The sequence below is a fragment of the Streptomyces rugosispiralis genome (assembly GCF_024505145.1).
Lineage (GTDB): Bacteria > Actinomycetota > Actinomycetes > Streptomycetales > Streptomycetaceae > Streptomyces > Streptomyces rugosispiralis.
On the sequence record NZ_JANIAA010000006.1, the window covers coordinates 115344 to 230686 of the forward strand.

A 115343-nucleotide genomic window follows, 5' to 3' on the forward strand; every position below is an offset into this window, starting at 1 on the left:
TACCGGTCACTCCGTGATGTGCCCCGTGCGGGTGGTGGTCACCCAACCGTGGCGGGGAGTGACCTCCGGGACACGGGGGGTGGTGCCTGCCCAGGCGCCGAACGGGCGGCGCGTGGTCCGCTCAGTCTGGTGGGTGTGCTGCCCATGGGGAAGCGTGAGAAGTGGCACATACCCTCCGGATCGCGGGAGGGTTACGGGGTGCCGGGGCGGGGGAGGGAGAGCGCTCTTCCGGGGCCGCCCGTGCGACGGACCGATGATGTTGCAAGATATGCCCGTGCCTCACGTTGACTCGGAGCCCTCGGCTTCCTCCGCGCGTACGTACGACCCGGCCGCCATGCGCGAGCACTACCGCGCGGCCGGCTTCGACGAGGCGGACCTGGCGGGTGATCCGTTCCGGCAGTTCACCCGGTGGTTCGAGGACGCCGTCGGCAGCGGGCTGTTCGAGCCGAACGCCATGGTCGTCTCGACGGCCGACGCACAGGGCCGCCCGAGCTCCCGCACGGTCCTGATGAAGAGCTTCGACGAGCGCGGCTTCGTCTTCTACACCAACTACGGCTCCCGTAAGGGGCGAGAGCTGGGCGAGAACCCGCATGTCGGGCTGCTCTTCCCCTGGCACCCCATCGCCCGGCAGGTGATCGTGACGGGCACCGCGCGGCGCACCGGCCGCGACGAGACGGCGGCGTACTTCCGCACCCGGCCGCACGGCTCGCAGCTGGGGGCGTGGGCGAGCTCGCAGTCCACGGTGGTGGGCTCGCGGGAGGACCTGGACCGCTCGTACGAGGAGCTGGCGGACCGCTATCCGCCGGGCGAGCAGGTGCCGGTGCCGCCGGAGTGGGGCGGGTTCCGGGTGGTGCCGGAGGCGGTGGAGTTCTGGCAGGGCCGGGAGAACCGGCTGCACGACCGGCTGCGGTACGTCCGGCTGCCCGAGGAGGAGGGCGGCTGGCGAGTGGAGCGGCTGTACCCGTAAGGGGGCGCCGACGGCCGTAAGGGCCTCGTGCGGGGCCGCCCCGTCTCGGGGCTCGGCCTCGAGAACGCCCTGAGAACGCGGACAACCCGCGGGTCTCTCCCCTGACGCCCTTGAGGCGGAAGGGGGCCGGTCGGACGTACCGGCGACCCGCGGGTCGGGTGACTGCTTGGGATTGGCCGGCTGCGCACCTCTCGTGCGCCGGTCCGGCGAATGCGCTGAGCGCGACGACGGACTGCTAGCCCGCAGTCACCTCACGCGTCCGGATTTCATACATCTGCCGAACCACCTCCCTTCTCGTGTACCGCCACCCTAAGAACCCCCTCCTGCCACACACAAGCGAATTTCCGTGAGGCAACGATTTCGACGAATGCGGTGTGGCGCGTGTCACGTTCGAGTTCAATGTCCGACGTGCCCCACCACAGACAGCCACGTCCAGCAAGGGGTGTCAGGTGAGCGCTTCACAACGTTCCGAACCCGCACGTCCAGCGCGTTCCGCCCGGTCCTCGCGGGGGGTCCCGGGACAGCCGGGCGCGGCCCCGTCGGCGTCCGGCCACCCCGACTGCCCGGACGGCTCCGGGCGGCCCGACTCCGAACTGCTCGCCGCGCTGCTCGACGGGATGGACGCCGCCCTGTGCGCGTTCGACGCCGAGGGCACGGTGACCCACTGGAACCACGAGGCCGAGCGCATCCTCGGGTGGACGGCGGCGGAGGCGGTCGGCCGCAAGGGGCTGGGCGGCTGGGCGGCCCGCCCGGGGGACGCCCGGGACGTCGAGGCGCGCCTTACGGAGGCCATGGGCGCCACGGGACGCCGGGTGCACGAGTTCGCGCTGCTGACCAAGGACGGCGGCCGGGTCCTGGTCCGTACGCAGTCCTCGGGGGTGCCGGGCGCGGACGGCCGCCCGGCCGGGGTGTACTGCGCCTTCAGCGAGGTGCACGCCCAGGTCGACCTGGAGCGTTCGATCGCGCTGAGCGAGGCGCTGCTGGACGACGCGTCGTGGAACGTGGTCCTGGTCGACGCGGATCTGCGGGTGGCCGTCGTCAACGCCAACGCGGCGGGCGCGCTGCGCACCGCCCGTAAGGCCGCGCCCGGACGGCCGCTGGGGGACTTCCTGGACCAGGGGATGGAGGAGGTGGAGGCCGCGCTCCAGCACGTCCTGGCGGAGGGCGCGCCCCCGGCGCCCACCGAGCTGTGGGTGACGCTGCGGGACGCCGACCCCGACCCGGCGGACGGCTTCGAGGGCGCGGAGGGCGTGCGCTACGAACTGCTCGACGACGACGAGGCGGTGCGCGGCGAGGGCACCGACCGGGGCGAGGCCGGGGCGGCGGCGCGGCGCCGCTGCTGGCGCAGCGGCTTCCTCCGGCTGGCCTCACCGCTCACCGAGGAACCGGCGCCGCTCGGGGTGGCCTGGATCTTCCAGGACGTGACGGAGGTGAAGGGCCAGGAGCAGGAGAGCGCTCGGATGCGCTTCCGGGGCAACCAGCTGCACCGGGCGGCGCGGGCGGCGGCCGAATGCGAGGACCCGATGGAGGCGGCCTCGGTCCACCTGGACTTCGCGCTGGCGGGCTTCGCCGACCATGCCCTGATCGACCTGGTCCTGGACCCGCCGCCGGGCGCCCCGGCGGACCGGATCCGGCTGGTCCGGGCGGCGGCCACGCCCACCGGCGCCCCCGGCCCCTGCCCGCCCGTCGTCCCGGGCGGCATCCCGCTGGCCTACCCGGAGAGCCATCCGGCGCTCCAGGCGGTCGAGCGCTGCGGTTCGGTACGGGCGAGCGCGAGACGCTCGGACGAGTCGGGGGCGGTCCAGTGGGCGACGGCCCGCAAATGGCCGGAGGGCGCGGTGCACGGCCTGTGCGCGGTGCTGCGCAGCCGCGGCCGCACCCTCGGCGTGGTCACCTTCCTGCGCACCTCGAGCCGCCGGGCCTTCGACCGGACGGACGCGACATACGCGGAGGACGTCGCGGCCCGGGTCGCGGCCTCGGTGGACCTGGCCGTACGCAGGCCCTGACGCCGCGCCGGGCGGCGCCCACAGGGGGCGCACGCCGACGGATCACCGGGCGGCGGGCCGTGACCGGGCGGTGGGCCGTGGCCGGCGGCGGACCTTCACCGGCCGCGGGCCTTCACCGGCCGCGGGCCGTTACCGCCGGTAGAAGATCCGGTCCCCGTACTCGGTCATCACCTTACGGTTCCACTCGTGCCCGCCGTCCACGTTCCCCGACCTCAGCATGGGCGGCTCGATCCCGCGCTCGGCCAGTTCCCCGATCCCGGCCGCCACCATGGACTGCATGATCGCGCTCGTCACGACGGTGGACGCGGGCGCGAAGGGCGCGCCGACGCCGTCCGCCGTGAGCTCCGCGTCCCCGACCGCGATCTTGTTGTCGACGACCAGGTCGCAGTGGTCCTTGAGGAAGCCACCGGAGGGGTTGCGCGGGGTCGTGCCGGTCGCGTAGCCGACCGAGGTCAACCCGATCACCTTGATGCCGCGCTCCCGCGCGCTGATGGCCATCTCCACGGGCAGGGCGTTGCGCCCGGACAGCGAGATCACGATCAGCAGGTCCCCGGCCTTGAGCGGGCTGCTGTCGAGGACGGTCGTGGCGAGCCCGTCGACGCGTTCGAGCGCGCTGCCCAGGGTGGCGGGGACGACGTCCACGCCCACCGCACCCGGTACCGGCAGCAGGTTCATCAGCGCGAGCCCGCCCGCGCGGTAGACGACGTCCTGAGCGGGCAGGGAGGAGTGCCCGGCGCCGAACGTGAAGAGGCGGCCGCCCGCGGCGACGGTATCGGCGATCAGGGTGCCCGCCGCGGCGATATGCTCGCCCTCCTCGTCCCGCACCTGCCGCAGTAGGCCGATGGCCGCGTCGAAGAATTGCCCGGCCGGCTTGGACTCGCTCATCAACGCGTCGCCTTCCTCGTGGGGGGTTTCGATCATGACGCTGTGAATAGCAGCCCGGTCCCTTGCGGCGGAAGGGGCCGACTCGGCCCCGTTGTCGGTGGGATGCGTCAGAATTGGTTGAGGGCCACCGCACGACACTTCGAGGGGCACGCATGTCCGGACTGATCGACACCACGGAGATGTATCTCCGCACCATCCTCGAGCTCGAGGAGGAGGGCGTGGTCCCCATGCGCGCCCGGATCGCGGAGCGGCTCGAGCAGAGCGGTCCGACGGTCAGCCAGACGGTGGCGCGGATGGAGCGCGATGGGCTGGTCACGGTCGCGGGCGACCGCCATCTGGAGCTGACCGAGGAGGGTCGCCGGCTGGCCACGCGCGTGATGCGCAAGCACCGGCTCGCGGAGTGCCTGCTCGTGGATGTGATCGGGCTGGAGTGGGAGCAGGTCCACGCCGAGGCGTGCCGCTGGGAGCACGTGATGAGCGAGGCGGTGGAGCGGCGGGTGCTGGAGCTGCTCCGCCATCCGACCGAGTCGCCGTACGGAAACCCGATTCCGGGCCTGGAGGAGCTGGGCGAGAAGGCCGAGGCCGATCCGTTCCTGGACGAGTCCATGGTGAGCCTGCGTGAGCTGGAGCCGGGTTCGGAGGGCAAGACGGTGGTGGTGCGCCGCATCGGCGAGCCCATCCAGGCCGACGCCCAGGTGATGTACACGTTGCGGCGGGCCGGGGTGCAGCCGGGCTCCGTGGTGAGCGTCACCGAGTCGGCGGGCGGGGTGCTGGTCGGCAGCAGCGGTGAGGCGGCGGAGCTGGAGGCGGAGATCGCCTCGCATGTCTTCGTGGCCAAGCGCTGACCTTCCCTGACCTCGCTTCCCGCACCGCACCGCACCGGCCTCGCCTTCCCGCACCGGGCTGACCTCGCCTTCCCGCAGCGCACCGACTTCGCTTCCCACAGCGCGCTGACCTCGCTTCCCAACACCGCGCGAACACGCCCCCGCGCGACCTCCGGCGCCTCGACACGCTGACCGATACACCCGGTTCAAGTCATTCAGCCGTCACGACCTGCGACGACGGATTTTCCGGATACCGGAGTCGACAGAAACCGAGCGGGCCGGGCCGCCGCGTGCGACGCTGTCGCTGACGCTCGGATCGTCAGGGGAGGGGGTCCGGTGGGCCCGATGGGCTGCGCCGCTGAGGGGGTGTTCTTCGGCGAGGGCCCCGGTGCCGTCAGGTGCCGGGGCCCCGCTTCCCCATGTCCCCCCGCTGGGCCCCGGTGCGTACGGACCGCGCGAACGCGGCCGGTGCGACCCGGGGCCCTGGTGACCCGGAGCCCCGAGCTCCCAGGGTCGTCCCCCGCGGACTCCCTTCCCCGAGCAGTCCGCCTCCCGCTAGCTGTCTCCCCCAGGCGCAGACGATCAATCCCCGAGCACGGTCACTCGAACGAGGGGTCTTGAACGCCAATGCCCCGTGTTCGAATATGAGTTCGATACTGTGAGGGTGTTCGAGAGAGGGTTGGAGGTGCCAGACCACATGGTGCGACGTATCGAAGTGAGCGGGGCCGGCGGCGTGCGGCTCGCCGCCTGGGAGTTCACCGATCCGCCCAAGGCAGGCGCTGGCCGCGAGGGAGCGCGAGGCCCCGGAGTGCTGTTGCTCCATGGGCTGCTGGGCCGGGCCGCCCACTGGGCGGAGACGGCCCGCTGGCTCTCCACCCGCCATCGGGCGGTCGCCCTCGACCAGCGCGGCCATGGCCGCAGCGAGAAGCCGGCCGAGGGGCCGTTCGACCGCTCCACCTATGTGGACGACGCCGAGGCGGCCGTGGAGCAGCTCGGCCTCGCCCCCGTGACCCTGATCGGCCATGCCATGGGCGCCCTCACCGCCTGGCAGCTGGCCGCCCGCCGCCCCGATCTGGTCCGGGCGCTGGTCATCTGCGATATGCGGGCCTCGGCCCTCGGCGCCGCCTCACAGCGCGAGTGGGCCGAGTGGTTCCGCTCCTGGCCGGTGCCGTTCGCCACCCTCGCCGATGTGCGCAAGTGGTTCGGCGAGGACGATCCGACGCTGGAGCGGCCGAATCCGCCCCGGGGCGACTTCTTCGCCGAGGTCATGGCCGAGCGCTCGGACGGCTGGCGCCCGGCGTTCTCCTGCCGCCAGATGCTGAAGATCCGTGACACCTGGGTCCATGACGCCCATTGGGAGGAGCTCGCGCTGGTCGAGTGCCCCACCCTGGTCGTGCGCGGGCTGGACGGTCAGCTGGGTCGCGCGGAGGCACAGGAGATGGTCCGCGTACTGCCCCGGGGGGAGTACGCGGAGGTGGTGGACGCGGGCCATCTCGTCCACTACGACCAGCCGGACGGCTGGCGCCGCGCCGTGGAGCCCTTCCTGGCCTCGGTCCTGCCCGTCTGACGCCACCGCGGTGCCCAAGCCCGGTGATGCGGCACCCGGTTCAGTACGTCCCGTTCGGTGCTTCCCGTTCGGTGCTTCCCGTTCGGAACGTCCCGTTCAGTGCGTCCCGTTCAGAACGTCCAGACGAAGGGCTCGCCGCCGATCTCCGTCCACATGACCTGGACCGACCTCGCCCGCGCCGGAATCAGGAAGGTGTTGCAGAGCAGATAGCTCTGCCCGCTCCGCCAGTTCTTGATCTCATCCGAGTCCGCGCAGCCCTTGGGCCGTCCGGCGTCGCCGCCGGTGACCTTCGCTCCCCGCCGCCCGTCCGCGTACACCTCCGCGTAGTCCCCGACCCGCGGATACTCCCTCACCGTGGCCCCGCGCACATGGGTGTACTTCACTTGGGCCACCGCGGGCACCTTGCCCTCGGCGTCCGCCGGGTTCGACACCAGCGCCCTCGCCTCGGCCGCCGTGCCGATGTCGACCTTCTGCGCCGCGATCCGGTAGGTGGGCTCGACCCCGGTGTCCTCCTTGAACGCACGCGCACCGGCCTGGCCCGGCGCGAGCGGCGGCTCACCGTCCGATCGCATACCGACCCTCTGCGCACCGCTCCGGTGACCATCGGTGACACCCGAGCGGGAAGAGTGCCGTGCGTTCCCGGAAGTATCGCCCTTTTCGCCGAATGGTCCGCACGCGGTCAGGGCGAGAGCCAGTACGGCAACGGGCGCGCCGGTACGCAGCCACGTTGTCTTGGTCAACGGCAAGTGGAACTCCAATGCGGGAACGTGACCTCATCGCGTTCCGGGGTGATCTCTTGAACGCGATCGACGGTTCGTCGATCCTACGAGTCCTCTACTCCCTTACAACAATGGGAAATTGACCAGTAATGGACAGGTGAAGGGAAGCGCATGATCGGTGGCGACATCATGGAACCGGAACCCGGCAAGGACTGGGCGGCGTTTCAGTACGAGATCTATCTGAACGGGATGACCGGCGCCGTCCCCCGGCTTCCCGCGGATCTCACCCGGCTCGAGGAGCTGGCCGAGGCGCGGCTGGGGCCCGGACCGGTGGGCTATGTGGCGGGCAGCGCGGGCAGCGGCAGCACCGAGCGGGCCAACCGGGCGGCGCTGGACCGGCATCGGATCGTGCCCCGGATGCTCCGCGACGTACGGCGGCGGAATCTGTCGGTCGAGCTGTTCGGCACCCGGCTGCCCGCGCCGCTCGCGCTCGCGCCGATCGGGGTGCTGTCGATCATGCACCCGGAGGCCGAGTGCGCGGCGGCGCGGGCGGCCGCGGCGCAGGGCGTGCCGTTCATCCTCTCCTCCGCCTCCAGTACGCCCATGGAGCGGGTGGCGGAGGCGATGGGCGACGGTGAGCGGTGGTTCCAGCTCTACTGGGGCAAGGACCGGGAGGTCACCAGGAGCTTTCTGAGCCGGGCCAAGTCCTGTGGCTTCACGGCCCTGGTGGTCACCCTCGACACCCCGCTGCTGGCCTGGCGGCCGCGCGACCTCGACCAGGCGTATCTGCCGTTCCTGCACGGTGTTGGCACCGCCAACTACTTCACCGATCCGGCGTTCCAGGCCGGGCTCACCAAGCCGGTCCACGAGGACCGGGACGCCGCGGTGCTGCACTTCGTGCAGCTGTTCGGCGACCCCGGGAAGACCTGGGAGGACCTGGCCTTCCTGCGCGAGCACTGGGACGGCCCGATCGTGCTCAAGGGTGTGCTGCACCCCGAGGACGCCCGGCGCGCGGCGGACGCGGGGATGGACGGGGTCGTCGTGTCCAACCACGGCGGCCGCCAGGTGGGCGGCTCGATCGGGGCGGCCGACGCGCTGCCGGGGGTGGTGGCGGCGGTCGGCGACCGGCTGGCGGTGCTCTTCGACAGCGGAGTGCGCACCGGTGACCATGTGTTCAAGGCGCTCGCCCTGGGCGCCCGCGCGGTGCTGCTGGGGCGGCCGTACGCCTATGGGCTCGGGCTGGACGGGCAGCCGGGGGTGGAGCATGTGATCCGCGCGCTGCTGGCCGAGTTCGAGCTGACGCTGGCGCTGTCGGGCCATACCGATGCCGCGGGGCTCACCCCGGAGGCGCTCGGCTGACAATTACCTTCGGCTTTCAACTTGTCAGCGGTGCCCGGCCTTCAACTTGTCGGCTACACCGGTCCATCGGCGACTCGCCGAGTGGCCGCCGGGGTTTTACCGGGTCCTCAGCTTCCGGATTGACGGGTGCTACGCTCCTTGGCGCGCAATGAATTAACTGATCATGGGGGGTGATCGCGTGAAGATCAAACGTAAAGCCTCGATGGTCGTGCTCTCGGCGGCGCTGATGCTGGGCGGTTCCGTCGCCCTGGCGCCAACGGCGTCGGCGGTGGGGTCATCGGCATGTCAGTTCAATTCCCCGGATGTCAATTTCAAGGTCTCGACCAGTGGTGCCAGATTCCGCACCGGACCGGGAAAGCGGTACCGCGCTATAGGGACGCTTTACCGAGGGGATTCCTTCCGGTACTTCTGCCGCACTCGGGGCTTTGAGAACAGCTGGTCCTACGGAAAGATCCTCAAGCGGACCACGACCGGAATTCATGCCGGGACCAGAGGCTGGGTGTACAGCAGGTACCTCGACTAGCCGCCGGAACGTTACGGCAGTCGGGCGCGCGGCGGTCGTGGGCGCGCGGTCGTGGCCGTGCGGTCGTGGCCGTGCGGCGGTCGGGTCGCGCGGCAGTCAGGACGCAAGGGCGCGCTGTGGCCGGGCGCGGAGGCCTCGTACGACGGCACGCGGTGGGGCCGGGGGCGACCCCCGGCCCCGCCGCGTGCGCACGCCCCCGCGTACCCGTGTCGTCACCCCTTGCTGACCGCCGCCAGGATCTCCGGCAGCCGTGCCGCGACCCGCGGCGCCGCCACCCGCATACCGGCCTCCGCGATCGCCGCGCCGTACACCGCGCCCAGCGGGAACACCACCCACAGCAAGCCGTGCGCCCCGGAGACATGCAGCCAGATCGTCAGGCCCAGCACCGGCGCGCACAGCGCGGAACCCACGATGATCCCGCCGAAGATGCTGATCCAGGCGATCCCCGCCTGCGCCGGGACGACGTTCTTGTAGCCGCTGTCCTGCGGAATGGAGTACGGGGCCAGCACCGAGGTCAGGGCGCCGGTCGCCAGCATCGAGCCGAGCAGCGCCAGGGCGATCCCGAGCGCCTCGGGGGCGGCCGGCCAGTTCTTCAGGACGGCGGCGCAGCCGAGCACCACCACCGCCACGTACGGCACCGCGACGAGGAGCAGCGCCAGCGCACGGCCCCGCAGCTCCAGATAGGCGTCACGGGGCGAGGAGATCGTCTGCGCGACCATCCAGAAGGCGGAGCTGTCCTGGCCGAACTGGTTGTACATCAGCATGCCGAGCATCCCCGACGCCCAGCAGGCCCAGTAGATCGAGCCGTTGCCCTGGGCCGCGGTGATGAAGGGCAGCAGCAGCCCGACGCCCAGCGAGGTGACCCATGCCGACTTGGTCTTCGGGTCCCGTACGGCATAGCGCAGCGTCCGCAGCAGCACGGTGCCGGTGCGGCCGGAGGGCAGCAGCCGGGCGAACGGGCCCGAGGCGTCCGGGGTGTCGGCCGCGCCGGAGGACCGCCGTTCGCGCGGCGCCGCCGCCTGGATCGTGGAGGCGTCCGGCGTGGTCATCAGATGGGTGAGGGTGGACCGCCACCACCACATCAGCAGCGCCAACGCGGCCACCGTCAGCGCGAACTGGGCCGCGGCGACCCCGTAGGCGCCGTCGCTCACGCCCTGGACGGCGTCCACCGCCGCCGCGGGCGGCACCCAGCGCAGCACCGCGGCGGCCGGCTCCAGCACGGACAGGCCGTCCTTACCGCCGAGCTGCTGGGCCCCGAGGTTCACGAACTGCGCGCCGATCGCCACGAACAGACCGCTGAGCACCGCCAGATCGCGGCCCTTACGGCTGGTGAGGAGGCGGGTGTTGGCCGTGGCGAAGGCGCGGGCCAGCGCCACGCACACCAGCACCGTCAGCACCACGGCCAGGACCGCCGCCACCGCGGCCGCCGCCCCGTGCGCGACGGCGATCGCCGAACCGGCCGCCAGGGTCAGGGTGAACAGCGGTCCGATGCCGATCAGCGAGGACACCAGCAGCGCGGTGATCAGCGAACGCGGCCGCAGGGGCAGCATCACCAGCCGGGTCGGGTCGAGGGTTTCGTCGCCGCCGGGGAAGAACAGCGGCATCACCGCCCAGCCGAGCGCGAGCACCGCGGTCAGCAGCGTGACCAGCGCGTCGACATGGTTCGTACCGCGCAGCAGCACCAGCCCGAGCAGCTGCAACACGGCGAACAGCATGGCCATCACCAGCGAGGTGAGGTACGCCGCCCGCCGCCCGCTGGACTGGCGCAGCCCGTTGCGCAGCAGCGCCAGCTTCAGCGATACGAAGACGGGGGTGGGGGAGCCGGTGGGGACGGCGGGCGGCGCGGGTGCCGTTGCGCCGAGCGGGCCCTTGGCGTCGAGCGGGTCGGTGAGCGTCATCGGGCGCCGCCGCCCAGCCAGTCGAGGCTCTGGCCCGCCTGGCGCCGGTTGGCGCCCACCAGTTCCAGGAAGGCGTCCTGGAGGGACGGTGCGTCACCCCGCACCTCGGCCAGCGGGCCGTGGGCCCGGATCCGCCCGCTCGCGATCACCGCCACCCAGTCGCACAGCGACTCCACCAGCTCCATGACATGGCTGGAGAAGACGACGGTCGCGCCGGAGCGGGTGTAGCGCTCCAGGACGCCGCGGATGGTCTGGGCGGAGACCGGGTCGACGCCCTCGAAGGGCTCGTCGAGGAAGAGGACTTCGGGGTTGTGGAGCAGCGCGGCGGCCAGTCCGATCTTCTTCCGCATACCGGTGGAGTAGTCGATGACCAGCTTGCTCTGGGAGCCCGCGAGATCGAGGACGTCCAGCAGCTGGGTGGCGCGCCGGTCGACCTCCGCGCCGGGCAGCCCGCGCAGCCGCCCGGTGTAGGTGAGCAGCTCCCGGCCGGAGAGCCGCTCGAACATCCGCAGCCCCTCGGGCAGCACCCCGATCCGCGCCTTGACCTCGACCGGGTCCCGCCAGACGTCATGTCCGCCGATCTCCACGGTCCCCTTGTCCGGGCGCAGCAGGCCGGTGATCATCGAAAGCGTGGTGGTCTTACCGGCGCCGTTGGGTCCGACGAGTCCGATGAACTGCCCGGCGGGCAGTTCCAGATCGATCCCGGCGACCGCGACCTGCTCCCCGTAGCGCTTCCACAGGCCGCTCACCCGCACGGCGGCGGCCCGGGACGACTGTGGCTGTGTGCTGTCTGCTGCTTGCTCCTGCGGCACCGACTTACCCCGTGTTCCCGTGGGACGTGTCCCACTGACGTAGCACGCGGGGGCCGGTCATGACGCCCCCGCCGTCGCTCCACGATAGGGGCCGTCCCGGGGAGCGCTCAGGAGTGTCAGCGGCGCTCGCGGCCGCAGGCGTAGGCCAGGGCGCTGACCAGCTCTTGCGCGTCGGGCAGCCAGCGGTTGGCGGCGGTGGGCCGCCGGGCCCACTGGATCGGGCCGCGCACGCCCACCCGGGTCGGCGGCGCGACCACATAGTCGCCCTCGCCGCGGGCGGTCAGGTCGATCGCGTTCGGCGGCCAGCCCAGATTCCGCACCAGGTCGGGGACCTTGGCGGCGGCGCCGGGGAGGACGAAGAAGAGCATCCGGCGCCCGGGGGTGCAGGTGACCGGGCCCAGTTCGACCTGGCGGCGCTCCATGCGGGCGAGCGCCAGACAGCCCGCGGACTCCGGGACGTCGAGCGCGTCGAAGGTGCGGCCGGTGGGCAGCAGGATGGCGGCGCGCGGCGTCCTGGCCCACATCCGGCGGACCACGACCGCGCTGCCGGTGGCCTGGTTCACCCAGTCCCGGCCGGTCGGATGGGCGCCGGGGGCCGGGCAGTCGGCGGTTCCGCAGGAGCAGCGCTCCACTCCGTCCACGGCCTCGAGCCAGGCGCCGGAGAGCACGTCCCAGTGCCGCTCCTCGGCGTATCGCACCGCCGCGTCGCGCAGCCGCTCCCCGCGCTGCTGAGGGATCTGCGAGGTTCCCGCGGGGAACCGCGTTGGTCCTGTCACGTCCATGGTCTCTTCCACGCACAGGACAACTTCCGCCGTCAACGAGGGTTACGGCCGGGCCCCCGCACGGGCGGTGCCGTCGGGGGTCCGGGGTGCGCGGTGACGGCACGGCGGGGCGCATGGGTGCACGGGCGGGGGCGCGTGTGGGGTTGCGGCTGCGTGAGCGGGTAGCCACCATGCGTGACGGGCGTGCGAGTGTCCGGTGGCCGTGCCGCGGCGTCAGGGGGAGGGCGGTCCCGGACTCGGGTCGGCGCCGTACGCGAACGGTGCGGTCTATGCGGTCAATACGGGCAAGTTCCGCATTCGCCGTATACCTGCGATATCTGCGGGGCATCACTCAGCAACAGGGACGGATACGCCGAGAACGCAAGCAGTCACTGGGGGTAATGCCATGGCCGCTAGGCCGCTTGTGGCGCGGCAGCCGAACGAACGGTTGCAGGCGCTCATCCAGGAAGCCGGCTGTTCCAACGCCGGGTTGGCGCGCAGGGTCAACATGTGCGGCGCCGAGCACGGTCTCGATCTGCGGTACGACAAGACATCGGTGGCCCGTTGGCTGCGTGGTCAGCAGCCACGGGGCCGGGCGCCGGGCATCATCGCCGAGGCGCTCGGCCGCAAGCTCGGCCGTACGGTCACCATCGACGAGATCGGCATGGCCAATGGCAAGAACCTGGCCTCCGGGGTCGGTCTGCAGTTCTCGCCCACCGTCCTCGGCGCGATAGAGCAGGTCTGCGAGTTGTGGCGCAGCGATGTGGGGCGCCGGGACTTCCTCAGCGGCTCGACGGTCGCCGCCTCCGCGCTGGTCGAGCCCAGCCGCGACTGGCTGATCACCGGTGCGGACACCCAGGTGGCGCGCACCGCGGGCGCCCGGGTGGGGCGGTCCGACGTCGCGGCGGTGCGGGCCACGACGGACGCGCTCGTCGATCTGGACCACCGCTACGGCAGCGGCCATGTGCGCCCCGTCGTCGTCCACTATCTGAACAGCGTGGTCTCCGGGCTGCTGGCCGGTTCGTACACCGAGGCGGTGGGCCGCGAACTGTTCGCGGCCGTGGCGCGGTTGACCGAGCTGGCGGGCTATATGGCGGTCGACACCGGGCAGTCCGGCCTCGCCCAGCGCTACTACATCCAGGCGCTGCGGCTCGCCCAGGCCGCCGGGGACCGGGGTTACGGCGGCTATGTGCTCGCCGCGAGCATGAGCCATCTCGCCGCCCAGCTGGGCAATCCCCGGGAGATCGCCCAGTTGGCGAAGGCCGCGCAGGAGGGCGCGCGGGGTCAGGTGCCGCCGCGTGCCGAATCGATGTTCCTGGCGGCCGAGGCGCGCGGCCACGCCCTGATGGGGGACGCGCGGGCCTGCCAGTCCGCGGCCGGGCGGGCGCTGGACGCCCTGGAGCGGGCGGTGGGCAGCGGTTCGGGCTCCGTCACGGGCGACGAACCCAACTGGATCCGCCACTTCGACCACGCCTATCTCGCCGATGAGCTGGCCCACTGTCACCGCGACCTGGGTCAGGGCGAGCAGGCCGGGCGGCGTGCCGAGGAGGCCCTGGAGGGGCATCCGGAGGGGCGGGTGCGGCGGCGGGCGATCGGGCTGCTGCTGCTGGCCACCGCGCATGTGCAGCAGCGCGAGGTGGAGCAGGCGTGCCATGTGGGCACCCAGGCGGTGGATCTGCTGGGCACGCTGCGGTCCAACCGGGGCGCGGAGTATCTGGACGACTTCCAGCAGCGCTTGGAGCCGTACCGGGACGAGCCCGTGGTGCGGGAGTTCGGGGCGCGGCTCCAGGTGCAGGTGGCCTGAGATACGGCCCGAGACTTCTGCCGGATGCGGATGCGGATGCGGATGCGGATGCGGATGCGGATGCGTTGAGCGGTGTGGGTGCTACGGGTGCGTTGTGTTGTGGCGGCTGATGCGCGTGTGGCGCGGCATGGGCGTTGTGGAGTGTGTTGCGTTGTGTTTACCGCAGATACGGATGGGGTTCATATCGCCCCCGATCGTGGTGATGTGCCCCATGTCGCGGTGACCAGTCTCTCTCCGTCCCGATGGGCTCATGGGCACCGAGCCCTCTGGGGAACCGGTAGCGTGACCCGACGATTCCGTCGTTCCGTATAACCAAGGAGTCCCGGTGACGCAGAGCGGTCAGGGGAATGAACCGCGGCTTCCCGCGGTCCCGCCCGCGCACCCTGTGCGCGAGGGGGTTGTGCTGCCTGCCCAGGGGGACTACAGGTCCTCGGACGTCCCACAGGGGGCCCCGGCCGGGGGACAGGCGTGGGGACAGCCTTGGGGGCCGCAGAGCGCTCCGGAACCGCCGCAGCAGGGCGAACTGCCGCCGGCTGGTGAGTTCGGCGCGCCGCCGCCGCAGCGGGAGCTGCCGCCGCCGGGTGAGTTCGGTGCCCCGCCGCAGGGGGAGCTGCCCCCGCAGGCCCAGTTCGGCGCCCTGCCCCCGCAGACCGAGTTCGGCGCCCCGCCGCCGCCCGAAGTGCCGCCGTACGGGCAACAGCAGGGCTGGACGACCCCGGAGAGACCGGCCCAGCCGCCGCACAACGTCCCGTCGCCGTACCAGCCTCAGCCCCAGCCGTACCAGGCCGCCGACGAGACCCAGGTGATGCCGCCGCAGCCTGCCGGGGACGCGGACGCGACCCAGGTCATACCCCCGGTCCCGGGCGAGGCCCCACCGCCCCTGGACACCCCCACCACCACGCTCGCCCCGGTCAAGAGCGCGCCGCTGCCGCCCGAGAACCGGCCCGAGTCACCGGCCGAGTCCACCACCCAGCTGCGCGCCGTCCGCCCCGGCCGCCGGGGCGCCCACCGCCAGCAGCCCCCCGCGGCCTCGGCCGCGGAGGAGACCGCGGTGCTCCCGCCGACACCCGCCGCGCCCGCCGGGCCCGCGCCGGTTCCGGAGCGGCCCGGCAGCGCCCCGTACGCGATCCGTCCCGGCCGTCCCGGAGACCGGCCGCCGCCCTCGGAGTTCGACGGTCTGTTCCGCGACAGCGGCGGTGGCGGCGGGGCCGACGAGACGCAGCAGCTTCCGCAGTTCGGCCCGGACGTTCCGCAACCGCCGTCCGGCGGCCGCGGTGACGGTGGCCGCGGTGCCAGCGGCCATGGCGGCGGTGGGCGGCGCCGGATGTCGCGGGGCATGATCATCGGCGTTGTGGTGGTGGCGAGCTGCGCCGTCGCCGGGCTCGCCGCGGGAGCCGTGCTCAGTATGGGCGGCGGTGACGACGGTAAGGACAACTCGACGCTGAGCAGCTCCTCGCCGAGCGCGGCGGAGTCGTCCAAGGCCGCCGACCCCGTCGAGACGCAGGCGAAGGCGCTGGACGCGCTGCTCGCCGACAGCAACAACAGCCGGTCGTCGGTGATCAAGGCCGTGGACAACATCAAGTCCTGCAAGGACCTGACCACGGCGGCATCGGATCTGCGGACGGCCGCGGGCCAGCGCAACGACCTGGTGACCCGGCTGGGCAAGCTCTCGGTGGACAAGCTGCCCGATCACGCGCGGCTGACCGCGGCGCTCACCAGGGCGTGGAAGTCCTCGGCCAGGGCCGACAACGAGTACGCGGCCTGGGCCGACCAGGTCGGCGGCAAGAAGGGCTGCCCCAAGGGCAAGGCCCGCCGTTCGCCCCGGGTCGGGGCGGCCGAGCGGGCGAGCGGCGAGGCGACCCAGGCCAAGAAGACGGCCTCGGGGCTGTGGAACCCGATCGCCTCCCGGTACGGCCTCACCTCGCACCAGGCCACCGAGCTGTGACCGGGCGGCCGGGGGCGGTGCCGCCGTCCCCGGCCCAACCCGTGGCTCAGTCCGCCGGGTGGTAGCGCTCCAGGATCTTGGACACGTTGACGAAGCCCTTGCGCACCGCCACCAGCCGGCCGTGGCGCACCATCTGGTAGGTGACGTCCGCGTTGACGATCCGCGAGTAGTTGGGCACGTGCAGCGTGTCGTCGTAGCCCCAGCGCAGCGTCGGCGTCAGCCCGCCGGTGTTGACCGCGTGGCCGTTGTCCAGCGCGTTGCGCACGGTGCGGGCGCTGATGTCATCGGCGTGCAGGGACATCAGCACCGAGCGCAGCACCGTGTAGCCGATCCAGGTGGTCTGCGTCCCCGGGTCGTCCGGGTCGATGCGGTTGTCGTCGAAGGCGTACTTGTTGATGACCTTCTTCATGGGGTTCCAGCGCGGATCGTCCCCGGCCGGGTACCAGCCGGTGGCGTAGGTGCCCTCCAGGGGGCTGGAGGTGCCGCCGGTGGAGTCGATCAGGGACTGCCGGACGCCGCCGAGGATGGAGGCTATCCGCACCTTCGGATGGTTCTCCTGGACCCGGCGGAAGGAGTCGAAGAAGGTGCCGGTGCGGTTGCCGAGCGCCGCGGTGACGCAGGAGTTCTCCAGGGACGCGCCCTGGTCGGCGCCGCCGAGGGAGGTGTCGGCGCCGACGCCCTCCAGGGCCGTGGTGGCCTGCCTGCTGTAGTCGCCCGCGTCCTCGGGGGCGCGGACGTCATGGGCGGCGGTGCGATTGCCCGCGCTGAGGCCGGTGTTGAGGAGCTGGGGGAGTTCGTCGCCCGCGATGGTGTCGGGGCGTACGAGCGCTGTGCGCTCGCAGCGGGAGGCCAGCTGGCGGCCGTTGCCCACCAGCAGGGCGGCCTGGCCGCCGTTGACCGGGTAGGAGTACGGGCTGTCGAACTCCTCCTGCGTCAGCCCGTAGCCGCCTATGTAGGGGATGCCGGCGACCTCCAGCGGGGAGATGAAGGACCGGCCGTACTGGCTGTACGAGCCGACGACCGCGACGGCCTTGTCGTCCTTGGCCCGCTGGGCGCAGCCGGCGGCCTGGACCGCGTCGTTGCGCTCGTTGCAGGTGACGACCTGGAGCTTGCGGCCGTGGATGCCACCGGAGTCGTTGACCCAGCGGGCAAATGCCTTCGCCATGGCGGGCATTCCCGGCATATTGGTCGCTTTGGTGCCCTCGGGGGCCCAGGTCATCACGGTGATGGGGTCGCTGTCGCTCTTGTTCGACAGCACCGCGCCGCAGCCGGACAGCAGCGACGCGCCCACCGCCGTACACAGTGCCGCGACGGCGGCTCGGAAGGGGCGGGTGGAGGGGCGTCGCCGTCCGGTCATGGCAAGCGAGCTTGGTGCTTCGCGAGGAACGCAGCCGCTATGACAAGACAAGGGATGGTGACGTGGGGGTGAACAGCGGGGGCTGATCCGTATCCATGTGTGAAGAACGTACGATCAGTGACTGTGCAAGGTTCGGAGAAGTCTTCCCGTCGCGCCCGTCGCTCGACCACCATGGGGGCTATGCCTGTCAACGACATGCCCTGGTGGCGCTGGCGCACCAACGTGCGCTCGGCGCTGCATATGCTCTCGGATCCCGTCTTCCAGCAGGAGTGCTGGCTGGCCGGCCAGCCTGGGTACGGGGATGTGACGGACGCCGTCTACCGGCTGGTCGAGGACACCTGGCTGGACAACTGGTCCGCCGAGAAGTACGTCGGCACGATCTTCCGTGACTCGCAGGAGGCGGCGCTGGTCGATGTCGCCGTGCTGCGGGTGCTGAGGATCATGCACCAGGCGGGCGCGGACGCCCCCGTCTCGGCGTACCTCGAGCACCATGGCTGGCCGGAGGCCGTACGAGCGGCCCGCGAGGCCCATGTGCGGCTGGCCACCAACGACGGCGAGGATCCGGACGTCCCACCGCGCACCCTCGAAGTACTGGCGATCATGACCCAGGCGGTCTGAACGACGTCGCGGGTACGGGGGCTGTCGCGGATGTGGGACGCTATGGAGTCATGAGCGAGTCACATCCCGTCCCCGACCAGTACATCCTCACCCTGTCCTGCCCGGACAAGCAGGGCATCGTGCACGCCGTATCGAGCTATCTGTTCATGACCGGCTGCAACATCGAGGACAGCCAGCAGTTCGGGGACCGTGACACCGGGCTCTTCTTCATGCGGGTGGCCTTCCGTGCCGTCTCGCCGGTGAAGGTGACGGATCTGCGGGCCAGCTTCGCGGCGGTCGGCGAGTCCTTCCAGATGGACTGGGAGATCCATCGCGCCGACGAGAAGATGCGCATCCTGCTCATGGTCAGCAAGTTCGGGCACTGTCTGAACGACCTTCTCTTCCGGTCGCGGATCGGCGCGCTGCCGGTCGAGATCGCCGCGGTGGTCTCCAACCACACGGACTTCCAGGAACTGGTCGGCACCTACGGGATTCCGTTCCACCACATCCCCGTGACGAAGGACACCAAGCGGGAGGCCGAGGCCCGGCTGCTGGACCTGGTGCGCGCGGAGCATGTCGAACTGGTGGTGCTGGCCCGCTATATGCAGGTGCTCTCCGACGACCTGTGCAAGGAGCTGTCGGGCCGGATCATCAACATCCACCACAGCTTCCTGCCGAGCTTCAAGGGCGCCAAGCCGTACCACCAGGCGCATGCGCGCGGGGTCAAGCTGATCGGGGCCACCGCCCACTATGTGACCGCCGATCTGGACGAGGGCCCGATCATCGAGCAGGAGGTCGAGCGCGTCGGCCATGGGCTCACCCCGGACCAGCTGGTGGCGGTCGGCCGCGATGTGGAGTGCCAGGCGCTGGCCCGCGCCGTGAAGTGGCACAGCGAGCGCCGGGTGCTGCTCAACGGGCACCGTACGGTCGTCTTCGACTGACTCGACCGACTCGGGGGACTCACTCAGAGGCGGGACAGGGACGCTGTGGCGAAGAGCACATCCCGGATCGCCTCGGTGTCCCCGGACATGCCCGCCGCCGCCTCCTGCGGCGGCACATGCCCGGACGCCAGCAGATAGAACGCCTCCTGGTCCAGCGCGATCGTCGCCACCGCCTCCTCCGGTGCGGCCGTCGCCGCCGGGGAGTCCAGCGGGATGTACCAGTCGCCGCCGCCCGTGCCCTCCACCTGGAGATGGAGCGTACGGCCCGGGGTGCCCGCCTCGACCAGCCGGCGGGGCGGGGAGGCGAGCCCGGCCCGGCGCCGCTCGGCCAGCGTCCCCGGAAGCAGCCGGGCGCACAGGTCGATCATGGCCTTGAGGTGGGCGGAGGCCGGTGGTTCATAGGGGTAGTCGATGGCCTCGGCGATGTCCCCGGCGTGCACCCAGCACTCCAGGGCGCGGTCGAGGAACGCGTCGCGGATCGGCAGCGCGAAGTCCCCGTACTCCACGTCGAGCTCCGCGACCCCGCGCCCGGCGAAGGACACCGTACGGACCAGGGCATGGCCCTGCTCGCGCCACAACTCCCGTACCGCGCCGGGCGGACCGGCCCCGTACGCGGCGCCGGGCTCGTGGTGCCAGTACGCCTCCGTACGGTCCAGGGGCGAGCGGGGGGCGGCGGCGCCCATCGGGTCGGGGAGGCCGAGGGAGGCGGCGACGATGCCGTCCACGACCATCAGATGGCCGATCACCCCGGCGACGGTGGTGTCCCGGCCGGTGAGCCGCCGCCCGTCGAACCACTTGAGCCGCACCGGCGCACGCCACTCGGCCTCGCCCATGTCACGCAGCAGCGCGTCCAGCCGGGCGGCCTCGGCGTCGTAGGCACCGGCCCAGCCGGGCATGGGTATCCGGGCCGGGCGGCGGCCCAGACAGCCCGCGAGCACCCGGGAGCGCAGCATCGGGTCGAGGTCCAGGCTGTGCTCGGTGTGCAGCAGCCCGACGGCGTCGCGCAGCCGCAGCGCCTCCTCGGCGCAGGAGGGGCAGTGGTTGAGATGCGCCTCGACGGCGGAGGTCTCCTCCTGCGAGCACGCGGTCAGCGCCCAGGCGCCGAGCAGCGAGCGGAGCAGATCGTGCGAGAGCGGATGGGCCGCGGCGGGCGTGGGCGCCGCCAGGGGTGGGGCCAGGGGCGGGGCCAGGGGCGGGGCCGGTGGCGCGGGTGTGGCCGGTGGGGTGGGTGTCGCCGGTGGGGTGGGCGCGACCGCGGGCGCGGGCGGTGCCGCGGAGGCGGGCGGTGCCGGGTCCGGGCGCGGCTCCGGTTCTGGTTCCGGTTCCGGACGCGGATTCGCTTCCGGTTCCGCATTGGCTTTCGGGTCGGTTGCCGTATCGGGCTCCGGTCCGGGGGCCGGTGTCCGTTCCGCCGGTGTCTCGTCCGCTCGTGTCCCGTCCGCCGCTGCCTCGTCCGTCGCCGCCTCGTCCGCCGTGGGCGGGCGCGGGGCGGGGATGCCGCCGTCCAGGGCGCCCGGCCAGTGGCCGCTGTCCTCGACGGCCGACCGCGGCGGCGGTATGCGTGGTGGCCCGGCGGGGTGGGACGGCAGATCCGCGTCACTGCCCCGTCCGGGCCCGTCTCTTCCGTCCCCGGGGCCGCCGGAGCTCTCGCCGTAGGCGTCGTCGTACGGGTCCGGCCCGCCGCGCCCGGTCACAGCGCCCGCCCGTAGCCGGGAGACGACACCGCGCGGGGCGGCTGGACATGGGCCGTGGACAGCAGTTGGAGGCCCAGCCGGAGGCGGCGCCTGGCCTCGTCCTCGGTCACCCCGAGGGCGGCCGCGGCCTGGCGGTAGTCGCGGCGGTCGAAGTAGGCGAGCTCCAGGGCGGCGCGCAGCGGCGCGGGCATCGAGGTGACGATGTAGTCGGCGCGGGCGGCCACGGACGCCTCGCGGATCCGCTCCTCCAGGGCCTCGCCCGTGAGGGTGTCCCCGCGGGCCGAGGCGGTCTGCGACGCGCGTAGCCGCTGCACCGCCTGGCGCTGGGTGAGCATGGCGATCCAGGCGCGCAGCGAGCCCTGCTGGGGGTCGTACGCGTCCGGGTTCTCCCAGACGTAGCCGAAGACTTCCCGGGTGACGCGGTCGGCGCCGGTGTCGTCCTCGAGGACCCGATGGGCCAAAGTATGGACAAGCGAGGCGAAACGGTCATACAGCTCGGCAAGTGCGGCCGCTTCGCCGCGCGCAAGCCGCTGTTGCATCCTGCGATCCCAGCGGGGCGGTGCGTCGTTCGCCATGCGGCCCCCAATCCCGAGTTGTCCGGCCGGCCCTCCAGGCACTATGCCCACGTTCATATCGAATGTAATGCCGGTGGCTCTCACAACACGCGCCCATCAGGCAAAGTGCGTGAGAACCGGGCCACGCATGGTATTGGGGTGGTCACTTTGCGCGGGATCGGGGAGACGAAACGCTTCGGCGCGGCATAGGGTCGTCCCTCAAGGCGTATGCCTGGGGGAGTTTCATGCGCCGACGGGCGGGCAGCCGCCCGGGAACAGTGAATTCCGGTTAGCGGCGAGCGAAGGGCTTCGGGCGCGTGACGTTGAAGGTGATGGAGGACCGGCGGGGGGAGTGGGTCGTTCTCCAGGTCTCGGGAGAAATGGACCTGGTGACCTCGCCCGCAGTCCGGCAGCACGTCCACGACGCGGTCGCCGAGGGCCGCCATTGGCTGGTTCTGGACCTCTCGGAGGTCCGGTTCTGCGACTCCAGCGGGGTCGGCGTACTGATCGCGGCACGTCGGCTGATGCGGTCGTGTTCGGGCCGGCTGCGGCTGATCCTGCCGCCGCAGGACGCCGCGCACGGCTCGCATGTGCACCGGGTGCTGGCGGCCCTGGGCGTGCGGCGGCTGTTCGACGTCTACCCCGACCTGGGGGCGGCCACGGAGCTGGACGAGGACGACGAGGACGCGGTCGACCCGCTGTCGGCCTAGGGCGCCCGAGGGCGTCCCCGCGACCAGGGGTGCGCCCGGGGCGGTACGCGGCCCGCTCATGCCGCACCCGCGACGCGCGGGGTCTTGGGGAAGTCGGCCCGTACGACGAAGCCGCCCTCCTCCGTGGGCCCGGCCTCCAGCGTGCCGCCCAGCAGTTGTGCGCGCTCCCGGAGCCCGACCAGACCGTGACCGCCGCCCGGCAGCCCAGGGGCCACCGCGGAGGCGTCGGGCGGGCCGTTGCGCACCTCGATCCGCAGGCCCCGCGTCTCCTCCGCCGCCTGAGCCGGCTCGGGTGGCGGCTCGTGAGCCGCTCCTCGAGCCGTCCCGGGCGCCGCTTCCTGAGCCGTTTCCTGAGCCCTTCCCTGAGCCGCCTCGCGAGCCCCTCGATCCCCTCCCGGCCCGTCCGCCCCCTCCGGCCCGTCCGCCCCCTCCGGCCCGTCCGCCTGCGCGTCGTTGACCCGTACCGTCACCCGCGCCCCCGGCGCGTGCTTGCGGACGTTGGTGAGCGCCTCCTGGACGATGCGGAAGGCGGCCCGTTCCACCGCCTCCGAGTGGCCCGGCGGCTGGGTCGCGCTGTCCGTCTCGAAACTGACGTCCAGCGCGCTGAGTTCGATCAGCCGGGGCAGATCCGCCAGCCGGGGCTGCGGGGTCAGCTCCTCGTGGTCGCCGCCCGCCGCGCGCAGGATGCCGACCATATGGCGGAGTTCGTCCAGGGTCCGCACGGACAGCTCACGGATGGTCCGCGCGCCCTCCCGCGCCTTCGCGTCCTCCGCGCTGATCTGCACCGCACCGGCCTGGAGGCTGATGAGGCTGACCTGATGGGCGACCACGTCGTGCATCTCGCGGGCGAGCCGGGCGCGTTCGGTGGACAGCACCTGCTCGGCGATCAGCTCGTCGGCGTGGCGGCGGCTGCGGGTCAGGTCCTCGATCCGGGCGGCGAGTTCCCCGCGCGTACGTACCAGGAGGCCCAGCGCGATGGGGCCCACCGAGGTCACACACGCGTCGATCAGCGTCAGGGTGTTCTCCCGGTACGCGGTCGGCTCGAAGTCGGAGACCGGCCAGGGGATGAAGTGCGCGGCGGCCAGCAGCAGCGCGGAGACCCCCAGCAGCCGCCGGTCGGGGCGGAGTCGGGCCACCGTGTAGAGGGCGATCATCGGCGCGAACCAGACGTAGCCGATGAGGATTCCGGGCAGCGTCACCAGGAAGACCAGCGCGGGCAGCTTCCGGCGCACCAGCAGCGCGGCGGCCGCCGCCAGCGAGACGTTGAGCTCCAGGCCGAGGGTGACGCCGTTGACGAGCAGCGCGTCGGCGATCGCGAGCAGGACGGGGACGATCAGCGAGCCCCAGCGCATGACCCGCGGCGGCGGCCGCCGCCGGGAGGCCGGGAGGGGCGGCGGCGAGGAGAGGGAGGAGGCGGGCGCGGGCGCGGGCGACGCGGCCGGGGACGCGCCGGGTGTGCCAGGCGTGCCCTGCGTACCGGGCGCGCCGGGCGTGCCCTGCGTGCCCTGCGTGCCGGGCGTGCCCTGCGGGCCGGGGGACGAACTCCGGGGCGGGGGCAGCGGCGAGACGGTCATCGGGGGCCGCCTATCGGCGGACGGCTGGTGACGAGCCCGGCGCGGTCGGCGACGATCGCCGCCTGGACGCGGTTGAGCCCGCCCAGCTTGCCGAGCACCGCCCGCACATGGTCCTTGACGGTGCTGGGCGCCAGCCCCATCCGCTCGGCGATCTGCGGATTGGCGAGCCCCTCGCCCAGCAGCGTCAGCACCTCGCGCTCCCGCGGGGTGAGCGCCTCGACGGCCTCGGCGGCCGTGGCCTCCGCCTCGGCGGCGAGATAGCCGCCGATCACGGCGCGGGTGACGGCCGGGTCGAGCACGCTGCCGCCCTCGGCGAGCGTGCGCACGGCCCGTACGAGCTGTTCCGGATCGGTGTCCTTGAGGAGGAAGCCCGCGGCACCGGCGCGCAGCGCGGCCGCCAGGTACTCCTGGACGTCGAAGGTCGTCAGCATCGCCACGGCGGGGGAGGCGGGCGCGGCCCGCAGCTGTCTGAGGACGCTGAGCCCGTCGGCGTCCGGCATCCGGATGTCGAGCAGCACCACATCGGCCTTGCTGTCCAGCACCGTGTCCACCGCGAAGGCTCCGGAACATTCGGCGACCACCTCGATGTCCGGGGCCGTGCCCAGGATCAGTCGCAGACCGGATCGTACGAGCGCCTCGTCGTCCACCACAGCCACACGGATCACCGGCCGCTCCCTTGCCTCAGCTGTCATGCCCATTGTCCGGACAGCCTGCCTCATCGGAGAGCGAATATGGAGTGGTTGGCTCCGTCAGTGGGCGGGAACACCCCCGCCGGTCGGAGGGGGTGACGGCAGACCAATGGTGGATTTCCCCGGCGGCTCCCGGCAGGCAGAGTGGATTCCAAGCCGCATCACCCCGTGGGGTCGTCCCGAACCCCAGCCCCGTGACCGCGCCGGAGTGCCTCCCGATGCGCGATCGGCGGACACGGCAGCGGGGCGTTGCCGCGGTCAGGCCGCCGCGACCCCCACACGCGGCGGCCTGTTCGTCTCTCCGACCGCCTGCCGTGCGGCGCGCCCCGACCAGGCGCCCCGCCCGGCGACCCAGGCGCCGGCCGGCCCCCGAGAAGCTACGGGGAGGGGCCGGGTGGGCGGTCGGTGGGGGCGGGGAGGGGCCGATGGACGCCTCACATGGGGGGCTCGGCGGGGGCCGGGCCCAGGGTGGTGGTGCCGGGAGCGGCGCGGTGGCCGAGCCCGGTGCGGTAGGCGTCCATCGCGGCCTCCAGGCGGCCCTCCCGGCGCAGCAGATCGCCCAGCAGCCGGCACAGGTCGGCCAGGTCTCCGGCGGCGCCGGTGCGTTCGAGCAGGGACAGCGCCGCGCAGTAGTGCTCCTCCGCGGCCTCGGCGTCGCCCCGTTCGTCCGCGATCAGGCCCAGCAGCCGGTGGGCGCCGCCCGCGTGGACCGCGCCGCGGTCGGCGGTCAGCCCGGCCTCGCCCGACGCGGTGTCCTGCCCACTTGGGGCGCTCGCGTCCGCCGCGTCGGGGGAGCGCGCCAGCAGCGGCAGCAGCAGGGCCTCCGCCTCCGCCGTACGGCCGCGACGGCGCAGCACATCCGCCAGTTCGACCTCGACCTGCACGGTGAACAGCGCGGCCCGCTTGGAGGCCAGCATGTCGCGGGCGGTGCGCAGTTCGCGCTCGGCGCGCTCCAGATTGCCGTCCTGGGCGTGCACATAGCCGCGCATCCAGTGGCAGTGCGCCAGGTCGGTGTGGATGCGCAACTGCTCGTACAGCTCCTGCGCCTTGGCCAGGGAGGCGTCGGCCTCGGCCGTCCGCCCCTCGGCGATCAGGGTGCGGGCCACTCCGCGGTGCATCCGGGCGATGAGCCCCGGGTCGTCCACGCTCGGGGCCAGCGCGAGCGCCAACTCGGCGGCGCGTACGGCACGGGCGTGCGCTCCCATGTCCATATAGGGCGCGATGGCCGCCGTATAGAGCAGCAGCAGCGCGTACGGATCGTGCAGCCCCGAGGCGTTCAGCTCGTCGATGGAGCTCTCCAGCAGATAGCAGGAGTAGCGCAGTTCGCCCGCGAGGAGGTGGGCCACGGCCCGGCCGCGGATCGCGGGGATCCGGCGGGGCAGCGGTTCCCCGGCGAGCAGCCGCTCCACGGCCTCGAAGTGGTCGCGGGCGACGGTGAGGTCACCGGTCTCCAGCGCGCAGTCGCCGAGCCCCAGCAGGGCCGCCGCGCGCTCCTCGGCGAACCCGAGCCGCTCCGCCTCGTCGCGCACCTCCGCGAAGAGCCCGGCGGCGTCCTCGGCGGCGCCGGTCGCCAGCGCCCGCCGGGCGTCGGTGACGGCGGCCCGCAGCCGGGTGGCGTCGTGGGGTGAGCGGCCGGTGGTCAGCTCCTCGTAGCTGACGTCGAGCCGGTCCGCGAGATGGCGCAGCGCGGCCTCGGAGGGGCGCACCTTCCCGGCCTCGAGGGTGGAGACATAGGCGGCGGTGTACGCGGGCTCGGCCAACTGCCGCTGGGTGAAGCCGCGTTCGGTACGCATTCTGAGCACCCGGCGCCCTAACTCGGCGGTCGACTCGGCCCCGGCCGCCCCCGTCACCGTTCCCGCCGTCCGCCCGTCACCGTCGCTTCTGTCGGCCACCGTGCCCTCTTCTCCCCGGCGGTAACTTAATCGCCGGGCTAAGTCCATTTAACGTGAGGATTGAAGGATGCAGCAGGCAAGCACAGCGGTACCGGCCGGGCCGGGCGCCGTGACGACCGTCCGTCAGCCGGAACTGCTCCTCGCCGACTATCACTTCGACGTACCGCTCGACCATAAGGCTCCCGAGGGCGAGCTGATCCGGCTTTACGCACGAGAGGTCGTCGCCGCGGGCAAATCCGCCGCCGAGCGCGAGCGGCTCCCCTGGCTGCTCTACCTCCAGGGCGGGCCCGGCTGCGGCGCGGACCGTCCGGTGGGCCGCTCCGGCTGGCTGGACCGCGCGCTGGACGAATACCGCGTGCTCCTGCTCGACCAGCGCGGCACCGGCCGCTCCACCCCGGCCAACCGCCAGACGCTGCCGCTGCGCGGCGGGCCCGGGGAACAGGCCGAGTACCTCTCCCACTTCCGCGCCGACGCGATCGTCCGCGACTGCGAGCTGATCCGGCGGCGGCTCATGGGTGACCGCCCGTGGACCGTACTCGGCCAGAGCTTCGGCGGCTTCTGCGCGGTGAGCTATCTGTCCCACGCGCCCGAGGGGCTGGACGCGGTGCTGCTGGCCGGCGGACTGCCCGCGATCGACCCCGGCACCGACGTGGACGCCGTCTACCGGACCGCCTATCCGCGGATGGAGCGCAAGACCCTCGCCCACTACGCCCGCTATCCGCGGGACGCGGACACCGTACGGGCCCTGGTGCGCCATCTGACCGACCACGAGGAGGTCCTGACGGACGGGACCCGGCTCACCGTCCCCGCCCTCCAGCAACTCGGCTTCCTGCTCGGCACCGGCGACGGCTCGCACCGGCTGCACTACCTGCTGGAGGACGCGTTCGTGCCCACCGCCGACGGGCCGCGGCTGAGCGACGCCTTCCGCGAGCAGGTGGCCGCCGTGCTCTCCCGCGCCGCCACCCCGCTCTTCAGCCTGCTGCTGGAGTCCATCTACGCCCAGGACGGCCGGGCCACCGACTGGGCCGCGGAGCGGGTCCGCGCCGAATTCCCCGCTTTCGACGCCGGTAAGGCGCTCACGGAGGACGCGGAGGACCGTCCGGTGCTCCTTACGGGCGAGACGGTGCACCCCTGGATGCTGGACACCCACGCGGCGCTGCGCCCGCTCGCCCGCACCGCCGAACTGCTCGCCGCGCGCACCGGCTGGGGCCCGCTGTACGACACCGAGCGGCTGGCCCGTAACACCGTGCCGGTGGCCGCCGTGATCTACCACGACGACCTGTACGTGGACACGGAGCACTCCCTGGCCACCGCCCGGTCGATCCGGGGCATGCGCACCTGGGTGACGGACGAGTTCGAGCACGACGGGATCCGGGCCGGGGGCCGCCGGGTGCTGGACCGGCTGCTGTGGCTGACGCGTGACGGGAGGGGTTGAGCGGGGAGCGGGCTGAGCGGCAGGTCGGGAGGCGTGGAGGGGAGGAGGGAGGAGCTGAGCGAGGGGCGCGCCGCATGGTTGTGTGGTGCCCGATTTCCTAGCCACTTCCCTAATTACCATTGCCCCCGACACCCGGACCCCTCTAGGTTGAGCGGCGAATTAATCCTGCTTAACTGGCCGCTTATCGCGAGGACTTCGGGAGTCACCGTGCGCAGACGCATACGGAGCCGCATACGCAGCCGCATTCCCCTGCGCACCGCGGCCGTCGCCGGAGGCATCGCCCTGGCGGCGGCCGCGGCCATGACCGCACCGGCCACTGCGTCGCCGGGCGCGTCCGGCTCGTCCGCCGCTGCTGAGGCCGCCGCGTCGCGGGACACCCTGGACGTGGAGTACTTCACCGGCCCGGGTGGCCACCCCCGCCACACCGAGGTCCCGGCCGCCACTCCCGAGCGGCTGACCCGCGCCGCCCGCTCGCTGTCCGCCAAGGAGGCCGCCGCCGACGGCCAGGTCGGCTCGGTCGTCGACAACGGCACCACCGCCGACAAGCTGGACGTCGTCTTCATCGGCGACGGCTACACCGCGGGCCAGCAGGAGGACTTCCACGCCGACGCGCGCTCCAAGTGGGAGCAGATGTCCGCCGTGCAGCCCTACGCCTCGTACAAGGACCTCTTCAACGTCTGGACCGTGGACGCCGTCTCCAAGCAGTCCGGCGTCTCCGGCGACCCGTCCAAGGGCGTCGTCAAGGACACCGCCCTCGACTCGTACTTCTGGTGCGACGACATCGAGCGGCTGCTGTGCGTCGACACCGCCAAGGTCGAGTCCTACGCGGCCAAGGCGCCGCAGGCCGATCTGGTGGTCGTGCTGTCCAACTCCACCAAGTACGGCGGCGCGGGCTACACCCTCACCTCCCAGGTCGGCTACGACGGCATCGCCACCGCCGCCTCCGACCACGCCGACTCCGACCAGATCGCGGTCCACGAGACCGGCCACTCGCTCGGCAAGCTGGCCGACGAGTACTTCTACCCGGAGTACGGCACCTACACGGGCGCCGAGCCCGGCGAGTCCAACGCCACCAAGCTGAGCGCGGCGCAGCTGACCGCCCAGCAGAAGAAGTGGTACCGCTGGATCGGCCAGACCTCGCCCGACGGCGGCACGGTCGGCGCCTACGAGGGCGGCCGCTACTACCCCAAGGGCATCAACCGCCCCACGGACAACTCGATCATGCGCACCCTGGGGCGGGAGTTCAGCCTCCCCGGCCGCGAGGCGATGATCGCGGGCTTCTACCGCCACGCCAGCGCGCTCAGCAGCCGTACGGCCACCGCGACGGCCGTCAAGCGGTCGGCGGGCATCGAGGTGGACGTGGTCAAGGGCGCGTCGCTGAAGTGGTACGTGGACGGGGCGGAGGTCACCGCCGCGAACGGCAGGACGAGCGTGACCCCGGCGTCGCTGGGCGTCCCGAGCGACGGTGCGACCCACGAGGTCACCGCGAAGGCGACGGACGGCACGAGCGCGGTGAAGGACCCGGCCCTGCGCAAGCTGCTGAGCGATTCCCGGACGTGGAAGGTCACTGGCTGACCTCCCCGTTCCCCCTGACTGGCCGCCCCGTGGACCCCCGCTGCGGGGCGGCCCACTCCCCTTTTTTTGAGGCTCGGTTCGCCTCCGGGGCGCTTCGGTCTCCCCCAGCTACCGCTGGGAGGTACCCCCCTGCCGGAAGGCCCCAGGAGCCGGAAGCGCGAAGGTGCCCGATGGGGGCGGCCGCGGTCCGCCCCGTTAACATCGGCAGGTTCTACGTTCCCGTATGGCGCGCCCGGACTCAATCGCCCGTAGGGGCGGGGCGGTGGTCCGGTGTTCGAGGGCTTCCGTGCCGTGAGGCAATATGAGCCCATGGGTACCGGGGGAGAGGGCCGTCTGATCGCCAACCGCTACCGGTTGGCCACACGGCTCGGACGTGGCGGAATGGGCACGGTCTGGCGGGCCGTCGACGAGTTGCTGGGCCGCGATGTCGCGGTCAAGGAACTCCATGTGGACGAGGGGATCACGGCCCTCGACTCGCAGTTGCGCGGCGAGCGCACCCTGCGCGAGGCCCGGACCGTCGCACAGATCAAGCATCCGAACGTGATCGTCCTCCACGATGTGATCGAGGAGGACGACTGCGCCTGGATCGTCATGGAACTGGTCGACGGGTTCTCGCTCGCCGACCGGTTGGGCGCGGACGGCCCGGTCGGGACGCGTGAGGCGGGGCGGATCGCGGCCGCGCTGCTGGGCGCGTTGCGCGCCGCGCACGCGCGCGGCGTGCTGCACCGCGACATCAAGCCGGCGAACGTCCTGGTGGAGTCGGGCACCGGTCGGGTGGTGCTGACGGACTTCGGGATCGCGCAGGTCACCGGCTCCACCACGATCACCGAGACCGGCTCGTTCGTGGGGTCGCCCGAATACACCGCGCCGGAGCGGATGTCGGGGCGGCGCACCGGGCCGGAGTCGGACCTGTGGTCGCTCGGGGTGCTGCTCTGCACGCTGGTGGGCGGTGAATCCCCGTTCCACCGCGAGTCCCTGGCCGGGGTGTTGCACGCCGTCGTCTTCGACGAGATCCCCGTGCCCGAGGCGGCAGGACCCCTGAAGCCGGTCATCGAGGGGCTGTTGCGGCGGGCACCGGAGGAGCGGCTGAGCGCCGACGAGGTCGAGCGGATGCTGCTGATGGCCCAGGAGGTGGGCGACACCCCGGAGATCCCGCTGGAGTACACCCCGACCCAGCCCAGCGTGCCGTTCGGGCCGGACGGCCGCGGTTCGTCGGCGTCCGTACCCGTGCCGCCCCCGGTGTCTCCCGGCTCTCCGGTGTCCTCCCCCGCGCCGTTCCCCGCTTTCGGGCCCCCGGCGGCCTCCGTTCCGGCAGCCGCCCCGGCCGCCCCCGCCGCCCGGTCCCGTTCCGGCCGTGGCGGGCGCCGCCGTGCCGTCCTTATGGCGGCTGCCGCGGTGGTCGCGCTCGCCGGTGTGGCCGCGGGCGTCGTGGCGCTGCTGGACAACGGGGGCGGTGACGGCGACGCGGCGCTGGGCGGGCGTACGAGCCAGAGCGCCGACAAGGGGAGTTCGCGGAGCCCGAGCGCCCCCGAGAAGGCGCCGCAGCGGCCCGTGAAGGACTCCGAGCCCACGGCGAGCCCGTCGGACCGGCTCCCCGACGGCTATGAGCTGGTCGAGGACCCGCTCGGCTTCTCACTCGCCGTGCCCGACGGATTCGCCCGCGAGTACAAGGCACCCCGGGTCTACTACAACTCGCCCGGTATGGAGTTCCGGATCGGGATCCACGTCCAGGAACAGAGCCCCGAGGGCCCGCTCGGGCTCAGCCGTAAGGCGGACGCCAAGGGCCCGCAGGACTATCCGGGCTACCGCAGCGGCCAGGTCATCGAGACCGAGCACAACGGCCGCCCCGCCGCCCTGTGGGCGTTCATCTGGAACGGCTCGGCCGACGACGGCGGCTCACGCCAGACATACGACCTGAGCTGGAACGAAAACGGCAAAATGTATGACCTGTGGCTATCCGCGCCCGTAGGTGAGAAATCCCTGGGCAAGCGGCATTTCGACACCGCCGCCGCCACGTTCTCGCGCCCCGGCGCGGCGAACTGAGGGACGTCGCAACGGCTTTGTCACGAGCGCCCACGGCGCCTCCACAGGGGTGCCGCCGACCGGGTAATGATGGGCGCATGACGAACGACGGGGGACGGGCGAACGAGCCCACCAGCTACACCCTGCCGCCACCGCACGCTCCGGCCGCCCCGGTACCGGCGCCGCAGCCGCCACCCGAGGCGCCCGAAGCGGCCCAAGAGCCCCAGCGGCCCCAGCGGCTCCAGCGGCTCCAGCAGCCGGGCCGGGAGGCCGGGGCCGGGGCGGCGGGGCCGTCGCTGGGCGCGTACGAGCCGACGCGGTACGCCGATCCACGCGGCGGAGCCCGGCCGCCGGCCGAACAGCCGCCCGCCGGAGAGCGGCCGGCCGAAGAGGCGCCCGCCGGACAGCGGCCTGCCACCCAGCCGCACGCCGGACAGCGGCCGGCCGAACGGCCGCCCGCCGGAGACCGGCCCGCCGCGCAGGACCCGAGCAGCGGGCGGCTCATCGGCGGCCGCTATCAGCTCGTCTCCCGCCTCGGCCACGGCGGTATGGGCACCGTCTGGCGGGCGCACGACCAGATCGTGGACCGCGATGTCGCGGTCAAGGAGCCGCGCGTCCCCGACCATCTGCCCGAGCGCGAGCGGCAGACCGTCTATCAGCGGATGGAGCGCGAGGCCCGCGCCGCGGCGCGGATCGACCACCCCTCCGTCGTCACCGTCCACGACGTGGTGGTCGAGAACGGCCGCCCCTGGATCGTGATGGAGCTGGTGCGCGGCCAGTCGCTGGGCGACCGGCTGATGGAGGGCACGCTGGATCCGCGCGAGGCGGCCCGGATCGGCCTCGCCGTGCTCGGCGCGCTGGCGGCGGCCCATGAGGCGGGCGTACTGCACCGCGATGTGAAGCCGGACAATGTGCTGCTCGGCCGGAGCGGCCGGGTGGTGCTCACCGACTTCGGCATCGCGCAGATCGAGGGCGAGCAGCGGCTCACCGAGACGGGCGGCTTCGTCGGCTCGCCCGAGTTCATCGCGCCCGAGCGGGTGCTGGGCCAGCGGCCGGGGCCGGAGTCCGACCTGTGGTCGCTCGGTGTCGTGCTGTACGCGGCCGTCGAGGGCATGTCGCCGTTCCGCCGCTCCCACGCCCCCGCGACCCTCCAGGCCGTGCTCGGCTCCGAACCGCAGGTCCCCGCGCGGGCCACCGGCCCGCTCGCCACGCTGATCATGCAACTGCTGCGCAAGGACCCGGCGATGCGCCCGGCCGCGCCCGAGGTGCGGCAGGCCCTGGAGGCGGCGGCGCGGGAGCCGCAGCCGGTGCCCACCATGCTCACCACGGCCGGATACCCGCCGGGCGGCGGGCAGTCCGCGGGCAGCCGCTTCGTGCCGCCGATCCTGCACAAGAACCGTAAGGCGCAGCTCGGGCTGGGCGGTCTGGTGCTGGTGGTGGCGGCCGCCCTGGTGCTCACGATCGTGAAGCCGTTCTCCGGTGAGGGGCTGCCGCCGGGCTGGACGGTCCGGGAGGAGCGCGATGTCGTGGGCGCGTCCCTGGCCGTGCCCGGCGAGTACCGGCGGGTCCAGGACGACAGCGACTCGGACAACCCGGTGGTCACGTACTACGACCCCAGCGGTGTCTTCAGCGTCTCCCTGCGGCGTGCCACCCCCGACGGCGAGAACGACCCCGCGAACCTCGACGCGGCGGCGGACCAGATCGTCGCCTTCTACAAGGACGGCGGCGGGGCGACGGTCGAGGAGGCCAGGAGCGAGAAGGCCGCGGCGAAGCAGCAGGGGAAGGAGGCGCGGGACGTCATCACCTCCTATCTGCCGTACGGCACCAGCAGCAACAAGAACCCCATCCGGTACGTGAAACGCGATCACCTCTACGTCAACAAGGCCAAGGTCGCCTGGGATCTGCGGGTTTCCATGCCCGCCAACGGCGACGCCCATGAGGACGGTGAGGAGCTCTACGACCGGATCGTGCGGAATCTGAAGATCGACAAGCTCTGAGGGGTGTCGACAAGCTCTGGGGGAGTTGGGCGGGTGCGCCCGGAGCCGTGGGGCGAAAGTTGTTACCGCCGGGTACCCAAAGCCGCCGGGCGGGCCTACTCTCGCCCCCATGACGGACTCGCACATCACGCAGGGCGGCACCGGCAATCCGGTCGCCCCCGAAGGCACCCGTACCGCCGCCGACGTCGTCACTCCCGAGCTGATCACCCGGCTCACCCGGGGTGTCGGCGGCAGCGGCAGCACCGTCAGCCACACCCCGTTCACCGGGGAAGTCCTCGCCGCCGCCCTGCCCGAGTCCACCCCCGAGGACGTCGCCACCGCCTTTGAGAACGCCCGTGCCGCCCAGCGGGCGTGGGCCGCGACCCCGGTCCGCCGGCGCGCCGCCGTCCTCCTCCGCTTCCACGATCTGCTGCTGCGCCGCCAGCCTGAGATCCTGGACCTGATCCAGCTGGAGACCGGCAAGACCCGGCTGCACGCCCAGGAGGAGGTCCAGGGCGTCGCCATCGTGGCCCGCCATTACGGCCGTAAGGCGCCCGCGTATCTGCGCCCCAAGGGGCATCTGGGCGCGGTGCCCACCCTCACCAAGGTCACCGAACTGCGCCAGCCGCGCGGGGTCGTGGGCCTCATAGCGCCCTGGAACTACCCCCTCCAGCTCTCCGTGGGCGATGCGATTCCCGCCTTCGTGGCGGGCAACGCCGTGGTGATGAAGCCCGACACCGAGACCGCGCTGTCCGCGCTCTGGGCGCGCGAGCTCATGGTGGAGGCCGGACTTCCGGCCGGGGTGTGGCAGATCGTGATCGGGGACGGCCCGGTGGTGGGCCCCGCCGTGGTCGAGCGCGCCGACTACGTCGCGTTCACCGGCTCCACCCGCACCGGCCGCGAAGTGGCCCAGGCCGCCGCCGCCCGCCTGGTGGGCTGCTCCCTCGAACTCGGCGGTAAGAACGCCATGCTGGTGCTGCGCGACGCCGACCTCGCCCGCGCGGTCGACGGCGCGGTGCGCGGCAGCTTCGCCTCCGCCGGGCAGCTGTGCATCTCCATGGAGCGGCTGTACGTCCACGAGTCGATCGCGGACGACTTCCTGGAGCGCTTCGCGGCCCGTACGAAGGCCATGCGGCTCGGCACCGCCCTGGCGTACGGGGCGGAGATGGGCTCGCTGGTCTCGGAGCGCCAGCTGGAGACCGTCACCCGCCATGTGGACGAGGCCGTCTCCAAGGGCGCCACGGTGCTCGCCGGCGGCCGCGCCCGCCCCGACATCGGCCCGTACTTCTACGAGCCGACGATCCTGGACGGCGTGGAGTCCCCGATGGCCGTCTGCACCGAGGAGACCTTCGGCCCGGTCGTCTCCGTCTACCGTTTCCGCGACGAGGGCGAGGCCATCGAGCGCGCCAACGCGACGTCCTACGGTCTGAACGCCAGCGTCTGGACCAAGGACGCCCGGCGCGGCCGCGCGATCGCCACCCGGCTGCGCGCGGGTACGGTCAACCTCAACGAGAGCTACGCCGCCGCCTTCGGCAGCGTCGCGTCTCCCATGGGTGGCATGGGCGACTCCGGACTCGGCCGCCGCCACGGCTCCGAGGGCATCCTCAGATTCACCGAACCGCAGACGGTCGCCCAGCAGCGGCTGATGCCGCTCGGCCCGGCCTTCGGGATGACGGACGAGAAATACGCGGACTTCATGACCCGCAGCCTGCGTGCGCTCAAAGCACTGCGCCTGCGCTGACCAGCACATTTCAATGGAGGTACCAGTGTCAGGGGAGAAGTCTGCCCAAAACGCCGACGACGGTGACTTCGACTACGACGTGATCGTGATCGGCTCGGGATTCGGCGGATCGGTATCGGCCCTGCGCCTGACCGAGAAGGGCTATCGGGTCGGCGTCCTCGAGGCGGGCCGCCGGTTCACCCCGGAAACCCTGCCCAAGAGCTCCTGGGACCTCCGCAACTACCTCTGGGCCCCGGCCCTCGGCTGCTTCGGCATCCAGCGCATCCACGTCCTGGGCAAGGTCATGGTGCTGGCGGGCGCCGGCGTCGGGGGCGGCTCGCTCAACTACGCCAACACCCTCTACGTACCGCCCGAGCCGTTCTTCCGGGACCGCCAGTGGGGGCACATCACCGACTGGCAGGAGGAGCTGAGCCCGTACTACGACCAGGCGCGGCGGATGCTCGGGGCGCGTCTCAACCACACCCTCACCCCGTCCGACGTCCATCTCAAGGCGGCCGCCGAGAAGATGGGCGTGGGCGACACCTTCCATATGGCGCCCGTGGGCGTCTTCTTCGGGGACGGCCACGACGCCGACGGCACCACCAAGGCCGCGCCGGGCGGGCCCGTTCCCGATCCGTACTTCGGCGGCGCGGGCCCGTCCCGTAAGGCGTGCACGGAGTGCGGTGAGTGCATGACCGGCTGCCGCCACGGCGCCAAGAACACCCTCAACGAGAACTATCTCCACCTCGCCGAGCGGGCCGGAGCCGCCGTCCACCCGATGACGACCGTCGTCGCCCTGTGCGACGACCCGCACGGCGGCTATACGGTCACCACCGTCCCGACCGACAACCGCCGTAAGGGCAAGCCGAAGGCGCTGCGCTCCCGGTACGTCGTCCTCGCCGCCGGTACGTACGGCACCCAGACGCTGCTGCACACGATGCGGGACAAGGGGCTGCTGCCGCGCCTCTCGGCGCGGCTCGGCATCCTCACCCGCACCAACTCCGAGGCCCTGGTGGGCGCGCAGACCACCGACCGGCGCTACCGCCGCGCGCGGGGCGGGGAGGGCCGGGCGGACTTCACCCGGGGCGTCGCGATCACCTCGTCGATCCACCCGGACGAGAACACCCATATCGAGCCCGTCCGCTACGGCAAGGGCTCCAACGCGATGGGCATGCTCTCCATCCTGCAGATCCCGCACGGCGGGCGTGTTCCGCGCTGGCTGCGCTTCCTGGGCGCGAACCTCCGGCATCCCACCCTGGCGGTGCGCTCGCTGTCGAACCGCCGCTGGTCGGAGCGGACCATCATCGGCCTGGTCATGCAGACGCACGACAACTCGCTGACCACCTACCGCAAGCCGAAGGGGCCGGGGAAGGGGCTGCTCACCGCCCGCCAGGGCCACGGCGAGCCCAACCCCGACCACATCCCCGAGGGCGCCGAGGCCGCCCGGCACATCGCCGACTCGATCAACGGCTTCGCGGGCAGCAACGTCGGCGAGCTCATGGGCACCCCGCTGACCGCCCACTTCCTCGGCGGCTGCCCGATCGGGGCGTCCCCCGAGGAGGGCGTCATCGACCCGTACCACCGGCTCTACGGCCATCCGGGCATCCATGTGGTCGACGGTGCCGCGGTGTCGGCCAATCTGGGCGTCAACCCGTCCCTGACCATCACGGCCCAGGCCGAGCGGGCGATGTCCCTGTGGCCCAACAAGGGCGAGCCCGACCCGCGTCCGGCCCCGGAGGCGCCGTACGAGCGCCTGCGGCCCGTCGCGCCGCGCAGCCCCGCCGTACCGGCGGACGCCTTCGGGGCGTTGCGGCTCCCGCTGCTGCCGGTGCCGAAGGTCCCGCCGCGGGCCTGAGCGCGGGGCGCCGTACGGGCCTCCGCCGTGGGCCTGAGCGCAGGGGCGCCGTACGGGCGCGGGCCTGAGCGCAGGGGCGCCGTACGGGCCGGAGACCGGCCCGTACGGCGCCCCTCAGAACCGTCGCGAGGACCGTCAGACCGTGGCGCGACGGCGACGGACCACGAAGACCGCGCCTCCGCCCACGGCCATCGCGACACCGCCGATCGCGGCGATCATCGGCAGCGCGGAGGAAGAGCCGGTTTCGGCCAGGCTGCCCTTCGGGCTGATCTCCGTGTCGCCCTCCGGCTTGTGCGGCAGCGGCTTCTTGCCACCCTGCGGCTTCGGGTCGGCCGGCGGCACGTGGCCCGGCTTCGAACCCGCCTTCAACACGTCGAACTCGTAGTACTCACCGGTCGAGTAGACGCAGTTGCCCTCGTCGTCCGCGTACACGCCGACGCTGATGGCGTAGCCGAAGCCCTCGGGCGCGCTCTTCGCGACGCTCAGCCGGAGGTCGACCGTAAGGGTCTCGTGGGGGCGCACATCGGTGTAGCCGATGTAGCCGGAGCCCGGGTCGTTCTCGTCGGTGGAGATCGACTGCCAGGCGCCGGACTCGGGGTCCTTGTACTGCAGCGTCAGGTACTTGCCCGTCCCGTCCGGGGTGGACTCGTGCACCGTGCCCGCGAAGAGCCCGAAGTCGACCCGCTGGTAGCTGCGGTCCGACTCGTTCTTCACCTGGAACTTGAAGCCGTGGAAGCCACTGCCGGCCACGACCTTCGACGGCAGGCCGACCAGGGTCGTGCTGAGCTCCGGGTCCTCGTTGTAGTCCCCGTCGTCCGCGCACTCGCCGTCGCCCGGCTCCTCGGTCGAGGTCGAGGTCGGGGTCGGGGTCGGAGTGGGGGTGGCGGTCTCGGTCGGGGTGGACGAGGGGGTGCCGGAGGGGTCGCCGGGGGTCGGCGCCTGGGTGGTGGCCGGCGCCTGGGTGGTCGGCGTGGTCCCGTCGCTCGGAGCGGTCTCCGTCTCCGACGGCGCCGGGTCCTCCGGGGACTGCGTCACGGTCTGGGTGGCGGACGGCGACGGGCTCTCGCTCGACGGCGTCTCCGCGAAGGCGGCGGGGGCCGCGAGAAGCGCGGCGGGGGCTATGGCGGCCGTAGCTGCGGCAGCCGCCAGGGCGCGGCGAAGCTTCATGAAGACCTCTCTGGGTCCGTACGTATCCCCCGGGGGCGATACGCGTGTGGAAGGCCGTCGCGGTGGGGGCGCGGGTATGGCCGTGCGTTTGCACGTACATGACCAGGCGCATGGCCGAAAGGTTGCCTTCACGGTTGCTCACAGAATGGTCACAGAATCCGCGAGAGGCGCACTGCCCCGCACGTCATCACCCGTACGGCGGGTGACCGGCCCGCGCGCGGGCTCGTTGTGCCCGGTGCCGCGCCAGCCAGGAGCGGCCCGGAAAATCCACGCGTGGCTCAGATCCGCCGCAGCGATGAGACGTGGCCCCTGTGGTGATTCAGGCGGCCCGTCGTGGGACCTCGCTTCGGCGAGGTGACCGGTCGGCAGGGGACAGCAGCCCGGTCACCACCTAAAGGGCGGTCGGCCCCGGGGACGCCTGGGGCCGACCGTATCCGGTCGAAATGGTTGCGCCCGGCGCTCCGCATCCACCACGATGCTGGGAGGGAAAACGCCCCCGGTCACACCCCGACATTGGTCGGACCACGCGGGCGTACGCCGGTCAGACACCCCTGACATACGGGCCCCACAAGCCAGCGGCGCAACCCCCCGGCGCCGCCTCTCAGCACCGGCGCTGCCCTGACGCCGGTGCTGACCGCCTAGGGCCCCGGGGGCGCCCGCCCCGTTCGGGCGCCCCCGGGGCCCTTCGCCTGTCCGTGCGGGCGGACGGATCAGACCCGGCCCCGGCACAGCTCCAGCAGCGTCATGGCGAGCGTCGTACCGGGCTTGCCCAGCCGCTGCCGGTAACGGTCGAGGATCTCCATCTCGCGGGAGAGGTGCACCCGCCGCCCGCCCGCCGCGATCCGCGCCTCCTGGACGGTGGCCGAGACGGCCATCCGCTCCCGGACGAGATCGAGGATCTGCCCGTCGAGGGCGTCGATCCGCTCCCGCGCGGCGCCGATCACCTGGGCGGCCTCAGTGGCCGAAACGCTGCTGCTCATGTCCGTATCTCCTGGTCCGTGTAGCGGAGCCCTGGAGTCCGGCGAGACCCGGAGAACAAGACAGAACGCCCCGGGCCTCTGCCGGCCCGGGGCGCCTGGGAAGTCGCTGTCAGTGTTTACGCAGCACGACCATGGCAGCCGGACGGGCCGGTGCCATAGGTAAAGACGAAGGTCATGCGCGTGGACATGGCGTCGATTATGGGCCCGTTAGAATCGAAAGTCCAAACCTGCGGTCCCGCCCCGAAGCCGTGGCCCCGCCGCAGCCTTGTTCCACCGCACGCCACCACCGCCGGAAGGCCGCCGAAGTGCCATCAGCGTCCCCTGCTGCCGCCCCCGACACCGTCCTGGTCGTCGACTTCGGCGCGCAGTACGCCCAGCTCATCGCCCGCAGGGTCCGTGAGGCCCGGGTCTACAGCGAGATCGTTCCGTCCACCATGCCGGTGGCCGAGATGCTCGCCAAGAACCCCAAGGCGATCATCCTCTCCGGCGGCCCCTCGTCGGTCTACGCCGAGGGCGCGCCCGCGCTCGACGGCGCGATCTTCGAGGCCGGCGTCCCGGTCTTCGGCATGTGCTACGGCTTCCAGCTGATGGCCAGGGCGCTCGGCGGCACGGTGGACAACACCGGGGCGCGGGAGTACGGCCGTACGGCGCTCACCGTCACCAAGCAGGGCTCGACGCTCTTCGCGGGCACCCCCGAGGAGCAGCAGGTGTGGATGTCGCACGGCGACGCCTGCTCCCAGGCGCCCGAGGGCTTCACCGTCACCGCGTCCACCGATGTGGTGCCGGTCGCGGCCTTCGAATGCGATGAGCGCAGGCTGTACGGCGTGCAGCACCACCCCGAGGTGATGCACTCCACCCACGGCCAGCAGGTGCTGGAGCACTTCCTCTACCGGGGCGCCGGCCTGGAGCCCACCTGGACCACCAGCAATGTGGTCGAGGAGTCCGTGGCCGCGATCCGGGAGCAGGTCGGCACCAAGCGCGCGATCTGCGGGCTGTCCGGCGGGGTGGACTCCGCCGTGGCCGCCGCCCTCGTCCAGAAGGCCATCGGCGACCAGCTGACCTGCGTCTACGTGGACCACGGGCTGATGCGCAAGGGCGAGTCCGAGCAGGTCGAGAAGGACTTCGTGGCGGCCACCGGCGTGCAGTTGAAGGTCGTCGAGGCCGAGGAGCGGTTCCTCACCGCGCTCGCCGGGGTGTCCGACCCCGAGGAGAAGCGGAAGATCATCGGCCGGGAGTTCATCCGGGTCTTCGAGCAGGCACAGGCCGAGCTGGTGGCCGAGGCGGGCGCGGCCGGTGAGGACGTGGAGTTCCTGGTCCAGGGCACCCTCTACCCCGATGTCGTGGAGTCCGGCGGCGGCACCGGCACCGCCAACATCAAGTCCCACCACAATGTCGGCGGGCTGCCCGACGACATCGAGTTCCAGCTGGTCGAGCCGTTGCGCCGGCTGTTCAAGGACGAGGTGCGGATGGTCGGCCAGGAGCTCGGCCTGCCGGACGAGATCGTCCACCGCCAGCCCTTCCCGGGCCCGGGTCTGGGCATCCGCATCGTCGGTGCGGTCGACAAGGAGCGTCTGGACCTGCTGCGCGAGGCCGACGCCATCGCCCGCGAGGAGCTGACCGCCGCCGGTCTGGACCGCGACATCTGGCAGTGCCCGGTGGTCCTGCTCGCCGACGTCCGCTCGGTCGGCGTCCAGGGCGACGGCCGCACCTACGGTCACCCGATCGTGCTGCGCCCGGTCTCCTCGGAGGACGCGATGACGGCGGACTGGTCGCGGCTGCCGTACGACGTGCTGTCGCGGATCTCGACCCGCATCACCAACGAGGTGGACCAGGTGAACCGGGTGGTGCTGGACATCACCAGCAAGCCGCCCGGCACCATCGAGTGGGAGTGACCGCCGGGCTCCCTCCGGGCCGGATGGTCATCTGATCGTCAAACACCGACGCCGTCGCTCATTCGTTTGAGTGGCGGCGTCGCCGTTTGGGCTGGGTACTCTGTGCGCAGAGGCGAGACTCCGTCCCATGGGAGCAATCATGAGCGCCGCACGCGAGTACGGGCTGGACGAGCAGTACGAGTGGGCCCGCCCGCCGCAGGGCGGCTGGACGGCGGACGACCTCGACCGGCTTCCGAATCTTCCTCCGCACACGGAGCTGATCGACGGGAGTCTCGTCCTCATGAGTCCGCAGACCGCGTTCCACGCACGTGCCATGCGACTATTCGAGTTCGCCCTGCTGGACCAGGCACCGGACGCCTTGGACGTGATGCGGGAGATGACAGTCAAGCTGGACGACATCAACCGCCTGGAACCCGATGTCCTGGTCCTTCAGGCCGGTGCGGATGCCGGGCCACGCAACACCTGTTACAGGGTGGAGGATCTCGTGCTGGCCATCGAAGTAGTGTCGTTGGACTCCAAGGCGCGTGATCGTGAGGTCAAGCCACGCAAGTACGCCGGTGCGGGCGTGCCGCATTTCTGGCGGGTGGAGGACGACTGTGGCCTCCCCGTGGTCTACGTCTATGAGCTCGATCCCGCTGTTAAGGCGTACCAACCCGCCGGCGTCTACCACGACAAGCTCCGCCTGACCGTCCCGTTCCCCATCGAGATCGACCTCACTGCGATCAATCGCCGTAGGCCCTGACTCTGGCCTCCTGTGATACCCAGAGGTAGCTTCCGCTCCAGCACACCAGAGGAGCGGAGCTGCCGATGACGAACCAGCCGCAGACCCCCACCCCGATACCGACCGACCAGCTGCGGTTCACCATGCCCCCGCAGCACACCTCCCACCACGACGAGCGCCGCTACCGCAAGGAGCGGCTGGCGGCGGCGCTGCGCCTGTTCGGGCGGTTCGGGTACGAGGAGGGGGTCGCGGGCCACATCACCGTGCGGGACCCGGAGTTCACCGACTGCTACTGGGTGAATCCGTTCGGCATGCCGTTCGGCCATATCACCGTGAGTGATCTGCTCCTCGTCAATCAGGCGGGCCAGGTGGTCGAGGGGCGCGCCCACGTCAACCAGGCGGCCTTCGTCGTTCACTCTTCCGTGCATCAGGCGCGGCCGGACGTCGTGGCCGTCGCGCACAGCCGCTCGGTGCACGGCCGGGCACTGGCCGCGCTCGGCGAGCCGCTGGAGCCGATCACCCAGGAGGTCTGCGCCTTCTTCGAGGACCACGCGGTCTACGGGGGCACCACGGGGGTCGTCGTGGACGAGGAGGAGGGGCGCGCGATCGCCGCCGCGCTCGGCGGCCACAAGGCCCTCATCCTGCGCAATCGCGGTCTGCTGACGGTCGGGGACTCGGTCGACGCGGCCGCGTGGTGGTTCATCACGATGGAGCGGGCCGCCCAGGTACAGCTCACCGCGAAGGCGTCGGGCAAGCCGGTGCCCATCGACTACGCCGACGCGATGCGGACGCGTGAGCAGCTGGGAAACGATCTTGTGGCGTGGATCAACTATCAACCTCTGTATCTGCAGATCACCCGCGATGAGCCGGACCTGCTGAGCTGACACCCGCCGCGGTGCGGCACAATCCCCTCTCAACACATGTCAGTTGGGCGGTGCCGTGCGAACCCGCGGTCCCGTACGGAACGAGTGAACGACGGAGCGACCCGCGTGGCGGTGGAGCAGGCGGAGAACGCCGCGACGGCAGAAGGACAGCACCCTCATGGGCACCCGCACGGCCACAAGGGCTGTGAATGCCCCCAGGGGGCCCGTGAGGGCCACCGGAGGGCCGTGGCCGCGTTCGTGGCCCTACGGGAGCGTTTCGCGGCCGGAGAGGGCCTTCCCAAGGTTCTCGCCCACTCGGCCGGGGCGTCCCGGCAGTGGGTCTCGGACGAGCTGGCCCACGCGGCCCGCTCGGTGGCCGACAGCGGCCGCGCCGAAACCCCGGCCTGGCGCCACCGGGTATGGCTGCGCACGGTGTTCGTGGTGTGGGGCGCGGCCGGGGCGCTGCTGATCGGCCAGTTGGCCACGGCGATCGGCGCGGGCTGGTCGGTCGCGCGGACGGCCGGGCTCACCGCCGCCGTGATCACCGCCGCGCTGCTGACCCTCACCGCCCGGCTGCACCGCGCGGACGGCGGCCCGCTCGCCCCGCTCGTCGGCGAGGACAACCGCCTCTCCACCTCCCGTACGGTCGCCGCCGCCTGGCTGCTGATCGCGGTCTTCGCGGTGCTGGTGCTCGGCGTCGAACTGGCCGTGGACCCCGGCGACCGGCAGCGGCTGACCGACGGGCTCGCCCTCGACCACGCCGCCGGGCTCCTTACGGTCGCCGCGTCGACGTGTGTGGCCGCGGTGCTGGCACGGCTCGTGGTGGCGGCCCGGGTACGGGCGCAGCGGCTCCAGAAGGTGCGGGCCGTGCGCCCGCGCGCCGCCGATCTGCTGACCGACGACGCGGGCCGGGGCAGCTTCGCCGATGTGCAGTACATCGTCGTCCACACCGTGGCCCTCGCCTTCACCGCGGTCCGTCTGGCCCGCGAGCCGTGGCGGCTGCCCGATGTGCCGTGGGGCCTGGCGCTGCTGGCGGCCGTGTCCGTGGTGATGTACCTGACCGGGAAGTACGCGGAGGGCGGCCGCCCGACCGTGCTGTCCGTCGTACGGGTCCTCCCCGAGGCGGGCGCCATCGACCGGGACGCCCCGATCCGCACCGGCGACGACATCGAGATCCGCGGCATCGGCTTCGTCCCGCCCGGCGCCCAGGACCCGGACCGGCTGGCCAAGCTGGTGGTCCGCATCGGCACGGTGCACGTCCATGTCCCGCTGGTCCCGGTGGCCGGGGGCTTCAGCAGCCCCACGGACACCGCGCTCACCGTGCCGGTCCCGGTGGACGTGGAGCCGGGCCGGGTGGATGTGCAGGTCGTGACGGCCTCGGGGGCGGAGACCAACCGCTATCCCATCGATGTTATGGACTGAGTCGTTCCGGCCGGCCGCTCCGTATGGTTTCGTCGAACACGCAACTAAACGGCGGCGTGACGGGAGAGGCGGGCGGCATGAGACACGCGGATCGTATGGCCGGTTCGGGCACGGCGGGCAGCGGCGGGAGCGTGCACGGTATGGGCGGGATGGGTGGCGTGAGCGGCATAGGCGGGCAGCAGCCGCCCGTGGGGATCAGGGCCACCGCCGGCCGTTTCGCGCTGCTGCCGCTGCGGATCTTCCTCGGCGTCACCTTTGTCTACGCCGGCATCGACAAGCTCACCGACTCGGCCTTCCTGTCCGACTCGGGCTCGGGCTCGATCGGTGAGCTGATGCGCCAGGTGCGGGGCAGCTCGGCCGTGCCGTGGCTGGTCGACCAGGCCCTCAAGGACCCCACCGCCTTCGGCTACGCGATGGCCTACGGCGAACTGGCCGTCGGCCTCGGCATCCTGGTGGGCCTCCTCTCCCGCCTGGCCGCCTTCGGCGGCGCGCTGATCTCGCTGAGCCTGTGGCTCACCGTCAGCTGGCAGTCGGACCCGTACTACTACGGCAACGACCTGGCCTATCTGATGGCGTGGCTGCCGCTGGTGCTGGCCGGGGCGCCGTATCTCTCCCTGGACGTCGTCATCTCCCGGCGCCGGCGCCGCCAGGGCTCGCAGCTCTTCACGTAGCTCGCGGCTTCTCGCGGGAGGCGTGTCTCTTCGCACCCGGGGCGCGCCTCTTCGCGTGGGGCGCGCCTCTTCGAACAGGTTGTGGCCCCGGGCTCCGAACCCCGGCCCGTCACTTGATGATGCGGAAGCCGTCCCGGACCTCGTCGAAGATCGGCCGGTAGGTGCTCCAGTCCGCGTCCGGGGCGCTCAGGTAGATCGCGTATTCCTTGTCGCCCTCATTGCCGAAGCCGAGGTCGATCGCGCGGAACATCCGGACCTCGCCGCGGAATTTGAACTCCCAGATCGCGGCGGGCATGCCCTGGTACTTCGTCTCCTGCAGCCGCAACCGCTCGTAGATCGGGTACTCCTTCTTGTCCTTGAACGCGACCTCGAGGTCCTCGAAGTGCTGGACCTGGTTGCCGGAGGCGAAGTCGAGGACGTTGATCCTGAAACCGGCCAGCCCGTTGGGGTCGAGGTAGCGGACCTCCTGGGTGCGGTCGACCGTGTTGCCGTCGGGGTCGCTCTGCTCCTGGCGGGTCCAGCCGTCGGGGATGGGGAGGGAGAAGCCGAACTTCTTCTCCTTGACGATGTGGTAGCCGGACGGCGGGGTGTACGGCTTGGTCACCGGGGCCGACGGGTTGCCCGAGGCGGAGGACCCGCCGCCCTTCCCCCCGCCGTTGTCGTGGTCGAGGCCGTACACATAGATGCCGCCCGCCACGGCCACGACCGCCAGGGAGGTCGCCGCGGCGGTCCACACCGCCTTACGGCTCTTGCGCGCCGGAGCGGGCGGGGGCGGGGGCACCACCGGCGTCTGGGCGGTCATGGACGGCGTCGACGCGGTGAACGGCGTGGCCGTGGGCGGGGTGTGCGGCGAGCCGGGCTGGTTCCCGGTGCCCGGGGGGTGTGAGGGAAGCCGTGGGTCCGATGCGTGCGGTGTGCTCGGGGTGTGCGAAGCGTTCAGCGGGTTGTGCGGAGTGCTCGTCGCGTTGTGCGGAGTGCTCGGTGTGTGGGTCGTGTGTCGATACGGGGGCGGTGTCGTGGGCGCGTTCGGCGCGGCGTGCGCGTCCGTGCCCGTGGCCCGGTCCGTGCCCGTGGCCCGGTCCGTGCCCGTACCGGGCTCCCGCCGCGTCGAGAGGTTCATGGTCGCGTCGAGCGGCGGATTCGTGGTGGTCGTATCGAGCGGCGGGGTCTGCAGCGATGTCGTCTCCGGCTCCGAGGCCGGGAGCCGCAGCGCCCGTTCGGTCTCCTCGGCCGTGGGCCGCAGTTCCGGCTCCTTGGCCAGCAGGCTCTCGATCAACGGGGTCAGCGCGCCCGCCCGGTTGGGCGGGTCCAGCGGATCGACGGCGATCGCGTAACCCGTCTCGATCGCCGTGGCCTTGCGGAACGGCGGCCGCCCCTCGACCGCCTGATAGAGCGTCGCCCCCAGCGCCCAGAGGTCCGACGCGGGGCCGGGTTTGCGGCCCCTGACCCGCTCGGGCGCGATGTAGTCGATGGAGCCGACGACCTCGCCGGTCTTGGTCAGCGTGGAGGTGCCGGTGGCCATGGCGATGCCGAAGTCCGTGAGCACGACCCGGCCTTCGGGGCCGAGCAGCACATTGCCGGGCTTGACGTCCCGGTGCAGCACCCCGGCCGCGTGCGCGGCGCGCAGGGCGGCGATCATGCCGCGGCCGATGCGGGCGGCCTCGTCGGGCGAGACGCGCCCCCCGTCCTTCAGCAGGTCGGCGAGGGTCGTGGAGGGCACGTACTCCATGACGATGCACGGCAGTCCGTGGTGGTCCACCACGTCATGGACCACGACCACGTTGGGGTGGGTGATGCGGGCCGCGCTGCGCGCCTCGCGGCGGGTGCGTTCGTGCAGGGTCGTCAGCTCGTCCTCGGCGAGGTGCGGAGAGACGTAGAGCTGCTTGACCGCGACCTGGCGGCCCAGCAGTTCGTCCTCCGCGCGCCACACGGTGCCCATGCCACCACGGCCGATCTTCTCGGCCAGGCGGTAACGTCCGGCTATCAGGTGGCCTACGTCCGACACCGCTTTCCCCTCCCCGCACACGTTCGATGCGACACGATAGCCGCCGTGACCCCCGGGGAGATCTCAGGGAAGACCTAGGGGCATGCCGGATGTCGCGGGTACGGCCCTGTTGTCACCATGGACGCATGACCGAACCACCCACCGTGGCGGACGAGGCAGAGGCCGCGTCCGGTTCCCGCCTGTCACAGACGCCTCTGCGGCGCAGTCGTGACCATAAGGTGATCTCGGGGGTCTGCGGAGGGCTCGGCCGCTACTGCGATCTGGACCCGGTGATCTTCCGGGTGGTGCTGTCGGTGCTGTCCGTCGCGGGCGGTCTCGGTCTGATCGTGTACGGGTTCTGCTGGCTGCTGATCCCGTTCCACGGGGAGGACGAGAACGAGGGGCGCAGGCTGCTCTCGGGCCGGGTCGAGGGCCCTGGGCTGACGGCGGTGCTGGTGGCGCTGGTGGGCTGTGGGCTCTTCCTGTCGATGCTCAACAACGGTGGCGTCATGTACTTCTCGTTCATGCTCGCCCTCGCGGCGGCCGGTGCGGGCTATTGGTCGCACCACCGGCGGCAGGCGGAGAGCGTGGGCGCGGTGGACGCGGCCACGGCCCAGGCCGTCGCCGACGCGCCGCCCGAGACCAAGGCCCCGCCCACGCGCGGCGGCCCCAGCCCGTCCTGGTGGCGCGATCCGATCGTCAAGGACGGTACGACCGGGCCGCTCGGCGCCGGGGCCGGGTCGCGGACCGGCTATCTGTGGGGGCCGGACGACGGCCCGTACGACAAGCGGGAGGCGAAGGCGGAGCGGGCCCGCCGGGTGCCTGACCGGGCGTCGATAGGCGGCTGGGCCTTCCTGGTGGCGGTCGCCGCCGCCGTGGTGGGAGCGCGGGCGCGGTGGTCCTCGCAGCCGCTGGGCACCAGCCTCGAGATCGGGTTCGCCTGCGCGCTGGGCGTCTTCGGGCTCGCCCTCGTCATCAGCTCCCGCTGGGGGCGGGCCGGTGGCGGCACGGTGTTCCTGGCGCTGCTGACGAGCGCGCTGCTGGCGGGCGCGGCCGCGCTCCCCGACGCCGTCACCCCCGACTGGGCCCGGCGCACCTGGGCCCCGACCTCGGTGGCGTCGCTGCGCGACGGCTATGAGCTGGGCGGCGGCGTCGCCGAGTTGAAGCTGGACCGGCTGCCCCTGGAAGCGGGCGACGCCGTCTCCAGCCGGGTGGAGATGGGCGCGGGCAAGCTGGCCGTGACGGTCCCGCGCGACGCCCGGGTGAGGCTGGACATCCAGGTCGGTATCGGTGACATCTGGCTGCCGGGCGAGAAGCGGGACAAGCACAACGTCGACATCGGCCCGGACCGGGAGCGCAAGCTCACCCTGGAGCCGACGGGCGGCGGCAAGGCCGAGGGCACGGTCTCGCTGAAACTGGAGATGGGGCTGGGTGCGGTGGAGGTGAGGCGGTCATGAGACGCCGTTCGTTCGGTCATCGGCTCGGCGATCGGCTCGGCGATCGGTTCGGCGATCGGCTCGGGCATGGGGCCGGGCATGGGGTCGGTCATCGGATCGGGCATCGGGTGGGTGATCGGTTCGGGCATCGGTTCGGGGATCGGGACGGTCATCGGTCCGACCGCTCGCGCCGACACTCGCTGGGGCACGCGGCCCCCGACCGGTCCCGCCATCCGTTCGAGCCGGGCAAGCTGGTGGCCGGGCTGGTGATCCTGGGCGTGGCCGCCGCGTACGGGATGGACGCGGCGGGGGAGTGGGACGTCCGCCCGGAGATCGCCCTCCCGGCCCTCCTGTGCGGCCTCTGCGTCGCGGCCCTGACCTCGGCCCTCACGTACGCGTTCCGCCGCCGGTCGAGCAGGGCCGCACCGGACGACTGACGGGGCCCCGGCCCCTGGCCCTGGGTGCGACGGCGGTCGACCCGCCCCGGCCCTGGGGGTGACGGCGGTCGGCCCGCCCCGGCCCCCGGCTCTGGCCCCGGCCCCAGGGCTCGGCGACCCCCGGTTCCCGGGCCTCAGCCCCGGTTCCCGGCCCCTGGCCTCGGCTCCCGGCCCCGGCCCCAGCCCCGGGGGTCCCGGCCTCGGGACCCCGGCCCCGGCCCCGGTTCCCGGTCCTGGCCCCCGGCCCCTGGCCCCGGCCGCCGGCCCCAGCCCCGGGTCGGGGAACGATCAGGGGCGACCCTGATGACCGTTGTCGGGCGGGCGTGTGACGATCGAGCCATGACCGCCGCAGTGCCCCCCACGGCTCCCGAGCCACCCCCGCGCAAGCTGTACCGCAGTGCCGAAGGCCGCCTCCTCGGCGGGGTGGCGCGCGGGCTCGCGGGCCATCTCGGGCTGCCGGTCTCCTGGGTGCGGATCGTCTTCATCGCGCTGTTCATGGCGGAGGGGTTCGGCGCGCTCGTCTACGCGCTCTTCTGGTTCATCGTCCCGCTCGGCGTCGGCGGCGTGGAGACGACCGCCGCCCGCCCGCTCACCACCGTGGGCCCCGACGGCCGCCGCCGGATCCTGGCGCGCAGGCCGGAGCGGGGCCAGATCATCGCCCTGGTCGCCCTCTTCGTCGGCATGGGGATCTTCGTCCAGGGCTTCCACCTGGGCCGCGCCAGCACCTACATCTGGCCGCTCCTCCTCATCGGCGCGGGCGTCGCCCTCTTCTGGCGCCAGGCGGACAACGCCCGCCGCGCCCAGTGGGTCGAGCTCAGCCGCAGCAAGCGGGTCCTGCCGCTGGCCCGTGGCGCCACGGGGGTGGTCCTGGTGGCCGCCGGGGTGTCCGGGATCGTCGTCCTCCAGGGCTCGGCCAAGCACCTGGGCGCCGTGCTGCAGGCGGCCCTGGCCGTCCTCGTCGGCATCGCGCTGCTGGTGGGCCCGTATGTGGTGCGGATGACACAGGACCTCTCGGAGGAGCGGCTGATGCGCATCCGCGCGCAGGAGCGGGCGGAGGTGGCGGCCCACGTCCATGACTCCGTGCTGCACACCCTCACCCTGATCCAGCGCAACGCGGAGGACCCCCGCGAGGTGGCCCGGCTCGCCCGCGCCCAGGAGCGGGAGCTGCGCGCGTGGCTCTACCGGCCGGAGGGCACGGGCAAGGACGAGGCCGAGGAGCCGGACACCCTGGCGGAGGCGGTGAAGAAGACGGCGGCGGAGGTCGAGGACCACCACGGCGTCCCGATCGAGGTGGTGGTGGTCGGCGACTGCCCGCTGGACGAGAGACTGGGCGCACAGATACAGGCGGCACGCGAGGCGATGGTCAACGCGGCCAAGTACGGTGGCGACGGCGGGGCCGTCCAGGTCTTCGCCGAGGTCGAGGGGGCCACGGTGTTCATCTCCGTGCGCGACCGCGGCCCCGGCTTCGACGTGGACGCGGTGCCGGAGGACCGGATGGGCGTACGCGAGTCGATCATCGGCCGGATGCAGCGGAACGGCGGCACGGCGCGGCTGAGATCCGCGCCGGACGGGGGCACGGAAGTGGAGCTGGAGATGGAGAGGGCGGCGACGACATGACCGACGCGACGGGCGGTACGAACGCGACGAGCGGCCCCGGGGCGCGGGGTGTGCCGGGTGTGCCGGGCGTGCCGGGCGTGCCGGGCGCCGCGCCCGGTCCGGCGGGGGCCGGGGGCTCCGGGGCGGACGATGCCGCGGCGGCGCGGCGGGTCCGCGTGGTGCTCGTGGACGACCACCGCATGTTCCGCACCGGAGTGCAGGCCGAGATCGGGGAGACGGCCCGGACCGGTGTCGAGGTGGTCGGCGAGGCGGCCGACGTCGACCAGGCCGTGACCGTGATCACCGCGACCCGCCCCGAGGTCGTGCTGCTCGACGTCCACCTCCCCGGCGGGGGCGGCGTCGAGGTGCTGCGCCGCAGCGCCTCGCTGATGGCCGACCAGGACCGTCCGGTGCGCTTCCTCGCGCTGTCCGTCTCGGACGCCGCCGAGGACGTCATCGGCGTCATCCGCGGCGGCGCCCGCGGCTATGTGACCAAGACCATCACCGGCACCGACCTCGTGGACGCGATCTTCCGGGTCTCCGAGGGCGACGCGGTCTTCTCCCCGCGCCTCGCCGGTTTCGTGCTCGACGCCTTCGCCTCCACCGACGCCCCGCCCGTGGACGAGGACCTGGACCGGCTCACCCAGCGCGAGCGCGAGGTGCTGCGCCTGATCGCGCGCGGTTACGCGTACAAGGAGATCGCCAAGCAGCTGTTCATCTCGGTGAAGACGGTCGAGAGCCATGTCTCGGCGGTGCTTCGCAAGCTCCAGCTCTCCAACCGGCATGAGCTGACCCGCTGGGCGACGGCCCGCCGCCTGGTCTGAGCCCGGGAAGCAAACGGGAACGGGATGGGACGGGAACGGAACGGAATGGGATGGGAACGGAATGGGACGGGCGGCGCGGCTGCTCAGCCCGGCACCCCCATCCGCTGCGTGCCGACGACCGACAGCAGCCGTAGCGCCTCCTCGGCCGGTGAGCCGGGGTCGGCGGTGTAGATGATCACCCGCTGATCCCGGTCGGCGATGTCCAGCACATCGCAGTTGACGGTGATGGGCCCGACGAGCGGATGGTGCAGCGTCTTGCACAGGGTGGGCCGGGCGGACACATCGTGGGAGTCCCACAGCCGGGCGAACTCCTCGCTGCCCGAGCGCAGCTCGGCCACCAGCTCGGCCACCTCGGGGTCGTCGGGGTAGCGGGCGGCCGCGGCACGCAGCCCCTGGGCGGAGGACCGGGCGAACTCGTCCACGTCCGACACCCCGTACAGCCGCCGCCCGTCCCGGTGCGGTCCGAGGAAGGCGCGGCGGACGAAGTTGCGGTCGCGGCGCGAGAGGGCGGAGAAGTCCTCCATGAGGGCGGTGGCCAGATCGTTCCAGGCGATCACCTCGGACGTCGCGGAGAGCACGATCGCCGCCGCGTTCGGCAGCCGCCGCAGCAGGTTCGCGATGCTCGGCCGCACCTCGCGGGAGGGCCCGGCCGGCGGGCCCGGAGGGGCGCCCGCGAGATGGTGCAGATGATCGCGCTCGGTGTCGCCCAGCCGCAGGGCGCGGGCCAGCCCGGTCAGCACCTCCCGGGACGGGCGCGGGGCGCGGGCCTGCTCCAGCCGCGTGTAGTACTCGGTCGAGATGAACGCCAGCTGCGCCACCTCCTCGCGGCGCAGCCCCGGGGTGCGGCGCCGCGTCCCGGCTGGCAGCCCCACATCGGCGGGCGTGATCCGCTCGCGTCGGCTGCGCAGGAAGGCCGCCAGTTCTCGTCTGTCCACGCCTTCAGTGTGCGCGGACGGCCGGGGGCTCAGCCAGGTACAGCCGGTGCCTGGCTGGGCCCCGGCACCGGCGGCAGCCTCGGAGCCATGAACGACACACCGAACACCACCCTCGAAGCCTCACCCCCTGCCGCGGCCGCCGGTCTCCTGACGGGCAAGGTCGCCTTCATCACCGGCGCCGGGCGCGGCATCGGCGCCGCCGCGGCCCGCCTCTTCGCCTGGGAGGGCGCCCGGGTACTGCTGGCGGCCCGTACGGAGGCCCAGCTCAAAACGGTCACCGAGGAGATCCGGGCGGCCGGCGGCACCGCGGATCACGTGGTGTGCGACCTGGCCGACGCGACGAGCGTCCGCGCCGCCGTCGACCGGGCAGTGGAGTTGTACGGCCGCCTCGACGTGGCCTTCAACAACGGCGCCACGATCCAGCGGCCGGGCCCGATGGACCAGTTGCCGCAGGCCGACTTCGACCACGTCTACGCCGTCAACCTGCGCGGCCCCTGGCTGGCCATGAACGCCGAGGTCGCCGCCATCCGCGCCACCGCCGGGACGGGCGCCATCGTCAACAACTCCAGCGTCGGCAGCCTCATGGGCAACCCCGAACTCCCCGCCTACGGCGCCATGAAGCGCGCGGTCAACAGCCTCACCGAGTCCGCGGCCGTCACGTACGGCCCGGAGGGTATCCGCGTCAACGCCATCGCGCCCGGTGGCACCCTCACCGAGATGATCCGTCAATGGGACGAGGCATCCCCCGGCGTCGTCGAGCGGATCACCACCCACACCCCGCTGCGCCGCGCCGCCGCCCCCGACGAGATCGCCGAAGCCGCGGCCTGGCTCCTCAGCGACCGCGCCTCCTATGTGACCGGGGTGGTTCTCCGGGTGGACGGCGGCGTCCGGGCCTGAGACCGCGGGTCGCGGACGGCCCGCTTCGGCGACGAACCCCCCGATCCGATCGCCCGGCCCTCACACCGGGCCGAACCGCGGCTCGACCCCCGTCAGGTCGCGGCTTGCCGACCACAGGTGGGCCGCGACTTCCGCGTCGGCCAGGTGACCTCGGACGGGGCGGCGGTGGGGGGTGCCGCGGAGGGCGAAGTGGCGGGGGGTCCACAGTTCGCCGCCGGTGATGGACGGGTCGAGGACCGCTCGTACGGCGGGCCAGGCGGCCGCGTCCTTGCCCTGGACGAGGATTCCGGCGGGCAGGCCGCGCAGCCGTTCGCCGGGGGTGCGGACGTGCAGGGGCGGCCGGGACGGGGTGAGGGAGTCGAGCGCGCCGCCGGGGTGGGTGACCACACTCCGCACTGTGCTGCCGGCCGCCTTCAGCCGTCGGTCGAGTTCGAAACCGAAGAGCATCTGGGCCAGTTTCGAACGCCCATAGGTGCGCTCGGGCTCGTAGTCCCGGGTGCTCTCGAGGTCGTCCAGGTCCAGCCGCTCGGACATGGCCGCGAAGCTGCCCGTGGTGATGACACGGCCCTCGGGGGCGGCCGCGAGCAGGGGTGCCAGCCAGTGGGTGAGCGCGAAGTGCCCGAGGTGGTTGATGCCGAACATCGCCTCATGGCCGTCCCCGGTCTCGCGGCGCGGTGGCTGGTCGAACTTCACCCCCGCGTTGTGGACGACCGCGTCCAGACGGTCCAACCCCAGCGCTTCCGAGGAGGCTTCGAGCGACGGGAGATCGGCGAGGTCCAGCCGGATATGCCGTACCCGGGCGCCGGGAACCAGCGAGCGGATCGAGGCCACGGCGGCGTCCGCCCGGCCCGGGTCCCGGCTGCCGAGGACGACGGTGGCTCCCGTACCGGCGAGCTGTTCGGCGACGAAGTACCCGATCCCCGCGTTGCCTCCGGTCACCAGAAAGGTTTTTCCGTCGGCCCGGGGAAGGCTGTGGACGTTCCACCGCTCGGTCGAGGATTCGGTCGGTGCCGCGGAAGGCATACGGGGCTCCTTGCGTTCGTAGGGGCGGGGCGGGGCCCCAATGGGGCTGACGCTGAACGCGTATCAGCCTTACGGTCGCCACCGACGCCCCGCCGACAGCACGCCGCCATCCCCCCGCCCCCACCGACAGCGCGCCGTCATCCCCTCGCCCCCGCCGACAGGGCGCCGTCATCCCCTCACCCCCACCGACAGCGCGCCGTCATCCCCCCGCACTCCGCCGACAGATCGCCGCTCAGCCGAGCCCGTGACCCACCGGCCCCGCCACCTCCAGCGTGTACTTGACCATGGCGAGCGCCGCGCCCAGGGGGCTGGAGCGGCCGCCGCTCACCGTGATGCCGCCCGTGTCGGGGCAGCCGTAGACGGCGGCCCGTGTGCTCCAGGGTCTCGGCGAGCGGCGGCATCGGGCCCCAGCCGGTGCGCGGCTGCGGCGGCAGCCCCTCGGCCGCGCGGATGCGCACGGCGGCGAGTCGCGGCGGCAGCGCGCCGCCGATCAGCCGCCGTGTGGGCTCGGGACCGCTACGCCGGGCGGGCCGCCCCCGCGAAGGGCATGTCCCCGACGGAGGCCAACCGGACCGGGGCCCCGGGGTGCGGCGCGTGGATCATGCGGCCGCCGCCGATGTAGAGGCCGACATGGCTGATGCCGGAGTAGAAGAAGACCAGGTCGCCGGGGGCCAGTTGGTCGCGGGTGACGCGCTGTCCGGCGTTGATCTGGGTGTACGTGGTGCGGGGGAGGGCGACCCCGGCGGCGCGCCAGGCGGCCTGGGTGAGCCCCGAGCAGTCATAGCCGCGGGGGCCGGTGGCGCCCCATACGTACGGCTTGCCGAGGGCCGCGTACGCGTAAGAGACGGCGCGGGCGGCGCGGCCCGTGGCGGGGGCGAGGGAGCCCGCGGCCTTGTCGCCGTCCCGCGCCGCCAGCAGGCGCTGCCGCTGCTCGAGGGTCAGCCGGTCGAGGAGGCGATCGGCGGCGGCGAGCTTCTCCTGGACGGTCCGCTTGTGGTGGGCGGCGGCCGCCCGGGAGGCGCGCAGAGCGGCGAGGCGGTCGGCCGCCTCGCCGCGGACCTGGCGTAATTTCCGCTCCTGACGGCCGATCGTGGCGATCAGGGCGGCCTGGCGGCTGCCCGCGCGCTCGGCGAGCGAGGCGCGCTGCAGATACTGGTCGGGGGAGGAGGACAGGGCGAGCTGGAGGGCCGGGGCGATCGTCCCCGAGCGGTACTGGGCGGTGGCGAAGGCCCCGAGCGCGTTGCGCGCGGTGTTGAGCCGGGTGGTGCGGCGGGCGGCCTGGTCGCGCAGCGCCTCCAGCCGCTCGCGGGCCTTGTCGGCCTTCTCCCGTGCGCCGTTGTACCGCTCGGTGGCTTCCTCGGCCTCCCGCTGGTACTCGTCGACCTTCGTCCTCACCTGGGCGGGGGTGAGGCGGTTCTCGGCGTGCCCGGTGCCGCCGAGGAGGGTGGCGGACGTGGCGCCGGTGAGGGCGAGGAGCGCGGCCGCGCGGGCGGTGCCGCTGGTGAGCGAGCGCTGCTTGGGCTTCCTGTGCGACGCCACTGCGGCGGTTCACCTGGTCTTTCTTGGGCAATCCAGTTTGGGCAATCCAGGACATTCCGCAGATCCTGGACCCTTGTGGGGAGCGGACGGGCAGATGGCAGTCCGCCATGAGGCGGGGACCCTCGGTTGACGGGAAGCGGACTGCCACCTGGAGGAGGAAGTTAGGCCGAAAAGCGGGGGTCGTGCGGGGGATTGAACGGGAGTGCACGGATTTCGTCGGTCCCGTGACGGCTGCTGATCGCCCGGCGAGTGGGGCGGTCGGGAGTGTGGCGTGGCCGTGACCGAAGCGGCGATAGGGGCCCACCCGAGTGCCGGGTGATGATATGCGCGCGGCTAGTCTCCGGAACCATGGACGTACTCATTCACGTGTTCGTCGGCCTCCACATCGTGGGCATCGGCGCGCTGCTCGGTGGCTTCTTCTCGCAGCTCAAAGCCGCGCGTGCGGGCGAGGCCCGGATGACCCCGGCGATGCTGCACGGCGCGCTGACGATGCTGGTGACCGGCGTGGCGCTGGTCGGGCTCAATCAGGCGGACGACAACAGCGTCAACACCGTCAAAATCGGTGTAAAGCTGGCGCTATTGGTCGTGATCCTCGGCCTGGTCTATGTGAAGCGCGACGAGGAGAAGGTAGAGTCGGCCGCCTTCGGCGCGGTGGGTGCCTTGACAACGGCAAACATCTTCATCGCCGTGCTGTGGACCTGACGAACGAATGTTCTGAGGGTAATCCCAAGACAACGCGACACGATCCCGAGGCAACCGTTTGCACTCGCGAGCTGTCTTAGTAAAGAGCGAGACAGTCGAGAGGAGTGGCCAATGGGGGTAGTGGGGGCAGTCAGAAGTCATAGGCGGCGCGTGGGTGTCGCCCTGGGGCTGGCGGGGATGGCGGTGCCGCTCGCGGTGGCCGTCGCCGGTCCGGCGCAGGCGCAGGCGCGGCCGCTGGGCCGGTCGACCGGCACGGTGACACCGGTGAGCATGGCCGCGTCGTCGTGCACGGCCACCGCCGGGCCGTACCAGACGCAGGCCGAGCGGTTCCTGGGCCGTCCCGTGGACGGGCGGCAGTCGCGGGCGGACTGTCTGGCGATCCAGAAGTTCCAGATCGACCACGGCATCAGCCCGACGATCGGCTACGCGGGCCCGATCACCTCGGGCGTGATGAACCTCATCGGCGCCCAGAAGGCCGCCGGGCACAACCCGAACGCGGCGAGGAAGTGCCCGACCAACAAGGGCCGTATCGCCTGCGTGGACCTCACCCGCCAGCTGAGCTGGGTCCAGGACGGCTCCCGGCTGGTCTACGGACCGGTGCCGGTGCGGTCCGGGCGGAACGGCTTCGAGACCCGCACCGGGCTGAAGCGGATCTACTGGCGGAACATCAACCACTGGTCGACGCTCTACAAGGTCGCCATGCCCTACAGCCAGTTCTTCGACGGCGGCCAGGCGTTTCACTCGATCGCCGGCAGCGTATGGTCCCCGCCCGGCTCCCATGGCTGCGTCAACATGCGTAAGGGCGACGCCAAGAAGTACTGGAGCCTGCTGAAGAACGGTGACGACGTGTACGTCTACGGGCGCAAGCCCGGCACATGAGCCACTGACGGCGCCGTTGGGCCACCGACGGCGCCGCCGAGGCGCTGACAGCGTCGCCGAGCTGATGACGATGACGATGCCGCTGCCCGGGTCCGCCCCGGACAGCGGCATCGTCGGGATCAGAGGCCCTATGAGGGCCGCACGCTCCCGTAGATCGGCATCTCCGTGATCGGCGCCTTCTTCACCACATCGCCCGGCTTCGGCGCGTGGATCATCATCCCGTCGCCGATGTAGAGGCCGACATGGCTGATGTCGTCGTAGAAGAAGACGAGATCGCCGGGCTGGAGTTGGGGCGCCGAGACGCGCGTACCGGCCTTCACCTGGTCCCAGGTGGTGCGCGGCAGCGAGATCCCGGCGGACTTCCAGGCCGCCTGCGTCAGCCCCGAGCAGTCGAAGGAGCTGGGCCCGGTCGCGCCCCAGACGTATGGCTTGCCGAGCTGCGCCTTGGCGAAGGCGATGGCCTGGGCCGCCTTGGAGCTGTTGGCCGGGGCCGAGGGCGTGGAGGGCGCCGTCGAACCTGAGCCACCCGCGTTCTGCTGCTCCTGCTTCTTGCGCGCGGCCGCCTCCTGCCGCTGTTTCTCGGCCAGCTCGGCGGCCTTACGGCGGTCTTCTTCCGCCTTCTTCTTCTCGATCGCCGCCAGCCGCGCCTTCTCCTTGGCGGTCAGCTTCGCCAGCAGCCGCCGGGCCTCGGTCAGCTTGTCCTGGACGGTCTTCTTCTGGACCTTCAGCTGCTTCTGGGACGCGGTCAGCGAGGCGAGGCTCTCGCTGGCCTTACCGCGCTCCTTGGCGGCCTTCACCCGCTGCTGCTGGAAGTCGTCGACGGCCTGCTTCTGCCGGCCGGTCATCCGGTCCATCAGATGCGACTGGTCGAAGACGTCCTGCGGGTTGTTCGAGAACAGCAGGGTCGCGGCGGAACGGGCCATTCCGCCGTCGCGGTACTGGGCGGCGGCGTAGGTGCCGAGCATGCGCCGCGCCTCGTTGAGCTTCTCGGTGCGCTGGGCGACGGAGTCCAGCAGCTTGTCGACCTTGGCCCGCTGCTGGTCGGTGCGCTCCTTGGCGGCGTTGAAGCGCTGGGTGGCGGTCTCCGCCTGGTGGTAGAGGGTGTCGACCTTCTCCTTCACCTTCTCGATCGACTGTGTGGCCGGCTTGGGCTCGGCGGGCGCGGCGTTGGCCGACTGGGAGAGGAGGGTGACGGACGCGAGGGCGGCCGTGGTGAACCCGACGGCCGTACGGCGGCTGTGACCGGTGAGCGGGGCGGGTATTCGGCTCCGCGGCTTGCGGTGCGACGCCAAGGGTGGCGACTCCTTCCGTGGACCGCCTACCGGGTTAGCTGTCGGGTTCGGGCGGTTCGGAAGGTTGCCCTACGGCCGTGTCCGGGGGCACTGTCCGTGCCACACCGTTTCGGGCCGATTCACCCCGGTCTTGCGTTGTTGGGTCCCCGGCTCCGGGCGCCTCACGGCGTACCGGACTCGGCGGAGGCAGCCCGTGCCGACGTGGTTCGCCGACGGATCTTCCGGGCCGCCTGACGCAGGACGGTAGCCAACACGTGGGGCTCCTGTGAAGACTGGTGACCGTTTTGCCCGAAACCGTTTCGTGATGTTCGGACGTCGGCTGTCAGTGGGGCGGCATAGACTCGGGGAGCGATGAGCAGCCTCTTTGACGACAGCTTCCTGGCGGACCTCGGGCCTCCTTCGGACGAGGAGCGGCCACCGCCGCCCGAGGAATCGGCACACCCTGGTCACGGCGGTGCCGAGGACGTGCCGCATCACCTCTTCAGCGGCGATTTCGACGCGCCCGTGCCCCGGGAGGCCCACTACCGGGACGGCGCGGCGCGGCCCGCCGTGGACCCGTCCGCCCTGCTCGAGGGGTTGAACGAGCAGCAGAGGGCCGCCGTGGAGCACACCGGCTCGCCGCTGCTGATCGTCGCGGGTGCCGGCTCCGGCAAGACCCGGGTGCTCACCCACCGCATCGCCTATCTGCTCGGCGCCCGCTCCACCCACCCCGGCCAGATCCTCGCCATCACCTTCACCAACAAGGCGGCGGGCGAGATGAAGGAGCGGGTCGAGGAGCTCGTCGGCCCGCGGGCCAATGCCATGTGGGTGTCGACCTTCCACAGCGCCTGCGTCCGCATCCTGCGCCGGGAGTCGAAGAGGCTGGGCTTCACCTCGTCGTTCTCGATCTACGACGCGGCCGACTCCAAGCGGCTGATGGCGCTGGTCTGCCGGGATCTGGATCTCGACCCCAAGCGGTTCCCACCGAAGTCCTTCAGCGCCAAGATCTCCAACCTCAAGAACGAGCTGATCGACGAGGAGACCTTCACCGGGCAGGCCGCAGGGGGCACCTCCCGGACGGAGTCTGGGGGAGGCTTCGAGAAGACGCTGGCCGAGGCGTACGTGATGTACCAGGCGCGGCTGCGCGAGGCCAACGCGCTGGACTTCGACGACATCATCATGACCACGGTCAATCTGCTCCAGGCGTTCCCGGACGTCGCCGAGCACTACCGCCGCCGCTTCCGGCACGTACTCGTCGACGAGTACCAGGACACCAACCACGCGCAGTACACACTCGTGCGCGAGCTGGTGGGCACCGACACCGAGGAGACCACGGCCGCCGAGCTGTGCGTGGTGGGCGACGCCGACCAGTCGATCTACGCCTTCCGGGGCGCCACGATCCGTAACATCCTCCAGTTCGAGGAGGACTACCCCACCGCCCGGACGATCCTCCTCGAGCAGAACTACCGCTCGACCCAGACCATCCTGAGCGCGGCCAACGCCGTCATCGAGCGCAATGAGAACCGCCGCCCGAAGAACCTGTGGACGGACGCCGGCGCCGGGGCCGAGATCACCGGCTATGTGGCCGACACCGAGCACGACGAGGCCCAGTTCGTCGCCGACGAGATCGACCGGCTGACGGACGCGGGCGACGCCAAGGCCGGGGACGTGGCGGTCTTCTACCGCACCAACGCCCAGTCCCGTGTCTTCGAAGAGGTCTTCATCCGCGTCGGGCTGCCGTACAAGGTCGTCGGCGGTGTGCGGTTCTACGAGCGCAAGGAGGTCCGGGACGTCCTCGCCTATCTGCGGGTGCTGGCCAACCCCGAGGACTCCGTCCCGCTCCGCCGGATCCTGAACGTGCCCAAGCGCGGTATCGGCGAGCGCGCGGAGGCCATGATCGACGCGCTGTCGCTGCGCGAGAAGATCACCTTCCCGCAGGCGTTGCGCCGGGTCGACGAGGCGTACGGCATGGCGGCCCGTTCGGCCAATGCCGTCAAGCGGTTCAACACGCTCATGGAGGAACTGCACACCATCGTGGAGTCCGGGGCGGGCCCGGCCACCGTCCTGGAGGCGGTGCTGGAGCGCACCGGCTATCTGGCCGAGCTCCAGGCGTCCACCGATCCGCAGGACGAGACCCGGATCGAGAACCTCCAGGAGCTCGCCGCCGTGGCGCTGGAGTTCGAGCAGGACCGCGGCGAGGAGAACCCCGGCACCCTCGCGGACTTCCTGGAGCAGGTCGCGCTCGTCGCCGACTCCGACCAGATCCCCGACGAGGACACCGAGGGCTCCGGCGTGATCACGCTGATGACCCTGCACACCGCGAAGGGCCTGGAGTTCCCGGTCGTCTTCCTCAGCGGCCTGGAGGACGGCGTCTTCCCGCATATGCGGGCGCTCGGCCAGACCAAGGAGCTGGAGGAGGAGCGGCGGCTGGCCTACGTGGGGATCACCCGGGCCCGCGAGCGGCTCTATCTGACCCGCTCGACGATGCGCAGCGCCTGGGGACAGCCCGCGTACAACCCGCCGTCCCGCTTCCTGGAGGAGATCCCGGACCAGTACCTGCGCTGGCGGCGCACCGGGCCCGCCACCCCGTCGGCGTCCATGAGCGGCATCGCCTCGACGCCGCCGTCGGGGCTGTCGTCCGGTCTGTCGACGTCGCGTTCGCGCACCGGGGGCAGCGGGTTCGCCACCCGGCGGGCCCAGGAGCGCCCGGTGGTCGCCCTGGCCATCGGCGACCGGGTCACCCATGACTCGTTCGGGCTCGGCACGGTGGTGGCGGTCAAGGGCAGCGGGGACAACGCGGAGGCGACGATCGACTTCGGCGACGAGAAGCCGAAGCGGCTGCTGCTGCGGTACGCACCGGTGGAGAAGCTGTAGCGGGGGGCGGAGTGCTGAGGCCGTAGCGTGCCGGTGGGCGCGCTACGGCGGGCAGAGCCGGCAGGCCCAGGTCAGGTCGGGTCGAGGCCGTGGCCGCGCAGCCAGGGCAGCGGGTCGATGGCCGCGCCACCGGCGGGGTGGACCTCGAAGTGCAGATGCGGGCCGGTGGAGTTACCGGAGTTCCCGGAGTACGCGATGGTCTCCCCGGCCTTGACGGTCCCGGAGCGGATCTTGGCGCTGCTGAGGTGGCAGTACCAGGTCTCCGTGCCGTCCGGGCTGGTCAGAACGACCATATTGCCGTAGGCGTCGTTCCACTGCGTCCTTACGGTGCCGTCGGTGGCGGCCATCACGGGCGTCCCGTAGCTCACCGGGAAGTCGATGCCGGTGTGCACCGACATCCAGTTGATACCGGCCTGGCCGAACTGGGCGCTCAGGCCGTGCTGGGCGACGGGCAGCGCGAACTTCGGGCGCAGCGCCTCCTTGCGCGCCGCCTCGGCCACCTTGCGCTTCTTCTCGGCGGCCTGGCGCGCCTGGAGGTCGATCCGCTCCTGGGTGCGGCTGGCGCGGTCGCGGAAGTCGTCGGCGCCCTCGCGGACCCCGGCGAGCTGGGAGTCCAGTTTGCTGTTGGCGACGGAGGGCTTCACGGGGGCCGCCGCGGCGTCGGGGGCGGCCTGAGTCGTGGACTCGTCCTTCTTGTCGCTCCCCACACCGCTGACCGAGGCGGCGGCCACGGCGGTGACGCCCAGGGCGCAGACGGAGGGGACGGCGACGGTGAGGAGCGCGGAGCGCTTGGGGCGGGGCGAGGGGGTACGGCGGCGGCCGCGGCCCACCTCCCGGCGAGGGGAGGGGGCGGATTCCCGCATGACCGCCGCCTCGGGTTCAGGTTCCGCTTCTGGGGCGGGGCCGTCGTACGGCTGGTCGGGCTCGCTGACCGGCTCGAAGACCGCGGTGTGCTCGAAGGCGCCGGGCTGCTCGGGGATGACGGCCTGCTCGAAGGCGGCCGTCTGGTCGAACGCGGCCGTCTGGTCGAAGGCGTTGGGCTCGTGCTCGGTCTGGTCGAGCCCTGTTTGATCGAAGCCGGAGTGGTGGTCGAGTCCCTGCTGATCGAGACCAGGGTGATGGTCGAACCCCTGCTGGTCGAACCCCGGATGGTTCAGCCCGGACTGGTCGTACCGCGCTTCGTCCACGGTCCCGTAGACGGAGGTGTCCCAGACCTGGGTCTGACCGGTGTCCACGCCCGAGGTGTACGCCTCGGCCTCGTACCCCACCCCGTGGTCCCACTGATCCGGCAGCTCGGTGTGGCCGGTGGCACCCGTGTCCCAGGCGCCGACGTCCCACTGGGCGCCGGTCTCGGCGTCCTGCTGGGCGGGGATGCCGGTCGGCAGGTGATAGCCGGAGGCGGCCCACATCGCGGTGGTGTCGTAGGCGCCGGAGTCGTAATGGGCCGTGTCGTGGTGGCCGGTGTCGTGGTGGGCCGTGTCGTGGCCCACGTCGTAGTGGCCGGTGGCGTACGAGCCGGTCTGGTGGTGCTGGTCGACCGTGGCCCACTGCGAGGCGTCGTACTGACCGCTGTGGGTGCCCTGTCCGCCGTCGTACGCGCCCGGAAGCGCGCCGAAGAGCGGGTCGCCGTCGCCGTAGAGCGGGTCGCCGTCCCCGTAGGCGGTGGCCAGGTGGGCGAAGTTGCCGGTGGAGTACCCGTCGTACCCGACGTAGCCGTGCGCTGTGTCCTGCCGCTGACCGTAAGCCTCGTCGTACGGATACGAGGCGTCGGGAGCGGGGACGGTCGGAGAGGCCCCCGACGGGTGACGGTCGTTCACCACCACTTCTCTTTCGCCTCGGCTGCAGGAGAATTAGCGGCGACTGTACCCGGCGGTACGCGGCAGCGACAATCTTCCGTGAGTTTTGAGCAGCTCGGCAAAGGGCATTTGGCCGTCTTTCGGCTGACTGTACGTGGATCCTTGGCCGGATGTTCGATTGACGTTCGGCAATTCCAGGGCTTCTGAACCATCGGGGACCGCGTCAGAGGCGCCCGTCGGGGCCTCGTTGGAGGCGTCCAGGGCCTCATGGATGCGGGCGGCCACGGAGAAATGCACCGCCAGGGCGAGATGTCCGATTCCGTTGACGCGGATGTTGTGGGAGATCGCATCCGGATGGTCTATCCGGGCCGTCTCCTTCGGGATCATCAACTGATCCACATCGCTCCGGAAAGCGATGAATCGCGTACGGCAATCGGGGGCAGGCCGTCGCAACTCCGTTATCACCGAGGAGTTAGGGCACATCTGACGCACGAGCGGATGTGCGGACAACAGGGGCGCGATGCGGGTGCCGCCGTGCGGGGTGCCGAGCGTCATCAGGGTGTGGACGCGGGCGTCCCCGCCGAGACACTGGACGTGGCTGCGACCGCATCTGGACGTGGCTGCGACCGCATGACGTGGGACCGCCCGTCGCACCGCGGCGCCATGCGGCTCGCGGCGGCGCTGCGCGGTGCGACGGTCCCCGCTGCGGCTCCCCTGATGTGGCCGGCCCGAGCGTATGCGGCGTCCGCGCGGCGGATGCGCGATGCGGATCCGCGGTGTGCGATGCGGATGCGCGGTGTGCGATGCGCGCGGAAGCGGATGCGAGTACGGGTACGGCCTTCAGTGAACGTGTCCCACGTGTGATTTCCCCCTCGCTGTGCGCCGTGAAACTGCCGGGTAGGGGATGCTGGGGATAACGTTCGTTCACGTCGAGGTGGGCGAGGGTGCGACGGCTTGGAGGCTGCGATGGGTGTGACCGGTCCGATCCGTGTGGTGGTGGCCAAGCCGGGGCTGGACGGCCATGACCGTGGTGCGAAGGTGATCGCGCGGGCGCTGCGCGACGCGGGCATGGAGGTCATCTACACCGGGCTCCACCAGACCCCCGAGCAGATTGTCGACACCGCGATCCAGGAGGACGCCGACGCGATCGGGCTGTCCATTCTGTCCGGTGCCCATATGACCCTGTTCGCCAAGGTGCTGGAGCTGCTGCGGGAGCGCGACGCGGAGGACATCAAGGTCTTCGGCGGCGGGATCATCCCCGAGGCGGACATCGCCCCGCTCAAGGAGCAGGGTGTCGCCGAGATCTTCACCCCGGGCGCGACCACGACGTCCATCGTCGACTGGGTCCGCACGAACGTCCGCCCGGTAGCCGCCTGACCCGCCGCACCGCTCTCGCCCCGGGGCCGGTCGCACCGCTCTCGCCCCGGGGCCGGTCGCACCGCTCTCGAATCCGGCCTGAGACCCGGACCCGCCCCGAGCCTGATGCTCGGCTTGCCCCGAGCCCGTCCGGGGTTCCGGGGGATGACCGGATTCCGGAGCCCGATCGGCTCACCGGGCCGGTTCCGGCCGCAAGGTTCCGAGTCCCAGGGCATTCGCGGGGCGGGGCCCGTTGGGGGCTCAGGCCGGGGCGAGTTCGGCTTGCATGGCTGCCCGTAGGCGGAGGGTGCCCACCAGGCGCTGGAACGCCTCCGCCCAGTAGCCTCCGGCTCCCGGGGCCGCTCCTTCCCGCTCGTCCGGTATCGCCGTCAGCACTTCGAGCCGGTCCGCCTGGGTCGGGTCCAGGCAGCGCTCGGCCAGGCCCATGACGCCGCTGAAGCTCCAGGGGTAGCTGCCCGCGTCGCGGGCGATGTCCAGGGCGTCGACGACGGCCCGGCCCAGGGGCTGAGCCCAGGGGACCGCGCATACCCCGAGCAGCCGGAAGGCGTCGGACAGGCCGTGGGAGGCGATGAACTCCGCCACCCACTCCGCCCGTTCCTGGGAGGGCAGCGCGGAGAGCAGCTTCGCCGGGTCGCGCCAGGCGGCGGGGGCCGCTTCCCCGGCGGTGACCGGCGCGACCGCCGGAGTGCCGAGCAGCGCACGGCACCACTCGGCGCCGCGCTGCCGCACGGCGGCCCGGCACCAGGCCGCGTGCAGATCCGCCTGCCAGCCGTCCGCGACGGGCAGCGCCACGATCTCGGCGGGAGCGCGTCCGCCGAACCACTCGCTCCAGCGGTCCAGCGGAGTCGCCTCCACCAACTGACCCAGCCACCACGATCGCGCCCCCCGTCCGGAGGGCGGCTTGGGCACGATGCCGTCGCGCTGCATTCCGCTGTCGCACTCGTCCGGCGGGCGGACGGTTATCCGGGGTGTCCGTCCGGCGGCCGTCGGCTCGTCGCCCGTCAGCCCGTCGGCGATCGATCCCTCGGCCGTCGATCCCTCGGCGGTCAGTCTCTCGGTGGTCAGCCCATCAGGGGCCAGCCCATCAGGGGCCAGCCCATCAGGGGCCAGCCCATCAGGGGTCAGCCCCTTGGTGGTCAGCGCATCAGCGGCCAGCCCATCGGTGGTCAGCGCATCCGCGGTCAGCCCATCGGTGGTCAGCGCATCCGCGGGCGGCTCATCCGCGGTCAGTGACACACAGCCCCGCGACCGCTCGGCCATGCGCGCGGCGAGCGCCGAGCCGGGGAGGGCGGAGAGCAGTTCGGCGGCGGTCGCGCGGACGTTCCGGCTGCGGTCGGACAGCGCCTGTTCGAGGAACGGCTCATCGGACGGGGAGAGATCGTCGCGCAGCGAGTCCAGGAACATCAGCCGGTCCTCGGCCCGCTCGGTCGACCAGGTGCCGCTGAGCAGCGCCAGCCCCGCCGCCGGGTCGCGATGGCGGGCCGTCGCCAGCAGCGACACCCGCTCGGCGAACAACCCCTCCTCCCACAGCCGCTGTTCCTCGTCCGGTGCGGTGGCCGCCTCCGACGGCTCCGGGGGCGATGCGGACGCCCGGCCGGCCGCGCCCCGCAGCGCGAACCTCCAGTCCGGATTGAGCCGGGCCAGCCACAGCGCACGCGGCCCGCCGAGCGTCAGCGCCTCGGCCCGCAGATCGGTGCGGGCGCGGGCCGCGTCGAGCAGCGCCGGGAGCAGCGCGTCCGGCACGCGATAGCCGTGGTGATTGGCCAGCGCGAGCCACTGCGGCAGCAGCTCGGCGAGGTCGGGCGCGGAGCGCGAACCGCCGCGGCCCGGCGCCGAACGGTCGGCGAGCAGCAGGGCCAGCCTGCTGCGGGCGGCCGTGGGCAGCGCCGGCCGCGGATCCTCGGGCGCCCGGTCCGGCCCCGGCCGGGCGGGCGCCGGTCGCAGCCCGGCCCTCCGCCGCACGGTGCTGAGCGCGGCCGCGTCCAGCAGGGCGGACGGCGCGTCCTGCCCGGGGCGCGGCGCGACGGGCGGCGTGCGCCGCTCGGTGCCGAGCAGCGCGGCCGCGACGAGATCGTCCCAGGACGCGCTGGACGCGCTGCTCCCGGCGCTGCTCGACGTGCCGGGAGCGGTGGACGCGCTGGACGCGACGGGCGTCGTACTGGTCAACGGGTGCCTCCCTGCGCCGCTGTGCCGATGAGTGAAACGGGGGTCGGATCCCACGTGGTGATGGGGGAGAAGCCGCGATGGCCGCACTCACCGAAGACGGTGACCGGGCCGCCGCCGGATATCGCCATCAGCTGCCACAGATCGGTGCGCCCCGCGCAGCGTGGATCGACCGGCAGCGCCGAGCCGCTCCGCTCGTCCGCCAGCTGCCATCCGTCGTCCCCCGGGACCGGCACCACATCGGCGAGCACCACCGGCCAGCCGTCCAGCCACGGATCCTCCCCGAGCGCCGCCCCATAGGCCGCGAGCGCGGTCTCGACATCGCACCCGTCGGGGGCGGTCCCGGGCATCTCACACCCCTCGGGGGCCCCGGGCGCATCGCGCCCCTCAACGGCTGGAGGTGCCACGGGGGGCGCGGCCTCGGCCACCTCCTCGTGCCGGGTGCCGAGCGCCGCCCGCAGCGGCCGGGCCGCCGGGTAATACGCGAGGTCGGCGTCGAGCACCAGGCCGGTGGGGAGCGCGAGCTCGGGGGGCCGGCCGGGGGCGCTGAACGAGAGCAGCAGCGCCATACGGTGCGTACGCTCGCCCCGCAGCCAGGTCCGGCGCGTGGTCAGCCTGCCGTCCGTGCCGTCCTGGCGGCCCAGTACCAGCCAGCGGTCCCGGATCGCCTCCTCCGCCGCCAGCAGCTCGGCCACCGGTGTCGTGAGACCCACGCGGGTGCGGGTGGTGGCGGCCAGCTTCTCCGGGAGCCGGTCCAGATGGAGAAAGCCCTGGTTGAGCAGGTGGGCCAGCGCGCACTCCTCCAGCAGCCGGGCGGGCCACCCCGGACCGGACGACGGAATCGCGGCCAGCTCCCGCACCCGCGCCTCCAGACCCGGAGCCTGGGCGTCGACCATCCGCGCGGCCGTCTCGTCCCACGCCCCGTATCCGGCGCGGTCGGCGGCGGCCAGACCGTCGCGGAGCAGATCGGCGAGCCGCCGCTCCAACTCCGTGGCGCCCGCGGCGATCCGCTGGGCCCGCCGCTCGGCGCGGCGGTGCGCCGCCTCCGGATCGGCCGCGCCTCCGCTCCCCCCTTTCCCCGCGCCGTCCCCGGCCCCGCCGCCGGGGCCCGGGCCCCCATCCCGGGCCCCGGCGGCGAGCTTTTCGGCCCGCTCCCGCCGGCCGCCGAGCCACTGCCCGGCCCACTCCGGCGGCTCCCCGTCCGCGGGCACGCCCCCCTCGCCGGACGTCCACAGCAGCAGCAGACCCAGCGCGTGCTTGCACGGGAACTTCCGGCTCGGGCAACTGCACCGATAACCGGGCCCGTTCAGATCGACCACCGTCTGGTACGGCGTGCCGCCGCTGCCCGAGCACAGCCCCCACACCGCCTGCCCGTGCGCGCCCGCGCCCGACCACGTGCCGGCCGCGGCGAGCTTGCCGCCCGCCGTGCGTGACGCGGCGTCAGGAGCCAGGGCCAGCACCTGCTCCGCCGTCCAGCGTTCCCCCTGCGGATTCATGTCTGCGACGGTACGGGCACCCACTGACAATCGCTCTGACCTGCGCGTTCGTTGATGGGCGGCCGGTTGTCAGTGGCGTGGTGCAGTGTGGTTCACGCGTCCGGAAACGGAACGCGGAAACGAGTCGTGGGGGAGCTGTGACCGTCACTGTGCCCGGAACCGAATCCACCGATACGAGCGGGGCGGCAGCGGCCGCCGGAGCCTCGGAAGCGCTGCGTCCACATGCGGAGGACGCCTTCGCCGCCGAGCTGAGCGCGCTGGCCGCCGCCGATGACCGTCCGCGTCCCGCGCGCTGGCGGCTGTCGCCGTGGGCGGTCGCCACCTATCTGCTCGGCGGCACGCTGCCCGACGGCACCGTGATCACCCCCAAGTACGTGGGCCCGCGCCGCATCGTCGAGGTCGCCGTCACCACCCTCGCCACCGACCGCGCCCTGCTGTTGCTGGGCGTGCCCGGCACCGCCAAGACATGGGTCTCGGAGCATCTGGCCGCGGCGGTCAGCGGTGACTCGACCCTGCTGGTCCAGGGCACCGCCGGGACGCCCGAGGAGGCCATCCGGTACGGGTGGGACTACGCCCAGCTCCTCGCCCACGGCCCGAGCCGGGACGCGCTCGTGCCGAGCCCGGTGATGCGCGCGATGGCGGACGGCATGACCGCGCGCGTGGAGGAGCTGACGCGTATCCCGGCCGATGTGCAGGACACGCTCATCACGATCCTCTCCGAGAAGACGCTGCCGGTCCCGGAGCTGGGGGAGGAGGTCCAGGCGGTCCGCGGCTTCAACCTGATCGCGACCGCCAACGACCGGGACCGCGGGGTCAATGAACTCTCCAGCGCCCTGCGCCGCCGCTTCAACACGGTCGTGCTGCCGCTGCCCGCGACCCCGGAGGACGAGGTCGACATCGTCTCCCGCCGCGTCGCCCAGATCGGCCGCTCGCTGGAGCTCCCGGAGCTCCCGGAGGGCGTCGAGGAGATCCGCCGGGTGGTCACGGTCTTCCGTGAGCTGCGCGACGGAGTGACCGGCGACGGCCGTACGAAGCTGAAGTCGCCCTCCGGCACGCTCTCCACGGCCGAGGCCATCTCCGTGGTCACCAGCGGCCTCGCGCTCGCCGCCCACTTCGGCGACGGTGTGCTCAGGGCGGGCGATGTGGCCGCGGGCATCCTGGGCGCGGTCGTCCGCGACCCGGCGGCCGACCGTGTCATCTGGCAGGAGTACCTGGAGACGGTGGTCCGCGAGCGCGACGGCTGGAAGGACTTCTACCGCGCGTGCCGAGAGGTGACCGCATGACGGGCGCCCCACGGGCGCGGGCCACCGGCCCGCTGCTGCTGGGCGTGCGGCACCACGGCCCCGGGTCGGCGCGGGCGGTGCGGGCCGCGCTGGAGGCGTGCCCACCGCGCGTGGTGCTGATCGAGGGGCCTCCGGAAGCAGACGCGATCGTGGGGCTCGCCGCCGAGAAGGACATGCGTCCGCCGGTCGCGCTGCTCGCCCATGCCGCGGACGACCCGGGGCGCGCCGGATTCTGGCCGCTGGCCGGGTTCTCCCCGGAGTGGGCGGCCATCCAGTGGGCGCTGGCCCATGAGGTTCCGGTGCGGTTCATCGACCTCCCGGCGGCCAACACGCTGGCCATGGCGGCGAAGAAGCCACCGGCGGCTGAGCCCGCCCCGGCCGGTCCGCCCGTTTCGATGACCGCGCCCGTCCCGGCGACTGGGGCCGACCCGGCGGCCGCGCCCGCTCCAACCGACCCGGCGGACCCGACGACCGCGTCTGCCGCGGCGAATGAGCCCGCCCCGGCCGGTTCGCCCATCCCGGCGGCCGCGCACGGCCCGGCGGCTGAGCTTGCCCCGGCCGGCCCCTCGGCACCGGCCGGTGTGCCCGGCCCGGCGGCTGAGCCCGGCCCGCTCGATCCGGCGGGCCCGGCCGGCCAAGCCGACCAAGCCGCCTCCGCCCCCGCCTCCGTTGAGCGGCTGCGCGTCGATCCGCTGGCCGTCCTCTCCGAGGCGGCCGGGTACGACGACCCGGAGCGCTGGTGGGAGGACGTCATCGAGCACCGCGGCACCGGCGGTGCGGAGGCGTTCGCGGCCGTGGCGGAGGCCATGGAGGCACTGCGCGCCGAGTACGGGCACGGCGGGCACGAGGACGACGCCGTACGCGAGGCCCATATGCGGCTGCGGCTGCGCGAGGCGCGGCGGGAGTTCGGGGACGAGGTCGCGGTCGTCTGCGGGGCCTGGCACGTACCGGCGCTGGCGGAGCGGACCACCGCGACCGCCGACCGGAAGCTCCTCAAGGGGCTGCCCAAGGTCAAGACCGAGATCAGCTGGGTGCCGTGGACCCACCGGCGGCTGGCCCGGCACAGCGGATACGGGGCGGGCATCACCTCGCCCGGCTGGTACGACCATCTCTTCCACGCCCCGGACCGGCCGGTCGAGCGCTGGCTCACCAAGGTCGCCGGGCTGCTGCGGGACGAGGACTTCGCGGTCTCCTCGGCCCATGTCATCGAGGCCGTAAGGCTCGCCGGAACCCTGGCCGCCATGCGCGGACGTCCGCTCGCCGGGCTCGCCGAGACCATCGACGCCGTAAGGGCGGTGATGTGCGACGGCTCCGATGTGCCGATCGCGCTCGTGCGGGACCGGCTCGTGGTCGGCGACATCCTGGGCGAAGTCCCCGAGTCGGCTCCGGCGGTGCCGCTCCAGCGCGATCTGACGCGCACCCAGCGCTCGCTGCGGCTCAAGCCCGAGGCGCTGGAGCGCGAGCTGGAGCTGGACCTGCGCAAGGACACCGACGCCGGGCGCAGCCGTCTGCTGCACCGGCTGCGGCTGCTCGGGGTCGACTGGGGCACCCCGGCCGTCTCGCGCGGCAGCACCGGCACCTTCAGGGAGACCTGGCGGCTGGGGTGGGAGCCGGAGCTGGCGGTGCGGGTCGCCGAGGCGGGGGTGTGGGGCACCACCGTGCTGTCGGCGGCCACGGCCAAGGCGGAGACCGAGGCCCGGAGCGCCAAGGGGCTCGCCGAGGTGACCGAGCTGGCCGAGCGCTGTCTGCTCGCCGGGCTCTCCGGGGCCCTCCCCGTCGTGATGCGTTCGCTCGCCGACCGGGCCGCGCTCGACGCGGACGTCGGCCATCTCGCCCAGGCCCTGCCCGCCCTGGTGCGCTCGGTGCGCTACGGGGACGTACGGGGCACCGACACGGCCGCGCTCGGCGAGGTCGCGGTGGGTCTGGCCGAGCGGATCCTGGTCGGGCTGCCGCCCGCCTGCGTCGGTCTCGACGCCGACGGCGCCGCCGAGATGCGCCGCCATATGGAGGCCGTGCACCGGGCGATCGCCCTGCTGTCGGAAACAGAGACGGTCAGGACGGAGACGACGGAGACGGAGACGGGGACGGGGACTGGGCCGGAGGCCGGGGCGCGGCCACACGCGCGGACCGACATGTCGACAGCGGACTTGTCGACAACGGAGACGCGGGCAGCCGGGTCCCGCACCGCCGACGGCCTGCGCGCCCGCTGGGCGGCCACGCTGCGCAACCTCGCCGGGCGGGACGGCACCCCCGCCACCCCCGGCCTGATCCGGGGCCGTGCCGCGCGGCTGCTGCTGGACGACGGCCGGCTCGCCGAGGACGAGGCGGCCCGGCTGATGGGGCTCGCGCTCTCGCCCGGCACCCAGCCGCCCGAAGCGGCCTCCTGGATCGAGGGGTTCATCGGCGGCGGCGCGGGCGGCGGCCTGCTGCTCGTCCACGACGAGCGGCTGCTCGGCCTGGTCGACCGCTGGCTGATCTCCGTTCCCGCCGAGGCGTTCACCGACGTCCTGCCGCTGCTGCGGCGCACCTTCTCCGCGTACGACACCGGTGTGCGCCGCACCCTGGGCGAGCTGGTCCGCCGGGGCCCCGCGGCCGACGGGCCCACCGGCGCCGACGGCCAAGGCGCCCCCGCCGCACCCGGCTTCGGCCCCGGCCTTGACCCGGACCGCGCGGCGGCCGTCGTACCGACCGTGCGGCTGCTGCTGGGCCTCGACCCCGCCCCGCACGCCAACGACCCCATGGAGGCAGCCCGATGACGCACGACGCCCCTCACGTCGCTGCCGCTCCCCACGGCGACCCCGCTCCCCACGGCGCCCCCCACGGCGACCCCGCTCCCAACCACGACCACCCCCGGGCCGACCACCCCCGGGCCGACCACCCCCGGGCCGACCACCCCCGGGCCGACCGCCCCCAGGGTGACCACCCCCGGACCGACCAGGAACGGCTGCGGCGCTGGCGGTTGGTGCTCGGCGGCCAGGGCGCCGACGGCACCGGCTGTTCGCTCAGCGGGGCCGACGCCGCCATGGACCGCACGCTCGAGGCCCTCTACGGCTCCGGAGGCGGCGACGGCGCGGGCGGCAGCGGCACGGCCGCCGGGCGCAGCGGCGGCTCCCAGGGCGCCGGGAGCGGTGCGCGCTCCGGCGGGCTCGGCGGCTCCGCGCCCCAAGTGGCGCGCTGGCTCGGTGACATCCGTACGTACTTCCCCACCTCCGTGGTCCAGGTCATGCAGCGCGACGCCATCGACCGGCTGGGGCTGTCCGCCCTGCTGCTGGAGCCGGAGATGCTGGAGGCCGTGGAGGCGGACGTCCATCTCGTGGGCACGCTGCTGTCCCTCAACAAGGCGATGCCGGAGACCACCAAGAACACCGCGCGGGCCGTCGTCCGTAAGGTCGTCGAGGACGTGGAGAAGCGGCTGGCCACCCGCACCCGCGCCACCCTCACCGGAGCGCTCGACCGCTCCGCCCGGATCAGCCGCCCCCGCCACCGGGACATCGACTGGGACCGCACCATCCGGGCCAACCTCAAGAACTACCTGCCCGACCACCGGACGGTCGTCCCCGAGCGGCTCATCGGATACGGCCGGGCGGCGCGCGGGGTGAAGAAGGACGTGGTGCTGTGCGTCGACCAGTCGGGGTCGATGGCCGCGTCCGTGGTCTACGCCTCGGTCTTCGGTGCCGTGCTCGCCTCGATGCGCTCCCTCGCCACCCGGCTGATCGTCTTCGACACCTCCGTGGTCGACCTGACCGAGGAGCTGGACGATCCGGTGGACGTCCTCTTCGGCACCCAACTCGGCGGCGGCACCGACATCAACCGCGCGCTGGCCTACTGCCAGTCGCAGATCACCCGCCCCGCCGACACCGTCGTCGTCCTCATCAGCGACCTCTACGAGGGCGGCATCCGCGAGGAGATGCTGGGCCGGGTCGCCGCGATGAAGGCGTCCGGGGTGCAGTTCGTGGCGCTGCTCGCGCTGTCCGACGAGGGGGCGCCGAGCTACGACCGTGAGCACGCGGCGGCGCTCGCCGCGCTGGGCGCGCCCGCCTTCGCCTGCACCCCCGATCTCTTCCCCGAAGTGATGGCGGCGGCCATCGAACGACGCCAACTGCCTATACCGGACATGGTGATGCATCAGTGATCCGGGGCTTGCGCCGACCCCTGTGGGTCGTGCAAGGATCATCCCCGTCGCCCAGGACATGAATCCAGCCATCCGGTTGGCGATGTCGTCCTGTTCCGGCGGCCCACAAGCCATAACGCCACGCTTACGTGCCCGTTGTACGCCTCGTACTCAGGGAAGGCCCCGCTCGTGTCTGTCACGTCCGCCATGCCTGTCGCCGTGCGCCTGCCGCGCACGGTGGCCGCGCGGCGGGCGCTGCTGGCGGCGCTCTTCCTCGGTGGCTTCCTCGCCCTGGCGTTCCTCTTCGGCGGCAGCGCTCACGCCGCCGAGCGGAGCGACCAGGGCGCCGCCGTCACCGCGACGGGCGAGCAGGCCGGGGCCACGGACGCATCCGGCGTCTCCCGGCTGCTCGACCCCTCGAGTGTCGAGCGGGCGCGGCAGCAGGTGGAGCGGCACACACCGCCGGTGGTGGGGCGCACCACGCACCAGGCCGAGGACGTCGTACGGGAAGCCGTGCGGCCCATCCAGGAGCCGGTCGAGCAGAGCGCGCAGAAGATCACCAAGCCGATAGACGACCTGCTCGGCGGCGCCACCAGCGGTGAGCTGCCGGTGCGCCTTCCCGAGGTCGGCATCGGTGACGCGATCGGCGTGGGCCCCCAGGGCTCCGCGGCGCACCACGGCCCGGCCGCCGAGCACCACGCGGCCAAGGCCGAGCCGGTGACCGTGCACAAGGCGGCGCCCGCCGCACCGGAGCCGATGGGCCCCGGGGCGCGTGCCCAGGCCGTCATGGCCCACCACGACGCGGCCGTCTCCCACGACGGGCACGGGCCCGTCGTCCGGGCGGCCGTCTCCGGCACCACCGGTCCGGACGGTGGCGCTCCGGCGCCGCTGCCCCTTCCGCGGTCCCCGCTCGGGGCCACCTCCCAGTACACCGGCGACAGCGGCGCTTCCCGTGGCGGGAACACCCACGCCGCTCTTCCGCCGTCCGGCGTGCCGTCCTTCGGGCTGAAGCCCGGTACGGTCCGCGCGGAGAGCTCGGCGCCGACGCGCGAGCGGTTCAACGAAGTCCTCGAATTCCCCGGCTAGGGCAGACCTCACCCCCGTCTGTTGAGACCTGCCGCGCGGGGGCGGGTCAGGTCTGCCCGTCCGAAACCCCTCTTGACTTTCGAAGGACTTCCTCCACCATGCGCAACAACCTTCGCCGCTCCATCCTCGTAGCCGCTGCCGCCACCGGTATCTGGGCCCTCGGCTCGGCCGCGGCCTCCGCCGCCGAGAACCCGGCCGTTCCCTCCACCGACGGTGTCACCAGCACCGTGGACGGCGTGACCAAGACGGTGAACAAGACCGTGTCGACCGACAAGGTGACGGAGACGGTCGACGGTGTGACCGGCGGCGTGGCCGACACCTCCAAGGTGACCGACACCGCGAAGAAGACCGTGGACGGCGCCGCCTCCACCGTCGACGGCGTCACCGCCCCGGTGCGGGACCGCGTCCCCGGCGCCGAGAACCTGCCGCGGGTCTCGGATGTCACCAAGACCGTGGAGCACACCACCGATGGCCTGACCGGCGACGTCGCCGGCAAGCCGGACAAGGTCGTCAAGAAGGCCCACAAGGCCGTCAAGGGCGTCGAGAAGACCGTCAAGAAGACCACCAACCTCGACCTGCCCACCGGCGAGGTCCCCGGCGTCGTGCCCAGCCTGCCCGGCCTCGGCTCGCTGCCGACCCTGCCCGACACCTCCACGCTGCCCACCGGCGCGCTGCCGAACGTCGACGGCGTCACGGGCCAGCTGCCCACCGAGCTCCCCGCCACCCCGAAGCTGCCCACCGCCCCGGGCTCGGCCAATGACCTGCTCGCCTCCCTCTCCGGCGCCGGCATCCGCCCGGAGGAGCTGACCGGCAAGGTCCAGGGTGCCGTCGGCACCACCAAGCCGGTCGTCGACGGTGTGGCCTCGGACGTGCTGCCGCCCGCCGGGTACCGCCTCGTGGTCAAGGTCGTCCCGGTCGCCGAGCAGACCGTGGGTGACACCGGTGCGCTGGCCGACGACGCCGTGGCCCGCACCACCCCGTACGTGGACGTCGTGACCGGCAGCGCCGAGGGCTTCGCACTGGGCACCGCCTCCAACGTGGTTCCGGCCGCCCAGGACACCGTCGACCGCCTGGTGCCGGTCGTGGTGAGCGTGCCGTCCACCGCCATTCCGTTCGCGCAGGACGTGGCGGGCACCACCGTGCCGTTCGCCCACGGGCTGGCCACCGGCGTGGTCGCGAACGCCCAGACCACCGTGGGGAACGCCAAGGACGGTGTGCTGAGCCTGCTCCCGGCGGTGCCCACCGACCTGACCGATGTCGCCAACATCCCGGCCCTCCCGGTGCTGCCGGCCGACCTGCCGCAGCTCCCGGCCGACCTCCCGCAGGTCCCCGCCGACCTGCCGCAGCTCCCGGCCGACCTCCCGCAGGTCCCCGCCGACCTCCCGCAGGTCCCGGCTGAGCTGCCCCAGCTGCCGACCGACCTGCCGCAGCTCCCCGCGGACCTGCCGACCGTCCCGGCCGACCTGCCGCAGCTGCCCACCGACCTGCCGCAGCTCCCGACCGTTCCGGCCGACCTGCCGCAGCTCCCCGCCGACCTCCCGCAGGTTCCGGCGGACCTGCCCTCCGTCCCGGTTCAGCTGCCGACCGTTCCGGTTCAGCTGCCGACCGTTCCGGGCACGCTCCCGACCGTCTGATCGCTCCGGCGGGCGTCAGACAGTCAGGCCGTGAAGGCCGTGCAGGCTGCGAAACCGTAAAACCGTAAGGCAAGCGTCGTCGACCGGGCAGCCCTCGTTGGGGAGGGGGCTGCCCGGTTCTCGTATGGAGATAGATGGAAACGGTCGCGATCTGTGACCGTAATCACCGCTCCAGTGTGATCTGCGATTTAGGGCCGCACGGCCCTCGGAGATAACCTGCGAGACGGACATGCCGCGTACCCGGCGAACGTGTGCCGCCCTCGTTATAGATCGCGTCCTCACGCTGCCCCCCGCGGCACGCCCGCGCTGATAACGACCGCGAAATCCATGGAAAAGGGACGGACGCGCGTGGACCTGTTCGAGTACCAGGCGAGGGACCTCTTCGCCAAGCACGGTGTACCGGTGCTGGCCGGTGAAGTCATCGATACGCCTGAGACGGCGCGCGAGGTGACCGAGCGACTGGGCGGCCGCGCGGTCGTCAAGGCGCAGGTCAAGACGGGTGGCCGCGGTAAGGCCGGCGGCGTCAAGCTGGCCTCCGACCCGGATGACGCCGTCGAGAAGGCCGGTCAGATTCTGGGCATGGACATCAAGGGCCACACGGTCCACAAGGTGATGCTGGCCCAGACCGCGGACATCAAGGAGGAGTACTACGTCTCCTTCCTGCTGGACCGCACCAACCGGACCTTCCTCGCCATGGCCTCCGTCGAGGGCGGCGTGGAGATCGAGGTCGTCGCGGAGCAGAACCCCGACGCGCTCGCCAAGATCCCGGTGGACGCCATCGAGGGCGTGACCCAGGAGAAGGCCGCCGAGATCGTCGCCGCCGCGAAGTTCCCGGCCGAGATCGCGGACCAGGTCGTCGCGGTCCTGCAGAAGCTGTGGACCGTCTTCATCAACGAAGACGCCCTGCTCGTCGAGGTCAACCCGCTGGTCAAGACCGAAGACGGCAAGATCATCGCGCTGGACGGCAAGGTCTCCCTGGACGAGAACGCCGCCTTCCGGCAGCCGGAGCACGAGGCGCTCGAGGACAAGGCCGCGGCCAACCCCCTCGAGGCGGCCGCCAAGGCCAAGGGCCTCAACTACGTCAAGCTCGACGGCGAGGTCGGCATCATCGGCAACGGCGCGGGTCTGGTCATGTCCACCCTCGACGTCGTCGCCTACGCCGGTGAGACCCACGGCAACGTCAAGCCCGCCAACTTCCTCGACATCGGTGGTGGCGCATCCGCCGAGGTGATGGCCAACGGTCTCGAGATCATCCTCGGCGACCCGGACGTCAAGTCCGTCTTCGTCAACGTCTTCGGTGGCATCACCGCCTGTGACGCCGTCGCCAACGGCATCGTCCAGGCCCTGGAGCTGCTGAAGTCCAAGGGCGAGGACGTCAGCAAGCCGCTCGTGGTGCGTCTCGACGGCAACAACGCGGAGCTGGGTCGCAAGATCCTCACCGACGCCAACCACCCGCTCGTTCAGCAGGTGGACACCATGGACGGCGCGGCCGAGCGTGCCGCCGAGCTGGCTGCGAAGTAAGGGACGAGGTCACCAGAAACCATGGCTATCTTCCTCACCAAGGAAAGCAAGGTCATCGTCCAGGGGATGACCGGGTCCGAGGGTCAGAAGCACACCCGGCGGATGCTCGCCTCCGGCACCAACATCGTCGGCGGCGTGAACCCGCGCAAGGCCGGCACCTCCGTCGACTTCGACGGCACCGAGGTACCCGTCTTCGGCTCGGTCAAGGAGGCCATCGAGGCCACCGGCGCCGACGTCACGGTCATCTTCGTCCCGGAGAAGTTCACCAAGAGCGCGGTCATCGAGGCGATCGACGCCGAGATCCCGCTCGCCGTGGTGATCACCGAGGGCATCGCCGTCCACGACTCGGCCAACTTCTGGGCCTACGCGGGTAAGAAGGGCAACAAGACGCGCATCATCGGCCCGAACTGCCCGGGTCTGATCACGCCGGGTCAGTCGAACGCGGGCATCATCCCGGCCGACATCACCAAGCCCGGCCGGATCGGTCTGGTGTCGAAGTCCGGCACGCTGACCTACCAGATGATGTACGAGCTGCGGGACATCGGCTTCTCGTCCTGCGTGGGCATCGGCGGTGACCCGATCATCGGCACCACCCACATCGACGCCCTCGCCGCCTTCGAGGCCGACCCCGACACCGACCTGATCGTGATGATCGGCGAGATCGGCGGCGACGCCGAGGAGCGGGCCGCGGACTTCATCAAGGCCAACGTCACCAAGCCGGTCGTCGGCTATGTGGCGGGCTTCACCGCCCCCGAGGGCAAGACGATGGGCCACGCGGGTGCCATCGTCTCCGGCTCCTCCGGCACCGCCCAGGCCAAGAAGGAGGCCCTCGAGGCCGCGGGCGTGAAGGTCGGCAAGACCCCGTCCGAGACCGCGCGCCTGGCGCGTGCCGCGCTGGCCGGCTGACGCCGCCACGGCTCGATGCCGCGGGCCCGTACCACTCCACGGTGGTGCGGGCCCGCGGCGTTCCCGGGCGACGGATACCCGGGCGGAACGCGGCAAGCCACTCATCCGTCTCATGACTCTATAAAAGACGCATAAGCGGACTAGCCGCGACACGGCGACCAAACCCTTGATGTAGGGATGAAACGGCTGTTATTGGCAGCATGGTCATGTGACGCAAACGACCGATCGCAGCCCGTCGGTGCCCGCACGCGGCCGTTCAGCGCCCCGGCGCTCCTCCGCCATCAGGGAGGCGTTCCTCGGCGGTGTGGTCGCCGCGGGGCTCGGCCTCGGCACGCTCGCCGTGGTCGTGCTGCTGCTGTGGATCACTTCCTCGTCCCCCGCGAGCAGCCCGGACGGAGCGCTGCATGTCGCCGCCGACCTGTGGCTGCTCGGCCATGGCGCCGACCTCGTGCGCACCGAGACGCTCTCCGGCCACACCGCGCCCGTCGGGCTGACCCCGCTGCTGCTCAGCGTGGTGCCGTGCTGGCTGCTCTACCGGGCCGCCCAGCACGCCGTCTACCAGGCGGAGCCAGACGAGGGCGACGGCCAGTGGGTGCCCGAGGAGTCCGTCGTCGATCCGCGCACCGCCTTCGCCTGGGTGACCGGCGGCTATCTGCTGGTGGGCACCGCCGCCGCGGTGTACGCCTCGACCGGGCCGCTGCGTGTCGATCCGCTCAGCGCGCTGCTGCATCTGCCGGTCGTCGCCGGGGCCGTCGCCGCCGTCGGGGTGTGGACGGCCGACGGGCGGTTCCCGCTCCGCCTGCCCGGACAGGTGAGCGGGAGACTGCGGCGGCTCCCCGGCGCCGAATGGACCGTAAGGACGGCCGCGTTCCTGGCCGCGCGCAGCTGGTGCCGGCGCCGCCGGCTGGCCGCCGCGCTACGGGCCGGGACCAGCGGTCTCGTCGTTCTGCTCGGCAGCGGTGCGCTCCTTACGGCGACGTCGATGCTGAGCCACGCGGGCGCCGTGCAGGTGACGTTCCTCAACCTCAGCGATGTGTGGTCGGGGCGGTTCGCGGTGCTGCTGGTGAGCCTGGCGCTGCTGCCGAACGCGATCGTCTGGGGCGCCGCGTACGGGGTCGGGGCGGGGTTCACGGTCGGCGGCGGCAGTGTGGTGGCGCCGCTGGGCATCACCTCCTACCCCCAGCTGCCGCACTTCCCCCTGGTCGCCGCGCTGCCCACGGACGGCTCCGGCGGACCGCTGGTCTGGCTCACGGGGATCGCGGCCGGGGCGTCGGTGGCCTGGTTCATCGGGGTCGCGGCGGTGCGGCGGCCCGGCAAGGGCGAGCCCAGACCGCCCTGGGGCTGGGCCGAGACGCTCGTGCTCGCCGCGCTGGCTGCGGTCGGCTGCGCGGCCACGATGGCGCTGCTGGCCGGGGTCTCGGGCGGACCGCTGGGCATCGGCATCCTCGCCGACCTCGGCCCGAGCTGGTGGCGTACGGGCGTGATCACGCTGGCCTGGACGGGAGTGATCGGGGTGCCCGGCGCCATGGTGCTGCGCTGGTACCGGCTGTGCGTCCCCACCAGGACCTCCTGGCCGGAGTGGAAGGCGGCGCGGGCGGAACTCCGGACGGCCCGCGCACAGGCCCGTACGGTCGCCAGGGAGGCCCGTACGGAGGCCAAGGCCGCCCGTGCGGCGCGGGTCGCGGCCGAGGCGGAGGCGCGGGCGGCGGTGCTGCACACGGTGTCGCCCATGGAGTCCGCCGAGGTACGCGAGGCGATGGCCGAGCCGTGGTGGCAGTGGCTGCGCCCCGGGGCGTCGGGTGCCGACCGCAAGCGGAACCGTAAGGCGGTCACCGGCGCCGGTGCGGAGACGGGGCGGGAGACCGGACGCGAAACCGGTGTGGGCACGATGGCCGGGCTCGCCACGCCCGCGGGCACCCCGGGCGCGGCCGGGGCGGCCCGTCCTCGCCGCCGGGTGCTGAGCCGGAAGCGCGCCCCCGAACCGCAGCCGCCCACCGAGCCCCCGTCCCAGTCCGCCCCGAACCCCCTCCGCAGGGAGCCCCCGGCGCCGCCGGACGACGCCCGCCGCGAACCGTAAGGCGGTCGGCGGGGGCGAGGGCCGTCGGCGGTCGGGGGACGTCGGCCGTGCACGGGGCGCGGCCGGGGCGGGACGTCGGCCGTGCGGGGGCTCGGCGCCGTCAGTCCTGTGTGCTCAGCAGGGGGCGGAGCTGCTCGGGGAGCATGGTTTCGCAGTCGTGGCGCGAGGTCTGCGTAAGGGCGTCGTCCACGCAGGTGTAGTAGTCGCTGTAGACGACCTGGAAGCTGAACGTCGCCGCGACGATGGCGAGCGCGAGTCCGCCCGTCACCAGACCGCTGATCGCCGCCGTCGCCTGCGGCTTCGCCGGGCCGCTGCCGGGCGCGGGCAGCGCCGCCGGGGTGGCGCCGGGCGGCGGGGGCGGGGCGTTCAGGGGCGCGGCCGCGGCCGGGGACGGCGCCGTACGGCGCGGCTTGGCCCGCAGCGAGCTGATGCCCCAGTACAGGGCCAGCACCCCGAGCAGCAGCGCGATCTGCGGCAGGCTGAAGAGCGCGAAGAAGAACGCCCACATGCCCGAGAGCAGCGCGTACCGGGCGCGCCGCTGGGCCGGGTCGTTGGGGTCCCAGCGCGGGCCGCCGGGCCCGCCGGGGCCGGAGGGGCGGTTGGCGCCCGGGGCGCCGCCGAAGCCGCCGCTCTGGCGGCCTGGCTGGCGGCTGCTCCACTGGCTGCCCCAGGCCGGGGGCTGCTGGGGCTGCTGACCGCTCTGGTCGCCGTCCTGCCCGTCCTGCCCGTCCTGGCCACCGTGGCCGCCCTGGGCCCCCGGGCGGCCCTCGCCGCTCTCACCGCCGGAGCCGTCCGGCCGGTGCCGGGGCCGCCAGGGCTGGTCCGGCCTGCCCTCGGGCGGCGGGGCGAACGGATTTTCCTCGTGCTGGTCCCCGTTCTGCCCGCCGGGGGCGGACGAGGACGACGAGGACGAGGACGACGACTGCTGCTCCCGGAGCAGCGGCGTCGTACGCGACATGCGGGCGCCCCTCATCGCCGCCCCCGGGCCTGGGCGGGGGGCGGAGTGAGGCGATGAGCCGCGCGGCGGCGTCGGTCCGGCATGTGGAGTGTGTCTTCCCCTTGTGTCGTCGTCCTGCGCGCCGGGGCGGGTACGGCCTGGTGCCGTACGGCGCGGGTACGGCCGGTGCCGTACCGCTCGGGGCGCGGGCTCGGCGGTCGTTCCCACGGCGTCAGTGGCGTCGGTTGCATTCGCAGTCCAGACGCTACCTCCCGTGCCCGCCCCCGTCCCCTGGGGGCCGCTTCGTGTGCCGGTATCGTTGCTGACGGTCGGCGGCTTCGTAGAGTTCCCCGGAATTGATGAGTCCGCGACCTTGTACGACCACACAAACGGCAGTACCGCCCGCGAGAAAGAGCCCCGCCGTGGCCTCCCCGCCTTCCCCCGTCAGCCCTGCGCGCCCCGGGCGCCCGGTCCGCCTCGTCGTCCTCGTCTCCGGCTCCGGTACGAATCTCCAGGCACTGCTCGACATCATCGCCGCCGAGGGCGTGGCCCGCTACGGCGCCGAGGTGGTGGCCGTGGGCGCCGACCGCGACGGCATCGAGGGCCTGACGCGCGCCGAGCGCGCCGGGATCCCCACGTTCGTCTGCCGGGTCAAGGACCACACCGGCCGCGCCGAGTGGGACGCGGCCCTGGCGGAGGCCACCGCCGCCCACGAGCCGGACCTGGTCGTCTCGGCCGGGTTCATGAAGATCCTGGGCCGGGAGTTCCTCGCCCGGTTCGGTGGCCGCTGCGTCAACACCCATCCCGCGCTGCTCCCCAGCTTTCCCGGCGCCCATGGCGTGCGCGACGCGCTCGCGCACGGAGTGAAGGTGACCGGATGCACCGTCCACTTCGTCGACGACGGCGTCGACACCGGCCCGATCATCGCCCAGGGCGTGGTCGAGGTCCGGGACGAGGACGACGAGTCCGCTCTCCATGAGCGGATCAAGGAAGTCGAGCGCTCGCTGCTCGTCGAGGTCGTGGGGCGTCTGGCCCGTCACGGCTACCGCATAGAGGGACGAAAGGTAAGGATCCCGTGACCGCCGAAGGTACCAAGCGGCCCATCCGCCGCGCGCTGGTCAGCGTCTACGACAAGACGGGTCTCGAGGAGCTGGCCCGAGGGCTGCACGCGGCGGGTGTCCAGCTCGTCTCGACCGGATCGACGGCCGCGAAGATCGCCGCCGCCGGGGTCCCGGTCACCAAGGTCGAGGAGCTGACCGGCTTCCCCGAGTGTCTCGACGGCCGCGTCAAGACGCTGCACCCGCGCGTCCACGCGGGCATCCTGGCCGACCAGCGGCTCGACTCCCACCGTGAACAGCTCCAGGAGCTGGGCGTGGCCCCCTTCGAGCTGGTCGTGGTCAACCTCTATCCGTTCCGCGAGACGGTCGCCTCGGGCGCCGCGCCGGACGAGTGCGTCGAGCAGATCGACATCGGTGGACCCTCCATGGTCCGGGCCGCCGCCAAGAATCACCCGTCCGTGGCCGTGGTCGTCAACCCCGAGCGGTACGACGACGTCCTCAAGGCCGCCGCGGAGGGCGGCTTCGACCTGGAGCGGCGCAAGCGGCTGGCGGCCGAGGCGTTCCAGCACACCGCCGCCTACGACGTGGCGGTGGCCAACTGGTTCGCGGCCGACTACGCGGCGGCGGACGACTCCTCCTTCCCGGAATTCCTGGGCGCCACCGTCACCCGTAAGAACGTGCTGCGCTACGGCGAGAACCCGCATCAGCCCGCCGCCCTCTACACCGATGGCAGCGGTAAGGGGCTCGCGGAGGCCGAGCAGCTGCACGGCAAGGAGATGTCGTTCAACAACTACACCGACACCGAGGCCGCCCGCCGGGCCGCGTACGACCACAGCGAGCCCTGTGTCGCGATCATCAAGCACGCCAACCCGTGCGGGATCGCGGTCGGGGCGGATGTCGCCGAGGCGCACCGTAAGGCGCACGCCTGCGACCCGCTGTCGGCCTTCGGCGGGGTGATCGCCGTCAACCGTCCGGTGTCGGTCGCCATGGCCGAGCAGGTCGCCGAGATCTTCACCGAGGTGATCGTCGCCCCGGCGTACGAGGACGGCGCGGTCGAGGCGCTCGCCCGTAAGAAGAACATCCGGGTGCTGCGCTGCGCGGAGTCGCCGGTGGAGGCCGCCGAGCGGCGCCCCATCGAGGGCGGCACGCTCGTCCAGGTCAAGGACCGCCTCCAGGCCGAGGGCGACGACCCGGCCAACTGGACCCTCGCCACGGGCGAGGCGCTGGACGCCGACGGCCTCGCCGAGCTGGCCTTCGCCTGGCGCTCCTGCCGTGCGGTGAAGTCCAACGCGATCCTGCTCGCCAAGGGCGGCGCCACGGTCGGCGTCGGCATGGGCCAGGTCAACCGCGTGGACTCGGCGAAGCTGGCCGTCGAGCGGGCCGGTGCCGAGCGGGCCGCCGGTTCGTACGCCGCCTCCGACGCCTTCTTCCCGTTCCCGGACGGCTTCGAGGTGCTGGCCGAGGCGGGCGTGCGGGCCGTGGTGCAGCCGGGCGGCTCGGTCCGTGACGAGGCGGTGGTGGAGGCCGCCCAGAAGGCGGGTGTGACCATGTACTTCACGGGCACGCGCCACTTCTTCCACTGAGCGAGTACCGAGTGCCGGCGAGCGAGCACCGGGCGATCGCTGAGCGAGCACAGGAGGCCGCACCCCGACCGGATCGCGGGGTGCGGCCTTCGCCGGTCCGGCCCCGACCGGCCCCTGATTGGATCCGACGTCCCCGCATCCGGGAGGATGAAGTCATGACCGCCCAGATTCTCGATGGCAAGGCAACCGCAGCCGCGATCAAGTCCGATCTCGTCAGCCGCGTGGAGGCGCTGAAGGCCAAGGGCATCCATCCCGGCCTCGGGACCGTGCTGGTGGGCGAGGACCCCGGCAGCAAGTGGTACGTGGCGGGCAAGCACCGCGACTGCGCCGAGGTCGGCATCGCCTCCATCCGGCGCGACCTGCCCGAGACCGCCACCCAGGAGGAGATCGAGGCGGCGGTCCGGGAGCTCAACGAGGACCCGGCCTGCACGGGCTACATCGTCCAGCTGCCGCTCCCCAAGGGCATCGACGCCAACCGGGTGCTGGAGCTGATCGACCCGTCCAAGGACGCCGACGGGCTGCACCCGATGAACCTCGGCCGCCTCGTGCTCAACGAGAGCGCCCCGCTGCCGTGCACGCCCCAGGGCGTCATCCAACTGCTGCGCCACCACGGTGTGGAGATCAACGGCGCGCATGTGGTGGTCGTCGGCCGCGGTATCACCGTCGGCCGGTCGATTGGGCTGCTGCTGACCCGCCGCTCGGAGAACGCGACGGTCACCCTCTGCCACACCGGCACCCGTGACCTGCCCGGGATCCTGCGCCAGGCCGACATCATCGTGGCGGCCGCCGGGGTACGGCACCTCGTCAAGCCGGAGGACGTCAAGCCGGGCGCGGCGGTGCTCGACGTGGGCGTCAGCCGGGACGAGCACGGCAAGATCGCCGGCGATGTGCACCCCGGTGTGACCGAGGTCGCGGGCTGGGTCTCGCCGAACCCGGGCGGGGTCGGCCCGATGACCCGTGCCCAGCTGCTGGTCAACGTGGTGGAGGCCGCGGAGCGGGACGCGAAGGCGGCCGCCGACGGTGCCGGCCATGACGGCTGAGGCGAGCGAGCCGACGGCCGGGGAGCAGCGGCAGGAGCCGCCCGCGTCGGGGCCCGGCCGGTTCATCCGCAGGTCGCGCCGCTTCCCGCTGATCACCCGGGACACCGCGCGTCCGGAGGGCGGCGGCCGGGCCGCGCCCGGGGCCGCTCCGGCGCCCGCCCGGCAGTGGCCGCTGCTCGCGGTGATGGGCGGGGTGGGTCTGGGGCTGCTGATCGTCGCGCTGGACGCGTTCCGCGCGGGCACGGTGCTGATCGGGCTGTCCCTGCTGGCGGGCGCCTTCTTCCGGTGGGCGCTGCCCGAGGTGGGGATGCTCGCGGTGCGGTCGCGCTTCACCGACATGCTGACCTACGGACTGCTGGGCGCGGCGATCGTGCTGCTGTCCCTGATGGCCCAGCCGGATCCGTGGGTGTCGATCCCGTTCCTTGACGACGTGGTGCATTTCACGGTGCGCTAGCCGACGGTGTGAAACGGCGGCCCGTCCTCTCCCCCGTGGAAGGACGGGCCGCCGTCGTCGTGGCCGGATCCGAATGGTCCGGCGGCGGTCCGCCCTCTCCCCCGAAGAAGGACGGACCGCCTGCTGATCAGGGTTGTGTGTGAGCTGTGCCGGATCAATGAGCGTGGGAACCCTGTGGCGCGGAAGTGACCGTTCCAGCACGAGGTCTCGGCTGTGCAACGACGAGCCGGGTGTGGAGGAGTGCGTACCGGTGCGCGAAATGCTCCGATGCGCCCCCGCCCGAGGAGCTGACATCCTGGGGCAAGGCATCCCTTTGGGTAGTCAGTTCGGGGCCCGGGGACGCCAACAGCGGCCGTAGCGCGGGAGATTGACAGGTACGTGCGGGGGGACAGGGGGAGGCAATGCCTCGTTGGAGGGACTTACCGGAGGAACTCGATCCGCAGGTCCGGGAGTTCACCGGCCGGCTGCGCACGCTCGTCGAGCGCGGCGGGCTGAGCGTCGTCGCCGTCGCCGACCGCACCGGCTACAGCAAGAGTTCCTGGGAGCGCTACCTCAACGGACGGCTGCTGCCCCCGCGGGGCGCGGTGGAGGCCCTGGCCGAGGCCACCGGCGCCGATGCCCATCACCTCAGCACGCTGTGGGAGCTGGCGGAGCGGGCCTGGAGCCGCTCCGAGATGCGGCACGACGTCACGATGGAGGCCATAAGCGTCGCCCAGGCGCGGGCCGCCATGGAGCAGTTCGACCCGGCGGCCCAGGGTGTGGACGCCCGGAAGAACGGCCGCTCCCCGGGGCAGGACCGACCGAGGGTCGAACCGCCCGATCCGGAGCAGCCGTTGGTCGCGACGGCCCCGGTGCTCCCGGCTCGCCCGGCGTCGACCGGGCGGGCACCGGACCCCGCCGAGCCGCCGTCGCCCGCGTCGTCCCCTTCGTCGTCGTCCCCACCGCCGTCGTCGTCGCCGTCCGCGAGGGGGCGGAAGCGTGCCGCGCTGTTCGCCGGGGGCCTGGTGGGCGCGCTCCTGCTCGTCGCCGGTGCGGTCGTCCTGCTCGACGCGGGCGGGGACGGCGAGAAACGAGGGGAGCGGCCCACCACCGCACCGGCCACCAGTGCGCGTCAGCAGCTGCCGGAGGGCGTGAAGTGCGCCGGGCAGGACTGCGCCGGTCAGGATCCGCAGGCCATGGGGTGCGGCACCGCCGCGACGACGACGGCCGACGTCACCGTCGGCACCGCGTATGTCGAGGTTCGCTACAGCAAGACCTGCGAGGCGGCTTGGGCCCGGATCGCTCGGGCCGCCCCGGGCGACGTCATCCAGGTCAAGGCGCCGGGCGCGAATGGCGGCGCGGCCCGCTCGCAGAGCGGCAGGGTCGGCGCCGACGGCGATGCCTACACCAAGATGATCCCGGTGGACGCCGCCGCGCGGGCCACCGCGTGCGCCACCCTCGGCGGCGGTACGCGCGCCTGCACGGCCCCCGGCGCCCGGGGCTGAACGCGAGGGAGCGGGGCCGTCCGGGGGCCGCCTGGAGCCGGTCCGGGTGGTTGTCCGGAGCCGTCCGGAATCGGTCCGGGTGGTTGTCCGGAGCCCGTCCGGAGGAATTCGTGAAACCGGGGGGAATGAGCCGGGGGAATCGGGGCAGGCGCTGCCCGAGCCCCCCCACGGGTGCGGCACTGGGCGGCCGCCTGCACTCCCCCTCCTGGCAGGCGGCCGCCAAAGTGCGCGGTGGTCCTGTGTGCGCGGTGGTCCGGAACGCACGGTGAGCGGTTACACAATGGCCCGAGAGAACGTGGGCCAGGTGCCGTCGGATAGCCTGGCGCAGGTATCTCGACACCAAGAGATCTTGGACTGACAACACAGCGCAGGAGACCGCCATGACCCGCACTCCCGTCACCGTCACCGTCACCGGCGCGGCCGGCCAGATCGGCTACGCGCTGCTCTTCCGCATCGCCTCCGGTCAGCTCCTCGGCGCGGACGTGCCGGTCAAACTGCGTCTCCTGGAGATCCCGCAGGGGCTGAAGGCCGCCGAGGGCACCGCGATGGAGCTCGACGACTGCGCCTTCCCGCTGCTCCAGGGCATCGACATCTCCGACGACCCGAACGTGGGCTTCGACGGTGCGAACGTCGCGCTGCTGGTCGGCGCCCGTCCGCGCACCAAGGGCATGGAGCGCGGCGATCTGCTGGAGGCCAACGGCGGCATCTTCAAGCCGCAGGGCAAGGCCATCAACGACCACGCCGCGGACGACATCAAGGTCCTGGTCGTGGGCAACCCGGCCAACACCAACGCCCTCATCGCCCAGGCCGCCGCGCCGGACGTACCGGCCGAGCGCTTCACCGCGATGACCCGGCTGGACCACAACCGCGCGCTGTCGCAGCTGGCGAAGAAGACCGGCGCGCCGGTCAGCGAGATCAAGAAGCTGACGATCTGGGGCAACCACTCCGCCACCCAGTACCCGGACGTCTTCCACGCCGAGGTCGCGGGCAAGAACGCCGCCGAGGTCGTCAGCGACGAGCAGTGGCTGGCCGACACTTTCATCCCGACCGTCGCCAAGCGCGGTGCCGCGATCATCGAGGCGCGCGGCGCCTCCTCGGCCGCCTCCGCCGCCAACGCCGCCATCGACCACGTCCACACCTGGGTCAACGGCACCGACGCCGACGACTGGACCTCCGCCGGTGTGGTCTCCGACGGCTCGTACGGGGTGCCGGAGGGCCTGATCTCCTCGTTCCCGGTCACCGCGAAGAACGGGAAGTTCGAGATCGTCCAGGGCCTGGACATCAACGAGTTCTCGCGGGTCCGCATCGACGCGTCGGTGAAGGAGCTCGAGGACGAGCGCGAGGCCGTGCGGAACCTCGGCCTGATCTGACGCGCCCCGGCGCTGAGGTGCCCCGGCGCGCCCCCGGCGCGGCCGTTTCCGAAGGGTCATATTCCGGTATTCACTCCGGAGTGTGACCCTTCGGCCATTCACTGTAATCGCGGGTCATCTTCCCCTACCGTGGAGGCAGTTGCTACGGCCTCGGGGGGAAACATGGCCAATACGCGCGGTGATCATTCTTCAAGCGATGATCGTTCTTCAAGCGGTGCTGATTCTTCTGGCGGTGCTGATCCTTTTGTAGGGGATCGCTCTGCGGGGGATCGCTCCGCTCGTCTGCCGCGGTCGCGGGCGGAGCCGTCACCGGCCGTTCCCTCTCCTCCTGCCGACGCCGACGCGTCTCCCTACGCCACCAGCGAGGCCACCCGGCTGTTATGCGCGGGCGCTTATCTGGACGACGACTTCCGGGACGCGGTCGTGGACGAGCTGTATGTCCACGAGGAGCGCGCCGTGGCGCCCTCGCTGGGCATCGACGCGGTCCGGGTGCTCGCGCACGCGCTGCGCGCACGCCGTCTGGAGGCGTGCTGGACCGCGCTGCTGGTGTCCTTATGGGTGCTGGACTTCCTGCTGGCCCAGGGCTTCTTCTATCTCTTTCTGCTCTCCTGCGTGTTGTTACTGCTGGCGGCCTGGGCCAGGGGTGGTGCCATGGGAGCCTTCCGCGCCGACTATCCCGGGGCCGACGGGGTCACCGTCACCCGGCGGCGAGCGGCCGCGGTGCTGCGGGTGCTCGGCTGTCTGACCCTGCTGTCCTATGTGTTCTCCGCCCTGACGCAGGCGCTCACGGACGGGCAGTCCGATCCGGGCGGGCTGCGGGACTTCGCACCGGTCCTGGCCACCGGGTCGGACACCACCGCCGCCTGGTTCGCGCTGGTGATCCCGGCCGCGATGGCCGCCGCGGTCGCCCTGCACCGTGAGCATGTGGCCCGGGTGCTGGCCACCGATCTGGAGCCGGAGACCTTCGCCGACCCCGCCGCGGACCCCGCGGAGCGGTTCGAGGGCGGGCGGTTCCAGCGGGTGCGGGCCCTGATCCGCCGTGAGCAGCACTCACCGGTGATCCTCTACCACGATCGGCACCCCTTCCTCGGCGCGGGCACCGCCCATGACACCTGGACCCTCGCCGTCGAGCTGCGGCCGCGTGAGGGCGGCGATCCGGTGCCGCTGGACAACCGGGTGATCCTGGAGCGGATCCGGCCGCTGGTCGAGAAGTTGCGCACCCCCTCCGCGCAGGGCGCTGCCTCCGCGCAGGGCACCGCCTCCGCCCAAGGCGCCGCCTCCGCCCAAGGCACCGCCCCAGCTCAAGGCACCGCTCGTGCCGCAGCCGAGAGCCGCGACCGGCTGCGCGGCCTGGAGCTCGACGAATGCGTCTTCCTCAAGGTCACCGGATTACGGAGCCGCTCCTTCGTGCCGTACGGCGAGGCGGACTTCGCGCGGGAGCGGGCGGAGGCCGTCGAGGAGGGCGGCGAGATCCGCCGGCACTTTCTGCGCATCCGCGTCGGCGCATGGCGGGAAGAGGTCGTCATCACGGTCTTCGTACGGGTGCATACGCAGGGCGGCATGCTGATGCTGGAGTTCGCCCCGCATGTGCTGCGCCCGATCCGCCCGGACTTCCGTGCGGTCGACCGGCTCTCCGACTCCCACCGCCGCGGCGGGCTGCCGGGCAAGGCGATCTGGGCCCTGGGGCGGACGCCCACGGCGGCGGGCCGGGCGGTCATCCACGCCTTCCGCTCAGCCGCCTTCCTCTGGCGGATGTACGCGGGGGGCTATGAGGCCGCCATCCCCGACGGGCCCTGGGCCTCGGTGCGGGAGCTGGGCAGCGACTCCGGTGCGTCGCTCTTCCAGGAGATGGATGTCAGCCGCTATCTGAAGAGCGTCGAGGACCGGGTGGCCAACGGCGTGCGAAGGGCGCTCGACGAAGCCGGCTGGGAGACCGGCGAGTTCGAGCAGAAGGTCATCAACGTGAGCGGCGGCGGAGTCTTCATCGAGTCAGCGGAGCACAGTGCCTTCGGCTTCGGTGACCACAACACCATCAGCAACACCACCGGGAGCAATGGAGCGGGAGGCGGCCATGGCGATGGCTGATACGGAGGACGGAAGCGACATGGCCGGCGGCGCGGACCACGCGGCGGGCGCGGGCGGTGGCGGCGCGACCCCGGCGGCGGGCGGCGGGAGCAAGTTCGGGAACATCCGGTTCGGCAAGGTGCAGGGCAGCGCCATCGGCTTCGGTGACCACAACCACATCGTGAACGGACGGCAGGCGGAAGCCCCTTGCGACCCCGCCTATCAGGAGTTGCTGGAAGCCGTTCGGCAGCTTGCCGAGGATCTGCGGCGGGTGGTCCCCGGCCCGGAGGTCGGCGCGCTCTCCGACGAGTTGGACCGGACCGAGGACGAGATCCAGCGCACCGGCCGGGCCGGGGCCGGCCGACTGGCCCGGATCCGGGTGATGTTGCAGGACGCGAGCGCCAGCGTTGGCATGCTCGCCTCGGGCGTCGCCGTCGGACAGGCGGTCGGCGCGCTGTTGGGCGGGTGAGATGAGCATCCCGGGCGGCGAGGGGGGCCGTCGATGGGACGAGGAGGCCCAGCGCTGGATGGGAGCGGGCGCGGAGCCGCCGGCCCCGGGCCGCAGACCACCCAATCCGCATCTGGGCACGGTGCTGCTGGCGGTGCTCGCCGTGGTGCTGGTCGGCGGGATCGGTTTCGGCGCCTGGAAGTTGGTGTCGGGCGGCGGGGATGACAAGCCCGGGGCGGACGGCGGTTCGCCCTCGGCCTCGTCCTGGGCGCCGTCGGCCGAGCAGCCCTCGGCGGCGTCCTCGGGGCCGTACACGGAGCCGACCTCGGCGCCGCCGTCGGTGTCCGGGGACAGCACCCAGGGGCCACCGGCGGACTATGTGCGCACCACCGACGCGGAGGGGTTCCGGCTGGATGTCCCCACGGGCTGGCAGCGGGTCAAGCGCGACACCGGGGTGTTCTACGAGTCGTCCGACGGGAGCAGCCTGATCCAGGTCTTCGCGCTGACCGAGCCCGACATCACGCCGTACGAGGCGCTGAGCCAAGCCGAGACGGGGCTCAAGAAGAACCCCGGCTACAAGCGGTATGACCTCAAGCGGCTCGGGCCCGGCGATGACGCGGACGCGGAGCTGGAGTACGGCTACCGCAGCGCCAAGTACGGCCCGCGCCGGATACTCGACCGGGCCTTCACCGGCCCGGACCGGGTGCAGTACGCGGTGCTGGTCGCCGGCCCGGCCGCCGACTGGCCGAAGCAGCGGGAGCGGCAGGGCATTGTGCTGGCGTCGTTCTGCCCCACCGCCTACTGCCCGGCCACCTGACCGGCGGGCGGGCGACGGATCCGTATCGGTGCGGTGACAGGGGGTGGCGCGGTCCCCGAACCGGGTACACCGATGTGGGCCGGCACGGCTTATCCGCATATGGGAGCAGAGATCCATCATCGGGGGCATAGATGAGCATGCACAACGGGGGAGCACCGGGGCAGGACCCCAGGCGGGCGCTACGGGCGCTGGCGGTGACGATCTTCCTGGTCGCGGGGATCGCGTTCTCCGGATGGGTGGCCTTCGGGGGCGATGGCACCTCCCGGAATCAGGCGGGTCCGCTGCCCTGGGACCGCGAGAGCCCCACGGCCACGCCGAGCGGGGGCGCCTCCCAGCCGAGCGATCTCTACCCCTCGCCCGGCCCCGAGACCAGTGGGCCGACCGATCTCCCGACCGATCTCCCCACGGACCTTCCGACCGGGGCGCCCTCCGGGTCCCCGTCCGCGACGCCGTCCGGTACCCCGTCCGCACCCTCCCTGACGGGTGCCGCCCCGCCCGCGGGCTACAGCACCCAGGCCGACCCGGCCGGGTACCACCTCGCGGTCCCGGACGGATGGCAGCGGACGGCCGAGGGCCCCAGCGTCTACTACACCTCGCCCGACGACAGCACCGTGATCCAGATCTTTGAGCTGCACGGCCCCGAGTCGACGCCGTACGAGTCCGCCCAGGAGGCCGAGCGGATCGCCTCCACTCACCGCGACTACGAGCAGATCGCCCTCACCCGGCTGGGCTCGGGCGCCATGGACCCGGTCCAACTGGAGTACACATACGAGTCCAAGAGCGACGGCCACCGCCGGATACTCGACCGGCGCTTCGCCGCCCCCGGCGGCACCATGTACGCGGTGCTGGTGATCGGCCCCTCCAAGGCCGGGGACCGGGTGGAGGAGCGAGCGGTCCACCAGGCGGCGGTGGACACCTTCTGCCCGACCGCCTACTGCACCGCGTCGTGACCACACCCCCGGCCCTCTTGTGACCCGAACCACTTCTTGACCGCACGGCCTCTTGACACACAGGCCGATCGTGAGCCGGGAGGCCGATTCCGCCTTCGGATCACGTGAGTCGGCCCACTTTCTCTTGCGAATCGCGCATAGGTTCCCGCCTTCCGGTTAGGGGTCCATGTTGCTGGCTTGGACCAGTGGCACAGCACGCGGAACCGGAAGGCAGAAATCACGTGGCGGCAGTCGAGACCATTCATGTGGACGGGGTGTGGCGGGCAGCCGCATCCGGGGCGCAGCGGGAGGTCCTCGACCCCGCGGACGCCAAGACCCTCGCCGTCGTCTCGGAGGGCGGTGCCGAGGACACCGACGCGGCGATCGCGGCCGCGCGTCGCGCCTTCGACCAGGGGCCCTGGCCCGGGACGCCGGTGGCCGAGCGGGCCGCCCTGCTGCGCCGCGTCGCCGACCTGCTCCAGCGTGACCGCGAGACGATCGCGCTCATCGAGAGCCGTGACACCGGCAAGACCCTGGAGGAGGGCCGGGTCGACGTCGACGACGTGACCAACGCCTTCCGTTACTTCGCCGACCTGGTCACGGGCGAGTCGGCCGGGCGCGTGGTCGACGCGGGCACCCCCGATGTGCACAGCGTCGTGGTCCATGAGCCGGTCGGCGTCTGCGCGATGATCACGCCCTGGAACTATCCGCTGCTCCAGGCCAGCTGGAAGGTCGCCCCGGCGCTGGCCGCCGGGAACACCTTTGTGATCAAGCCCAGCGAGGTGACCCCGCTGTCCACCGTCCATCTGGTGAAGCTGCTGGTCGAGGCCGGGCTGCCGACCGGGGTGGCCAATGTGGTCACCGGCGCGGGCGACCCGGTGGGCGCCCGGCTGTCCGAGCACCCCGATGTGGACCTGGTCTCCTTCACCGGTGGCCTGGTCAGCGGCACCAAGGTCGCGCAGGCCGCCGCGCCGACGGTCAAGAAGGTCGCGCTGGAGCTCGGCGGCAAGAACCCCAATGTGGTCTTCGCCGACGCCTGCGCCACCGCCGAGGGCTTTGACACCGCCGTCGACCAGGCCCTGAACGCCGCCTTCATCCACAGCGGCCAGGTCTGCTCGGCCGGTGCCCGGCTGATCATCGAGGAGTCGGTGCGCGAGCGGTTCGTGGCCGAGCTCGCCCGCCGCGCGGAGAAGATCAAGCTGGGCCGCGGCACCGAGCACGGTGTCGAATGCGGTCCGCTGGTCTCGGCCCAGCAGCTGGACAAGACCGAGGCGTATGTGGCGTCCGCCCTCGAGGAGGGCGCGTTGCTGCGTTGCGGTGGCAAGCAGCCGGAGCCCAACGAGGTCCGCCCGGCCACCGGCTACTTCTACCTCCCGACCGTGCTCGACCAGTGCCACCGCGAGATGCGGGTGGTGCGGGAGGAGACGTTTGGGCCGATTCTGACGGTCGAGTCCTTCCAAACCGAGGACGAGGCAGTCACACTCGCCAATGACACGGAGTACGGACTGGCCGGCGCCGTCTGGTCCGCCGACACCGCCCGGGCGCGGCGCGTCGCCGCCCGGCTGCGGCACGGCACCGTGTGGATCAACGACTACCACCCCTACCTTCCGCAGGCCGAATGGGGCGGTTTCGGCAAGTCCGGGGTCGGGCGCGAGCTCGGTCCCGCGGGCCTTGACGAATACCGCGAGACCAAGCACGTCTACGAGAACCTGCGACCGAGCCCGGTGCGCTGGTTCGCCGGCTGACACCACCCCGCCGTCGGCCCCGCCCCGGGGCACGGCCGGGCCCGGACTCGTCCCCTGGGGCCCGGACCCGGCCGCGCCCGATCGCGGCGGCCGACGGCGAGCAGCCGGTAGGCAGTTGAGGCACCCGGCAACACCCCCACCCCCAGGGGCGGCAGCAGCCCCCGGCCCGCACCGGTGCGGGCCGTTTGGGTAAGACCGCGAGGAGTAACCCCACATGTCCGTACCTGTCGCATACGACTACGTCGTGATCGGCGGCGGCACCGCAGGATCGGTGATCGCTTCCCGGCTCACCGAGGACCCGGACATCCATGTCGCCGTCATCGAGGGCGGACCGTCGGATGTCGACCGGCCCGATGTGCTCACCCTGCGCCGCTGGCTCGGCCTGCTCGGCGGCGACTTGGACTACGACTACCCCACCACCGAGCAGCCACGCGGAAATTCGCATATCCGGCACAGCCGGGCGCGGGTGCTCGGCGGATGCTCCTCGCACAACACCCTGATCTCCTTCAAGCCGCTGCCCGGTGACTGGGACGAGTGGGCCGAGGCCGGCGCCGAGGGCTGGGACGCGGAGTCCATGGACCCGTACTTCCAGCGGCTGCGCAACAACATCGTCCCGGTGGACGAGAAGGACCGGAACGCGATCGCGCGGGACTTCGTCGACGCCGCCCAGGCCGCCGCCGGGGTGGAGCGGGTCGAGGGGTTCAACAAGAAGCCGTTCCATGAGGGCGTCGGCTTCTTCGATCTCTCGTACCACCCGGAGAACAACAAGCGTTCCTCGGCGTCGGTCGCCTATCTGCACCCGTTCCTGGACCGGCCGAACCTCCATCTGATGCTGGAGACGTGGGCGTACAAGCTGGAGCTGGACGACACCGGCCGGGTCACCGGCGTCCATGTGCGCACCAAGGACGGCGCGGAGATCCTGGTCCGGGCCGAGACCGAGGTCCTGGTCTGCGCGGGCGCCGTGGACACCCCGCGGCTGCTGATGCACTCCGGTATCGGGCCCAAGGGCGATCTGGAGGCGCTGGGCATTCCCGCGGTCCACGATCTGCCGGGCGTCGGCGAGAACCTGCTCGACCACCCCGAGTCGGTCATCGTGTGGGAGACGGACGGCCCGATTCCGGACAATTCCGCGATGGACTCCGACGCGGGGCTGTTCATCCGGCGCGACCCCGAATCCCGGGGCCCGGACCTGATGTTCCACTTCTACCAAATCCCGTTCACCGACAATCCGGAGCGGCTGGGCTACGAAAAGCCCGAGCACGGCGTGTCGATGACCCCCAACATCCCCAAGCCGCGCAGCCGCGGCCGGCTCTATCTCACCAGCGCCGACCCGTCCATCAAGCCCGCCCTCGACTTCCGGTACTTCACGGACGAGGAGGACTACGACGGCCGCACGCTGGTCGACGGCATCCGTGTCGCGCGTGAGATCGCCAAGACCGAACCGCTGGCGAGCTGGCTCAAGCGCGAGGTGTGCCCGGGCCCGGAGATCACCTCGGACGAGGAGATCAGCGAGTACGCCCGCAAGGTCGCGCACACCGTGTACCACCCGGCGGGCACCTGTCGTATGGGTGCCACGTCGGACGAACTCGCCGTGGTCGGCCCCGATCTGCGGATCCGGGGCCTGAGCGGCGTCCGTATCGCCGACGCGTCCGTCTTCCCGACGATGCCGGCCGTGAACCCGATGATCGGAGTCCTGATGGTGGGCGAGAAGTGCGCCGAGCTGCTGTTCGAGGAGCGCGATCGGGAGCGGCACAGGCCCGATGACCGAGCCGCCACGCATCAGCCGGGAGGTGAGGCGTGATGGCTACGACCGTGGTCCCCGAGACGCCCGACACCCCCAGGATCCCCGAGAGCGGCGAGCGCGCCCCGGTGTTCTCGGTCCGCGACCTGTGGAAGGTCTTCGGCCCCAAGGCCGACCGGATCCCCGGTTCCGCCGAGGCGGAGCTGTCCGCCGGTGAGCTGCGCGCCCGCACCGGCTGCACCGCCGCCGTCCGCGAGGTCTCCTTCGACGTCCAGCCGGGCGAGGTGTTCGTGGTCATGGGGCTGTCCGGCTCCGGCAAGTCCACCCTCGTCCGCTGCCTCACCCGGCTGATAGAGCCCACCTCCGGCACCCTGAAGATCGACGGCGAGGACGTCCTGGCCATGGACAAGGCGCGGCTGCGCGATCTGCGCCGGCACCGCGCCGCCATGGTCTTCCAGCACTTCGGGCTGCTGCCGCACCGCTCCGTCCTCGACAACGTCGCCTACGGGCTGGAGATCCAGGGCGTGGGCAAGGCCGAGCGCCGGGCCAAGGCCGCCGAGGTGGTGGAGAAGGTCGGCCTCACCGGTCTCGAGCGCCGCCGCCCCGGCCAGCTCTCCGGCGGTCAGCAGCAGCGGGTGGGCCTGGCTCGGGCGCTCGCCGTCGACCCCGAGGTGCTGCTCTTCGACGAGCCGTTCAGCGCGCTCGACCCGCTGATCCGCCGCGATATGCAGGAGGAGGTCATCCGGCTGCACCACGAGGAGGGCCGGACGATGGTCTTCATCACCCATGACCTCAGCGAGGCGCTGCGGCTCGGTGACCGCATCATGCTGATGCGCGATGGCGGGATCGTGCAGCTGGGCACCCCGGAGGAGATCGTCGGCTCCCCGGCGGACGACTACGTACGGGATTTCGTCCGCGATGTGCCGCGCGAGCAGGTGCTGACCGTGCGCCGCGCGATGCGCCCCGCGACGTCCGACGAGCAGGACGGCGGGCCCGCGCTGGCCCCGGGCACCACGGTCGCCGACGCGATCGAGGCCGTGGCCCGCACTGGCGGCCCCGCGCGCGTCGTGGACGGCGGCCGCTGCCTGGGCGTCGTCGACCACGCCTGTCTGCTGAGCGTCGTCGCGGGCCTGGACGGCAAGGAGGTGGCCGCGGCATGAGCCCCACCTCGACCCTCTCTCCACCAGGCCGCACCGGGGGGCGCCGGTGAGTGCCACCACCACCCGCCCCTCCACCGACCCCGCCACCGAACCGGCGGCCGGCGGGACCGCGCCGGACGAGACGCGTCCGTCCCCGCTGAGCGCCGTCGTGCGCAGCCGCGCCGCGCGCAAGCTGGCGGTGCTCGTGGTGATCGCCGCCGTGCTGGTGCCCCTCGCGCACGCCAAGTGGGCGAGCGGCAGCTGGCCGGGCGCGCTGACCGTCGATGTCTCCGAGCCGCTCGGCAAGGCCAGCGACTGGATCATCGACAACCGCGACAGCCACTGGATCTTTCTCTACTTCTTCGGCCACATCAGCAACGCGGTCATCATCTGTGTGCGCGTCGTCTATGTCGTTCTGCTGACCCTCGGCTGGGCCGGGGTGACCGCCGCCTCGACCCTGCTGGCCTGGCGGGTCGCCGGGGTGCGGGTCGCGGTGACGACGCTGGTGTCCTTCGCCGTGTGCGGGCTGCTGGGCATGTGGGTGCCGACGATGCAGACGCTCGCGCTGATGGCCGTCGCCGTCACCGCGTCCGTCGTCATCGGCGGGCTGCTGGGTCTGGCCGGCGGGCTCTCGGAACGGGCGTTCCGGGCGCTGCGTCCGATTCTGGACACCATGCAGGTGCTGCCCGCGTTCGCCTATCTGCTGCCCGTCGTGCTGATCTTCGGCATCGGCGTACCGGGCGCGGTGCTGGCCACCGTGATCTACGCGGCGCCGCCGATGGCCCGGCTCACCGCCCTCGGTCTGCGCGGCGCGGACGCCGGGGTGCTGGAGGCGGTGGCCTCGCTCGGCGCGACCTGGCGGCAGCGGCTGCTGTCGGCCCGGCTACCGCTGGCCCGCAAGGAGCTGCTGCTGGGCGTCAACCAGACGATCATGATGGCACTGTCCATGGCCGTCATCGCCTCGGTGATCGGCGGCGGCGGTCTCGGTGACCGCGTCTACCAGGCGCTGTCCAGCGTGGACGTCGGCAAGGCGCTGGCCGCCGGCCTCCCGATCGTGCTGCTCGCCGTCGTGATGGACCGCACCACCGCGTCGGCGGGCGAGCGCCTCGGCGAGCCCCCGGCCGAGGACGGGCACCGGCTGCTGCGCGGCTGGCCCGCCTGGGCGGGCGTCGGGGTGATCACCGTGGTGGTGGCCCTCATCGGACGGCTGGCCGGGTCCCAGACCTGGCCGACCGGCTGGGCGATTCCCATCGAGGAGCCGGTCAACCAGTTCAAGGACTGGATGGTCGACCATCTCTACACGGGTGTGCCGGTCGTCGGCGGTACCGCCGAATGGGCCTCGGACTACGTCAAGTGGATCCTGGACCCGCTGCGCGAGGGGCTGCAGGGCCTCCCGTGGTACGCGGTGCTGCTGATCGTCGCCACGCTGGCCTGGCTGATCGGCACCTGGGCCACCGCCCTGACCGCCACCGCCGCCATGGCCGCGATCGGTGTGCTCGGGGTGTGGGAGCCGTCCATGGACACCCTCTCCCAGGTGCTTGCGGCCGTCTTCGTCACCCTGGTGCTCGGCTTCGCGATCGGCATCGCGGCCGCGCGGTCCACCCGGCTGGAGCGGCTGCTGCGGCCGGTGCTGGATGTGTGCCAGACCATGCCGCAGTTCGTGTATCTGATCCCGGTGGTCGCGCTGTTCGGCGTCGGCCGCGCCCCGGCCGCGGCCGCGGCCATCGTCTACGCGCTGCCCGCCGTCATCCGCATCACCACCCAGGGGCTGCGGAACGTGGATCCGGCGGCGCTGGAGTCGGCGCGTTCGCTCGGCGCCACCCAGGGGCAGCAACTGCGTCAGGTCCAGCTCCCGCTGGCCCGCCCGGCGCTGCTGCTCGCCGTCAACCAGGGCGTGGTGCTGGTGCTCGCCGTGGTGATCATCGGCGGTCTGGTGGGCTCGGGTGCGCTCGGCTACGACGTGGTGTTCGGCCTGGCCCAGGGCGATCTGGCCACCGGTCTGGTCGCCGGCGCGGCGATCGTCTGCCTGGGTCTGATGCTGGACCGGGTCACCCAGCCGACATCGCGCCGCGACAGGAAGGGGGCCTGAGATGGCTCGCACCCGCACTCAGCTGCTGATGGCCGCCGCCGGGGTCACGGCCGTGTTCACCGCGACCGGCTGCGGCGCGGCGGACATGACCAAGCAGTCCTCGCCGTACGCCAATGTGGGCGGGGCGAAGAGCGTCACGCTCTCGGTCCAGTCGTGGGTCGGCGCCCAGTCCAATGTCGCGGTCGCCCAGTATCTGCTGGAGCACGAGCTGGGCTATCGCGTCGACACCGTTCAGGTGGACGAGGTTCCGGCGTGGGACGCGCTCAGCCAGGACCGGGTGGACGCGATCCTGGAGGACTGGGGCCACCCGGACCAGGAGCAGCGCTACGTCAAGGACAAGAAGACGATCGTGCCGGGCGGCGGGCTCGGCGTCACCGGCCATATCGGCTGGTGGGTGCCGAAATACTTCGCCGACGCCCATCCGGACGTGCTGGACTGGAAGAACCTCAACAAGTACGCGAAGACCTTCAAGACCGCGGAGAGCGGCGGCAAGGGCCAGCTGCTGGACGGTTCACCGTCCTATGTCACCAATGACAAGGCACTGGTGAAGAACCTGAAGCTGAACTACCAGATCGTGTTCGCGGGTTCGGAAGCGGCGCAGATCACCCAGATGAAGCAGTTCGCCAAGGCGAAGAAGCCGTTCCTGTCGTACTGGTACGAGCCGCAGTGGCTGTTCAACCAGGTGCCGATGGTCGAGGTCAAGCTGCCCAAGTACACGGACAAGTGCGCTGAGGAGGGCGCCAAGGACCCCGACTCCTTCGACTGCGCCTACCCGACCACACCGCTGCAGAAGTATCTGAACGCGGACTTCGCGAAGAAGGGCGGCAAGGCGGCGGCGTTCCTGAAGAAGTTCCACTGGACCAAGAAGGACCAGAACGAGGTGTCCGAGTTGATCGCCTCGAAGGGAATGTCGGCACAGGACGCCGCGAAGAAGTGGGTCGAGGCGCATCCGGACGTCTGGAAGAAGTGGCTGCCCTGAGCCCGGATCGAACTCAGGGCGGTCGGCGTAGCCGAATTACTTGAGACCGGATTACTTGAAACCGGATTACTTGAGACCGGATTACTTGAGGAAGCCCGCGGTGTCGAGAGTGAGGCCGAGCGGCTCGGGGAGCGTCACCGGCTCTCCGAAAGCCGCTCGGTGCTCGTCCCGGTAGCGGCCCTTTCCGTCCGGTGCGGAGTACACGGTCGTGGAGCCCTCGTTGTGGTGCGGGTCGATCAGCAAATAGATCGGCACGTTGGAGTGGGCGTAGCCCTTGACCTTGGCCCCGAGATCGCGCGCTCGTGTGGAGGGCGATGTGATCTCGGCGACGAGCAGGACGTCACTCGCCTCGACCTGCCACTCCTCCATGCTCTTCAGCGCTTCCGACTCACAGATGAGCAGGTCCGGGATGAACCTCTCTTCCGTCGCGGGGAGGAAGACCGTTGTGGTGTTGGTAATGCGCCATTGAGTCGGTACTTCGCGTACGAGCTGGAGGTTCAGCTCGCTGAAGATCCAGTTGTGGAAATTCGCAGGCGTCGGTGAGATGACGATCTCCCCCCCGATGAGTTCTGCCCGCATTCCATCCGGCAGCTCGAGCTGGGCGTGGATGTCGAGCAGATTTACGAACTCTTGGTCGGGCAGTGGCGCCGTCATCACGAGACCTCCCATTGGTGGGTCCCCCTTCTGGCTGTGTTGCGTTCGTGCCGTACTGCCTTGCGGGGGCCTGCCACCATCATGCGTGATGCGATGACTCCGACGTCGGACAATGGCCCCCGCCGTCATCAACGACGACGGGGGCAGATGGTCACACGGTCGGCTTGTAGGCACCGGGGACCATGCGGGTGGTGACACCGATGCGGTTCCAGGCGTTGATGGTGAAGATCAGGGCGATGACCTGGGCCAGTTCCCGCTCCTCGAAGTGCTTGGCGGCCCGCTCGTAGACCTCGTCCGGGACGAAGCCGTCGGTCAGGACGGTGACGGCCTCGGTCAGGGCGAGGGCGGCCTGCTCCTTCTCGGTGTAGAGGTCACCGGCCTCCTCCCAGGCGTTGAGCAGGTAGAGGCGGTCCTCGGACTCGCCCGCCGCGCGGGCGTCCTTGGTGTGCATGTCGATGCAGAAGGCGCAGTGGTTGAGCTGGGAGGCCCGGACTTTGACCAGCTCGGCCAGCGTCGGGTCGACGCCCTTTCTGGCGGCCGCGTCCAGGGTGACCATGGCCTTGTAGACCTCGGGGGCGGCCTTGGCGAACTGCATCCGGGGGCCGTGCGCGTGCGAAGTTCCGGTCGTCATGCCTCCACGCTAGAGGCCGGGCGGCCCAGGGGTATGGTCCACTTCCATGGCGGATTCATGGGCCACTCCGAGGGGCGAACCCGGACAGCGGACGGACGGCCCCGGGCACCGGGCGGGTGGCCCGGCCGGGCCGGGGGCGGATCTCCATCTGGATCTGCCGCGGGGTGGCGGGACCGGGGTGCGGGACGCGCTCATCCGGGCCCTGCGCGACGCCGTCCGCGGCGGGCGGCTGGCCCCGGGCACCCGGCTGCCCTCCTCCCGCTCCCTCGCCGCCGACCTCGGCATCGCCCGGAACACCGTGGCCGACGCCTATGGGGAACTGGTGGCCGAGGGCTGGCTGACGGCCCGGCAGGGCTCGGGCACCCGGGTCGCCCGGCGCGTCGTGCCGCCCGAGCCCGCGCCGCCGCGCACCCTCCCGCCCGCCGCCGTGGCCGCCACCCGGCCCACCTACGATCTGCGGGCCGGACAGCCCGATGTCTCGGCCTTTCCCCGGTCCGCCTGGCTCTCCGCGGCCCGGCGCGCCCTGACCGCCGCGCCGAACGACGCCTTCGGCTACGGCGACCCCGCCGGACGGCCCGAGCTGCGGCGGGTCCTGGCCGACTATCTGGCCCGCGCCCGCGGGGTGCGGGCCGCGCCCGAACGGATCGTGGTCTGCGCGGGGTTCGTCCAGGGGCTGGCCCTGCTCAGCAGGGTGCGGGCGAAGACCGGACACCGTGAGGTGGGCGTGGAGTCCTACGGGCTCGACGTCCACTGGAACGTGATGCGCGGGGCCGGGCTGCGCACCGTGCCGCTGGCGGTCGACCGGCAGGGCGCGCGGACGGCGGAGCTGGACCGGTCGGCCGGGCTGCGGACCGTTCTGCTCACCCCGGCGCATCAGTTCCCCACCGGGGTTTCGCTGCACCCCGACCGGCGCGCCGCCGTGGTCGACTGGGCGTCGCGGGTGGGCGGGCTGGTGCTGGAGGACGACTACGACGGGGAGTTCCGCTATGACCGTCACCCGGTCGGGGCGCTCCAGGGGCTCGACCCCGAGCATGTGGTCTATCTGGGCACCGCGAGCAAGAGCCTGGCGCCCGCGCTGCGGCTGGCCTGGATGGTGGTGCCGGACCAGCTGCTGGGCGACGTCCTCGCGGTCAAGGGAACGGGGGAGTGGCAGTCGGGCGCGCTGGACCAGCTGACGCTCGCGGAGTTCATCGACTCCGGCGCGTACGACCGCCATGTGCGCGGTATGCGGATGCGCTACCGGCGCCGCCGCGACCAGTTGGTGGCCGCGCTCGCCGAACGCGCCCCGCGGGTGCGGGTCACGGGCATCGCGGCGGGGCTGCACGCGGTGCTCCAACTGCCGCCCGGCACCGAGCGGTCCGTGGTGCAGGGCGCGGCCTGGCAGGGCCTGGCCCTGGACGGGCTGTCCCGCTACCGCTACCGCGAGCAACATGAGCCGTCCGCGCCCGGACCGGGCCCGGACGGGCAGCCGGACGCGCTGGTCTTCGCCTATGGCGCGCCGCCCGACCACGCCTTCACGGGCGCCCTGGAGGCGCTGTGCCGGGTGCTGCCCTGAAGGCCACGCCGCCGTTGCCCTAAGCTGGACGGTCGCGGTCCCGGGGACCTGGGGAGAGGACGGCCCCGGGCGGGTCGGCGGCCTCGGGGGAGATGGCGGCCCCGGGGGAGAGGAACGGGGGAGACGGGGATGGAACGGAAGACGACGCGGCGGCTGCGGTCGAGCACGGTGATCCTGGGCGGTATGGGCGCGCTGGCGGCGGCGCTCACCTCCTGTGGTTCGGAACCGGACAAGCGCTGTGTGGACCGGAACAGCTATGACGCGCTGAACGGCTACCGGGTCGTCGACTCCAGTGCCTGCAAGGGAACTTCGTCCACCACGGGCGGCAAGGGCAAGAAGAGCCGGGGCCGGGGCACCTCGGGCGTGGACGGCGAGTGGTACTACGACTCCGACGTCAGCGGCCGCTGGGCGGACTACGGCACCTTCGACAAGAGCAAGGCGGCCGACCGGGGCGGCTTCGGCTGCTCGGGCTCCAGCGGCGGCTGAGCGGGCCGCGCCACGATGAAGCGCCACACCATCGACCCCCGCCCCGGCTGGCAGTCCACGGTGGAGGAGCAGGGGGTCATCTATCCGCTGACCCGCTACCCGGACGGCTCGCTGCGCCCCTACTGGGACGAGAGCGCCTACTACGCCTTCTCGCTGCCCGAGGTCGAGGCGCTGGAGGAGGTGGTCGAGGAGCTGCACCGGATGTCGCTGGCCGCGGCCGCCCATATCGTGGAGACCGGCCGCTTCGCCGACCTCGGCATCGAGGATCCGCGGCTGGCCGGGCTGATCGCCGAGTCCTGGCACCGCAGGGCCGAACAGCCCAGCGTCTACGGCCGGTTCGATCTGCGCTACGACGGTGAGTCGGGCCCGGCGAAGCTGCTGGAGTACAACGCCGACACGCCCACCTCGCTGGTGGAGGCGGCCAGCGCCCAGTGGTTCTGGATGGAGGACCGCTTCCCGGGCGCCGACCAGTGGAACTCCCTCCATGAACGGCTGGTGGACGCCTGGCGCGCCCAGGCGGCGCTGCTGCCGCCTGGCACGCCCCTGTACTTCGCCTATTCGGCCGGGGACGAGCTGGGCGAGGACCTGATGACGGTGGCCTACCTCCGCGAGACGGCCGAGCAGGCCGGGCTGTGGACCGAGGCGATCTCCATGGAGGACATCGGCTGGGAAGGGCTGTCGGGCCGCTTCGTCGACAAGCGGTTCCGCTTCATCCGGAGCTGCTTCAAGCTCTACCCCTGGGAGTGGCTGGCCACCGACCGGTTCGGCCCGCATGTACTGGACACGCTGGACAACGGGGGCGGCACCGGATCCACCCTGTGGATCGAACCGGCCTGGAAGATGCTGCTGTCCAACAAGGCGCTGCTGGCCGTGTTGTGGGAGCTCTTCCCGGACCACCCCCATCTGCTGCCCGCCTACCTCGACGGCCCCCGGGAACTGGCCCGCACCACCGGCTATGTGGCCAAACCGCTGCTGGGCCGCGAGGGCGCGGGGGTCACCGTGCATCCACCGGGCGAGGAGCCGGTCGTGCGCGACGAGCCGTGCTGCTACCAGGAGCTGGCGCCGCTGCCCGACTTCGACGGCAACCGCGTGGTGCTCGGCACCTGGGTGGTCGAGGGCGAGTCGGCGGGGCTCGGCATCCGCGAGTCGGCGGGGCTGGTGACGGACGAGTACGCGCGCTTCATCCCGCACGTCATCCTCTGAGCCGCGCGGGGCCACTGTGCCGTACCGGGCCACTGTGCCGCGCGGGGCCACCGTGCCGTGCCGGGCCACTGTGCCGCGCGGGGCCACCGTGCCGTGCCGGGCCACTGAGCTGCGCGGGGCCACCGAGCCGCGCGGGCCCACCGAGCCGTACGCGTTCACTCGGCCAGCACCGCCCTCAGCCGATCCAGCCCCCACTCCAGATCCTCCTCGCTGATCACCAGGGGCGGGGCGATCCGGATCGTGGTGCCATGGGTGTCCTTGACCAGTACTCCGCGATCCATCAGCCGCTCGGAGATCTGCCGCCCGGTGCCCCGCGACGGTTCGATGTCCACCCCTGCCCACAGCCCCCGGCCGCGCACCTCCTGGACCCCCTTTCCCCGCAGCAGCCCCAGCTCCCGGTGGAGCAGCTCGCCCAGCGCGGCCGAGTGCCGCTGGAACTCCCCGGTTCGCACCATGGCGATGACCTCCAGGGCGACCGCGCAGGCGAGCGGGGAGCCGCCGAACGTCGAGCCGTGCTCCCCGGGGCGGTGCACCCCCAGCACCTCGCGGGAGGACACCACCGCCGACACCGGCACCACCCCGCCGCCCAGCGCCTTGCCCAGCACATAGACATCGGGGACCACGCCCTCGTGCTCACAGGCGAAGGTGGTACCGGTGCGGCCGAGGCCCGACTGGATCTCATCGGCGATGAACAGCACATTCCGCTCCCGGGTCAGCTCCCGGACCCCGGCCAGATAGCCGGGCGGCGGCACCACCACCCCCGCCTCGCCCTGGATCGGCTCCAGCAGCACCGCGACCGTCTCCTCGGGCGCGGCGTCGAGCGTCGCCGCCATCGCCGCCAGATCCCCGTACGGCACGATCGAGAACCCCGGGGTGAAGGGGCCGTGGTCGGCACGGGCCTCGGGGTCGGTGGAGAAGCTGATGAGGGTGGTCGTCCGGCCGTGGAAGTTGTTCCTGGCGGCGATGATCCTGGCCCGGCCGTCCGGGACGCCCTTGATCCGGTAGCCCCATTTGCGGGCGGTCTTGACGGCCGTCTCCACCGCCTCCGCGCCCGTGTTCATGGGCAGCACCATCTCCATGCCGCACAGCTCGGCCAGCTCGGAGCAGAAGGCGCCGAAGCGGTCGTGGTGGAACGCGCGGGAGGTGAGGGTGACCCGGTCCAGCTGGGCCTTGGCGGCCTCGATCAGCCGGCGGTTGCGATGCCCGAAGTTGAGCGCCGAGTATCCGGCGAGCAGATCGAGATAGCGGCGGCCCTCGACATCGGTCATCCAGGCGCCTTCGGCGGACGCGACGACGACCGGCAGCGGATGGTAGTTGTGCGCGCCATGGGCCTCGGCGGCGGCGATGGCCCGCTCCGCGGGGCGTCCCGATCCCATCTTGTCCTCCTTGTCTCACTAGCTAGAGTGGGGGTGCGCATCGTGACTGGCGAGCCGAGCGTGGAACCGACCACGAGGAAGCGATGCGCGGCCACAGCGCCACGAGGTGCCGCCCGCCTGGGCACCCCGGGACACGACCGGACCGTCACCGATCGCCCCGGAGGACTCGATGAGCCTGCCCCTGTCCCATCCCGCCCTTCTCGCCGCCGACCCCGAACTGGCCTCCCTCGTCGGCGCCGAGGAGCTGCTGCAGTCCGAGACCCTGCGCCTGATCCCGAGCGAGAACTATGTCTCCGCCGCCGTCCTGGAGGCCTCCGGGACGGTGCTGCAGAACAAGTACAGCGAGGGCTACGCGGGCCGCCGCTACTACGAGGGCCAGCAGGTCATCGACCAGGTGGAGACCCTGGCGATCAACCGGGCCAGGGCCCTCTTCGGCGCCGAGCACGCCAATGTCCAGCCCTACTCCGGCTCGCCCGCCAACCTCGCGGTCTATCTGGCCTTCGCCAAGCCCGGTGACACCGTGATGGGCATGGCACTGCCCATGGGCGGTCATCTCACCCACGGCTGGGGCGTCTCCGCCACCGGCGCCTGGTTCCGCGGCGTCCAGTACGGGGTGCGGCAGGACACCGGCGTGATCGACTTCGACCAGGTGCGCGAGCTGGCCCGCAAGGAGCGGCCCAAGCTGATCTTCTGCGGTGGCACGGCGGTGCCCCGCACGATCGACTTCGCCGCCTTCGCGGAGATCGCCCGCGAGGTGGACGCGGTGCTCGTGGCCGATATCGCGCATATCGCCGGTCTGATCGCGGGCGGCGCCCATCCCTCGCCCGTCCCGTACGCCGATGTCATCTCCACCACCACCCATAAGACGCTCCGGGGTCCGCGCGGCGCGATGCTGATGTCGCGCGAGACCCATGCCAAGGCCCTCGACAAGGCCGTCTTTCCCGGGCTCCAGGGCGGCCCGCACAACCAGACCACCGCCGCCATCGCGGTGGCCCTGCACGAGGCCGCCCAGCCCGCCTTCCATGACTACGCCCGGGCCGTGGTCGCCAACGCCAAGGCGCTCGCCGAGGAACTGCTCGCCCGCGGCTTCGATCTGGTCTCCGGCGGCACCGATAACCATCTGATCCTGATGGACCTGACGCCCAAGGAGGTGCCGGGCAAGGTCGCGGCCAAGGCCCTGGACCAGGCCGGGATCGTGGTGAACTACAACACCGTGCCGTACGACCCGCGCAAGCCCTTCGACCCCTCCGGCATCCGGATCGGCACCCCCTCCCTCACCTCGCGCGGCCTGTCCACCGAGCACATGCCCGCCGTGGCCGACTGGATCGACCGCGGGGTGTCCGCCGCGAAGAGCGGTGACGAGGGCGCCCTCACCAAGATCAGGGCCGAGGTGTCCGAGCTGATGGCGGCCTACCCGGCGCCCGGTCTGCCGACCGGCTGACCCCCGGCACGGGGCCCTGCCCGGCCTCCAGGCCGGGCAGCGGCCGCCACCACTGCTCCTCCCGGATCCGGTCGTCGTCGGCCACCGGCACCGGCAGGCCCACGATCCGGGCGAGCACCCGCTCGACCAGCGTCTCCCCGCCCTCCGGCGGGACGCCGCCCTCCGGTGCCCCCGAGGGCGCGCCTGCCTCCGGCTCCACGCCGCCCGCCCGCGACACGCCGTGCCGCGACGGTCCGCCGGAGGGCGGTATCCCCGGCCCCCGCCCGAGCGCCCGCAGCTCTCCGGGCAGCCCTTCCTCGTCCATCTCCTTCGCCTCCCCACTCCATCTCATCGGCGGTCTCCCTCTCGGTCTCACACGTCTCCCTCTCGGTCGCCGACGCCTCCGACGGCCCCAGCAGCCGCTCCAGCCGTCTCAGGGCGCGGCTCAGCCGTGATTTCACCGTGCCGCGAGGCCAGCCCAGCGCCTCCGCGGTCTCCCCCTCGTCCAGATCCAGCAGATAGCGGTGGACCACCACCCGCCGCTGCGGCTCGCTCAGCTTCTCCAGCGCGGCCAGCAGCCGCGCCCGCCGCTCGCCCGCCAGTGCCACGGCCGCCGGATCGGCCGACTCCGGTATCACCGGCTCGGCTCCGGCCAGCAGCGCCCCCTCCCGGTCCGCCGCCGTGCGCCTGCGGCGCGCCGAGCGCACCGCGTTACTCGTCTCATGGGCGACGATCCGCAGCAGCCAGGGGCGGAACGCCGCCTCGCTCTGGAACCGCCCGAGCGCGAGATACGCCTTCACAAAGGCGTCCTGCACCACATCCTCGGCATCCGCGCCCGCCCCGAGCAGCCGGGCGGTGCGGTGCGCGATCGGCGCATGGGCCCGCACCAGCTCGGCGTACGCCTCGGCGTCACCGGCCCGCACCCGCTCGATGATCTGTGCTTCACCAGTCCTCACACATCTCATACACCGGCGGACGGAGTCTGGTTCCACACCTGAGAGAATGGGTGCCATGGCCCTCGATCGTCCCCGTGCGCTCTCCGGTATCCAGCCCACCGCAGGTTCCTTCCACCTCGGCAACTACCTCGGCGCGATCCGGCAGTACGTCGCGCTGCAGGAGACCCACGACGCGTTCTACACCGTGGTCGACCTGCACGCGATCACCGTGCCGCAGGATCCGGCGGAGCTGCGCGCCAACAGCCGGCTCGCCGCCGCCCAGCTGCTCGCCTCCGGTCTGGACCCGGACCGCTGCACGCTCTTCATCCAGAGCCATGTGCCCGAGCACGCCCAGCTCGGCTGGGTGATGAACTGTCTCACCGGCTTCGGCGAGGCGTCCCGGATGACGCAGTTCAAGGACAAGTCGGCCAAGCACGGCGCCGACCGGGCCACCGTCGGTCTCTTCACGTACCCGATCCTCCAGGTCGCGGACATCCTGCTCTACCAGGCCAACCACGTCCCCGTCGGCGAGGACCAGCGCCAGCACATCGAGCTCACCCGCGATCTGGCCGACCGCTTCAACGGCCGCTTCGGCGAGATCTTCACCGTCCCCGAGCCGTACATCGTCAAGGAGACGGGGAAGATCTACGACCTCCAGGACCCGACGATCAAGATGAGCAAGTCGGCGTCCACGCCGAAGGGCATCGTCAGCCTCCTCGACGAGCCCAAGGTCTCCGCGAAGAAGATCAAGAGCGCGGTGACCGACCTCGAGACGGAGATCCGCTTCGACGAGGAGAAGAAGCCGGGCGTCAGCAATCTGCTGACCATCTACTCCACCCTGACCGGCACCGCCATCGCGGAATTGGAGCGCCGTTACGAGGGCAAGGGGTACGGCGCGCTCAAGACCGAGCTCTCCGAGGTGCTGGTCGAGTGGGTCACCCCGTTCCGCGAGCGGACCCAGGAATACCTGGGCGACCCCGCGACGTTGGACGGAATCCTGGCCAAGGGCGCGGACAAGGCCCGAGCCGTCGCCGCCGAGACGCTGGCCGCCACCTACGACAAGGTGGGCTTCCTGCCCGCGGCGCGCTGAGCGGCACGCCGAGCGCCGTGCGCACCGCCCGGTGAGCACGGCGCGCCCCGCGCACGTATGAATACGGGCCCGCGCGGACAGCGGAACACACCGGTCCGGCCCCCTGACCAGGGGGCCTTTGGCCGGGTATGCCGAAGGACCGAGGAATCTAGCCGCGAGGGCGGCGCAGCCGCCACACTGACACGGGTGCAGCGGCCAGAACCCAGCAGCCCGGGAGGGCCAGGAGGGAGAACGCAGTGGGGACCGTAACGCTCGGCGTTTCGATCGCGGTCCCGGAGCCGTACGGCAGCTTCCTCCAGGAGCGGCGCGCGGGCTTCGGGGACCCGGCCGCCCATGGGATCCCCACGCATGTCACCCTCCTGCCGCCGACCGAGGTCGACGCCTCGGCGCTGTCCGCCGTGGAGGACCATCTGGCGCGGGTCGCGGCCGAGGGGCGGCCGTTCCCGATGCGGCTGCAGGGCACCGGCACCTTCCGGCCGCTCTCGCCGGTGGTCTTCGTCAGGATCGTCGAGGGCGCGGAGGAGTGCGCGGTGCTCCAGGAGCGGATCCGGGCGGAGTCCGGGCCGTGCGCGCGTGAGCTGCAGTTCCCGTACCACCCGCATGTCACGGTCGCGCACGGCATCGACGAGGAGGCGATGGACCGGGCGTTCGCGGAGCTCAAGGAGTACGAGGCCGCCTGGACGATCACCGGCTTCGCGCTGTACGAGCAGGGGGCGGACGGGGTCTGGCGGCTGGACCGCGAATACCCTTTCGGGGCGGACGAACTGCCGGGCGGTGCCCCGCCCGTGGTGCCTCGTCAGGCTGATCTCTCGCGTCCGGCGGCGCCCCGCTAGGCGCGCTGCGGGGTTGCGGAGCGTTGGTCGTCTGCGGGTTCGTTGTGGCTGGTCGCGCAGTTCCCCGCGCCCCTGCGGGGCGCCCCGCTCAGATCAGCGGTCGGCGGGAGACGGACCGGGGAAGCAGGCGGCGTGCCGCCGTCGTCAGCCGTAGTGCGCGTGGTGCCCAGACGGCCGGGGCGCGGCGCCGCAGCCCCTCCTCGATGGCCTCGGCGACCGCCTGGGGCGTGGTGGCCAGCGGTGCGGGCCGCAATCCGGCCGTGAGCTTCGTACGGACGAAGCCGGGGCGTACGACCATCACATGGACGCCCGTGCCGCGCAGCGCGTCCCCCAGCCCCTGGGCGAACGCGTCGAGCCCGGCCTTGGCGGAGGCGTGGATGAAGTCGGTGCCGCGAACCCGTCCGGCGGCGGAGGAGAGCACCACCAGTGCGCCATGACCCTGGCGGCGCATGGCGTAGGCGCAGATCAGGGCGGCGGAGACGGCGCCGGTGTAGTTGGTCTGGGCGACCCGGACCGCCGCCGGGGGATCGGTCTCGTCCCGCGCCTGGACGCCCAGGACCCCGAAGGCCGGCAGCACCAGGTCGATGTCGCCCTCCGCGAAGACCTTGCCCAGGGTCACCTCGTGGGCCCCGGGGGCGAGCGCGTCGAAGGGCACCGTAAGGGTGTCGGCACCGAGGTCCCGCAACTGCCGCGCGGCCGACTCCAGGGCGGGCGAGGGACGGCCGGCCGGCCAGACCGTACGGGCGCGCCGGGTGATCAGGCGGCGGACGGTCGCCAGGGCGATCTCGGACGTGCCGCCGAGGACGAGCAGCGACTGCGGGGAACCGACGACGTCCTTCATGGAGGGAACTTGTCCCCCCGATCCAGGGCATATGGAGTGATTGTGCGTCCGTATGTCCGCCCTCACCGAAAAGAGTGATGAGGGGAGCGCCGGTCCGGGGAACCCGGATATCCGTACCGCGCGCCCGGCGCGCCGAGGAATGACAACGCGCAGAAGGGTAGTTGCTGATCATGGAATCGTTGACCCGGCTGCCTGTCGTCGGCCCTGCTCTGGCCTGGCTGATGCGCACCCACGCCTGGCGTACCTACGAGCGGCTCGACCGCGTCCACTGGACCCGGCTCGCCGCCGCGATCACGTTCACCAGCTTCATCGCCTTCTTCCCGCTCGTCGCCGTCGGGGCGGCGATCGGCGCCGCGACGCTCAGCCAGTCGCAGATGGCGCAGCTGCAGAAGAAGCTCGCCCAGCAGATCCCCGGTATCTCCGGCCAGCTCGACCTGGGTGCGCTCGTCCAGAACGCCGCCACGATCGGGGTCGTCGCGGGCGCCCTGCTGCTGTTCACCGGCATCAGCTGGGTGGGCTCGCTGCGCGAGTGCCTGCGCGCCGTATGGGAGCTGGAGGAGGATCCCGGCAATCCGCTGGTGCGCAAGGGCAAGGACGCGTTCGTGCTGGTCGGGCTCGGCGGGGTGGCGCTCGTGTCGTTCGCCGTGTCCGCCCTGGCCGCCACCGCCGTGGGCCGGGTCGCCCGGCTCATCGGCATCCCCGAGAACGGGGTCGGCGGCTGGCTGCTGCGGATCGCCGCGTTCCTCATCGCCGTCGGCGCCGACTTCCTGCTGCTGTGCTACGTGCTGACCTGGCTCCCGGGGGTGGAGCCGCCCCGCCGTACGGTCGTGGTCGCCGCGCTCATCGGGGCGATCGGCTTCGAACTGCTCAAGCTGCTGCTCAGCAGCTATCTGAAGGATGTCGCCGCCAAGAGCATGTACGGGGCGTTCGGGGTGCCCATCGCGCTGCTGCTGTGGATCAACTTCACCGCGAAACTCACGCTGTACTGCGCAGCCTGGACCGCCACCCCGCCCGCCGCCCAGGCCGAGCACCAGGAGGAATGGGCGGCGGAGGCGGACAAGGCCAAGCCGTCGGAGTCGTCCGGGCCGTCGGAGCCGGCCAAGCCGTCGGAGCCGTCCGGGCCGCCCGAGCCGTCCGGTCCGCCCGAGCCGGAGGTCGAGAAGCACCGCGCCGGCGGGCCGGAAGGCCCGCCGGCGGCGGCGTGAAGGAGTGGTTCAAGGAGTGGTTCAGTCGCGTGAGCGGCGGCGCACCAGCTCCGGGAGCGGCCAGCGGCGGTGCACCCCGAAGGCCACCGCGCCCAGCAGCGCCAGGGAGCCGCCCGTGATGCCCACGGCGGTCCACATGCCGCCCGAGCTTCCGTTGTCCGTCGAGACGGACGCCTGGGCGTGCTTATGGCCGTCCTCGCCGCCTGCCGAGGGGTGGTTCGCGCCCGCCGCGCCCGGCCGGACGAGGGTGCCGACCGGGTTCACCGAGCCCGACGCCTCGAACCCCCAGTCGAAGAGCTTCGCGGTCTCCTTGTAGACCTCGTTCGGCTGCTGCTCCTGCGGATTCATGACGGTGACCAGCAGCACCCGGTCGCCGCGCTGGGCGACCCCGGTGAAGGTGGCGCCCGCGTTCGTGGTGTTGCCGTTCTTGACCCCGGCGATGCCCTTGTAGGGCTCCACGCCGAGGCCGGTCAGCAGCCGGTTGGTGTTCTGGATGCCGAAGCTGGAGCGGGTCTTCTTGCCCTTCTTGTCCTTCTCGAACACACCGGGGAACTGCGCGGTCGCCGTCGAGCAGTACTCCCGGAAATCCGCCTTCTGCAGCCCCGAGCGGGCGAAGAGAGTCAGGTCGTACGCGCTGCTGACTTGGCCTTTCTCGTCGTAGCCGTCCGGGGTGACCACATGGGTGTCCCGGGCGTTCAGGTACTTCGCGTGTGCCTGCATCTCCCTTACGGTCGCCGGGACCCCGCCGTTCATGGCCGCCAGCACATGCACCGCGTCGTTGCCCGAGCGCAGGAAGACGCCGAGCCACAGGTCGTGGACCGAATAGGTGTAGTTCTCCTTGACCCCGACCAGACTGCTGCCCTCGCCCATCCCGTCCAGGTCGGACAACTGCACCTTGTGGGTCTTCGTCTTCGGCATCTTCGGCAGCAGCGTGTCCGCGAACAGCATCTTCAGCGTGGACGCGGGCGGCAGCTGCCAGTGGGCGTTGTGCGAGGCGAGCACATCGCCCGACTCGGCGTCGGCCACCAGCCACGACTTCCCGCTGAGCCCCTTGGGCAGCGCGGGCGCGCCCGGCTTCGGATCCACCTGGGTGTCGGGGCGGCCGAGCCGCTTCCCGCCCACCGTGGACATGTGCGCGGGCGGCTTGACCGCGTCGCTGGAGCCGCCCGGCTGGTCGGCGGCGTGCGCCGGGGCGGCGGCGAGCGGACCGCACAGCAGGAGGGCGGCGGCGGTGGCGGCCAGCGGGGCCACGGCGCGGCGGGCGGGGGTGCGGCCCTTGCCGGAGATCTTGCCGGAGACCTTGTCCGTGCTCTTGCCGGTGCTCTTGCCGGTGCTCTTACGGGTGCTGTGTCGGACGTGAGTGCTGGTGAAGGAAGGTGTGGGCACGGAGGTGAACGTACCTGGCGTCGCTGAGGAGAGCGACCGCAGCGCCGCCGTATTGACGACAGACCCCCGCGTGGGGGTATGGGAGGCCGTGTCCATACTGGAGACCATGAAGCTCAGCCGCCCCGTGTCCTGGTTCCTGCTCGCCTTCGGGGTCTGGAGCTGGGTCATCTGGTTCACCTTTGTCAAAAATTTGTGGAAGGACGCCAGCGGACTCGCCTTCGACGACTCCGGCGACCCCACCGCGTACTTTTGGGTGCATCTGCTGCTCGCGATCACCTCGTTTCTCTTGGGGACGGCGATCGGGGTGATCGGGTTGCGTGGTGTGCGCGCCCTGCGTCGGAACGACGCCTCCGAGTAGCCGTTCCAGACAGCTGTGTGGCAGGCGGCCGTGGCAGACAGCCGCGTAGTCGCTAGGGGAGGGGACCGGGGATGGTCGTGCTCTACGTCGTGATCGCACTGGTTGTCGTCGGTCTGCTGACCGGCGTCCACTGGTACGTGTGGCGGCGGCTCGTCCGCGATACGACGGCGCGCGGGGGGTGGGCCCGCCGTACGGGCACTGCGGCGGCCTTCGCGCTGCCGCTGATCAGCGTTGGGGCGCTGATCGCGGGCCGCGCGGGCGCGCCCTTCCCCCTCCAGCGCGCCCTCGCCTGGCCGGGCTATCTCTGGCTCGCGCTGCTCCTGTACCTGACCCTGGCCCTGCTGGTGGGCGAGGCGGTACGCCCCCTGCTGGGCGCCTGGCTGAGGCGTAACGAGTCCGCCGATGTGCGGTCCACCGGGGGCCCGGGGGCGCCCGCGGGCGCCCCTGAGCGGGCAGCGGATGCGGATGCCGCACTGCCGACGGCGTTCGCCGACGCCGGTGGCGGCGGTGCTCCCGCTCCGGCGGCCGTCGGTACGGGGGGCCGCGAGGGCGCGGCGGCCGAAGGGGGCGCGGGCTCAGCGGCCGGAGATGGCCTGGGCGCGGCTGTGGTGAGTGAGGCCGAGGCCCTCGCCGACGGGGCCGTCGAGGCCCCGGCCGGGGTGGCGGGGCCCGCCGTGGCCGGGGCGGTCAAGGTCGCCGAGGGCGACGCCACCAAGCCCACCGCACAGCTCACCGCGCAGGTGGCCGCCGAGGCCGCCAGGAGCGGCGCGGCGGCCCCTGTGGACGCGGCCTCCGTCGGTCCCGGGGTCGCGGCCTCCGTCGGTTCTGTGGACGCGGCCTCCGCCGGTCCCGGGGACGTCGCCTCCGCCGGTCCTGTGGACGCGGCTCCCGCCGCCCCCGTGGCCTCTCGCCGTCTCTTCGTCGCGCGGGCCGTCGCCGTCGGGGCGACCGCCGTGGCGGCCGGGACGGTGGGGTACGGGACGTACACCGTGCTGCGTGGGCCGCGGGTCAAGCGGATCACCGTGCCGCTCGCCAAGCTGCCGCGCCGGGCGCACGGCTTCCGGATCGCCGTCGTCAGCGATATCCACCTCGGGCCGATCCTGGGGCGTGACCACACCCGGCGGGTGGTCGAGGCGGTCAACCGCACCAACGCCGACCTCGTCGCCGTCGTCGGCGACCTCGTGGACGGCAGCGTGGCCGACCTCGGCCCCGCCGCCGAGCCGCTGCGCGGGCTGCGCGCCCGCCACGGCAGCTACTTCGTCACCGGCA

General features: G+C 72.3%; 91 protein-coding genes, 1 pseudogene and 2 riboswitches (1 of these 94 only partly in view). Of the genes and pseudogenes, 63 read left to right on the plus strand and 29 right to left on the minus strand.

What is annotated here, in order from left to right; genetic code table 11:
• The first annotated feature begins 268 nt into the window (after positions 1–268).
• Both pdxH and NP777_RS13025 read left to right on the plus strand, forming a co-directional pair.
• Positions 269–967, plus strand: coding sequence for a pyridoxamine 5'-phosphate oxidase (gene pdxH / locus NP777_RS13020; RefSeq protein ID WP_256650288.1), 699 nt, complete (start codon positions 269–271; stop codon positions 965–967).
• A 449-nt stretch (positions 968–1416) separates the two neighbouring features.
• On the plus strand, positions 1417–2973 hold the full coding sequence (locus tag NP777_RS13025) for a PAS domain-containing protein (protein ID WP_256650289.1): 1557 nt from the start codon (positions 1417–1419) through the stop codon (positions 2971–2973).
• A 129-nt stretch (positions 2974–3102) separates the two neighbouring features.
• Here NP777_RS13025 and NP777_RS13030 read toward each other — a convergent pair whose 3' ends face one another.
• A complete protein-coding gene (locus NP777_RS13030) occupies positions 3103–3858 on the minus strand; it encodes an SIS domain-containing protein (RefSeq protein WP_256650447.1) in 756 nt (251 codons plus the stop codon).
• 152 nt (positions 3859–4010) lie between these two features.
• On the opposite strand from NP777_RS13030, the gene NP777_RS13035 reads away from it, so the two are divergent.
• Together NP777_RS13035 and NP777_RS13040 are read left to right on the plus strand one after the other, a co-directional pair.
• Positions 4011–4703, plus strand: coding sequence for a metal-dependent transcriptional regulator (locus NP777_RS13035; protein ID WP_037958355.1), 693 nt, complete (start codon positions 4011–4013; stop codon positions 4701–4703).
• 676 nt (positions 4704–5379) lie between these two features.
• A complete protein-coding gene (locus tag NP777_RS13040; protein ID WP_256650290.1) occupies positions 5380–6249 on the plus strand; it encodes an alpha/beta fold hydrolase in 870 nt (289 codons plus the stop codon).
• A 110-nt stretch (positions 6250–6359) separates the two neighbouring features.
• Here the strand turns inward: NP777_RS13040 and NP777_RS13045 are convergent, their stop codons facing one another.
• Positions 6360–6821: a hypothetical protein gene (locus tag NP777_RS13045; RefSeq protein WP_256650291.1), complete on the minus strand. Its 462-nt coding sequence runs from the start codon at positions 6819–6821 to the stop codon at positions 6360–6362.
• Positions 6822–7139: 318 nt separating this feature from the next.
• On the opposite strand from NP777_RS13045, the gene NP777_RS13050 reads away from it, so the two are divergent.
• Both NP777_RS13050 and NP777_RS13055 read left to right on the plus strand, forming a co-directional pair.
• The gene (locus tag NP777_RS13050) at positions 7140–8327 is read left to right on the plus strand and encodes a lactate 2-monooxygenase (RefSeq protein WP_256650292.1); all 1188 of its coding nucleotides are present in this window, start codon (positions 7140–7142) and stop codon (positions 8325–8327) included.
• 226 nt (positions 8328–8553) lie between these two features.
• Positions 8554–8850: an SH3 domain-containing protein gene (locus tag NP777_RS13055; RefSeq protein ID WP_256650448.1), complete on the plus strand. Its 297-nt coding sequence runs from the start codon at positions 8554–8556 to the stop codon at positions 8848–8850.
• Between the two features lie 212 nt (positions 8851–9062).
• Here NP777_RS13055 and NP777_RS13060 read toward each other — a convergent pair whose 3' ends face one another.
• From NP777_RS13060 to NP777_RS13070, 3 genes are all read right to left on the minus strand, one after another.
• On the minus strand, positions 9063–10748 hold the full coding sequence (locus NP777_RS13060; protein WP_256650293.1) for a transporter: 1686 nt from the start codon (positions 10746–10748) through the stop codon (positions 9063–9065).
• Positions 10745–11560, minus strand: a complete 816-nt coding sequence (locus NP777_RS13065; RefSeq protein WP_256650294.1) for an ABC transporter ATP-binding protein — start codon at positions 11558–11560, stop codon at positions 10745–10747. The genes NP777_RS13060 and NP777_RS13065 overlap by 4 nt, the downstream gene beginning before the upstream one ends.
• A 116-nt stretch (positions 11561–11676) precedes the next feature.
• Complete coding sequence (locus tag NP777_RS13070) at positions 11677–12342, minus strand: bifunctional DNA primase/polymerase (protein ID WP_256650295.1); 666 nt, start codon at positions 12340–12342, stop codon at positions 11677–11679.
• Positions 12343–12727: 385 nt separating this feature from the next.
• Here NP777_RS13070 and NP777_RS13075 point away from each other — a divergent pair, with 385 nt between their 5' ends.
• Both NP777_RS13075 and NP777_RS13080 read left to right on the plus strand, forming a co-directional pair.
• Positions 12728–14125, plus strand: coding sequence for a transcriptional regulator (locus NP777_RS13075; protein WP_256650296.1), 1398 nt, complete (start codon positions 12728–12730; stop codon positions 14123–14125).
• Between the two features lie 325 nt (positions 14126–14450).
• The gene (locus NP777_RS13080) at positions 14451–16070 is read left to right on the plus strand and encodes a hypothetical protein (RefSeq protein ID WP_256650297.1); all 1620 of its coding nucleotides are present in this window, start codon (positions 14451–14453) and stop codon (positions 16068–16070) included.
• 46 nt (positions 16071–16116) lie between these two features.
• Here NP777_RS13080 and NP777_RS13085 read toward each other — a convergent pair whose 3' ends face one another.
• Positions 16117–17427, minus strand: a complete 1311-nt coding sequence (locus tag NP777_RS13085) for an ABC transporter substrate-binding protein (protein WP_256650298.1) — start codon at positions 17425–17427, stop codon at positions 16117–16119.
• Between the two features lie 171 nt (positions 17428–17598).
• Between NP777_RS13085 and NP777_RS13090 the strand changes: the two genes are divergently transcribed.
• Complete coding sequence (locus NP777_RS13090; protein WP_208973081.1) at positions 17599–18045, plus strand: SCO4402 family protein; 447 nt, start codon at positions 17599–17601, stop codon at positions 18043–18045.
• A 50-nt stretch (positions 18046–18095) separates the two neighbouring features.
• Entirely contained in the window at positions 18096–18965 is an 870-nt protein-coding gene (gene purU, locus NP777_RS13095; protein ID WP_256650299.1) for a formyltetrahydrofolate deformylase, read from the plus strand.
• A gap of 23 nt (positions 18966–18988) precedes the next feature.
• Here purU and NP777_RS13100 read toward each other — a convergent pair whose 3' ends face one another.
• Complete coding sequence (locus tag NP777_RS13100; protein WP_256650300.1) at positions 18989–20659, minus strand: zf-HC2 domain-containing protein; 1671 nt, start codon at positions 20657–20659, stop codon at positions 18989–18991.
• Entirely contained in the window at positions 20656–21234 is a 579-nt protein-coding gene (locus tag NP777_RS13105) for a sigma-70 family RNA polymerase sigma factor (protein WP_256650301.1), read from the minus strand. The genes NP777_RS13100 and NP777_RS13105 overlap by 4 nt, the downstream gene beginning before the upstream one ends.
• A gap of 311 nt (positions 21235–21545) precedes the next feature.
• On the opposite strand from NP777_RS13105, the gene NP777_RS13110 reads away from it, so the two are divergent.
• Positions 21546–21923, plus strand: a complete 378-nt coding sequence (locus tag NP777_RS13110; protein WP_020870562.1) for an STAS domain-containing protein — start codon at positions 21546–21548, stop codon at positions 21921–21923.
• 56 nt (positions 21924–21979) lie between these two features.
• Here NP777_RS13110 and NP777_RS13115 read toward each other — a convergent pair whose 3' ends face one another.
• The 3 genes from NP777_RS13115 to NP777_RS13125 all read right to left on the minus strand — a co-directional run bounded on the left by NP777_RS13115 (position 21980) and on the right by NP777_RS13125 (position 25979).
• Positions 21980–23497, minus strand: a complete 1518-nt coding sequence (locus NP777_RS13115; protein ID WP_256650302.1) for a sensor histidine kinase — start codon at positions 23495–23497, stop codon at positions 21980–21982.
• Positions 23494–24162, minus strand: a complete 669-nt coding sequence (locus tag NP777_RS13120) for a response regulator (protein WP_256650303.1) — start codon at positions 24160–24162, stop codon at positions 23494–23496. The genes NP777_RS13115 and NP777_RS13120 overlap by 4 nt, the downstream gene beginning before the upstream one ends.
• A 458-nt stretch (positions 24163–24620) precedes the next feature.
• Positions 24621–25979, minus strand: a complete 1359-nt coding sequence (locus NP777_RS13125; RefSeq protein WP_256650304.1) for a helix-turn-helix domain-containing protein — start codon at positions 25977–25979, stop codon at positions 24621–24623.
• A gap of 166 nt (positions 25980–26145) precedes the next feature.
• On the opposite strand from NP777_RS13125, the gene NP777_RS13130 reads away from it, so the two are divergent.
• The 6 genes from NP777_RS13130 to NP777_RS13155 all read left to right on the plus strand — a co-directional run bounded on the left by NP777_RS13130 (position 26146) and on the right by NP777_RS13155 (position 36661).
• Positions 26146–27513 (plus strand): alpha/beta fold hydrolase, encoded by a 1368-nt coding sequence (locus tag NP777_RS13130; RefSeq protein WP_256650305.1) that lies wholly within the window; start codon positions 26146–26148, stop codon positions 27511–27513.
• Between the two features lie 207 nt (positions 27514–27720).
• Positions 27721–29088 carry a M64 family metallopeptidase gene (locus NP777_RS13135; RefSeq protein WP_256650306.1) on the plus strand — a complete coding sequence of 456 codons (1368 nt, stop codon included), beginning with the start codon at positions 27721–27723 and terminating at the stop codon, positions 29086–29088.
• A 309-nt stretch (positions 29089–29397) separates the two neighbouring features.
• Positions 29398–31131, plus strand: a complete 1734-nt coding sequence (locus NP777_RS13140; RefSeq protein ID WP_256650307.1) for a serine/threonine-protein kinase — start codon at positions 29398–29400, stop codon at positions 31129–31131.
• Between the two features lie 77 nt (positions 31132–31208).
• The gene (locus tag NP777_RS13145) at positions 31209–33107 is read left to right on the plus strand and encodes a serine/threonine-protein kinase (RefSeq protein WP_256650308.1); all 1899 of its coding nucleotides are present in this window, start codon (positions 31209–31211) and stop codon (positions 33105–33107) included.
• Between the two features lie 109 nt (positions 33108–33216).
• Positions 33217–34827: a succinic semialdehyde dehydrogenase gene (locus tag NP777_RS13150; protein WP_256650309.1), complete on the plus strand. Its 1611-nt coding sequence runs from the start codon at positions 33217–33219 to the stop codon at positions 34825–34827.
• A gap of 25 nt (positions 34828–34852) precedes the next feature.
• Positions 34853–36661: a GMC oxidoreductase gene (locus tag NP777_RS13155; RefSeq protein WP_256650310.1), complete on the plus strand. Its 1809-nt coding sequence runs from the start codon at positions 34853–34855 to the stop codon at positions 36659–36661.
• Positions 36662–36796: 135 nt separating this feature from the next.
• On the opposite strand, the gene NP777_RS13160 is transcribed toward NP777_RS13155, so the two are convergent.
• Entirely contained in the window at positions 36797–37828 is a 1032-nt protein-coding gene (locus tag NP777_RS13160) for an LAETG motif-containing sortase-dependent surface protein (RefSeq protein ID WP_256650311.1), read from the minus strand.
• 710 nt (positions 37829–38538) lie between these two features.
• Positions 38539–38808 carry a chorismate mutase gene (locus NP777_RS13165; protein ID WP_256650312.1) on the minus strand — a complete coding sequence of 90 codons (270 nt, stop codon included), beginning with the start codon at positions 38806–38808 and terminating at the stop codon, positions 38539–38541.
• A gap of 305 nt (positions 38809–39113) precedes the next feature.
• On the opposite strand from NP777_RS13165, the gene guaA reads away from it, so the two are divergent.
• From guaA to NP777_RS13190, 5 genes are all read left to right on the plus strand, one after another.
• Entirely contained in the window at positions 39114–40700 is a 1587-nt protein-coding gene (gene guaA / locus NP777_RS13170; RefSeq protein ID WP_256650313.1) for a glutamine-hydrolyzing GMP synthase, read from the plus strand.
• Between the two features lie 139 nt (positions 40701–40839).
• Positions 40840–41442 (plus strand): Uma2 family endonuclease, encoded by a 603-nt coding sequence (locus tag NP777_RS13175; protein WP_256650314.1) that lies wholly within the window; start codon positions 40840–40842, stop codon positions 41440–41442.
• A gap of 65 nt (positions 41443–41507) precedes the next feature.
• The gene (locus NP777_RS13180) at positions 41508–42305 is read left to right on the plus strand and encodes a class II aldolase/adducin family protein (RefSeq protein ID WP_256650315.1); all 798 of its coding nucleotides are present in this window, start codon (positions 41508–41510) and stop codon (positions 42303–42305) included.
• A 105-nt stretch (positions 42306–42410) separates the two neighbouring features.
• A complete protein-coding gene (locus tag NP777_RS13185; protein WP_391858505.1) occupies positions 42411–43706 on the plus strand; it encodes a hypothetical protein in 1296 nt (431 codons plus the stop codon).
• Positions 43707–43846: 140 nt separating this feature from the next.
• Positions 43847–44377, plus strand: coding sequence for a DoxX family protein (locus tag NP777_RS13190; RefSeq protein WP_391858506.1), 531 nt, complete (start codon positions 43847–43849; stop codon positions 44375–44377).
• Between the two features lie 109 nt (positions 44378–44486).
• Here NP777_RS13190 and NP777_RS13195 read toward each other — a convergent pair whose 3' ends face one another.
• Positions 44487–46382, minus strand: coding sequence for a serine/threonine protein kinase (locus tag NP777_RS13195; RefSeq protein WP_256650318.1), 1896 nt, complete (start codon positions 46380–46382; stop codon positions 44487–44489).
• An 89-nt stretch (positions 46383–46471) separates the two neighbouring features.
• On the opposite strand from NP777_RS13195, the gene NP777_RS13200 reads away from it, so the two are divergent.
• From NP777_RS13200 to NP777_RS13215, 4 genes are all read left to right on the plus strand, one after another.
• A complete protein-coding gene (locus NP777_RS13200; protein ID WP_391858494.1) occupies positions 46472–47818 on the plus strand; it encodes a PspC domain-containing protein in 1347 nt (448 codons plus the stop codon).
• 107 nt (positions 47819–47925) lie between these two features.
• Complete coding sequence (locus NP777_RS13205) at positions 47926–48234, plus strand: hypothetical protein (protein WP_256650320.1); 309 nt, start codon at positions 47926–47928, stop codon at positions 48232–48234.
• 339 nt (positions 48235–48573) lie between these two features.
• Positions 48574–49851, plus strand: coding sequence for an ATP-binding protein (locus NP777_RS13210; protein WP_256650321.1), 1278 nt, complete (start codon positions 48574–48576; stop codon positions 49849–49851).
• Positions 49848–50654 carry a LuxR C-terminal-related transcriptional regulator gene (locus NP777_RS13215; protein WP_305889709.1) on the plus strand — a complete coding sequence of 269 codons (807 nt, stop codon included), beginning with the start codon at positions 49848–49850 and terminating at the stop codon, positions 50652–50654. The genes NP777_RS13210 and NP777_RS13215 overlap by 4 nt, the downstream gene beginning before the upstream one ends.
• 83 nt (positions 50655–50737) lie before the next feature.
• Here NP777_RS13215 and NP777_RS13220 read toward each other — a convergent pair whose 3' ends face one another.
• Positions 50738–51589 carry a helix-turn-helix transcriptional regulator gene (locus tag NP777_RS13220; protein WP_256650322.1) on the minus strand — a complete coding sequence of 284 codons (852 nt, stop codon included), beginning with the start codon at positions 51587–51589 and terminating at the stop codon, positions 50738–50740.
• An 87-nt stretch (positions 51590–51676) separates the two neighbouring features.
• Between NP777_RS13220 and NP777_RS13225 the strand changes: the two genes are divergently transcribed.
• On the plus strand, positions 51677–52486 hold the full coding sequence (locus NP777_RS13225; RefSeq protein ID WP_256650323.1) for an SDR family NAD(P)-dependent oxidoreductase: 810 nt from the start codon (positions 51677–51679) through the stop codon (positions 52484–52486).
• Positions 52487–52546: 60 nt separating this feature from the next.
• Here NP777_RS13225 and NP777_RS13230 read toward each other — a convergent pair whose 3' ends face one another.
• Complete coding sequence (locus NP777_RS13230) at positions 52547–53509, minus strand: SDR family NAD(P)-dependent oxidoreductase (RefSeq protein WP_256650324.1); 963 nt, start codon at positions 53507–53509, stop codon at positions 52547–52549.
• A gap of 516 nt (positions 53510–54025) precedes the next feature.
• Positions 54026–55048, minus strand: coding sequence for a C40 family peptidase (locus NP777_RS13235; protein ID WP_256650325.1), 1023 nt, complete (start codon positions 55046–55048; stop codon positions 54026–54028).
• A gap of 348 nt (positions 55049–55396) precedes the next feature.
• Between NP777_RS13235 and NP777_RS13240 the strand changes: the two genes are divergently transcribed.
• Positions 55397–55750 (plus strand): hypothetical protein, encoded by a 354-nt coding sequence (locus NP777_RS13240; protein ID WP_256650326.1) that lies wholly within the window; start codon positions 55397–55399, stop codon positions 55748–55750.
• Between the two features lie 111 nt (positions 55751–55861).
• Positions 55862–56629 (plus strand): L,D-transpeptidase, encoded by a 768-nt coding sequence (locus tag NP777_RS13245; RefSeq protein WP_256650327.1) that lies wholly within the window; start codon positions 55862–55864, stop codon positions 56627–56629.
• Between the two features lie 128 nt (positions 56630–56757).
• Here NP777_RS13245 and NP777_RS13250 read toward each other — a convergent pair whose 3' ends face one another.
• A complete protein-coding gene (locus NP777_RS13250) occupies positions 56758–57921 on the minus strand; it encodes a C40 family peptidase (protein ID WP_256650328.1) in 1164 nt (387 codons plus the stop codon).
• Positions 57922–57929: 8 nt separating this feature from the next.
• Positions 57930–58114: riboswitch (cyclic di-AMP (ydaO/yuaA leader) on the minus strand.
• Between the two features lie 158 nt (positions 58115–58272).
• On the opposite strand from NP777_RS13250, the gene pcrA reads away from it, so the two are divergent.
• A complete protein-coding gene (pcrA, locus tag NP777_RS13255; RefSeq protein ID WP_256650329.1) occupies positions 58273–60774 on the plus strand; it encodes a DNA helicase PcrA in 2502 nt (833 codons plus the stop codon).
• Positions 60775–60845: 71 nt separating this feature from the next.
• Here pcrA and NP777_RS13260 read toward each other — a convergent pair whose 3' ends face one another.
• Both NP777_RS13260 and NP777_RS48495 read right to left on the minus strand, forming a co-directional pair.
• Positions 60846–62591 carry a M23 family metallopeptidase gene (locus tag NP777_RS13260; RefSeq protein WP_256650330.1) on the minus strand — a complete coding sequence of 582 codons (1746 nt, stop codon included), beginning with the start codon at positions 62589–62591 and terminating at the stop codon, positions 60846–60848.
• A gap of 33 nt (positions 62592–62624) precedes the next feature.
• Positions 62625–63125, minus strand: coding sequence for a hypothetical protein (locus NP777_RS48495; RefSeq protein WP_391858495.1), 501 nt, complete (start codon positions 63123–63125; stop codon positions 62625–62627).
• Positions 63126–63536: 411 nt separating this feature from the next.
• On the opposite strand from NP777_RS48495, the gene NP777_RS13270 reads away from it, so the two are divergent.
• Positions 63537–63947, plus strand: a complete 411-nt coding sequence (locus NP777_RS13270; RefSeq protein ID WP_256650331.1) for a cobalamin B12-binding domain-containing protein — start codon at positions 63537–63539, stop codon at positions 63945–63947.
• Between the two features lie 240 nt (positions 63948–64187).
• On the opposite strand, the gene NP777_RS13275 is transcribed toward NP777_RS13270, so the two are convergent.
• Positions 64188–66113 carry a DUF5691 domain-containing protein gene (locus NP777_RS13275; protein ID WP_391858496.1) on the minus strand — a complete coding sequence of 642 codons (1926 nt, stop codon included), beginning with the start codon at positions 66111–66113 and terminating at the stop codon, positions 64188–64190.
• On the minus strand, positions 66110–67606 hold the full coding sequence (locus NP777_RS13280) for an SWIM zinc finger family protein (protein ID WP_256650332.1): 1497 nt from the start codon (positions 67604–67606) through the stop codon (positions 66110–66112). Before NP777_RS13280 ends, NP777_RS13275 begins: the two co-directional genes overlap by 4 nt.
• Before the next feature lie 137 nt (positions 67607–67743).
• On the opposite strand from NP777_RS13280, the gene NP777_RS13285 reads away from it, so the two are divergent.
• The 8 genes from NP777_RS13285 (at position 67744) to NP777_RS13320 (ending at position 80224) form a co-directional block, all read left to right on the plus strand.
• Positions 67744–68889, plus strand: coding sequence for an ATP-binding protein (locus tag NP777_RS13285; RefSeq protein ID WP_391858497.1), 1146 nt, complete (start codon positions 67744–67746; stop codon positions 68887–68889).
• On the plus strand, positions 68886–71645 hold the full coding sequence (locus NP777_RS13290) for a DUF5682 family protein (protein ID WP_256650333.1): 2760 nt from the start codon (positions 68886–68888) through the stop codon (positions 71643–71645). The genes NP777_RS13285 and NP777_RS13290 overlap by 4 nt, the downstream gene beginning before the upstream one ends.
• Positions 71642–73021 carry a VWA domain-containing protein gene (locus NP777_RS13295; protein ID WP_256650334.1) on the plus strand — a complete coding sequence of 460 codons (1380 nt, stop codon included), beginning with the start codon at positions 71642–71644 and terminating at the stop codon, positions 73019–73021. The genes NP777_RS13290 and NP777_RS13295 overlap by 4 nt, the downstream gene beginning before the upstream one ends.
• 168 nt (positions 73022–73189) lie before the next feature.
• Positions 73190–74086 (plus strand): hypothetical protein, encoded by an 897-nt coding sequence (locus NP777_RS13300; RefSeq protein WP_256650335.1) that lies wholly within the window; start codon positions 73190–73192, stop codon positions 74084–74086.
• A 98-nt stretch (positions 74087–74184) separates the two neighbouring features.
• A complete protein-coding gene (locus tag NP777_RS13305) occupies positions 74185–75720 on the plus strand; it encodes a hypothetical protein (RefSeq protein WP_256650336.1) in 1536 nt (511 codons plus the stop codon).
• A 348-nt stretch (positions 75721–76068) separates the two neighbouring features.
• The gene (sucC, locus tag NP777_RS13310) at positions 76069–77241 is read left to right on the plus strand and encodes an ADP-forming succinate--CoA ligase subunit beta (protein ID WP_256650337.1); all 1173 of its coding nucleotides are present in this window, start codon (positions 76069–76071) and stop codon (positions 77239–77241) included.
• Positions 77242–77262: 21 nt separating this feature from the next.
• Positions 77263–78147 (plus strand): succinate--CoA ligase subunit alpha, encoded by an 885-nt coding sequence (gene sucD, locus NP777_RS13315; protein WP_256650338.1) that lies wholly within the window; start codon positions 77263–77265, stop codon positions 78145–78147.
• A gap of 208 nt (positions 78148–78355) precedes the next feature.
• Entirely contained in the window at positions 78356–80224 is a 1869-nt protein-coding gene (locus tag NP777_RS13320; RefSeq protein WP_256650339.1) for a cell division protein PerM, read from the plus strand.
• Positions 80225–80324: 100 nt separating this feature from the next.
• On the opposite strand, the gene NP777_RS13325 is transcribed toward NP777_RS13320, so the two are convergent.
• Positions 80325–81182 carry a hypothetical protein gene (locus NP777_RS13325; RefSeq protein ID WP_256650340.1) on the minus strand — a complete coding sequence of 286 codons (858 nt, stop codon included), beginning with the start codon at positions 81180–81182 and terminating at the stop codon, positions 80325–80327.
• Positions 81183–81583: 401 nt separating this feature from the next.
• Here NP777_RS13325 and purN point away from each other — a divergent pair, with 401 nt between their 5' ends.
• The 15 genes from purN to NP777_RS13400 all read left to right on the plus strand — a co-directional run bounded on the left by purN (position 81584) and on the right by NP777_RS13400 (position 100101).
• Positions 81584–82240 (plus strand): phosphoribosylglycinamide formyltransferase, encoded by a 657-nt coding sequence (gene purN, locus NP777_RS13330; protein ID WP_256650341.1) that lies wholly within the window; start codon positions 81584–81586, stop codon positions 82238–82240.
• Entirely contained in the window at positions 82237–83802 is a 1566-nt protein-coding gene (gene purH / locus NP777_RS13335; protein ID WP_256650342.1) for a bifunctional phosphoribosylaminoimidazolecarboxamide formyltransferase/IMP cyclohydrolase, read from the plus strand. The genes purN and purH overlap by 4 nt, the downstream gene beginning before the upstream one ends.
• A gap of 155 nt (positions 83803–83957) precedes the next feature.
• Positions 83958–84842, plus strand: coding sequence for a bifunctional methylenetetrahydrofolate dehydrogenase/methenyltetrahydrofolate cyclohydrolase (locus NP777_RS13340; protein WP_256650343.1), 885 nt, complete (start codon positions 83958–83960; stop codon positions 84840–84842).
• Positions 84832–85296, plus strand: a complete 465-nt coding sequence (locus NP777_RS13345; protein ID WP_256650344.1) for a DUF3017 domain-containing protein — start codon at positions 84832–84834, stop codon at positions 85294–85296. Before NP777_RS13340 ends, NP777_RS13345 begins: the two co-directional genes overlap by 11 nt.
• 401 nt (positions 85297–85697) lie before the next feature.
• On the plus strand, positions 85698–86780 hold the full coding sequence (locus NP777_RS13350; RefSeq protein WP_256650345.1) for a helix-turn-helix domain-containing protein: 1083 nt from the start codon (positions 85698–85700) through the stop codon (positions 86778–86780).
• A gap of 380 nt (positions 86781–87160) precedes the next feature.
• Entirely contained in the window at positions 87161–88150 is a 990-nt protein-coding gene (locus NP777_RS13355; protein ID WP_256650346.1) for a malate dehydrogenase, read from the plus strand.
• Positions 88151–88573: 423 nt separating this feature from the next.
• Positions 88574–90235 (plus strand): hypothetical protein, encoded by a 1662-nt coding sequence (locus NP777_RS13360; RefSeq protein ID WP_256650347.1) that lies wholly within the window; start codon positions 88574–88576, stop codon positions 90233–90235.
• Positions 90222–90683, plus strand: coding sequence for a hypothetical protein (locus NP777_RS13365; protein WP_256650348.1), 462 nt, complete (start codon positions 90222–90224; stop codon positions 90681–90683). The genes NP777_RS13360 and NP777_RS13365 overlap by 14 nt, the downstream gene beginning before the upstream one ends.
• A 1-nt stretch (position 90684) precedes the next feature.
• A complete protein-coding gene (locus NP777_RS13370) occupies positions 90685–91479 on the plus strand; it encodes a hypothetical protein (protein ID WP_256650349.1) in 795 nt (264 codons plus the stop codon).
• A gap of 131 nt (positions 91480–91610) precedes the next feature.
• On the plus strand, positions 91611–92429 hold the full coding sequence (locus NP777_RS13375; protein WP_256650350.1) for a serine/arginine repetitive matrix protein 2: 819 nt from the start codon (positions 91611–91613) through the stop codon (positions 92427–92429).
• A gap of 221 nt (positions 92430–92650) precedes the next feature.
• The gene (locus tag NP777_RS13380; protein WP_256650351.1) at positions 92651–94153 is read left to right on the plus strand and encodes an aldehyde dehydrogenase family protein; all 1503 of its coding nucleotides are present in this window, start codon (positions 92651–92653) and stop codon (positions 94151–94153) included.
• Positions 94154–94367: 214 nt separating this feature from the next.
• On the plus strand, positions 94368–95954 hold the full coding sequence (locus NP777_RS13385) for a GMC family oxidoreductase (protein WP_256650352.1): 1587 nt from the start codon (positions 94368–94370) through the stop codon (positions 95952–95954).
• Positions 95954–97054: a quaternary amine ABC transporter ATP-binding protein gene (locus NP777_RS13390; RefSeq protein ID WP_256650353.1), complete on the plus strand. Its 1101-nt coding sequence runs from the start codon at positions 95954–95956 to the stop codon at positions 97052–97054. The genes NP777_RS13385 and NP777_RS13390 overlap by 1 nt, the downstream gene beginning before the upstream one ends.
• A 46-nt stretch (positions 97055–97100) precedes the next feature.
• Complete coding sequence (locus NP777_RS13395; RefSeq protein WP_391858498.1) at positions 97101–99122, plus strand: ABC transporter permease; 2022 nt, start codon at positions 97101–97103, stop codon at positions 99120–99122.
• Position 99123: 1 nt separating this feature from the next.
• Positions 99124–100101, plus strand: coding sequence for an ABC transporter substrate-binding protein (locus NP777_RS13400; protein ID WP_256650354.1), 978 nt, complete (start codon positions 99124–99126; stop codon positions 100099–100101).
• An 81-nt stretch (positions 100102–100182) separates the two neighbouring features.
• On the opposite strand, the gene NP777_RS13405 is transcribed toward NP777_RS13400, so the two are convergent.
• Together NP777_RS13405 and NP777_RS13410 are read right to left on the minus strand one after the other, a co-directional pair.
• Positions 100183–100755: a Uma2 family endonuclease gene (locus NP777_RS13405; RefSeq protein ID WP_256650355.1), complete on the minus strand. Its 573-nt coding sequence runs from the start codon at positions 100753–100755 to the stop codon at positions 100183–100185.
• A gap of 151 nt (positions 100756–100906) precedes the next feature.
• Complete coding sequence (locus NP777_RS13410; RefSeq protein ID WP_256650356.1) at positions 100907–101386, minus strand: carboxymuconolactone decarboxylase family protein; 480 nt, start codon at positions 101384–101386, stop codon at positions 100907–100909.
• Between the two features lie 46 nt (positions 101387–101432).
• Here NP777_RS13410 and pdxR point away from each other — a divergent pair, with 46 nt between their 5' ends.
• The 3 genes from pdxR (at position 101433) to NP777_RS13425 (ending at position 104630) form a co-directional block, all read left to right on the plus strand.
• Positions 101433–102941, plus strand: coding sequence for a MocR-like pyridoxine biosynthesis transcription factor PdxR (pdxR, locus tag NP777_RS13415; protein WP_256650357.1), 1509 nt, complete (start codon positions 101433–101435; stop codon positions 102939–102941).
• 129 nt (positions 102942–103070) lie between these two features.
• Complete coding sequence (locus tag NP777_RS13420; protein WP_256650358.1) at positions 103071–103427, plus strand: hypothetical protein; 357 nt, start codon at positions 103071–103073, stop codon at positions 103425–103427.
• A gap of 15 nt (positions 103428–103442) precedes the next feature.
• On the plus strand, positions 103443–104630 hold the full coding sequence (locus tag NP777_RS13425; RefSeq protein ID WP_256650359.1) for a glutathionylspermidine synthase family protein: 1188 nt from the start codon (positions 103443–103445) through the stop codon (positions 104628–104630).
• Between the two features lie 155 nt (positions 104631–104785).
• Here NP777_RS13425 and rocD read toward each other — a convergent pair whose 3' ends face one another.
• Positions 104786–106006 (minus strand): ornithine--oxo-acid transaminase, encoded by a 1221-nt coding sequence (gene rocD, locus NP777_RS13430; RefSeq protein WP_256650360.1) that lies wholly within the window; start codon positions 106004–106006, stop codon positions 104786–104788.
• 32 nt (positions 106007–106038) lie between these two features.
• Positions 106039–106136: riboswitch (ZMP/ZTP riboswitch) on the plus strand.
• Between the two features lie 39 nt (positions 106137–106175).
• On the opposite strand from rocD, the gene NP777_RS13435 reads away from it, so the two are divergent.
• A complete protein-coding gene (locus tag NP777_RS13435; RefSeq protein WP_256650361.1) occupies positions 106176–107447 on the plus strand; it encodes a serine hydroxymethyltransferase in 1272 nt (423 codons plus the stop codon).
• Between the two features lie 374 nt (positions 107448–107821).
• Here the strand turns inward: NP777_RS13435 and NP777_RS13440 are convergent.
• A pseudogene (locus tag NP777_RS13440) lies at positions 107822–108361 on the minus strand (RNA polymerase sigma factor); the annotation flags it as partial.
• A gap of 76 nt (positions 108362–108437) precedes the next feature.
• Here NP777_RS13440 and trpS point away from each other — a divergent pair.
• Both trpS and NP777_RS13450 read left to right on the plus strand, forming a co-directional pair.
• Positions 108438–109451, plus strand: coding sequence for a tryptophan--tRNA ligase (gene trpS, locus NP777_RS13445; RefSeq protein WP_256650362.1), 1014 nt, complete (start codon positions 108438–108440; stop codon positions 109449–109451).
• A 236-nt stretch (positions 109452–109687) separates the two neighbouring features.
• Positions 109688–110284, plus strand: a complete 597-nt coding sequence (locus tag NP777_RS13450; protein WP_256650363.1) for a 2'-5' RNA ligase family protein — start codon at positions 109688–109690, stop codon at positions 110282–110284.
• 88 nt (positions 110285–110372) lie between these two features.
• On the opposite strand, the gene NP777_RS13455 is transcribed toward NP777_RS13450, so the two are convergent.
• A complete protein-coding gene (locus NP777_RS13455; protein ID WP_256650364.1) occupies positions 110373–111125 on the minus strand; it encodes an SDR family NAD(P)-dependent oxidoreductase in 753 nt (250 codons plus the stop codon).
• A 170-nt stretch (positions 111126–111295) separates the two neighbouring features.
• Here NP777_RS13455 and NP777_RS13460 point away from each other — a divergent pair, with 170 nt between their 5' ends.
• Positions 111296–112330 carry a YihY/virulence factor BrkB family protein gene (locus NP777_RS13460; RefSeq protein ID WP_256650365.1) on the plus strand — a complete coding sequence of 345 codons (1035 nt, stop codon included), beginning with the start codon at positions 111296–111298 and terminating at the stop codon, positions 112328–112330.
• 21 nt (positions 112331–112351) lie between these two features.
• On the opposite strand, the gene NP777_RS13465 is transcribed toward NP777_RS13460, so the two are convergent.
• The gene (locus NP777_RS13465) at positions 112352–113716 is read right to left on the minus strand and encodes a D-alanyl-D-alanine carboxypeptidase family protein (protein WP_256650366.1); all 1365 of its coding nucleotides are present in this window, start codon (positions 113714–113716) and stop codon (positions 112352–112354) included.
• 106 nt (positions 113717–113822) lie between these two features.
• Between NP777_RS13465 and NP777_RS13470 the strand changes: the two genes are divergently transcribed.
• Entirely contained in the window at positions 113823–114074 is a 252-nt protein-coding gene (locus tag NP777_RS13470) for an SCO4848 family membrane protein (protein ID WP_037953585.1), read from the plus strand.
• 71 nt (positions 114075–114145) lie between these two features.
• Positions 114146–115343, plus strand: partial view of a metallophosphoesterase gene (locus NP777_RS13475; RefSeq protein WP_256650367.1) — the 5' portion only. The gene runs 458 nt beyond the window's last position; only the first 1198 of its 1656 coding nucleotides appear in the window; the start codon lies at positions 114146–114148; its stop codon lies off the right edge, out of view.

Bases quoted from the DNA above. Each gene is read 5' to 3' on its own strand.
- pdxH (WP_256650288.1), top strand. From the start codon at position 269: ATGCCCGTGCCTCACGTTGACTCGGAGCCCTCGGCTTCCTCCGCGCGT.
- NP777_RS13030 (WP_256650447.1), bottom strand. From the start codon at position 3,858: ATGAGCGAGTCCAAGCCGGCCGGGCAATTCTTCGACGCGGCCATCGGC.
- NP777_RS13035 (WP_037958355.1), top strand. From the start codon at position 4,011: ATGTCCGGACTGATCGACACCACGGAGATGTATCTCCGCACCATCCTC.
- NP777_RS13040 (WP_256650290.1), top strand. From the start codon at position 5,380: ATGGTGCGACGTATCGAAGTGAGCGGGGCCGGCGGCGTGCGGCTCGCC.
- NP777_RS13045 (WP_256650291.1), bottom strand. From the start codon at position 6,821: ATGCGATCGGACGGTGAGCCGCCGCTCGCGCCGGGCCAGGCCGGTGCG.
- NP777_RS13050 (WP_256650292.1), top strand. From the start codon at position 7,140: ATGATCGGTGGCGACATCATGGAACCGGAACCCGGCAAGGACTGGGCG.
- NP777_RS13055 (WP_256650448.1), top strand. From the start codon at position 8,554: ATGCTGGGCGGTTCCGTCGCCCTGGCGCCAACGGCGTCGGCGGTGGGG.
- NP777_RS13060 (WP_256650293.1), bottom strand. From the start codon at position 10,748: ATGACGCTCACCGACCCGCTCGACGCCAAGGGCCCGCTCGGCGCAACG.
- NP777_RS13070 (WP_256650295.1), bottom strand. From the start codon at position 12,342: ATGGACGTGACAGGACCAACGCGGTTCCCCGCGGGAACCTCGCAGATC.
- NP777_RS13075 (WP_256650296.1), top strand. From the start codon at position 12,728: ATGGCCGCTAGGCCGCTTGTGGCGCGGCAGCCGAACGAACGGTTGCAG.
- NP777_RS13085 (WP_256650298.1), bottom strand. From the start codon at position 17,427: ATGACCGGACGGCGACGCCCCTCCACCCGCCCCTTCCGAGCCGCCGTC.
- NP777_RS13090 (WP_208973081.1), top strand. From the start codon at position 17,599: ATGGGGGCTATGCCTGTCAACGACATGCCCTGGTGGCGCTGGCGCACC.
- purU (WP_256650299.1), top strand. From the start codon at position 18,096: ATGAGCGAGTCACATCCCGTCCCCGACCAGTACATCCTCACCCTGTCC.
- NP777_RS13105 (WP_256650301.1), bottom strand. From the start codon at position 21,234: ATGGCGAACGACGCACCGCCCCGCTGGGATCGCAGGATGCAACAGCGG.
- NP777_RS13110 (WP_020870562.1), top strand. From the start codon at position 21,546: ATGGAGGACCGGCGGGGGGAGTGGGTCGTTCTCCAGGTCTCGGGAGAA.
- NP777_RS13115 (WP_256650302.1), bottom strand. From the start codon at position 23,497: ATGACCGTCTCGCCGCTGCCCCCGCCCCGGAGTTCGTCCCCCGGCCCG.
- NP777_RS13125 (WP_256650304.1), bottom strand. From the start codon at position 25,979: ATGCGTACCGAACGCGGCTTCACCCAGCGGCAGTTGGCCGAGCCCGCG.
- NP777_RS13130 (WP_256650305.1), top strand. From the start codon at position 26,146: ATGCAGCAGGCAAGCACAGCGGTACCGGCCGGGCCGGGCGCCGTGACG.
- NP777_RS13140 (WP_256650307.1), top strand. From the start codon at position 29,398: ATGGGTACCGGGGGAGAGGGCCGTCTGATCGCCAACCGCTACCGGTTG.
- NP777_RS13145 (WP_256650308.1), top strand. From the start codon at position 31,209: ATGACGAACGACGGGGGACGGGCGAACGAGCCCACCAGCTACACCCTG.
- NP777_RS13150 (WP_256650309.1), top strand. From the start codon at position 33,217: ATGACGGACTCGCACATCACGCAGGGCGGCACCGGCAATCCGGTCGCC.
- NP777_RS13160 (WP_256650311.1), bottom strand. From the start codon at position 37,828: ATGAAGCTTCGCCGCGCCCTGGCGGCTGCCGCAGCTACGGCCGCCATA.
- NP777_RS13165 (WP_256650312.1), bottom strand. From the start codon at position 38,808: ATGAGCAGCAGCGTTTCGGCCACTGAGGCCGCCCAGGTGATCGGCGCC.
- NP777_RS13175 (WP_256650314.1), top strand. From the start codon at position 40,840: ATGAGCGCCGCACGCGAGTACGGGCTGGACGAGCAGTACGAGTGGGCC.
- NP777_RS13180 (WP_256650315.1), top strand. From the start codon at position 41,508: ATGACGAACCAGCCGCAGACCCCCACCCCGATACCGACCGACCAGCTG.
- NP777_RS13190 (WP_391858506.1), top strand. From the start codon at position 43,847: ATGGGCGGGATGGGTGGCGTGAGCGGCATAGGCGGGCAGCAGCCGCCC.
- NP777_RS13200 (WP_391858494.1), top strand. From the start codon at position 46,472: ATGTCGCGGGTACGGCCCTGTTGTCACCATGGACGCATGACCGAACCA.
- NP777_RS13210 (WP_256650321.1), top strand. From the start codon at position 48,574: ATGACCGCCGCAGTGCCCCCCACGGCTCCCGAGCCACCCCCGCGCAAG.
- NP777_RS13215 (WP_305889709.1), top strand. From the start codon at position 49,848: ATGACCGACGCGACGGGCGGTACGAACGCGACGAGCGGCCCCGGGGCG.
- NP777_RS13225 (WP_256650323.1), top strand. From the start codon at position 51,677: ATGAACGACACACCGAACACCACCCTCGAAGCCTCACCCCCTGCCGCG.
- NP777_RS13230 (WP_256650324.1), bottom strand. From the start codon at position 53,509: ATGCCTTCCGCGGCACCGACCGAATCCTCGACCGAGCGGTGGAACGTC.
- NP777_RS13240 (WP_256650326.1), top strand. From the start codon at position 55,397: ATGGACGTACTCATTCACGTGTTCGTCGGCCTCCACATCGTGGGCATC.
- NP777_RS13245 (WP_256650327.1), top strand. From the start codon at position 55,862: ATGGGGGTAGTGGGGGCAGTCAGAAGTCATAGGCGGCGCGTGGGTGTC.
- pcrA (WP_256650329.1), top strand. From the start codon at position 58,273: ATGAGCAGCCTCTTTGACGACAGCTTCCTGGCGGACCTCGGGCCTCCT.
- NP777_RS48495 (WP_391858495.1), bottom strand. From the start codon at position 63,125: ATGACGCTCGGCACCCCGCACGGCGGCACCCGCATCGCGCCCCTGTTG.
- NP777_RS13270 (WP_256650331.1), top strand. From the start codon at position 63,537: ATGGGTGTGACCGGTCCGATCCGTGTGGTGGTGGCCAAGCCGGGGCTG.
- NP777_RS13280 (WP_256650332.1), bottom strand. From the start codon at position 67,606: ATGAATCCGCAGGGGGAACGCTGGACGGCGGAGCAGGTGCTGGCCCTG.
- NP777_RS13290 (WP_256650333.1), top strand. From the start codon at position 68,886: ATGACGGGCGCCCCACGGGCGCGGGCCACCGGCCCGCTGCTGCTGGGC.
- NP777_RS13295 (WP_256650334.1), top strand. From the start codon at position 71,642: ATGACGCACGACGCCCCTCACGTCGCTGCCGCTCCCCACGGCGACCCC.
- NP777_RS13305 (WP_256650336.1), top strand. From the start codon at position 74,185: ATGCGCAACAACCTTCGCCGCTCCATCCTCGTAGCCGCTGCCGCCACC.
- sucD (WP_256650338.1), top strand. From the start codon at position 77,263: ATGGCTATCTTCCTCACCAAGGAAAGCAAGGTCATCGTCCAGGGGATG.
- NP777_RS13325 (WP_256650340.1), bottom strand. From the start codon at position 81,182: ATGTCGCGTACGACGCCGCTGCTCCGGGAGCAGCAGTCGTCGTCCTCG.
- NP777_RS13340 (WP_256650343.1), top strand. From the start codon at position 83,958: ATGACCGCCCAGATTCTCGATGGCAAGGCAACCGCAGCCGCGATCAAG.
- NP777_RS13345 (WP_256650344.1), top strand. From the start codon at position 84,832: ATGACGGCTGAGGCGAGCGAGCCGACGGCCGGGGAGCAGCGGCAGGAG.
- NP777_RS13350 (WP_256650345.1), top strand. From the start codon at position 85,698: ATGCCTCGTTGGAGGGACTTACCGGAGGAACTCGATCCGCAGGTCCGG.
- NP777_RS13355 (WP_256650346.1), top strand. From the start codon at position 87,161: ATGACCCGCACTCCCGTCACCGTCACCGTCACCGGCGCGGCCGGCCAG.
- NP777_RS13365 (WP_256650348.1), top strand. From the start codon at position 90,222: ATGGCGATGGCTGATACGGAGGACGGAAGCGACATGGCCGGCGGCGCG.
- NP777_RS13370 (WP_256650349.1), top strand. From the start codon at position 90,685: ATGAGCATCCCGGGCGGCGAGGGGGGCCGTCGATGGGACGAGGAGGCC.
- NP777_RS13375 (WP_256650350.1), top strand. From the start codon at position 91,611: ATGAGCATGCACAACGGGGGAGCACCGGGGCAGGACCCCAGGCGGGCG.
- NP777_RS13385 (WP_256650352.1), top strand. From the start codon at position 94,368: ATGTCCGTACCTGTCGCATACGACTACGTCGTGATCGGCGGCGGCACC.
- NP777_RS13390 (WP_256650353.1), top strand. From the start codon at position 95,954: ATGGCTACGACCGTGGTCCCCGAGACGCCCGACACCCCCAGGATCCCC.
- NP777_RS13400 (WP_256650354.1), top strand. From the start codon at position 99,124: ATGGCTCGCACCCGCACTCAGCTGCTGATGGCCGCCGCCGGGGTCACG.
- NP777_RS13405 (WP_256650355.1), bottom strand. From the start codon at position 100,755: ATGACGGCGCCACTGCCCGACCAAGAGTTCGTAAATCTGCTCGACATC.
- NP777_RS13410 (WP_256650356.1), bottom strand. From the start codon at position 101,386: ATGACGACCGGAACTTCGCACGCGCACGGCCCCCGGATGCAGTTCGCC.
- pdxR (WP_256650357.1), top strand. From the start codon at position 101,433: ATGGCGGATTCATGGGCCACTCCGAGGGGCGAACCCGGACAGCGGACG.
- NP777_RS13420 (WP_256650358.1), top strand. From the start codon at position 103,071: ATGGAACGGAAGACGACGCGGCGGCTGCGGTCGAGCACGGTGATCCTG.
- NP777_RS13425 (WP_256650359.1), top strand. From the start codon at position 103,443: ATGAAGCGCCACACCATCGACCCCCGCCCCGGCTGGCAGTCCACGGTG.
- rocD (WP_256650360.1), bottom strand. From the start codon at position 106,006: ATGGGATCGGGACGCCCCGCGGAGCGGGCCATCGCCGCCGCCGAGGCC.
- NP777_RS13435 (WP_256650361.1), top strand. From the start codon at position 106,176: ATGAGCCTGCCCCTGTCCCATCCCGCCCTTCTCGCCGCCGACCCCGAA.
- trpS (WP_256650362.1), top strand. From the start codon at position 108,438: ATGGCCCTCGATCGTCCCCGTGCGCTCTCCGGTATCCAGCCCACCGCA.
- NP777_RS13455 (WP_256650364.1), bottom strand. From the start codon at position 111,125: ATGAAGGACGTCGTCGGTTCCCCGCAGTCGCTGCTCGTCCTCGGCGGC.
- NP777_RS13460 (WP_256650365.1), top strand. From the start codon at position 111,296: ATGGAATCGTTGACCCGGCTGCCTGTCGTCGGCCCTGCTCTGGCCTGG.
- NP777_RS13470 (WP_037953585.1), top strand. From the start codon at position 113,823: ATGAAGCTCAGCCGCCCCGTGTCCTGGTTCCTGCTCGCCTTCGGGGTC.